At 40.0% G+C, this 115,343-nt stretch carries 99 protein-coding genes and 2 tRNA genes (2 of these 101 running past the window's edge); 49 read left to right on the forward strand and 52 right to left on the reverse strand.

The annotated features are described in order from the left end of the window. Nucleotides 1-167 carry the 5' portion of a sodium:proton antiporter NhaD gene (gene nhaD, locus PISS_RS08775; protein ID WP_013465139.1) on the reverse strand. Its footprint begins 1,081 nt before the window's first position, so the window shows 167 of its 1,248 coding nt (coding positions 1-167); the start codon lies at nucleotides 165-167; its stop codon lies off the left edge, out of view. A 196-nt stretch (nucleotides 168-363) separates the two neighbouring features. Here nhaD and PISS_RS08780 point away from each other — a divergent pair, with 196 nt between their 5' ends. From PISS_RS08780 to PISS_RS08800, 5 genes are all read left to right on the forward strand, one after another. Then, nucleotides 364-1,635 carry a hypothetical protein gene (locus PISS_RS08780; protein ID WP_058154801.1) on the forward strand — a complete coding sequence of 424 codons (1,272 nt, stop codon included), beginning with the start codon at nucleotides 364-366 and terminating at the stop codon, nucleotides 1,633-1,635. A 5-nt stretch (nucleotides 1,636-1,640) separates the two neighbouring features. Beyond that, on the forward strand, nucleotides 1,641-2,189 hold the full coding sequence (locus PISS_RS08785; RefSeq protein ID WP_028835095.1) for a condensin complex protein MksE: 549 nt from the start codon (nucleotides 1,641-1,643) through the stop codon (nucleotides 2,187-2,189). Further along, complete coding sequence (locus PISS_RS08790; RefSeq protein ID WP_058154804.1) at nucleotides 2,186-4,978, forward strand: AAA family ATPase; 2,793 nt, start codon at nucleotides 2,186-2,188, stop codon at nucleotides 4,976-4,978. Before PISS_RS08785 ends, PISS_RS08790 begins: the two co-directional genes overlap by 4 nt. 104 nt (nucleotides 4,979-5,082) lie before the next feature. After that, nucleotides 5,083-5,634 carry a DUF4136 domain-containing protein gene (locus PISS_RS08795; RefSeq protein WP_013465143.1) on the forward strand — a complete coding sequence of 184 codons (552 nt, stop codon included), beginning with the start codon at nucleotides 5,083-5,085 and terminating at the stop codon, nucleotides 5,632-5,634. 200 nt (nucleotides 5,635-5,834) lie between these two features. After that, on the forward strand, nucleotides 5,835-6,134 hold the full coding sequence (locus PISS_RS08800; protein WP_058154806.1) for a hypothetical protein: 300 nt from the start codon (nucleotides 5,835-5,837) through the stop codon (nucleotides 6,132-6,134). 395 nt (nucleotides 6,135-6,529) lie between these two features. Here the strand turns inward: PISS_RS08800 and PISS_RS08810 are convergent, their stop codons facing one another. Then, nucleotides 6,530-7,033 (reverse strand): peptide-methionine (S)-S-oxide reductase, encoded by a 504-nt coding sequence (locus PISS_RS08810; RefSeq protein ID WP_058154808.1) that lies wholly within the window; start codon nucleotides 7,031-7,033, stop codon nucleotides 6,530-6,532. Nucleotides 7,034-7,235: 202 nt separating this feature from the next. On the opposite strand from PISS_RS08810, the gene PISS_RS08815 reads away from it, so the two are divergent. Beyond that, a complete protein-coding gene (locus tag PISS_RS08815; RefSeq protein WP_058154810.1) occupies nucleotides 7,236-9,089 on the forward strand; it encodes a TonB-dependent receptor plug domain-containing protein in 1,854 nt (617 codons plus the stop codon). Between the two features lie 506 nt (nucleotides 9,090-9,595). On the opposite strand, the gene PISS_RS08820 is transcribed toward PISS_RS08815, so the two are convergent. After that, a complete protein-coding gene (locus PISS_RS08820; RefSeq protein WP_008109286.1) occupies nucleotides 9,596-9,859 on the reverse strand; it encodes a YkgJ family cysteine cluster protein in 264 nt (87 codons plus the stop codon). Between the two features lie 171 nt (nucleotides 9,860-10,030). Between PISS_RS08820 and PISS_RS08825 the strand changes: the two genes are divergently transcribed. The 6 genes from PISS_RS08825 to PISS_RS08845 all read left to right on the forward strand — a co-directional run bounded on the left by PISS_RS08825 (nucleotide 10,031) and on the right by PISS_RS08845 (nucleotide 17,175). Next, on the forward strand, nucleotides 10,031-11,206 hold the full coding sequence (locus PISS_RS08825) for an efflux RND transporter periplasmic adaptor subunit (protein ID WP_024602956.1): 1,176 nt from the start codon (nucleotides 10,031-10,033) through the stop codon (nucleotides 11,204-11,206). Nucleotides 11,207-11,209: 3 nt separating this feature from the next. Beyond that, on the forward strand, nucleotides 11,210-14,359 hold the full coding sequence (locus PISS_RS08830) for an efflux RND transporter permease subunit (protein WP_028835091.1): 3,150 nt from the start codon (nucleotides 11,210-11,212) through the stop codon (nucleotides 14,357-14,359). 142 nt (nucleotides 14,360-14,501) lie between these two features. After that, nucleotides 14,502-14,678: a hypothetical protein gene (locus tag PISS_RS18915; RefSeq protein WP_013465151.1), complete on the forward strand. Its 177-nt coding sequence runs from the start codon at nucleotides 14,502-14,504 to the stop codon at nucleotides 14,676-14,678. Further along, the gene (locus PISS_RS08835; RefSeq protein WP_028835090.1) at nucleotides 14,671-14,958 is read left to right on the forward strand and encodes a hypothetical protein; all 288 of its coding nucleotides are present in this window, start codon (nucleotides 14,671-14,673) and stop codon (nucleotides 14,956-14,958) included. Before PISS_RS18915 ends, PISS_RS08835 begins: the two co-directional genes overlap by 8 nt. 277 nt (nucleotides 14,959-15,235) lie before the next feature. Next, the gene (locus tag PISS_RS08840) at nucleotides 15,236-16,189 is read left to right on the forward strand and encodes a hypothetical protein (protein WP_058154812.1); all 954 of its coding nucleotides are present in this window, start codon (nucleotides 15,236-15,238) and stop codon (nucleotides 16,187-16,189) included. Nucleotides 16,190-16,284: 95 nt separating this feature from the next. Continuing rightward, entirely contained in the window at nucleotides 16,285-17,175 is an 891-nt protein-coding gene (locus PISS_RS08845) for a dienelactone hydrolase family protein (RefSeq protein WP_058154814.1), read from the forward strand. 20 nt (nucleotides 17,176-17,195) lie between these two features. Here PISS_RS08845 and PISS_RS08850 read toward each other — a convergent pair whose 3' ends face one another. Continuing rightward, nucleotides 17,196-18,137 carry a LysR family transcriptional regulator gene (locus PISS_RS08850; protein WP_058155500.1) on the reverse strand — a complete coding sequence of 314 codons (942 nt, stop codon included), beginning with the start codon at nucleotides 18,135-18,137 and terminating at the stop codon, nucleotides 17,196-17,198. Between the two features lie 127 nt (nucleotides 18,138-18,264). Between PISS_RS08850 and PISS_RS08855 the strand changes: the two genes are divergently transcribed. After that, on the forward strand, nucleotides 18,265-18,921 hold the full coding sequence (locus PISS_RS08855; protein ID WP_058154816.1) for a nitroreductase family protein: 657 nt from the start codon (nucleotides 18,265-18,267) through the stop codon (nucleotides 18,919-18,921). A gap of 44 nt (nucleotides 18,922-18,965) precedes the next feature. Here PISS_RS08855 and PISS_RS08860 read toward each other — a convergent pair whose 3' ends face one another. The 5 genes from PISS_RS08860 to dapB all read right to left on the reverse strand — a co-directional run bounded on the left by PISS_RS08860 (nucleotide 18,966) and on the right by dapB (nucleotide 26,253). Beyond that, complete coding sequence (locus PISS_RS08860; RefSeq protein WP_013465157.1) at nucleotides 18,966-20,024, reverse strand: S66 family peptidase; 1,059 nt, start codon at nucleotides 20,022-20,024, stop codon at nucleotides 18,966-18,968. A 170-nt stretch (nucleotides 20,025-20,194) separates the two neighbouring features. Beyond that, nucleotides 20,195-20,671 (reverse strand): transcription elongation factor GreA, encoded by a 477-nt coding sequence (gene greA, locus PISS_RS08865; protein WP_010388635.1) that lies wholly within the window; start codon nucleotides 20,669-20,671, stop codon nucleotides 20,195-20,197. A gap of 50 nt (nucleotides 20,672-20,721) precedes the next feature. Then, nucleotides 20,722-23,940 (reverse strand): carbamoyl-phosphate synthase large subunit, encoded by a 3,219-nt coding sequence (gene carB / locus PISS_RS08870; protein ID WP_016900400.1) that lies wholly within the window; start codon nucleotides 23,938-23,940, stop codon nucleotides 20,722-20,724. 16 nt (nucleotides 23,941-23,956) lie between these two features. Further along, on the reverse strand, nucleotides 23,957-25,093 hold the full coding sequence (carA, locus tag PISS_RS08875; RefSeq protein WP_016900401.1) for a glutamine-hydrolyzing carbamoyl-phosphate synthase small subunit: 1,137 nt from the start codon (nucleotides 25,091-25,093) through the stop codon (nucleotides 23,957-23,959). 362 nt (nucleotides 25,094-25,455) lie between these two features. Next, nucleotides 25,456-26,253: a 4-hydroxy-tetrahydrodipicolinate reductase gene (gene dapB / locus PISS_RS08880; protein WP_058154818.1), complete on the reverse strand. Its 798-nt coding sequence runs from the start codon at nucleotides 26,251-26,253 to the stop codon at nucleotides 25,456-25,458. Nucleotides 26,254-26,824: 571 nt separating this feature from the next. On the opposite strand from dapB, the gene PISS_RS08885 reads away from it, so the two are divergent. Together PISS_RS08885 and PISS_RS08890 are read left to right on the forward strand one after the other, a co-directional pair. Beyond that, nucleotides 26,825-28,138, forward strand: a complete 1,314-nt coding sequence (locus PISS_RS08885) for a Na+/H+ antiporter NhaC family protein (RefSeq protein WP_013465160.1) — start codon at nucleotides 26,825-26,827, stop codon at nucleotides 28,136-28,138. A gap of 118 nt (nucleotides 28,139-28,256) precedes the next feature. Then, nucleotides 28,257-29,045 carry a hypothetical protein gene (locus PISS_RS08890; RefSeq protein ID WP_058155502.1) on the forward strand — a complete coding sequence of 263 codons (789 nt, stop codon included), beginning with the start codon at nucleotides 28,257-28,259 and terminating at the stop codon, nucleotides 29,043-29,045. 79 nt (nucleotides 29,046-29,124) lie between these two features. Here PISS_RS08890 and PISS_RS08895 read toward each other — a convergent pair whose 3' ends face one another. Then, on the reverse strand, nucleotides 29,125-31,029 hold the full coding sequence (locus PISS_RS08895) for a hypothetical protein (protein WP_058154820.1): 1,905 nt from the start codon (nucleotides 31,027-31,029) through the stop codon (nucleotides 29,125-29,127). 103 nt (nucleotides 31,030-31,132) lie between these two features. After that, nucleotides 31,133-31,930: a M48 family metallopeptidase gene (locus PISS_RS08900; protein WP_058154822.1), complete on the reverse strand. Its 798-nt coding sequence runs from the start codon at nucleotides 31,928-31,930 to the stop codon at nucleotides 31,133-31,135. 170 nt (nucleotides 31,931-32,100) lie between these two features. Here PISS_RS08900 and PISS_RS08905 point away from each other — a divergent pair, with 170 nt between their 5' ends. After that, nucleotides 32,101-33,300, forward strand: a complete 1,200-nt coding sequence (locus PISS_RS08905) for a Bcr/CflA family efflux MFS transporter (protein WP_013465163.1) — start codon at nucleotides 32,101-32,103, stop codon at nucleotides 33,298-33,300. Nucleotides 33,301-33,327: 27 nt separating this feature from the next. On the opposite strand, the gene grpE is transcribed toward PISS_RS08905, so the two are convergent. Both grpE and PISS_RS08915 read right to left on the reverse strand, forming a co-directional pair. Continuing rightward, nucleotides 33,328-33,939 carry a nucleotide exchange factor GrpE gene (gene grpE, locus PISS_RS08910; protein ID WP_013465165.1) on the reverse strand — a complete coding sequence of 204 codons (612 nt, stop codon included), beginning with the start codon at nucleotides 33,937-33,939 and terminating at the stop codon, nucleotides 33,328-33,330. A 58-nt stretch (nucleotides 33,940-33,997) separates the two neighbouring features. Next, on the reverse strand, nucleotides 33,998-34,963 hold the full coding sequence (locus PISS_RS08915; protein ID WP_058154825.1) for an HrcA family transcriptional regulator: 966 nt from the start codon (nucleotides 34,961-34,963) through the stop codon (nucleotides 33,998-34,000). A 338-nt stretch (nucleotides 34,964-35,301) separates the two neighbouring features. On the opposite strand from PISS_RS08915, the gene nadK reads away from it, so the two are divergent. The 4 genes from nadK (at nucleotide 35,302) to PISS_RS08935 (ending at nucleotide 39,139) form a co-directional block, all read left to right on the forward strand. Continuing rightward, the gene (gene nadK, locus PISS_RS08920) at nucleotides 35,302-36,186 is read left to right on the forward strand and encodes an NAD(+) kinase (RefSeq protein WP_024602951.1); all 885 of its coding nucleotides are present in this window, start codon (nucleotides 35,302-35,304) and stop codon (nucleotides 36,184-36,186) included. Between the two features lie 279 nt (nucleotides 36,187-36,465). Continuing rightward, complete coding sequence (locus PISS_RS08925) at nucleotides 36,466-37,023, forward strand: hypothetical protein (protein WP_013465168.1); 558 nt, start codon at nucleotides 36,466-36,468, stop codon at nucleotides 37,021-37,023. A gap of 75 nt (nucleotides 37,024-37,098) precedes the next feature. Next, the gene (gene recN, locus PISS_RS08930) at nucleotides 37,099-38,772 is read left to right on the forward strand and encodes a DNA repair protein RecN (RefSeq protein WP_028835081.1); all 1,674 of its coding nucleotides are present in this window, start codon (nucleotides 37,099-37,101) and stop codon (nucleotides 38,770-38,772) included. Between the two features lie 49 nt (nucleotides 38,773-38,821). Further along, complete coding sequence (locus PISS_RS08935; RefSeq protein ID WP_013465170.1) at nucleotides 38,822-39,139, forward strand: hypothetical protein; 318 nt, start codon at nucleotides 38,822-38,824, stop codon at nucleotides 39,137-39,139. A gap of 222 nt (nucleotides 39,140-39,361) precedes the next feature. Here PISS_RS08935 and PISS_RS08940 read toward each other — a convergent pair whose 3' ends face one another. Continuing rightward, nucleotides 39,362-40,777: an FAD-dependent oxidoreductase gene (locus PISS_RS08940; RefSeq protein ID WP_013465171.1), complete on the reverse strand. Its 1,416-nt coding sequence runs from the start codon at nucleotides 40,775-40,777 to the stop codon at nucleotides 39,362-39,364. A gap of 9 nt (nucleotides 40,778-40,786) precedes the next feature. Next, nucleotides 40,787-45,244, reverse strand: a complete 4,458-nt coding sequence (gene gltB / locus PISS_RS08945; RefSeq protein ID WP_058154827.1) for a glutamate synthase large subunit — start codon at nucleotides 45,242-45,244, stop codon at nucleotides 40,787-40,789. A 726-nt stretch (nucleotides 45,245-45,970) separates the two neighbouring features. Between gltB and PISS_RS08950 the strand changes: the two genes are divergently transcribed. The 6 genes from PISS_RS08950 to PISS_RS08975 all read left to right on the forward strand — a co-directional run bounded on the left by PISS_RS08950 (nucleotide 45,971) and on the right by PISS_RS08975 (nucleotide 53,228). Continuing rightward, nucleotides 45,971-47,227 carry an efflux RND transporter periplasmic adaptor subunit gene (locus tag PISS_RS08950; protein ID WP_058154829.1) on the forward strand — a complete coding sequence of 419 codons (1,257 nt, stop codon included), beginning with the start codon at nucleotides 45,971-45,973 and terminating at the stop codon, nucleotides 47,225-47,227. A gap of 35 nt (nucleotides 47,228-47,262) precedes the next feature. Beyond that, nucleotides 47,263-47,973, forward strand: a complete 711-nt coding sequence (locus PISS_RS08955; protein ID WP_013465175.1) for an ABC transporter ATP-binding protein — start codon at nucleotides 47,263-47,265, stop codon at nucleotides 47,971-47,973. Between the two features lie 3 nt (nucleotides 47,974-47,976). Beyond that, nucleotides 47,977-49,290 (forward strand): ABC transporter permease, encoded by a 1,314-nt coding sequence (locus PISS_RS08960; RefSeq protein WP_058154830.1) that lies wholly within the window; start codon nucleotides 47,977-47,979, stop codon nucleotides 49,288-49,290. A gap of 14 nt (nucleotides 49,291-49,304) precedes the next feature. Next, a complete protein-coding gene (locus tag PISS_RS08965) occupies nucleotides 49,305-50,510 on the forward strand; it encodes an ABC transporter permease (RefSeq protein ID WP_028835078.1) in 1,206 nt (401 codons plus the stop codon). Between the two features lie 85 nt (nucleotides 50,511-50,595). Then, entirely contained in the window at nucleotides 50,596-51,924 is a 1,329-nt protein-coding gene (locus PISS_RS08970; protein WP_013465178.1) for a sigma-54-dependent transcriptional regulator, read from the forward strand. Further along, nucleotides 51,924-53,228, forward strand: coding sequence for a sensor histidine kinase (locus tag PISS_RS08975; protein ID WP_013465179.1), 1,305 nt, complete (start codon nucleotides 51,924-51,926; stop codon nucleotides 53,226-53,228). Before PISS_RS08970 ends, PISS_RS08975 begins: the two co-directional genes overlap by 1 nt. Before the next feature lie 201 nt (nucleotides 53,229-53,429). On the opposite strand, the gene PISS_RS08980 is transcribed toward PISS_RS08975, so the two are convergent. Continuing rightward, a complete protein-coding gene (locus PISS_RS08980; RefSeq protein WP_008113155.1) occupies nucleotides 53,430-53,768 on the reverse strand; it encodes a Grx4 family monothiol glutaredoxin in 339 nt (112 codons plus the stop codon). 264 nt (nucleotides 53,769-54,032) lie between these two features. Here PISS_RS08980 and PISS_RS08985 point away from each other — a divergent pair, with 264 nt between their 5' ends. The 5 genes from PISS_RS08985 (at nucleotide 54,033) to PISS_RS09005 (ending at nucleotide 60,481) form a co-directional block, all read left to right on the forward strand. Continuing rightward, on the forward strand, nucleotides 54,033-54,614 hold the full coding sequence (locus PISS_RS08985) for a superoxide dismutase (protein ID WP_010388603.1): 582 nt from the start codon (nucleotides 54,033-54,035) through the stop codon (nucleotides 54,612-54,614). A 209-nt stretch (nucleotides 54,615-54,823) separates the two neighbouring features. After that, complete coding sequence (locus PISS_RS08990) at nucleotides 54,824-56,746, forward strand: PrkA family serine protein kinase (RefSeq protein ID WP_013465180.1); 1,923 nt, start codon at nucleotides 54,824-54,826, stop codon at nucleotides 56,744-56,746. 31 nt (nucleotides 56,747-56,777) lie between these two features. Next, a complete protein-coding gene (locus PISS_RS08995) occupies nucleotides 56,778-58,061 on the forward strand; it encodes a YeaH/YhbH family protein (RefSeq protein WP_058154832.1) in 1,284 nt (427 codons plus the stop codon). A gap of 18 nt (nucleotides 58,062-58,079) precedes the next feature. Then, nucleotides 58,080-59,594: a SpoVR family protein gene (locus PISS_RS09000; protein ID WP_028835074.1), complete on the forward strand. Its 1,515-nt coding sequence runs from the start codon at nucleotides 58,080-58,082 to the stop codon at nucleotides 59,592-59,594. Nucleotides 59,595-59,599: 5 nt separating this feature from the next. Then, on the forward strand, nucleotides 59,600-60,481 hold the full coding sequence (locus PISS_RS09005) for a universal stress protein (protein ID WP_013465183.1): 882 nt from the start codon (nucleotides 59,600-59,602) through the stop codon (nucleotides 60,479-60,481). Between the two features lie 10 nt (nucleotides 60,482-60,491). Here the strand turns inward: PISS_RS09005 and PISS_RS09010 are convergent, their stop codons facing one another. Further along, nucleotides 60,492-61,463: a sensor domain-containing diguanylate cyclase gene (locus tag PISS_RS09010; protein ID WP_013465184.1), complete on the reverse strand. Its 972-nt coding sequence runs from the start codon at nucleotides 61,461-61,463 to the stop codon at nucleotides 60,492-60,494. Between the two features lie 6 nt (nucleotides 61,464-61,469). Then, nucleotides 61,470-62,474 carry a response regulator gene (locus PISS_RS09015; RefSeq protein WP_013465185.1) on the reverse strand — a complete coding sequence of 335 codons (1,005 nt, stop codon included), beginning with the start codon at nucleotides 62,472-62,474 and terminating at the stop codon, nucleotides 61,470-61,472. A 221-nt stretch (nucleotides 62,475-62,695) separates the two neighbouring features. On the opposite strand from PISS_RS09015, the gene tpx reads away from it, so the two are divergent. After that, a complete protein-coding gene (tpx, locus tag PISS_RS09020) occupies nucleotides 62,696-63,277 on the forward strand; it encodes a thiol peroxidase (protein WP_013465186.1) in 582 nt (193 codons plus the stop codon). Nucleotides 63,278-63,351: 74 nt separating this feature from the next. Here tpx and adk read toward each other — a convergent pair whose 3' ends face one another. The 11 genes from adk to PISS_RS09070 form a co-directional block, all read right to left on the reverse strand. Further along, entirely contained in the window at nucleotides 63,352-63,996 is a 645-nt protein-coding gene (gene adk, locus PISS_RS09025) for an adenylate kinase (protein WP_013465187.1), read from the reverse strand. A gap of 362 nt (nucleotides 63,997-64,358) precedes the next feature. Next, nucleotides 64,359-66,272, reverse strand: coding sequence for a molecular chaperone HtpG (gene htpG / locus PISS_RS09030; protein ID WP_058154833.1), 1,914 nt, complete (start codon nucleotides 66,270-66,272; stop codon nucleotides 64,359-64,361). Nucleotides 66,273-66,402: 130 nt separating this feature from the next. Then, a complete protein-coding gene (locus tag PISS_RS09035) occupies nucleotides 66,403-67,116 on the reverse strand; it encodes an RluA family pseudouridine synthase (RefSeq protein WP_058154835.1) in 714 nt (237 codons plus the stop codon). A gap of 105 nt (nucleotides 67,117-67,221) precedes the next feature. Then, nucleotides 67,222-67,830, reverse strand: a complete 609-nt coding sequence (recR, locus tag PISS_RS09040; protein ID WP_024602877.1) for a recombination mediator RecR — start codon at nucleotides 67,828-67,830, stop codon at nucleotides 67,222-67,224. A gap of 6 nt (nucleotides 67,831-67,836) precedes the next feature. After that, nucleotides 67,837-68,163 (reverse strand): YbaB/EbfC family nucleoid-associated protein, encoded by a 327-nt coding sequence (locus PISS_RS09045; RefSeq protein ID WP_013465191.1) that lies wholly within the window; start codon nucleotides 68,161-68,163, stop codon nucleotides 67,837-67,839. Nucleotides 68,164-68,223: 60 nt separating this feature from the next. Beyond that, nucleotides 68,224-70,557, reverse strand: coding sequence for a DNA polymerase III subunit gamma/tau (gene dnaX, locus PISS_RS09050; protein WP_058154836.1), 2,334 nt, complete (start codon nucleotides 70,555-70,557; stop codon nucleotides 68,224-68,226). Nucleotides 70,558-70,560: 3 nt separating this feature from the next. Beyond that, entirely contained in the window at nucleotides 70,561-71,106 is a 546-nt protein-coding gene (gene apt / locus PISS_RS09055) for an adenine phosphoribosyltransferase (RefSeq protein ID WP_013465193.1), read from the reverse strand. Between the two features lie 161 nt (nucleotides 71,107-71,267). After that, the gene (locus PISS_RS19115) at nucleotides 71,268-71,390 is read right to left on the reverse strand and encodes a hypothetical protein (protein WP_255314607.1); all 123 of its coding nucleotides are present in this window, start codon (nucleotides 71,388-71,390) and stop codon (nucleotides 71,268-71,270) included. A gap of 72 nt (nucleotides 71,391-71,462) precedes the next feature. Beyond that, nucleotides 71,463-72,215: an HvfC family RiPP maturation protein gene (locus PISS_RS09060; protein ID WP_058154838.1), complete on the reverse strand. Its 753-nt coding sequence runs from the start codon at nucleotides 72,213-72,215 to the stop codon at nucleotides 71,463-71,465. Between the two features lie 54 nt (nucleotides 72,216-72,269). Continuing rightward, nucleotides 72,270-73,127 carry an HvfB family MNIO-type RiPP peptide maturase gene (locus PISS_RS09065; RefSeq protein WP_058154839.1) on the reverse strand — a complete coding sequence of 286 codons (858 nt, stop codon included), beginning with the start codon at nucleotides 73,125-73,127 and terminating at the stop codon, nucleotides 72,270-72,272. A gap of 68 nt (nucleotides 73,128-73,195) precedes the next feature. Then, nucleotides 73,196-73,615 carry an HvfA family oxazolone/thioamide-modified RiPP metallophore gene (locus PISS_RS09070; RefSeq protein WP_058154841.1) on the reverse strand — a complete coding sequence of 140 codons (420 nt, stop codon included), beginning with the start codon at nucleotides 73,613-73,615 and terminating at the stop codon, nucleotides 73,196-73,198. Nucleotides 73,616-73,803: 188 nt separating this feature from the next. Here PISS_RS09070 and PISS_RS09075 point away from each other — a divergent pair, with 188 nt between their 5' ends. Then, nucleotides 73,804-74,784 (forward strand): tRNA-dihydrouridine synthase, encoded by a 981-nt coding sequence (locus PISS_RS09075; protein WP_058154843.1) that lies wholly within the window; start codon nucleotides 73,804-73,806, stop codon nucleotides 74,782-74,784. Nucleotides 74,785-74,843: 59 nt separating this feature from the next. Further along, a complete protein-coding gene (locus PISS_RS09080; protein ID WP_013465198.1) occupies nucleotides 74,844-75,170 on the forward strand; it encodes a TraR/DksA family transcriptional regulator in 327 nt (108 codons plus the stop codon). A 14-nt stretch (nucleotides 75,171-75,184) separates the two neighbouring features. On the opposite strand, the gene PISS_RS09085 is transcribed toward PISS_RS09080, so the two are convergent. From PISS_RS09085 to pyrC, 9 genes are all read right to left on the reverse strand, one after another. Beyond that, nucleotides 75,185-76,228: a hypothetical protein gene (locus PISS_RS09085; protein WP_058154845.1), complete on the reverse strand. Its 1,044-nt coding sequence runs from the start codon at nucleotides 76,226-76,228 to the stop codon at nucleotides 75,185-75,187. 61 nt (nucleotides 76,229-76,289) lie between these two features. After that, nucleotides 76,290-77,549 carry a tetratricopeptide repeat protein gene (locus tag PISS_RS09090; protein ID WP_013465200.1) on the reverse strand — a complete coding sequence of 420 codons (1,260 nt, stop codon included), beginning with the start codon at nucleotides 77,547-77,549 and terminating at the stop codon, nucleotides 76,290-76,292. An 11-nt stretch (nucleotides 77,550-77,560) separates the two neighbouring features. Continuing rightward, the gene (locus tag PISS_RS09095; RefSeq protein WP_008109338.1) at nucleotides 77,561-78,178 is read right to left on the reverse strand and encodes an energy transducer TonB; all 618 of its coding nucleotides are present in this window, start codon (nucleotides 78,176-78,178) and stop codon (nucleotides 77,561-77,563) included. Beyond that, the gene (locus tag PISS_RS09100; protein WP_006792384.1) at nucleotides 78,178-78,582 is read right to left on the reverse strand and encodes an ExbD/TolR family protein; all 405 of its coding nucleotides are present in this window, start codon (nucleotides 78,580-78,582) and stop codon (nucleotides 78,178-78,180) included. The genes PISS_RS09095 and PISS_RS09100 overlap by 1 nt, the downstream gene beginning before the upstream one ends. Nucleotides 78,583-78,596: 14 nt before the next feature. After that, nucleotides 78,597-79,121, reverse strand: coding sequence for a MotA/TolQ/ExbB proton channel family protein (locus PISS_RS09105; protein ID WP_008109346.1), 525 nt, complete (start codon nucleotides 79,119-79,121; stop codon nucleotides 78,597-78,599). Then, entirely contained in the window at nucleotides 79,121-80,485 is a 1,365-nt protein-coding gene (locus tag PISS_RS09110) for a MotA/TolQ/ExbB proton channel family protein (RefSeq protein WP_013465203.1), read from the reverse strand. The genes PISS_RS09105 and PISS_RS09110 overlap by 1 nt, the downstream gene beginning before the upstream one ends. 6 nt (nucleotides 80,486-80,491) lie before the next feature. Next, on the reverse strand, nucleotides 80,492-81,262 hold the full coding sequence (locus PISS_RS09115; protein ID WP_013465204.1) for a DUF3450 domain-containing protein: 771 nt from the start codon (nucleotides 81,260-81,262) through the stop codon (nucleotides 80,492-80,494). An 862-nt stretch (nucleotides 81,263-82,124) separates the two neighbouring features. After that, nucleotides 82,125-82,328, reverse strand: a complete 204-nt coding sequence (locus PISS_RS09120) for a cold-shock protein (protein WP_004588138.1) — start codon at nucleotides 82,326-82,328, stop codon at nucleotides 82,125-82,127. A gap of 419 nt (nucleotides 82,329-82,747) precedes the next feature. Next, complete coding sequence (pyrC, locus tag PISS_RS09125; protein WP_028835052.1) at nucleotides 82,748-83,788, reverse strand: dihydroorotase; 1,041 nt, start codon at nucleotides 83,786-83,788, stop codon at nucleotides 82,748-82,750. Nucleotides 83,789-83,995: 207 nt separating this feature from the next. Between pyrC and PISS_RS09130 the strand changes: the two genes are divergently transcribed. From PISS_RS09130 to PISS_RS09140, 3 genes are all read left to right on the forward strand, one after another. Beyond that, nucleotides 83,996-86,365, forward strand: a complete 2,370-nt coding sequence (locus PISS_RS09130; RefSeq protein WP_058154846.1) for a bifunctional diguanylate cyclase/phosphodiesterase — start codon at nucleotides 83,996-83,998, stop codon at nucleotides 86,363-86,365. Between the two features lie 711 nt (nucleotides 86,366-87,076). Next, nucleotides 87,077-87,964 (forward strand): LysR family transcriptional regulator, encoded by an 888-nt coding sequence (locus PISS_RS09135; RefSeq protein ID WP_008114241.1) that lies wholly within the window; start codon nucleotides 87,077-87,079, stop codon nucleotides 87,962-87,964. A 54-nt stretch (nucleotides 87,965-88,018) separates the two neighbouring features. After that, nucleotides 88,019-88,783, forward strand: a complete 765-nt coding sequence (locus PISS_RS09140; protein ID WP_058155503.1) for a YdcF family protein — start codon at nucleotides 88,019-88,021, stop codon at nucleotides 88,781-88,783. Between the two features lie 151 nt (nucleotides 88,784-88,934). Here PISS_RS09140 and PISS_RS09145 read toward each other — a convergent pair whose 3' ends face one another. Both PISS_RS09145 and PISS_RS09150 read right to left on the reverse strand, forming a co-directional pair. Beyond that, nucleotides 88,935-89,510, reverse strand: a complete 576-nt coding sequence (locus tag PISS_RS09145) for a DedA family protein (RefSeq protein WP_058154848.1) — start codon at nucleotides 89,508-89,510, stop codon at nucleotides 88,935-88,937. Nucleotides 89,511-89,853: 343 nt separating this feature from the next. After that, the gene (locus tag PISS_RS09150; protein ID WP_058154849.1) at nucleotides 89,854-90,606 is read right to left on the reverse strand and encodes a Nif3-like dinuclear metal center hexameric protein; all 753 of its coding nucleotides are present in this window, start codon (nucleotides 90,604-90,606) and stop codon (nucleotides 89,854-89,856) included. Between the two features lie 150 nt (nucleotides 90,607-90,756). On the opposite strand from PISS_RS09150, the gene PISS_RS09155 reads away from it, so the two are divergent. After that, complete coding sequence (locus tag PISS_RS09155) at nucleotides 90,757-91,119, forward strand: hypothetical protein (RefSeq protein ID WP_013465213.1); 363 nt, start codon at nucleotides 90,757-90,759, stop codon at nucleotides 91,117-91,119. 32 nt (nucleotides 91,120-91,151) lie between these two features. On the opposite strand, the gene PISS_RS09160 is transcribed toward PISS_RS09155, so the two are convergent. Further along, nucleotides 91,152-91,628, reverse strand: a complete 477-nt coding sequence (locus tag PISS_RS09160) for an HPP family protein (protein WP_058154851.1) — start codon at nucleotides 91,626-91,628, stop codon at nucleotides 91,152-91,154. Nucleotides 91,629-91,729: 101 nt separating this feature from the next. Between PISS_RS09160 and PISS_RS09165 the strand changes: the two genes are divergently transcribed. Further along, nucleotides 91,730-92,305: a TetR/AcrR family transcriptional regulator gene (locus PISS_RS09165; protein ID WP_013465216.1), complete on the forward strand. Its 576-nt coding sequence runs from the start codon at nucleotides 91,730-91,732 to the stop codon at nucleotides 92,303-92,305. Between the two features lie 62 nt (nucleotides 92,306-92,367). Here PISS_RS09165 and PISS_RS09170 read toward each other — a convergent pair whose 3' ends face one another. The 6 genes from PISS_RS09170 to PISS_RS09195 form a co-directional block, all read right to left on the reverse strand. Further along, complete coding sequence (locus PISS_RS09170; RefSeq protein ID WP_058154852.1) at nucleotides 92,368-95,541, reverse strand: amidohydrolase family protein; 3,174 nt, start codon at nucleotides 95,539-95,541, stop codon at nucleotides 92,368-92,370. 99 nt (nucleotides 95,542-95,640) lie between these two features. After that, nucleotides 95,641-96,465 (reverse strand): M90 family metallopeptidase, encoded by an 825-nt coding sequence (locus PISS_RS09175; protein ID WP_058154854.1) that lies wholly within the window; start codon nucleotides 96,463-96,465, stop codon nucleotides 95,641-95,643. A gap of 94 nt (nucleotides 96,466-96,559) precedes the next feature. Beyond that, the gene (locus PISS_RS09180) at nucleotides 96,560-99,442 is read right to left on the reverse strand and encodes a ligand-binding sensor domain-containing diguanylate cyclase (RefSeq protein ID WP_058154855.1); all 2,883 of its coding nucleotides are present in this window, start codon (nucleotides 99,440-99,442) and stop codon (nucleotides 96,560-96,562) included. Between the two features lie 116 nt (nucleotides 99,443-99,558). Beyond that, a complete protein-coding gene (locus tag PISS_RS09185) occupies nucleotides 99,559-100,221 on the reverse strand; it encodes a CatA-like O-acetyltransferase (protein ID WP_058154857.1) in 663 nt (220 codons plus the stop codon). A gap of 150 nt (nucleotides 100,222-100,371) precedes the next feature. Next, nucleotides 100,372-101,412 (reverse strand): Leu/Phe/Val dehydrogenase, encoded by a 1,041-nt coding sequence (locus tag PISS_RS09190; protein WP_058154859.1) that lies wholly within the window; start codon nucleotides 101,410-101,412, stop codon nucleotides 100,372-100,374. Between the two features lie 423 nt (nucleotides 101,413-101,835). After that, entirely contained in the window at nucleotides 101,836-103,362 is a 1,527-nt protein-coding gene (locus PISS_RS09195) for a fumarate hydratase (RefSeq protein ID WP_008112774.1), read from the reverse strand. A gap of 166 nt (nucleotides 103,363-103,528) precedes the next feature. On the opposite strand from PISS_RS09195, the gene pabB reads away from it, so the two are divergent. From pabB to PISS_RS09210, 3 genes are all read left to right on the forward strand, one after another. Continuing rightward, nucleotides 103,529-104,887 carry an aminodeoxychorismate synthase component I gene (gene pabB / locus PISS_RS09200; RefSeq protein ID WP_058154861.1) on the forward strand — a complete coding sequence of 453 codons (1,359 nt, stop codon included), beginning with the start codon at nucleotides 103,529-103,531 and terminating at the stop codon, nucleotides 104,885-104,887. Next, on the forward strand, nucleotides 104,880-105,455 hold the full coding sequence (locus tag PISS_RS09205; RefSeq protein ID WP_008112778.1) for an NUDIX hydrolase: 576 nt from the start codon (nucleotides 104,880-104,882) through the stop codon (nucleotides 105,453-105,455). Before pabB ends, PISS_RS09205 begins: the two co-directional genes overlap by 8 nt. 101 nt (nucleotides 105,456-105,556) lie before the next feature. Further along, nucleotides 105,557-106,933 (forward strand): L-serine ammonia-lyase, encoded by a 1,377-nt coding sequence (locus PISS_RS09210; protein ID WP_008112780.1) that lies wholly within the window; start codon nucleotides 105,557-105,559, stop codon nucleotides 106,931-106,933. Between the two features lie 265 nt (nucleotides 106,934-107,198). Here PISS_RS09210 and cysB read toward each other — a convergent pair whose 3' ends face one another. Continuing rightward, nucleotides 107,199-108,176 (reverse strand): HTH-type transcriptional regulator CysB, encoded by a 978-nt coding sequence (cysB, locus tag PISS_RS09215; RefSeq protein ID WP_008466190.1) that lies wholly within the window; start codon nucleotides 108,174-108,176, stop codon nucleotides 107,199-107,201. A gap of 295 nt (nucleotides 108,177-108,471) precedes the next feature. Between cysB and PISS_RS09220 the strand changes: the two genes are divergently transcribed. Continuing rightward, nucleotides 108,472-109,227: a hypothetical protein gene (locus PISS_RS09220; RefSeq protein WP_013465225.1), complete on the forward strand. Its 756-nt coding sequence runs from the start codon at nucleotides 108,472-108,474 to the stop codon at nucleotides 109,225-109,227. A gap of 115 nt (nucleotides 109,228-109,342) precedes the next feature. Here PISS_RS09220 and PISS_RS09225 read toward each other — a convergent pair whose 3' ends face one another. Then, nucleotides 109,343-110,635, reverse strand: coding sequence for an NCS2 family permease (locus PISS_RS09225; RefSeq protein WP_008113045.1), 1,293 nt, complete (start codon nucleotides 110,633-110,635; stop codon nucleotides 109,343-109,345). Nucleotides 110,636-110,753: 118 nt separating this feature from the next. Between PISS_RS09225 and PISS_RS09230 the strand changes: the two genes are divergently transcribed. The 3 genes from PISS_RS09230 (at nucleotide 110,754) to PISS_RS09240 (ending at nucleotide 112,488) form a co-directional block, all read left to right on the forward strand. Beyond that, nucleotides 110,754-111,215 carry an SEL1-like repeat protein gene (locus PISS_RS09230; protein WP_033104392.1) on the forward strand — a complete coding sequence of 154 codons (462 nt, stop codon included), beginning with the start codon at nucleotides 110,754-110,756 and terminating at the stop codon, nucleotides 111,213-111,215. A gap of 322 nt (nucleotides 111,216-111,537) precedes the next feature. Continuing rightward, nucleotides 111,538-111,972, forward strand: coding sequence for a SulA-like leucine-rich domain-containing protein (locus PISS_RS09235; protein WP_028835043.1), 435 nt, complete (start codon nucleotides 111,538-111,540; stop codon nucleotides 111,970-111,972). A 39-nt stretch (nucleotides 111,973-112,011) separates the two neighbouring features. Beyond that, nucleotides 112,012-112,488, forward strand: a complete 477-nt coding sequence (locus PISS_RS09240; RefSeq protein WP_058154862.1) for a YchJ family protein — start codon at nucleotides 112,012-112,014, stop codon at nucleotides 112,486-112,488. Between the two features lie 67 nt (nucleotides 112,489-112,555). On the opposite strand, the gene PISS_RS09245 is transcribed toward PISS_RS09240, so the two are convergent. Together PISS_RS09245 and PISS_RS09250 are read right to left on the reverse strand one after the other, a co-directional pair. Beyond that, the gene (locus tag PISS_RS09245; RefSeq protein ID WP_058154864.1) at nucleotides 112,556-112,858 is read right to left on the reverse strand and encodes a DUF6172 family protein; all 303 of its coding nucleotides are present in this window, start codon (nucleotides 112,856-112,858) and stop codon (nucleotides 112,556-112,558) included. Between the two features lie 212 nt (nucleotides 112,859-113,070). Beyond that, nucleotides 113,071-113,598 (reverse strand): VC2046/SO_2500 family protein, encoded by a 528-nt coding sequence (locus PISS_RS09250; protein ID WP_058154866.1) that lies wholly within the window; start codon nucleotides 113,596-113,598, stop codon nucleotides 113,071-113,073. Nucleotides 113,599-113,710: 112 nt separating this feature from the next. Here PISS_RS09250 and PISS_RS09255 point away from each other — a divergent pair. Both PISS_RS09255 and PISS_RS09260 read left to right on the forward strand, forming a co-directional pair. Further along, nucleotides 113,711-113,795: transfer RNA gene (locus PISS_RS09255), tRNA-Tyr, on the forward strand. Between the two features lie 49 nt (nucleotides 113,796-113,844). Continuing rightward, nucleotides 113,845-113,929: transfer RNA gene (locus tag PISS_RS09260), tRNA-Tyr, on the forward strand. Between the two features lie 25 nt (nucleotides 113,930-113,954). On the opposite strand, the gene PISS_RS09265 is transcribed toward PISS_RS09260, so the two are convergent. After that, on the reverse strand, nucleotides 113,955-114,647 hold the full coding sequence (locus PISS_RS09265) for a M48 family metallopeptidase (protein WP_028835040.1): 693 nt from the start codon (nucleotides 114,645-114,647) through the stop codon (nucleotides 113,955-113,957). A gap of 245 nt (nucleotides 114,648-114,892) precedes the next feature. Here PISS_RS09265 and PISS_RS09270 point away from each other — a divergent pair, with 245 nt between their 5' ends. Further along, nucleotides 114,893-115,343: the 5' end (the start) of a PAS domain S-box protein gene (locus PISS_RS09270; RefSeq protein WP_058154868.1), read on the forward strand. Its footprint extends 2,861 nt past the window's final position; only the first 451 of its 3,312 coding nucleotides appear in the window; the start codon lies at nucleotides 114,893-114,895; its stop codon lies beyond the right edge, outside the window.

Consider the following 115,343-nt stretch of genomic DNA (forward strand, 5'->3'; position numbering starts at 1 on the left):
TGAATCGTTTCGGGGCTTTGCCCATTAAGAGGAAAAATAAAGGAGATAATCCAGCAAAGTGTACCAAAAAATAACGTCGTTTTGGCTTTGTTAACGTGGATCACATCCTCAATAACGATAAGCAAGAATGCAATCGCTATCAGCGTCAGGATAATCGAGGAAACCATGATATTAAACAACCTTCGGGGTTAAGTAAAAATTGAAACCATGTAAAAAATATACCCACAAACTCTATGTGCCTATATTCGGCGCGGATACTATCACTAAGCGGGTGTAAAAACTATTATTAAATCGTCGCAAAAACGAATACCATATAAGTTCGAGAAATATAAAATAACGAATACTAGGAAGTTGCAACGCCTTATGATCCCAGCTAAAAAGCTACTTAATACCCTAAATGAACACTGGGGTGTATTAGAGCTATTATTTAAGCGCTTTAAAATGGCCGACTTTAGTATTAAAGATCTTCAAAATGCCATTAAGCAAAAGCAACCCACGTGGAATAATGAGCGTATTTATAAAGAAACCAACCGGTTATTAAATCAAGAAATTATTATTCCGCTGGCTAAATCGTCACAACTGGAAATTAACCGCGCCATTGCCGATTTTGCCACCTTTTTACTGCAAGAAGAACATTTAGGCTTAGCACAAGAAATTAGTGTCTTGGTTGATGATTTGGCCCGTTTAGGTAATCGGCTATCTAATGCCGGTGAAATGGAAGATTTTGATGATTTACGCCGCTTTAGCCGTATTATGGATGATCGGGTGCGTAAAATAATCAAACTGTTTTTACACAACGAAAACGCCATTTTAAATATTGTTGAGCAAGCCAAATCTAATAATGCAGTGCAGTCGCTACAAAAACGCTATAAAGCCGTGATAGAAGCGTTTGATGAGTATATAGAACCCATGCTGGAAATGGTGGATATTAGAGGCGACTTTCATGCCTGTTTTACTTTAATTGAGCAACAAATTAGCACCCAAATAGAACATATTGAACGTTCAGGCAAAGCGTACAACGATAAACGCATGCTTGAGCAATTGCGTACCCGAATTCTAGAAATGCACTTAGTTGGCCGGATAAGCTTACGTAAAAGTGCCGATATGCTTATGCCACTGCGTGAAGAGTTGCGCCGTAATAACCTTGTTACCCGCCAAGTAGCAAAAGTATTAGGGCTAATACGTAAAAATGGGGTAGATAATATGCTCAGCGCCGTGCAGCCACATTTTGTAAGCGATGCGCAAAAGTATTCATTGGGTCAACAGCGCCATATAGTAGCCTACATGGCAAGCCTGGCTGAATTTGAGCATCATGAATATCAGCTACCAGAGCAAAACGATGTGCCTGCGTTTGTCACGCCAAACATTCCTGACTATCACGATGTAAAAGCGCAGTTTGCAAAACGCTTCAAAAAGCAGCGTAAAAAACCACAGCCTCTGCTGCAATTTTTAGACGAAAGCTACCCAGAGCTTGAAGCCGATGAAATGCTGTTTTTGTATCAAAAACTATTGAGCGATACCACCCTACACATTAGCCAAAGCGATAAAAAAGCCCGCGTTAACATTGCAGGCCAGCACTTTTCTTTGTACCCCTTTAATTCAGAGCCTCAGGCTGATAAAGCCGAGCACGAGTAATGACCATGACACAGATAAACTTAAATGAGCTTTCTCACTTACAAGCCATTAATAAAAAATTAGTCGCGGGTTACCACATTTGCGAACAAGACACCCTAATGTGGCAAGAGCTTGACCAACAAATTGAAGCTTACAGCGCCTTATTCACAGCATTAGGCCATGATTTAAAGCACGACAGTCGTGGCTTTTATTATTTTGCTAGCGATGAAAGCACCCCTAATATGGGCAAAATATCGCGCGCGATAGCGCTCACTATTTATATATTAATCGAACACTTTGCCAACACAGGTAAAGACCCAATGCGTGCATTATTTGATGAGCCAAACGATTTAGAGCTAATGCAAACCTTGGTACAACTTAATAAACATTTATTTGATCAGCTAGAAATATTCTCGGGTTCTGATTTACGCAAAGATGTGTATTTACGCATGGTGCGTTTAGGCCTTGCCCGCGAAGTGGAAGGCGGCTTTATGCTACAGGCGCCAATTCATCGCTATATTGATGCCTTAATGGAAGTAAATGAAGAAACCTTTTTAGGAGAGGACGAGGAATGAAAAACTTATACGGACTGAGTAAACTCGCCCTACTTAATACTGCAGGCTATGCAAAGTGTGTGATCCCACTTGATAAAAGTAGCTCGATTTGTGCGCCTAACAACACAGGTAAAAGCTCAGTTATTAATGCACTGCAATTTCCGCTAATTAACGATTTACGCCTTACCGAGTGGGATGGCCACGATTTAGATGAAACCCGTAAGTTTTATTTTTCATCAGATCAATCGTACATTTTATTGCAAGCCGATTTACCCCATGGCTCAGTTGTCATTGGCGTAGCAGGCTTAGGTAAAATTGCCGGTTATGCACACCAATACTTTTGCTATCAAGGCAAACTTGATTTAGCCCAGTACACTCAAGGCAATACCATTATTAAGTTTACCAAGCTGTTTAATCACTTAAAGCAGCAAGGTTACAACCCGATAGAGCTTAAAGCGCAAGAGTTAAACGCCCTACTTACAGGCGGTGCAACGCAATTTGATGGTGAGATCAATTTAAAAATGATCCCCCTTAACAACGTTCAAGACTCTGCAATATACAAAGAAATATTTCGTCGTATTCTTAATTTACATAAATTAGGTGCAAACGACGTTAAGCGCTTTATGTTACGTGTGTTTGAACGCCACATGTCAAATTCAAAGGTCGACTTTTACGAAGTATGGCGCCGCTCGTTTGATAAAGTAAACCGCGCAAAACGTGAATTAAAAGCCCTTGAGTCAATGCAAGAGCCCATAGCCGCTCTTGAATCTATGATCGAAAACCAAACCGTTCTTAAAGGTAAACTGGCCGCTTATGCACCAAAAATTGACCAAGCACTGATTGATTTTGATACGTATCAGGAAGAGCAACTAAGCGAACTCAACATCGCTCTTGAAGATATTGAGCACGAAAAACACGAGTTTGAACAAAAACAAAGCCTATACATTCAACAATCGCGCGATATAGAGCGCAAACAAACCCAAATTGAACAGTGGTTTTTAGATTACAACGCTCTTAAAAGTGAGTTTGAGCTGGTTAATAAAGCCACGCTCAAAACCAGCTTAACGCAATTAAAAAATGACTACGAGTCGTTGTCACACTCAATAACGAGTGCACAAGGTCAAAGCCTGCACACCCTTGATTACCGCATTGGCGAAACACAAAAACAAATTAAAAGCTTAAAGTTACAACTTAAAAACTTAGAATTTAATTTATTCACTCGTATGCGTGAAGACTTATCACTGAAAGAAGTTGAAGAAATATCGCGACTATTAAACCCCGATCTTCTCTCCTTTGCTACCACCAGCAATGGCGATATTACCATTGATGATGACGACGCTTTCGGCGAATTTTTAGCGCAGCTTAGTGAAAACGTAAAAGGCGGCGTACTCACCCTGCCCGGTGCCAGTATTAAACTTAAAAAGCTCTCACCAGTGCAAATGCAAAGCGGCGAAAACAAAGAGCAACTGAGTGCTCAATTAACCGCGCTTGAGCAATCATTAAAAGAGTTTAAACAACAGCGCGAAGTGGCCGCCAATGTTGCAGATAAGCAAAAAGAAAAAGACGCGCTATACGATGAGCTTATGAGTGCTGAAAGTGCACTTAAACGCTTAGAGCAATTTGAAGTGATGCAACAATCGGTTGACGCCCAAGCAATGCTAAAAGAGCAGCTTTTAGCCGAACGCGAACAAGTTGACGACTACCTACAAGATATTCAAAAAAACAGTGGCTCAATTGCTGATAGACGCTCGTTAATCAAATCAAAACAAGCGCAAATTAATCGTCAAACAGAGCGCTTACGCCAAGTTAAAACCGAGCGTATTGACCACACATTAGATTTATACAGTGGTAAAGTAACGCCTTATATGATTGATATAAAAATCGATTTTGATAATTTAAGCGATTTAATTCATCACTTTAATAAGGACTGCCAAGAGCTACGTAATTTCGATATAAATGTACGTAATACCTATATGCATATTTATAATGCCGGTATTACTAAGTTTGATAACGAAAACGATGAGTTTAGTAAATATCAAAAGCTTATTAGCGCGTTTCATAACATTGATAACGAGCGCGATGCAGTTGAGCGCCAAGGTCGCGTTGCCCTCACTGAAGTGGCCGCTACAATTAAAGGCCTGCGCGAAGATTTAGACCGCTTACGCCGTGAAATGAATAGCTTTAATAAAGGCATTAGCCAGCACCGCATCTCAAACCTGCAAGCGTTTAAAATTAATATTATCCCGCGCAAAATGTTGGTAGATAGTATTGATACTATTATCAGTACCTCTAACCAAATTGAACAAGGCGATACCCTGGATTTACTCAGCCATGAGCCGTACAGCGAAAGTGCGGTAAACGACGCAAAAGATCATTTAATTAAACTCGCCTCAGACAAAGCAGGCCTGACCCTCACCGATTTATTTGATATTCGTTTTGAAGTGGTTAACCGCGCGGGCGAAACCGAGCACTTTGAAAAAATAGATTCGGCTGGTTCAAATGGTACGCGTATCACCATTAAGCTGTTATGTGGCATGTTGTTTATTCGTTACTTATTAAGCGATCAGGAACAAAACTTATACCGTATACCTATTTACATAGATGAAGCGGCTGATATCGATCCGCAAAACCAAAAAGCAATTATAGAAACCGCCCTGAGCTTTGGCTTTGTGCCAATATTTGCTTCGGTTAAACCGCAAATAAGTTGTGATTATATTGTGCCAATTCGTTCAGTAAAAGACGGCGCACAAAACTGGGTAGATGAAAAAGATTGGATTGAGGTTGAACATAAAGCCTCTCTACTGGACTAAGAGTTAATTGGCTATTCATCTTAGCCAGTTACACTTATTTTTAGATTTTAAATTACCCTCGCCCATGGTAGTTTAAACAAACGCACTTTATTGGAGCAAACGGTATGAAACATATATTTATTGTCGCAGCACTGGCGCTACTTACCGCCTGTACACAAACGCCCGATTGGGATTACGATAAATCAGCAAACTTTAGTAACTACAAAACGTTTGCTTGGGTAGAAAACGCGAGCCTAACCAAAGACACGAATAACTACCAAATCAGTGGCCTTATGGAAAAACGCGTTCGCAATGCGGTAAACAACCAACTAAGCCAACAGTTAGGTATGCAATTGGTTGACGTAGCGCAAGCTGATGTACTTGTTAATTACCATGCAAGTGTTGATAAAGAGCTAGAAGTAGATACCTTTAACGTAGGCTACGGTGCACGTTGGGGTTACTGGGGCACAGGCTTTAACCACGATGTAAGCGCACGTGAGTATGAAGTAGGCACGTTAGTTATCGATATTATTGATCGTGAGTCAAACCAATTAATTTGGCGTGGTGCTAAAGATGGGCGTTTAAAGAAAAAACAAACACCATCACAACGTGAAGCCGCTATTAAAGAAACGGTTGCCAATATTTTAAGCAACTTCCCGCCTAAAGCGCAGCAATAAATTTTAATTAATATTTAAAAGCCCGCATGTTCGCGGGCTTTTTTATAGCTTAAAAACTGTTTACCTATAATGTAATAAGTTGCGCATTAACAAGGTGATAGCTCAATGCTATAGTAACCATGTTACAGGGATAAAGCTTAATCAATAAGATGTTTAGTAAACCTAGTGTTTAAAGTTGTGAGGTAAATTAAAGGATTAAAATGAAAGAAACATGCCCAAATTGTAAAAGTGATTTTGCAGCTAAAGATATAAAAAATATTAACAAAAATAGTATTTTTATTGAAAAACAATGCCCTTCTTGTCAAACATGGTTTTGTTTGAATAAAACACTAACGATTATAAAAATTATTGGTATTTTTTTATTGTTAATAACCAGCCTATTAAATATCTTCAATATTAAGAGTGAATACAGTCTGGTTTTTTCAAGCATTGGCTTAGTAGGCATACTAATGGCAATCATTATTACTTTTTTTGGCCAAAATGAAGCAATCAAAAAATAAAAAGAAACCAAAAGTAAAATATGTAGATATAAGTAATACGAGAATGCTATTGAATCAAATCGCATTCTCTTTAGTCTTTTGGGCTTTAGGCCTTTTATCTATTTTATTTGCGATAAAGTTTATACATGATGGCTATATTCTGACCCCAACAGATTACCGGGTCGAATCTGACGTTTATTTCTTTTCAGCGTCGCCGTTTACTTATCTATTTTACCTTTTTCTTTATTTAGGAACTGGGATCTACTTTTTAGCTGTGCCCTATCTTTTTAGAGATATGTTCCCACGAAAAAAGAAAAAGCCTAATAAATCTAAAAAAAAGCATAAACGAGGTAACAGCTAATTTTAGCTTTATTAGTTACCAGCCTTTTTTATTTAAATACGCATCAATGAAGTTGTTATTTATACTTGTGTAATAAATCAAGTGGGATATGGCAATAATCATCAGGGTGATTGGTTAAACGGTCTTGATGCTCGGGATCGCTAGGGACATAATTAGTCAATGGCGCTACTTGTACCGCTATTTTTTCAGCATCATCACGCTGGCTAATATAGTCTCTGGCGATGTTTAAATGATTACTGTCTTGGCTAAAAATGGCGGTGCGGTATTTTTCACCTACATCGTCACCTTGTTTATTGATACTGTATGGGTCAATAATCTCAAAAAAATAGCCGATTAATTCATTTAAGGTCACTTCTTGGCTATCAAAGGTTACTTTCACGCATTCAGCATAGCCATCGTATTCACCTTGTGTTGTGTTACTAGTGCCATTGGCACGCCCCGCCTCAGTAGTCACTACTCCAGGTAAATACTTCATAAATTCTTGCACGCCCCATAAGCAACCACCAGCAAAATAAAGTGTGTGCTGATTTAATGAATGACTCGATTGTTGTGTTTGCATAATAAAGTGACCAATGTAAATAATTTATAGGATGCAGAGTTACTATTTTGTAACGCTAGGTTTGATTATCAAATGCAGTTTTTTATCATTAATGTACAATAGCGCCCAAAATCACCCTAGCTTAGTGAGCTTACCTTATCATGTGATAAAAAGTGATAGGTATTTAATTGTTAGCGCCATTGCATAAAATGAGAATAATGACATGAATCGTGCCCCGCACCTTATTATACCGGCTTTACTAGCCAGTATTTCGACTGTTGCTTATGCAGAGCAGAGTAAAGAAACAGCAACCATAGAACAAATAACAATTGAAGCGTCTCCCACTGCCAATACCTTACCCGTTGGTACATTTGATTCACCTATTTCAAATTTAGAGTACGACCCGCGTGTTGACTTGCAATCACGCAATATGGCTGAAGCACAAGCTGATGTAACGATACGCGGGGGTATTTTTGAAAATACCGGCTTTAGAGTCGGCAGTGCAACTCTACTCGACCCGCAGTCTGGTCACTACTTTGCAGAAATTCCTATTGCACCACAAATGCTAACAGGTGCTAGCGTATTAACCGGAGCCGATAACGCACTTTATGGCATGAATAGCTCTGTGGGTACTGTGTCGTTTGCTTGGAAACCAATAACAACCGGTGGCAGTGTCTCTTTGGGCGCAGGCTCAAATGACTTTAACTTACAAACAATTCATGCAGGTGTGAGTTCTCCACTTGAAGCAAACGCTAATTGGCGTATTGGTTTTGAAGGTGAATATTCGCACTCACAAAGCGATGGTTCGATTGATTTTGGCGATCATGACTTTACTCGTACCTCAGGTAGAGTGCAGTTAACCGGGAGCGATTCACAAACTGATTTATTTTACGGCTTACAAGAAAAGTTTTTTGGTTGGCCAAACCTTTATACCCCCTTTGGTGTAAATGAAACCGAAGACTTAGAAACCCAATTATGGATGCTCAACCATAAGCAAGCCTATGCTACCAACAGTGAATTTGAAGTATCGGCTTATTACCGCAAGCATAACGACCATTATATTTATTCAAGAGAGAACCCAAGCGCGTTCCAAGCATTTCATGAAACACAAGTAAAATCATTGGCTATTTCAGGTCGTCATGCGCAAACAAAGTCAGTTGCGGTTAATTACTCGGCGCAATATATAGAAGACAGTATTGACTCCACCACCCTTGAAAATAACTTTACTTCACGTAACTACTTTAAGCTTAGTGTATTGCCTGAATACACAACAGCACTAGCAAGCAACCAGCAACTAACCGTCCGCTTAGGTGCTGCGTTTGATAACACCAGTCGTGATGATTCTGAGCTATCGTTAATTGGGGATGTTAGTTTCAATACCCAAAATAACGATGGCACTGAGCGAACATTGTATTTGTCGTATGCTGAGGCAAACCAAGTAGCAGGCTACACCGCCATTGGTGGCAGCGAGACTGGTGGATTGTTCAGAAGTAACGCTAATCTTGAGCGCGAAACCACTAAAAATTTAGAGCTGGGCTTATTGCTTGAGCAACAAAGCTGGCAGCTTAATTCCGCACTTTTTTATCGTAAAGATAACAACCTAACCGATTGGACATTTAGCTTTGATTCAAGCTCAGCGCGATTTGCACAGCCGGTTGATATTGACACCACAGGCCTTGAGTTTTTAGCCACTAAACAATTTAATAATACAGAAATTGTTGCCAGCTATACCTACTTACATAAAACAGAAACCTATGGCGCTGAAAATGTTGATGCTAGCTTTTATGCCTTAAATTTTCCTGATCATCGTGTAACGCTCGGTGCAATTTGGAACCCGACGGATATGTTAGAGTTTCGAGTAGATAATGAGTGGCGTAAACAGCATAACAATGCGCTGCGCCGTTCAGATGACGAGGCACTATTTACTCAGCTGACGTTAAAAATAACCCCAGCTACACTGCAAAATTTCTTTATTACTTTAGCAGCGGATAATTTGTGGGATGAATCGTTTGAAGAAATCCCAGGCACGCCGGGTCGCGGTGAGCAATATACGCTAAGCGCCACGTATAGCTGGTAACAATTTAGCTCGGCGAGGATGTATCCCACGCTGAGCTTGTTTTTTAAATTGAAATAATACACAGACTAGCAACAAGCTGACTTAAAAATTTCATACCGCAGCTCGCCCTACTTTACGTACTCTAAAAGCCCAGCGCCTCTTCGCCCTCTTTGTACATTTATCATTAAAACCGTATGAACAAAGAGAATTGAATGAGAAGAAAATGAGAAAAAACGACTAACTAAGCCAAATGATTTTGTATCTAAGTCACTTACTCTAAAAGCGCAGCGTTTCTTCGCCCTCTTTGTGCATTTATCATTAAAAACGGTATGAACAAAGAGGATTGAATAAGAAGAAAATGAGAAAAACACGACTCACTAAACCAAGTGACTTTGTGTCTAAGTCACTTACTCTTAAAGCGCAGTGTCTCTTTGCACTCTCTCAGTACTACTTTTAGAAACACAAAGTAAGTGTCTACACTTTTCAGGCGTATAAATTGTAAATATATGTGTATTTAATACAATAAATTAGGTTAATTGCTCTAATTCTGTAATTAACGTCAATGCGTGTTCATTAGTCGTCCCACAAACATCTAAAGTGGCGCTAAAATCACTACACACTTTAGGGCGCGACTCATCACCAAATAGCTTACATAAATTACGCTCATCCAGCTGAATACAACGTTCTCCGGCCTTTTTACCATTTGGCATACCCGGTATTGGCGAGCTAATACTTGGTGCAATACAACATGCTCCACAGCCTAAACGGCACGCCATTGATTGTGTTTTCATTATAACCTCAGTAATAAATTTCAATTATATTGTTGCTGCTTTGCATACAAACAGAGCGATTTGTTCTATTTGTAACTGTATTATGCAATGACTTGTTACATCTTCAAACACACTGTAAACACTTTATTGCGTATCATTAGTTCATCAGCACAATTTATGAAGGAATGCCCTGTGGCGACTAAAAAACAAATAATACTCCCTATCGCGGTCCTTGTTGGTGGCATCGCCCTTGCAGCGGGCTTTTCAGCAATGAAAAAACCACCAGAAGAAAAACCAGAACAAGATACTCGCCCATTGGTTGCAGCACAACCTATTCACCTTGATGCAATCACTCTCGATGTTAAATCGTACGGTATTGTGCAACCTAAAGACCGCACTGAGCTGATTGCTCAGGTAAGTGGCCAAGTTATTTCTGTTGCAGGGCAATTTGTTGAAGGTGCCTTCGTAAAGCAAGGAGATATTTTAGCACGAATTGACCCAAATGATTACGAAGCTGATTTAATTGAAGCTGAGGCTGGGCTCGCCCAAGCAAGTTCAGCGCTTGAGATTGAACGTGCTCAAGCGCATGTTGCTAAAGCTGAATGGGAACGCATTAAAGCAGACTCAAGCGATATTACCGCTTCTGCGCTTTATTTACGTAAACCGCAATTAGCAGAGAAAATGGCGCGTTATCGCTCAGCACAAGCAAGTGTAAAACGTGCTAAACGTAATTTAGAACGCACTTATATTAAAGCCCCCTACGATGCAATTATAAACGCGCGTAGCATTAGTTTGGGTTCTGTTGTAAATCCAGGTAATAGCTTTGGCTCACTCAGCGCCACTTCGGTCGCTGAAGTACGTTTACCGGTTGCCGATAAAGAGCTGCAATATTTAAATAATGGCGGTATTGGTGCAACAGTGTTATTTAGTGCGCAGTTCGCGGGCAAAGAAACCACATGGCAGGCTAAAGTGGTACGCAGTGAAGGGGTGATAGATCAAAAAAGCCGTATGAGCTATTTAGTAGCACAATTACCAACCCCATATGCTAACAAAACTCAACCATTGCGTTTTGGCTCCTATGTTAACGCTAGCATAGAAGGTCGTGCAGTTAATAACGCCATTGTTGTGCCACATCATTTAGTCAAAGAAAATAAAATTGCGATATTAAACGACGATTTAACCCTGTCGTTTAAAACTCTCAATATTATACGTGAACAAAACGGCATGGTGATCGCAGACCAAGGGCTTAATGAAGGTGAACAGCTAATTACTTCTGCCCTTGAATACCCTACCGAGGGAATGGCGGTAAAAATTGAAGACGTTGTAACAACCCCAGACGTTACTCAACTTGCATTGAAACAGGAGTAACTTATGTCTACACGTGAAAAAGGCCTAATTGCATGGTTTGCGCGCAACCCTGTTGCAGCAAATCTATTGATGATATTTATACTTATTGGTGGCATTTTAACGGCGTTTACTATTCGCAAACAAATGTTTCCACAATTTGAAAGTAACTGGATCAGTGTCTCTGCGGTATACCCTGGCGCAGCCCCGCAAGAGGTTGAGGAGGGCATTACCATAAAAGTCGAGGAGAACCTTGAGGGTATAGAGGGAATAAAGCGCCTTATCACCTACTCCAATAGAGGCTCTTCACAAGCATGGATTGAAATAGAAGAGCAGTTTGATCCGCAAGAAGTACTCGATGAAATTAAAGTACAAGTAGATTCAATTAATACGTTTCCTGCGGGTATGGAGCGCCCTATTGTTCGTCGCGATAAGTACGAACAAGAAGTAATGATACTTGCCCTTTACGGTGACATGAGTAACTACCAACTTAAAGAGCTCGGAAACGATATAAAAGACGAGCTTCAGGCACTGCCTAATATTAATTTAGTTAACTTTAATGGTGGCCTTAATTACGAAATTGGTATTGAAGTAAGCCCAGACAAACTGCGTGCTTATGGATTAACGTTTAGAGATATTGCCAGTGCAGTGCAAAGCTTTTCTGCCAATATGTCAGCTGGGCAAATTCGCTCTGAAAATGGCTATATTTCAATGCGCGTTGAGAAACAAGCCTACCGTGGTAGCGAGTTTGCAAAACTACCACTGATCACCCTTGCCGATGGCGCGCAAGTTTATTTAGGTGACGTTGCCACTATAAATGATGGCTTTGAAGAAGGCCTGCAATACTCAAAATACAATGGTAAAAACTCATTGTCGTTTGAAGTAAACGCCTCTAAAGATCAAGATATTACCGATGTTGCTAAAGTACTTAAAACCTATATGGCTGAAAAAGAATCGCAACTGCCTGCAGGTGTTAAGCTCTCTCCTATTGTTGATTTAACTTACTACCTCGAAGGTCGTCTCGATATGATGGTCGACAATATGATTTGGGGTGGCTTATTAGTTATGTTGGTATTAGCGCTGTTTTTACCATTACGTTTAGCTTTTTGGGTAATGATGGGTTTACCTGTGTCATTTTTAGGTGCCTTTTTGTTTATGCCAATTGGCTTTTTAGATGTCACCATTAACTTAGCCTCGTTATTTGCCTTTATACTGGTGCTTGGGATAGTGGTTGATGACGCCATTGTTGTGGGCGAATCTGCTAGTGCTGAAATAGAAAAACACGGCCATACACTCGATAACGTAGTACGCGGCGTAAAGCGCGTTGCAATGCCAGCCACATTTGGCGTACTTACCACTATTGCGGCATTTTTACCGCAAACTCTTGCCACAGGCCCAGGTGCGGCTTTTTCTAAAGCCATTGGTGGGGTGATTATTTTATGTTTAATCTTCTCACTAATTGAATCAAAACTTATTTTGCCGGCACATATTGCGGCAATGAAAGACCGTAAACCAAATCCAAAAAACCCGCTTCACCGTGCACGTAAAGTAATGGATAACGGCCTAAAAAGTTTTGTTGATAACTACTACACCCCGTTTGTTGGTCGCTGCATTCATTATCGCTACACCGTAATTGTCGGTTTTATGTGTTTACTGATTGTCAGTGCGGGAATGTTTGCCGGTGGTTTAGTTAAATTTGTGCCTAATCCTAAAATACCGCACGATTTTCCTCGCATTGATATAGAAATGAACTTAGCGTCTTCTGAGCAAGCAACGCTTGAAACAGCTAAAAAAGTAGAGCAGCTAATACTGAGCGTTGATAACCAGCTCAAAGAGCAATACGGTAAACCGATGATCCGCGATTTATCAGTTAGCTTACGTGGGCGAACGCAAGCAAACATTATGGCTATTTTAGTTGAACCCGACCTGCGCCCTATTGATACCTTTGCACTGAGTGCCTTATGGCGCGAACAAATGCCTAACTTACCGGGTGTTAAAACCCTAACCATTCAAGACAGTATTATGAACGGGGGTCGAGACGATGGCGATGTAAGCTTTAAACTCGAAGGTAAAAATGCACAAGTACTTAAAGAAGTCGCTGGTAAGCTTAAAACCAAGTTACAAAGTATGGAAGGCGTAGGCGATGTTAATGACTCAATGCAAAGCGCTACCGATGAAGTACAGCTAGATTTAAAACCACTTGCTTACAGCATGGGGCTAACCCTTGCCGATGTGGCCTCACAAGTAAGCTTTAGTTATTACGGTCTTGAAGCACAACGTATTCTTCGCGAAGGTGAAGAAATTAAAGTGATGATCCGCTACCCAGAAGATGAGCGTAACTCAATCAGCGATATCGACAGCGTACGTATTATCACCCCCACAGGCGCTGAAGTACCATTAAGTGAAGTTGCTAATATTTCATTAGTTGATGGGGTTAATCGTATTCGCCGTGAAAATTCAAAACGTACAGTAAACGTGTGGGCTGCGGTAAATACTGACCAAGTAGAACCCTTTGCCATTGCACAACAAATTCGTGATGAGTACTTACCTTCATTACTTAAAAACTACCCAGGGGTACAAAGTAATGTGGCTGGTCGTATTCAAGAGGAAATGGATAGCGCTGATGAGCAATTACGTGACTTTGCGCTATCGATGATCATAATTTTTGCATTATTGGCTATTCCTCTGCGCTCTTACTCGCAACCATTAATTATTATGTCGGTCATTCCATTTGGTGTGGTTGGCGCCATGTTTGGCCACATGGTACTAGGTATGACCATGAGCAGCTTATCGATGTTTGGCATTATTGCGGTAGCCGGTGTGGTGGTTAATGACTCACTCGTGATGGTAGATTTTGTAAACAAAGCGCGTGCTGAAGGCGTGGCAATAAAACAAGCGGTAATGCAAGCCGGTGCGCGTCGCTTTAGAGCCATATTACTGACTTCAATTACCACATTTATTGGGGTCATGCCGATTATTATGGAAACCAGCTTACAGGCAAAAATTGTAATACCTATGGCGGTATCGCTCGCTTTTGGTGTGCTGTTTGCAACGGTAATAACGCTTATTCTTATACCGTGTCAGTATGTTGCGCTTGAAGATGCAAAACGCCTGATCCGCAAATGGCGCGGTAAAGATGCCCTAGTCGATGGCCAACCAGCAACGACGAATCACTAAATTAAGTAAAATCCCAACCAAAAAAGCTCGGTATTATTATGCCGAGCTTTTTATTTATAGTTAAAAAATAGCATTCAACTATTTGCCAGTTTGTCTCCCTACTGGTAATTTAACTCTAAACTTTGCTCTTAAAGGATTAACCATGGGCACATTTCAGCTTATCTTATTTATCGTCTTTGCCGTATTGACTACTCTGGGTTACAAAAAGAACAACCGCAATTTAATGCTATTGGGTGCAATAACTATTTCTTTTGCATTTGTAGGATTAGAATTTTTACTTGGGTTTGATGAAGGATTATCAAGGACTAACTATGAATAAAAAAGTAATACATTGGCCAAGTATGTCACTTTATTTAATCGCCTTATTCACGTTTATCGGTGGCATTATTGACTCCACCTATTCGAGCTTCCTCATTGGCTTTGGCTTTTGTTTTATGGGCTTTGCAAGCATTCGCTTAATCCCTGCAAACTTTCTTACTCGTAAACTAACTAGCCCTGTAGCGGAAACTCTCGTTCGCAAAAGAGATATAGCAACACAAATTATCGGATTTTTATTACTCATTACTGGGTTAGCTTTATCTATGTTGTTCAACGTTTAATTGCGTGATTAAAAAGATCCTATGATGAGCATAATAAACTGCTCGTTTTTTACGCTGCTGGGTGCAATAACTATTTCTTTTTCATTTGCCGGGTTAGAATTTTTACTCGGGTTTGATGAAGGATTATCAGGGACTGATTATGGATAAAACTTATAAAGCTATATAAGCTCACATTATTCAAATTCACTTTGACTCAGACTCTATGGGTTCTTAAATATTAAGCAATTAAGGTTTTAGCTTTTTACAAAAAATTGTATATGTAGAAAAAGGAGTTTTGATGCGCTTTATAACACTAATCATGTCTTTTATAGTTCTTTTGAGTGGATGCCAGAACTTTATTGCCAAACAAATAACGAAGCCTGTTAGACCAGTAATTTTTGATAAATCGGTATTGAATAGCAATGTAATGGGCCAGAAAACCCAATACTGTATAAGTAAAAAACAGTGTGTAAACTTTTTATACACCTCACCAACAATACTTTATAAAGGCAAAGAAATTTCAACGGTTACACTCAATTTTGAATTAAAAAATGGCACAACAATTAAAACGTTTGAGGAAACCTTAAATCATACAAATAAACACTCTATTAAAAAAAATAATTTAATCATTTTACTTCCAGGTTATGGTATTGATTATACAATCTATGGAATACAATCACGCTGGCTTGCTCATTTTACAGGAGCCGACGTTGTTGTTGCCCCTTCGCCTAACCAAAATGAACCATTTGACTTTGGTTTAGTAAATGCAAATATTGTGAGTGAATATATAAAGTCGCAAAAATATGAAAATATATCTCTTGTTAGCTATTCAATGGGTGCAGTTGCGAGCAATCACATAATAGGCAAGCTGAATATTAATAAACACATACTTATTGCTCCTATGATTAATTTTAAAACTGCATTAAATACTATAGCTAGGTTAACCCACCCTATTTATAGCACGTTTTTAGGGGATGATTATTTGAACGAAGTGGCTAATAAAATAATTGAAGAAAGTGGAGTTCCGCCTTACAAGCTTAATCTATTCAATATACTTAGTGCACCTAGTTACACTAAAAAAACTTACATCTTTGCAAGTAACGCTGACAAAGTAAGTCCATATAGTGATTTATACACTCTCAATAATAAAAATATAACTATTAACGAGGTAAAAAGTTTAAATCATCCTGAAATGGTTGCTTTAATATCAAAGCAACAAAGAGAGGCTATTCTTTTATTACTTAACGAGTAGTTTTATATCAATTACAATAATTAAAGGAAAACTGCTCGTTTTTTACACCTTTTACGTTATGGTATTTAATAATCATAATAAAATAAGGCACAACTATGACCTCCCCTCAGTCTGAACACATTCCTCAAGAAGCATTTGATTGGTATGACGAATACGCTCATGGTTTAATTGATAGACGCACGTTCATGAAAAAGCTTGGTGGCTTAGCCGCATTGGGCTTTTCGATGACGGTGCTTACAGGTGCATTATTACCTAATTACGCTCAAGCTGAGCAAGTCTCATTTAACGACGATGACATAAAAGCCACTTACCAAGAATTTGATTCGCCTGATGGCCATGGTTCGGGCAAAGGCTATTTAGTGGTTCCAAAAAATACACAAGGCAAGCTACCTGTTGTATTAGTAGTACACGAGAATCGCGGCTTAAATCCGTATGTAAAAGATGTTGCAAGGCGACTGGCTAAAGCCGGCTTTATTGCCTTTGCCCCTGATGCGTTGCACCCACTGGGTGGCTACCCAGGCAACGACGATGAAGGTCGAGCCATGCAGCGCACGATGGATCGCGTTAAAATACAAAATGATTTTGTTGCCGCCGCGCATTTTTTGAAGGCGCATCCAAGTAGTAATGGTAAATTAGGTGCCGTTGGTTTTTGTTTTGGTGGCTATATTGTTAACTATTTAGCTGCCGTAGACAGTAATTTATTGACTGCGGGCGTGCCCTTTTATGGCACACCTGCAAGTGAAAGCTTACACAAAAATATAAAAGCGCCGTTAATGATTCAATTAGGTGAACTTGATAAACGGGTTAACGCTACATGGCCTGAGTATGAGCAAAGCTTAAAAGCTAACAATGTTGATTACACTATGCACATGTACGAAGGCGCGAATCATGGTTTTCATAACGATTCAACTGGCCGCTACGATGAAAAAAATGCCGAACTTGCATGGCAGCGTACATTAGCATTTTTTAATAACCACTTAAGTTAACATTACTAAGCGTGTATTTGTTACTCGTTAATTAATACACGTTTATCAACAATTCCCTCTTTTACTAGCTGATTCAATAAGTGAGCGGTTTTTTCTCTGCACACATCGCGTAGTAGTCGTACAGCGGGAGTAATCGATTGTCTGCTTGGGCAAATAAGCCACAGCTCCCCTTGGGTGTGCTGATAGTTAGGCATCACAGTAACAACGCGTTTATTTAATAAGTCATCAGCAATATCTAACGCCGATTTAACCGCTAAACCTTTATCTGCCACACACCAGCGCCTTACTAAATCGCCATCGTTTGAGGCACGTCTGCCCTGCATTTTTACTTTGTATTTTTTTTGGCCATCGGTAAACTCCCATACATTATTGATAATATCTTGCAGCTGATAAAATAACCCGTGATGCTGCGCTAAATCATCAGGGTGCTCTGGCTCACCATATTTAGCTAAATAGGTAGGTGTAGCACAGAGTAGTCGCGGTACGTTGCAAATTTTAAACCCATATACACTACTATCACTGGGTGAGCCATAACGTAGAGCTATATCAACCGAGTCACGAAAAAAATCGATATTGCTATCGCTAATGTGCGTACGCAAGCTCACACTTGGGTACTTATCCATGATTTCATCAATCCAAGGGATCACTAAGTTGCGCCCTAAATCAGATGAGGTAGCTACCCGTAACTCCCCTTCAATGGCATCATGTTCTCCTTTAAGGTTTTGCCTTGCCGTTTCAAGCACGGCCAGAGCTTGTTCGCATTGGGGAATGTATCGCTCCCCTGCACTAGATAAACGCAAATGCCGAGTGGTTCTAATAAATAATTCACAGCCAAGTGCCAACTCTACACGCTTAATAGCAGCACTGGCCGTTGCTGTGCGCATATCTAACTTGGCTGCTGCTAGCGTAATGCTTCGACACTCAGCTACTTTTAAAATCAGTTTTAAGTCATCAACCTGCATATTATCTATTTTTATTTGATAATGATTCAATAATTATGCTGTTTATTTTAAATAAAGCAAATTGTATTATGCTGTTCATACACTCAATGAACACTATTTATCAGCCCTTTTTTATTATGGAGAGACTATGACTCACCCTATTATTCGCGATCTTGAAAGCCGCCACACCGCTAAACGTTACGACGCGACAAAGCGCATTTCTCAAGACGATTTAGCGGTATTGTATAATGCTATGCGTCTTTCTCCTTCGTCAATTAATTCACAGCCTTGGAAATTTATTGTGATTGAATCTGATGCCGCAAAAGAGCGTATGCACAGTACCTTTGCTAATAAGTTTCAATTTAATCAGCCACACATTAAAGCGGCATCACACATTATTTTATTCGCTCATAATCCGCAATATACTCGTGAAGATTACGGACACGTAATTGATGCCGATATAAAGAATGGCAGAACTCAAAAAGAAAACCGCGAGCAAGCTTTTGGCGCCTTTGCGTTTGTTGATTTAAATACCGATGAACAAGGTAATAATGCCGCGTGGACCAAAGCACAAACCTACATTGCTTTAGGCAATACTATGCATGCAGCAGCACGCTTAGGGATTGATACCACGCCGATGGAAGGCGTTGATGCACAGCTGATTGGTGAGGAGTTTGCAAGCGAATTAGACGGCTACATCTGTGATGTGGCACTTGCGCTGGGTTACCATGATGCAGAAGAAGACTACAATGCTAAGCTGCCAAAATCACGTTTAAGCAAAGAACAAGTAATTCAGGTTTTATAAGTCAAAGCTGCTCACTTTAAATTGTTAGTGAGCAGCTCACTTTATTAGGCTAGTTTTGTGACCACAGACGCACTAATAACTTTGCCTTGATCAACATCTGCGGTAACAGTGCATAAAGCTCCATTGATTAAATTTAAATTAGGAGGGATGTGACCAATATCGGCATCAATGATCACCGGAAATAAACACCCGCCAAAAGCGGCATTTAAGCCTTGGCGATAATCAAACCCTGGATCTTGCCCCTGTAAGGTTACATGGCGGCCAATAATCACCCCGTTTATATCATCAAACATACCGGCTAATTTGAGTGACAATAAAAACCGTGCAACCGTCGCAGGCGTGAGCTCTGCGCTTTCTAAATAAAGCACAATACCTTGCGAGGCATTATGCTTTTTAAACTCATGCAGTGCTAAAAAAGGCGAATCAAGCAACAGCCCAACCGTATCAAGACATCCACCAAATAATCGCCCTGACATTTCGATACTGCGTTTATCGGTGTAATTTAAACATTGCCACTGGGTTGGCGCGCTGTGATCAAATAATACGTTTGGGTTTTGTGCATAATCAGGCTTGCTATGTTGATGGTAAGTCGAGGGGGCTTGCTCAAACTCACTATTAGCCTCATAGCTTAGACTTTCAAAAATTTGTAAACAATACGGATCTTTTTCATCGGGGTGTAACTGAATTAAATTAGCGCTATGCAGTGTTGCCCAATTACATTTTGCTGTCAGTGCACAAGCAATCGTGCTGACATCTGAATAACCCACCAACCATTTAGGTTTGGCATTTTTAATTGCGCCAAAATCAAGTAACGGCAATATTTCCATTGCCAGCTCTCCGCCCATTGGCGGCATAATCGCATCTATTTTATCATCCAATAAAAAGTCCATTAATTGCTTGGCATGCTGCTTAGCAGTAAGTTGAGTTCGCGGCTCGTTTTGACGTAAAAACTCCCCTTCAACAACCTCATAACCTCGATGTTTTAAGCCATTAATGACGATGTCTAACCGTGGGTGATATTTTGATTTGATCCCCGCTGATAAAGAACACACGGCGATTTTAGATCCCACTTTTAAAGGTGCTGGATACAGTATATTTGCCATATTATTTCCTTATTGAAGAATAGGTTACTACCATAACAACATAGCCTACATTTACAAACAATGAATAATAATTGACCGGTATCTAAACCAAATATAAAAACCAAGCATAAAAAAACCAGTGCTTATTGCTAAGCACTGGTTTTTATAAAACGTTAAAGTGAGTTAACTAATTAAATATACTCAACCTCAATGATTTCGTACTCTACATCACCTTTTGGCGTTTTGATAATCACAGCGTCATCCGCTTGTTTACCAATTAAGCCGCGAGCAATTGGTGAATTGACAGAGATTAAATTACTTTTAATATCTGCTTCATCATCGCCAACAATCTGATATTTAACTTCAGCGTCGGTTTCAACATTAACGATGGTTACTGTAGTACCAAAAATCACTTTACCTGTATTAGGCATCTTTGTTACGTCAATCATCTGCATGTTTGAAAGTTTTGCTTCAATTTCTTGAATACGGCCTTCACAAAAACCCTGTTGCTCACGCGCAGCGTGATACTCAGCATTTTCTTTTAAGTCACCGTGTTCACGTGCATCAGCAATATCAGATACAATTTTTGGACGGGTAACAGTTTTTAATTCGTTAAGTTCATCGCGCAATAATTTTGCGCCACGAACTGTCATTGGAATTGATTGCATACTTTTCTCACTTAATCCCAAGGCCGTGGTTACGGCCTTGGCACATTTCCTTAGTTCAATCGCAGGTGTAGTTCTTGAACAGACGTCACTTTACTGCGGTCATCTGCTTGGTTAGCAGTACAGTTAGCAAATGCCGCATTCAATGTCGTAGTATAATTGGTTTTGTGCTGCAATGCACCACGACGTAACACCTTCGAATCTTCAATCGCTTGGCGACCTTCGGTGGTATTAACGATATAGCTATACTCGCCATTTTTGATTCTATCAAGAATGTGCGGACGACCTTCATATACTTTATTTACACGGCGAACCGTAATTCCAGCATCTTCAAGTGCAGCAGCTGTTCCACCTGTTGCATCTAGCTCAAAACCAAGGTCTGTCATGGTTTTAGCTAGTTCTACAATACGTGGCTTATCGCTATTACGTACAGATAGTAACGCGCGACCACCACGTGGTAAAGTGTTGCTTGCACCTAATTGTGCTTTTGCGAACGCTTCGGCGAAAGTATCACCAACACCCATTACTTCACCCGTAGAGCGCATTTCTGGGCCACGGATAGGATCCACACCTTGGAACTTAGCAAATGGCAATACCACTTCTTTTACGCTGTAGTACGGTGGAATCACTTCTTTAGTAATGCCTTGGCTTGCTAAAGATTGACCTGCCATACAACGTGCCGCAACTTTTGCAAGTGCTACACCCGTTGCTTTAGATACAAATGGAACTGTACGTGCTGCACGTGGGTTTACTTCGATTAAATACACTTTGCCATCTTTAACCGCAAACTGTGTATTCATCAAACCAACTACACCAAGCTCAAGGGCCATATCAGTTACTTGCTTACGCATTACATCTTGTACTTCTTGCGTTAGCGAGTGAGCTGGTAATGAACACGCTGAGTCACCAGAGTGAACGCCCGCTTGTTCAATATGCTCCATGATGCCGCCGATGATGACTTGCTCGCCATCACAGATAGCATCAACGTCAACTTCGATTGCGTTATCTAAGAAACGGTCAAGTAACACGGGTGCTTCGTTTGATGCAGATACGGCCTCGGTCATGTAACGACGTAAGTCTTGCTCATCGTATACAATTTCCATCGCACGACCACCTAATACGTACGAAGGACGTACTACCAGTGGGAAACCAATTTCAACTGATTTTAAAATAGCTTCTTCAGTTGAGGTTACGGTGGCATTTTCTGGCTGCAGTAAATCCAAACGCTCAACAAGTTGTTGGAAGCGTTCACGGTCTTCTGCACGGTCAATCGCATCTGGCGAAGTACCAATTACTGGCACGCCGTTCGCTTCAAGCTCACGCGCAAGTTTAAGTGGCGTTTGACCACCGTACTGTACGATAACGCCTTTTGGCTTTTCAACACGTACAATTTCAAGCACGTCTTCAAGGGTAATTGGTTCGAAGTATAAACGGTCTGACGTATCGTAATCGGTAGATACCGTTTCAGGGTTACAGTTAACCATAATAGTTTCGTAACCGTCTTCACGAAGCGCAAGCGCAGCATGAACACAACAGTAGTCAAATTCAATACCTTGGCCGATACGGTTAGGACCACCACCAATCACCATGATTTTATCACGATCAGATGCGTTCGCTTCACACTCTTCATCGTAAGATGAGTACATGTAAGCTGTATCTGAGCTAAATTCGGCAGCGCACGTATCAACGCGTTTGTACACAGGCACAATATTGAGTTGATGACGCTTTTTACGGATTTCAGCTTCTGACACACCGGCAATTTCTGCAATACGCGGATCTGCAAACCCTTTGCGTTTAAGTTTACGCAAGAAGTCTGCATTTAAGCCGGCCATACCGACTTCTGAAATTTTAGCTTCGTCTTTTAAGATATCTTCAATTTGTACTAAGTACCAAGGGTCAATCTTAGTTAATTCAAATACATCTTCAACGCTCATACCATGGCGCATTGCATCGGCAATGTACCAAATACGCTCTGCACCTGGCTCACGTAATTCACGAATGATTTTTTCTTTTGCTTTAGGGTCATCAAGTGCCACAATTGGGTTAAAGCCTGTTGCGCCTACTTCTAAACCACGTAATGCTTTTTGTAATGACTCTTGTTGGTTACGACCAATCGCCATTACTTCGCCCACTGATTTCATTTGCGTCGTTAAACGGTCGTTTGCACCGGCAAATTTTTCAAAGTTAAAGCGAGGAATTTTTGTTACAACGTAATCGATTGAAGGTTCAAACGACGCTGGGGTTTTACCGCCAGTGATATCGTTTTGAAGCTCATCTAACGTGTAGCCTACCGCTAACTTAGCGGCGATTTTAGCAATAGGGAAACCGGTTGCTTTAGAGGCCAATGCAGATGAACGTGATACACGTGGGTTCATTTCAATGATAACCATACGGCCATCAACGGGGTTTACACCAAATTGTACGTTTGAACCGCCGGTTTCAACACCAATTTCACGCAATACGGCCATAGAGGCATTACGCATGATTTGGTATTCTTTGTCGGTTAATGTTTGTGCTGGAGCCACAGTGATTGAGTCACCTGTGTGCACACCCATTGGGTCAAAGTTTTCAATAGAACAGACGATAATACAGTTGTCTTTTTTGTCACGAACAACTTCCATTTCGTATTCTTTCCAACCAATTAACGACTCATCTATTAATAACTCGCTGGTTGGTGAAAGGTCTAAACCGCGCTCACAGATTTCTTCAAACTCTTCCATGTTGTAAGCCACACCGCCGCCGGTGCCGCCCATTGTGAAAGAAGGACGAATAATACACGGTAAGCCGATACGGGTCATGGTATCGCGCGCTTCATCCATTGAATGGGCAATTTCAGCACGTGGACATTCTAGGCCGATGTTACGCATAGCAACATCAAAGCGCTCACGGTTTTCTGCTTTATCGATTGCATCGGCTGTTGCGCCAATAAGCTCAACGCCATGCTTAGCCAATACACCATGCTTGTCTAAATCAAGCGCACAGTTTAATGCTGTTTGGCCACCCATTGTAGGCAGGACAGCATCTGGCTTTTCTTTTTCAATGATTTTTTCTACCACTTCCCAGTGAATTGGTTCGATGTATGTTGCATCGGCCATTTCTGGGTCAGTCATGATAGTTGCTGGGTTTGAGTTAACGAGTATAACTCGATAGCCTTCTTCTCTTAGTGCTTTACACGCTTGAGCACCAGAGTAGTCAAATTCACAAGCTTGACCAATTACAATTGGGCCTGCGCCTAAGATAAGAATGCTTTTTATGTCGGTACGTTTTGGCATTATTACTCCGGTTAAATTAGTGGTTACGCGCTTGCATCAAATCGATGAAGTGGTCAAATAATGGGGCTGCATCGTGCGGACCAGGACTCGCTTCAGGGTGACCTTGGAAGCTAAATGCTGGTTTATCTGTACGGTGAATACCTTGCAATGTGCCGTCAAATAACGATTTATGCGTTGCACGTAGGTTATCTGGTAATGTGGCTTCATCTGCAGCAAAACCATGGTTTTGTGCGGTGATCATTACGACATCGCGCTCAAGATCTTTAACTGGGTGGTTACCACCATGGTGGCCAAACTTCATTTTTACTGTTTTAGCACCTGAGGCAAGCGCTAATAGTTGATGCCCTAAACAAATACCAAAAATTGGCGTATCGGTTTCTAAAAAGGTTTTAATTGCATCAATGGCATAAGTACATGGCTCAGGATCGCCAGGGCCATTTGATAAGAAAATACCATCAGGGTTTAATGCTAGTACGTCAGCGGCAGAGGTTTGTGCGGGTACAACCGTTAGTTTACAACCACGATCTACAAGCATACGTAAAATATTACGTTTAACACCGAAGTCGTAGGCAACAACATGAAACTTTTCATCATCAGCGTGTAAGGTTTTAAACCCTTCGCCTAATGTCCAGCTTGATTCGCGCCACTCAAAATTTTCCTTGGTTGAGACAACTTTTGCTAAATCCATGCCTTTTAAGCCTGGGAAGGCTTGCGCAGCTTCAAGCGCTTTTTTCTCGTCTAGTTCGTCACCGGCAACGATACAGCCATTTTGTGCGCCTTTATCACGCAAAATACGGGTTAGTTTTCTGGTGTCGATGTCCGCAATACCTAAAATATTACGTTCTTTTAAGTAATCATCTAACGATTGCTCGTTACGAAAATTACTCGCTAGCAGTGGCAAATCACGGATCACTAGGCCTTTAGCCCAAATGTGACTCGCTTCTTCGTCTTCGCTGTTGGTACCCGTATTACCGATATGTGGGTACGTCAAAGTTACGATTTGTTCCGCGTACGATGGATCAGTCAAAATTTCTTGATAACCAGTCATAGACGTATTGAATACTACTTCACCGACTGACATGCCGTCAGCGCCGATTGCAGTACCGCGAAACACTGTGCCGTCTTCTAGGACTAACAGAGCGGATTTAGTCAAGTTAAACCTCCTAACAGTAAAAAACGGGAGTAAGCAAATTGCTTAACACCCCGCCAATACTCAGATAATTGGTCAAAACCTGATTTCTGTGAGCTTAAATTGTTTTACGCAGTCTTAAATGATGCCGATGTAAACCACTAAACCTTCATTCATTTTTCTTGCCTAAAACTCTTTTCATTCCCACACAAACCCCGGTTTTGCTAACCATATGAGTATAATTGGAAACACGCATTTAGTAATTTTTGGCAAATTGGCTGCATTCTACATGAAGTTGGCTTTTAGGTCTAACGCTAATTAGTAAATTGCAATAAATAAGTAGTTATAGCAAAAAACCACCTCAAAGCGTTAAAAAAGGAACTTAACTACTTTAAATCTAGCACATCTTGCATGTCATAAAGTCCTGCAGGTTTATTTTTCAACCACTGCGCAGCTCTTATAGCACCTAGCGCGAAGGTCATTCGCGAACTTGCTTTATGGGTTAATTCAAGTCTTTCGCCCATTGTAGCGAAGTAGGCCGTGTGTTCACCTACTATATCACCGCCTCTTAGCACCGAATAACCAATTTCATTTTGTGATTTGGCCTGCTCTATATTGTTGCGATCATAAACGGCAACCTCATCATGATCCCACCCTTTTGCCTGAGCAATCGACTCGCCAATGGCAAGTGCAGTGCCCGATGGCGCATCAATTTTATGACGATGATGTGCTTCAAAAATTTCTATATCTAAATCATCGCCTAGTTTTGTCGCTGCCGTTTGCACTAAGTTAAGCAGTAAATTTACGCCCACGCTATAATTACGCGCAAATACAATCGGAATATGTTTAGCGGCATCCGTTAATAGCGCCATATCGTCATGAGTTAAGCCGGTGGTGCCAATTACCATAGGTGTTTTTTGCTCAACGGCTGTTTTTAAATGATTTCTCATGCCTTCAGGCAAAGTAAAGTCTATAAGCACATCTACATTTTCAACCTGCTGTTCACTGCTAAACTTAATCTCTTTTGCCGCTGCGCTATTAAGCTGATTAACGGACAGGTCTAATAACGGTGACTGACTGCGCACATAGGCCGCCGCTAATTGTGAATTTTTATTGATTGTTGCTGCTTCTACAAGTGCCAGTCCCATACGGCCATTCGCACCAAACACACCTACTCGATTCATCTTTTTACAACCTATGTATTTTTTAGTTAGCTAGATTTTATCTAAAACTCATGTAATAGTCAGGAAAGCTTATAAAAAAGCTTCGATTATTTTAGGGTCTGTTGACCTTTGCGGATTAAAATTTGTTCAAACTAGGAGCGGTTTAATCGTGGCGCGAGGTTTGTAACCTAGTGGGCTAAGTAAAAACCGAGCAACAAAGAGTAAATCGCCCCTAGGCAGAACCCTTCGGGCAGCGCCTGTTTGGCATTGATGATGCGTTATCGCCTATTTATGGGGAACAACCACACCACATAGGCTCTGCCTTGCCTAAATACCAAACAGACTGCTGCAAATTTAACCTTGAAAGATCAACAGACCCTCATAATAATAACAGATAGTCTTTGCATTTAGCCATCTATACATTTAAACTTCTTTTTTTGCGCCGATTTGGTCTTTGGCTTGCGGGCGCTGTTGGATTACTTATCTGGTTAGATAGTAAAACAAACAACTAAATTCAGCTAAAAGAGGGATGCTTTGGCTGTTTAATATATCAATCGACTTCGATTGCTATGAATAATTAACGAGGATTATGATGCAGCCATCATTTGATAAAAATAAAGCAAGATTTTCTTTGCTTCCCCTACTCACCTTTGTTGCTATTTTTTTAGGCTCAGGCTTATATTTACAATCTCAAGGGGTTGATTACGCGTTTTATCAACTCCCAGCACCAGTCGCTATTTTACCCGCGATTGTTTTAGCCTTTATTTTAAATAAAACCAGCATCAACCAAAGCGTAGAAACCTTTATAAAGGGCGTAGGTAATAACAATATTATTACCATGTGTCTTATTTACTTACTAGCGGGTGCTTTTTCGGCGGTTGCTGGTGCTACCGGCGGTGTAGATGCGGTTGTTAATGCCGGACTTTCACTTATTCCCCCTTCGTTACTACTACCTGGTTTGTTTTTAATAGCGGCGGTTATTTCTACTGCTATGGGCACATCAATGGGAACTATTGGTGCTATTGGCCCAATTGCCTATGCAGTATCTATTAAAACAGGAATTGATCCTGCTTTAATGGCCGGTACCATTGTATCTGGTGCTATGTTTGGTGATAACTTATCAATAATTTCTGACACCACGATTGCTGCTACGCGTACGCAAGGCTGTGAAATGAAAGATAAGTTTAAAGAAAACCTTAAAATTGCTGTTCCGGCCGCCATACTCACTATTGCATTGCTATTATTTTTAACGCCTGCAGCACAAGTAGTTGATACCAAAGACTACGATATTTTATTAGTACTTCCTTATGCCTTTATTTTAGTCCTGGCGGTAATGGGCTTTAATGTGTTTGTCGTGCTGTTAAGCGGTATTGTGTTTGCCGCATTAATGGGCTTTACCGGCAGCTATGAAGGTGCAAGCTTCGTAAAAGATATTTACAAAGGCTTTAGTGAAATGCAGGAAATATTTTTACTGTCTATGTTTATTGGTGGCCTCTCTGAGTTTATTCGTATTAATGGCGGCCTCGACTATATCGCTCAAAAAATTCAAGCTATTACTAAAGTCATTGCCAAATGGCACCGTAAAGTAGCCGATCAGTTAGGGATCGCGGCATTAGTTGTCACCAGTAATATGTGTATTGCCAATAATACCGTGTCTATTATTGTGACAGGCCCTATTGCTAAAAAGCTGGCTGATGATGGCGAAATTAGTGGTAAACGCTCTGCCAGTTTATTAGATATTTTTGCCTGTGTAACCCAAGGGTCTTTGCCTTATGGCGCGCAAGCATTATTACTCGGTGCTACATTTAAAATTAGCCCGTGGGATGTTTCAACCTCATCTTACTACTGCTTTATTTTAGCCTTTACTGCTATTGCTGTTATTTGTTTGCGCCGCAATAAAGCATAATCTCCTTTTTTACAGTGTATTAGCTGTGTGCTAATACACTGTTTATCACAATAAATAATTAACAAATTAACCGTGTTTGCTATAATGTGATATTCAGCGTGTCACATAAAATATGGTTATGAAAATTAAAAACTTACTTCCTCTCGTTGCACTAAGTGCGTGTGCCTTAAGTTCAACAGCTACCGCTGCTAATTGGAGCAATACGGCGCTTCATATTAATAACGGCAACCACAAAAACCCATTTACTGAACAAAAATCTAATACCACGGTGTACTCAATTGAGCATGCTTCTGGGCATGATTATGGCGATAACTTTTTCTTTATTGATTACAGTACCGACAGCAACGATGATGGCTTTCAAGATCAAGACTTTTACTTTGAAGGTTACTCTACCCTTAGTTTATCTGCGGTAATGGACGAAAAAGTAGCGTCAGGGGCACTTGTTGATGTTGGCCTAACCATGGGTATTAATGCTGCAGGCGATGCCAAAATAGTTAAATATTTACCAGGCGTAAAATTAAGCTGGGATGTGCCTGGTTTTAATTTCTTTTCAACCCTTATCAGTGCATACATTGATGATAGCGAAGGCGTTGCAAAAGGCGGTGCACCCATTGAAACTAACAGCTGGATGTTTGATGTAGCCTTTGATTACCCGTTCATGATTGGCTCGCAAAAGTTTAACGTAAAAGGACATGCAGAGTACATTGCTGAACGAAAAGATGAGTTTGGTAACGATGTGCGTGCTTGGTTTTTAGCCCAACCTATTATTGTATGGGATATGGGACATGCGCTAGAAATGAAAGAAAACACCTTACTGTTAGGTATGGAGTGGCAGTACTGGCATAACAAACTTGGTACAGATGTTAGCGAATCAGTACCGCAAGTTCATTTAGAGTGGACTTTTTAAATAACAAAGTAAATTAAAAAGTGCGAACCATTTCGCACTTTTTTAAGTTCAAAAATATATGTTTTATCTAATTGTTAACCTATCGGCAATTAACTGAGAAATAGTCGTCCCCGCTCTTTACTTCTAACTCAGGAAAATGTGTTATCAGACGGTTATAGCCTTCTTTAGATCGGATTTTGAGAGAAAATGAAGCTCGAAGATGTTGCGATTCAATGTGAACTCCATTGCGAATAAAAAAGTCTATGAATGCTTTATTTTTCTTATTTTCATAGGTAATTGGATCACCGGAATGAATAGAGAGTTCCGAATAATTTTGGATAAAGAAATAAAGAGGATCCAATTCATTCTTATTATCAAAAGCAACGCCACCCAGCCTAGTGTTTAATATATCGAAGGGTTCAAAAACGCCTTCAGCTGCAAAACTATTCAATAAACTCTGCGCATCTTTTAACTGCTCGAAATTTAATGAATTCAGCCACAATGTTAATCCTTTTAATCCTGCCAACCCTCCTAATAATTCTGAATGACTACTTAACGGTTTTAAACCAGCATTACTTAGTCTAGATATAATTTCTTGCTCATTTAAGCTAGTTGCTTGCAGGTAATCTCGAGCAAAAATAACTGCTAAAATAGATTTTGTTTCAGGTAACAAAACAGGTAAATCTAAGGTTTCTAAATCGAGTTCTTGTAATGAGGTGTTTTGATTACCAATTGCTTGATTAATTATCTTACTCACTGTAGTAATCTGACTATTTATTAACGGAGAGTTATGTAAAGCTTTTTTATTTTTACAGTGCTTAAATTCAGATGAAGATTTGATCTTTGCAATAAAAGGCTGATCTTTAAATGTTTCAATTTCATTGGGTGTTAATTCACGGCTTGTAAGCCAATCCGTCGTTGATTGACACTTTTTGAGGTCCAGTTGTTGTTCGTCAGTTAATACGGATTCTTTTATATTCAGTTGCAATATAGGGTTCGGTTTCTCTATATCATCGATTAAAACGATTTTAATAACGATCCCTTCGTTATTTAATTTCTCAACCCCCTTATTGACCTTTTCGTTACTAAACCAAGGGTGTGTGATTTTTTGATAAAAAACCTGCTTCTCTAATAACCCTAAAAGAGTTAAGAACAATTTATGCTCTGTTGGATTAGTAATTTCATAATCTTCACCACCTATAATAGTGAGAAAATTCAATGCTAATTTATTATCGAAGTTTACATTTGATAACTTTAAATCAGGGTAACGCTGCAAAAGCATAATAGCGGATTGTAGCTGCTGTTTAGTCAACAACAGATTTAAAATTGAATTTAAAGGAGAAAGTTGATTATTGTTTAGTACATCATATGGGATTTCTGAAAAAGTCCGTTCAATTTCGTTAAAAATTTCAACGGCAGAGGTATTTGTTGAGCTGACCTTTTTGTAAATCGTATCTGTGGGCAAGTTTTTCCAAAGTATATCCAAAAGGTCAGTGTAATCAACAACAGTTGGTATATTTAAGTCCGGTGCGTTAACGTAATCGTATTGAGCGATTAATCTTTCACTATTCGGTATTGATTGTAAAATCGGAAGCAACTTTTCAACTGACTTTGCTAATGCCGCTTTATCGTACCAAGTTTTAGCCACTGACCAGTAACTCGAAAACCATATTGCCTCGGCGACCTGCTTTGCTGTATACCCGTTTTTAAATGCTTGTGAAGCTTTTAGCTCAATATCACGTTCATTATTATCTCGTAACTGATACTGCTTATAATTAAGCTCTTTGCATTGCTCCTCATTCGGGATATCAGTAGGAAATGGCTGTTTAACATAAATATTTTTGGCGTTTGTGTTATTCCCGAAATTAACTTTTGGCTTTTTAATATCAACATTGGCTTCTGTTGGTGTAAGCAGGGTTGAATTATGACGCTTACTGGATAATATACTGAAAACTGTAACTAAGCTGATCAAAACAACGCTAATGATTACAACTATTTTTTTCATCCTTGAATTTTCCTATTTAGCCTATTACAAACTACATGTTCTCATTTTCAAGTTAGTTTGATTAAGCTCGCAAACTAATGTTAAACGAGCTTATAAGGTTTTGTTAAAACTTACACTGCGGATTTTTACCTTGTGCTTTAGCTGTTTTTTGCTCGCTAAGCGCTTTACTCATTTGCGATTGTAAATTTGCAATACGGCTCGTTGGTGCTGGGTGAGTTGATAAAAACTCTGGCGTAGCCCCACTGCCCGCTTGGCTCATATTTTGCCAAAGTGTTACAGACTCTTTGGGATTAAACCCTGCTTGCGCCATAAGATCTAAACCAATTGTATCTGCCTCTGACTCATGTGAGCGACTAAAGGGTAAAACCACACCATATTGAGCGCCTAAACCAAGGCCTTGCATAATTTCATTACGGTATTGCACGTTACCCATTTCAAGCGCCGCATTGCCCAGCTGCATACCCGTTTGTAAAATAGAACTTTGTGAGACCCGTTCATTTGAATGCTCAGCAATCACGTGTCCAACTTCATGACCTAAAACAGTGGCAACCTGATCTTGATTTGTGGCTATTTTTAAGAGCCCCGTATGTACACCAATATAACCGCCAGGCAATGCAAAGGCGTTTGCAGATTCATCTTCAAATACCACCACTTCCCAATTTTGAGATGCATATTCTGTAGGAAGCACGGCCACTACTTTTTCAGCAATGCAATTGACGTAACTGTTTACTTTTGGATCTTTATTTATCGGCTGCGTTTTTTTCATCTCTGCAAAACTGGCAGTACCCATTTGAGTCATTTGTTGATCTGAGTAAAGCGCAATTTGCGTTCGCCCAGTTGGTGATGTTTTACAACCTGCTAATACTGCACTGGCTAGAACTACCAAAACCAATTTTTTCATTGTGTTACCCTAAAAAAGTTTGTTACTAAGTATAGAATAGCAAACGCGGTGTTAGTTTAAAATCTTTGCTTTTTGCAATTAAACAATTAAGTTAGCAGGCAAACTAAGTTTATCCAAGGCTATTGCCCTGCTATAATGCTGGGCCTATATTCGTTGTTTTGAGTTTTTAAATGAGCGCTTCGGCTTCTTCTTTTAATACCCGTATTTTATTGCCTTTATTAGCCAGTATTGTCGCGATCACGCCTTTAGCCATTGATATGTATTTACCGGCGATGCTGGTGATTGCCAATGATCTCAATACCAGCATGCCAAATGTTCAAATATCGTTGAGTATATACTTAGCGGGTTATGCATTGGGCATGTTATTTTTTGGCCCCATAGCCGATCAAATTGGCAGGCGTAAACTGGCACGGATAGGTCTCAGTTTATTTGGCTTAAGTTCACTGGCGTTAGCATTTACCACTGAAGTGCATACTTTTTGGCTGTTAAGAGCTGTACAGGCATTTACAGGCGCGGCCGCTACGGTTGTCGTCCCTGGGATCATTAGGCATATATATCAAAAAAATACTGCTAAAGGTATGTCTTACGTGTCTATGATTATGATGATAGCACCGTTACTTGCCCCCTCTATCGGCTCGGTCATTTTAGGCTTTTCGGTATGGTCGACTATTTTTATTGTTTTAGCGACCTATAGCTTTGTTATTTTACTCTTTGTGCAACGTTACTTAATCGATATTCCAATATTTAAAAATGAGCGAAAAGGATTAGCATTATTCTTCTCAAGTTATAAAGTGGTATTAAGTAATACGCACGCCCGCGCCGATATTTTAAGCTCGATGTTTGTGTCGTTCGGCTTTTTTTGCTTTTTAACGTCCGTCCCTTATATTTACCTCGACCTATTTAAAGTATCAGAACAATTGTTTGGCCTGTTATTCGCTTTTAATGTAATGGCGTTGATGTTTGGTAATTTTTTAAATACTCGCGTAGTGCCACGTATTGGCTCACGCAAAATGCTTTATTATGGCTTAATGTGTGGCTTTATCTCTGGCGCAGCATTACTTAGCTTTAGCGTATTAAACTTGTCACTTTACTTTATTGTTGCGGCTATTGCTCCGTTGATGATGAGCCTAGGTATAATAGCAAGTAACGCAGATTCATTGATTTTGATGAAATTTGAGCAAAATACAGGGACTGCAACGGCGGTTATTGGCACCTTACGTTTTGGTAGTGGCGCATTAGTAGGCCCTATATTAGCGGTAATGCATGCACAAAGTGCAGTTCCATTTTCAAGTTTAATGTTCAGCGCAGTTGTACTCACTATCCTAGTGCAGTTAGTTCATTATTTTAAAGACAAAAAAAATGCCTCATAATGAGGCATTTTTTAATTGTATACTTAATTAAGCATCAGCTGCTTTAGATACCATAACCATTGCAGGACGTAATAAACGACCGTTTAATGTGTAACCTTTTTGCATTACTGCTAACACAGTATTAGGCGTCACATCATTACTTGGCTGAATCGACATTGCTTGATGAAAATCTGGGTTAAACTGCTCACCTTGTGGGTTTACAATTTCAACGCCAAATTTAGCCACTGCATCGTTAAAGCTTTTTACTGTCATATCAATACCTTCTAACAAAGGCTTAAGCGTTTCATTTTCTTTATCAGAGAACTCTATAGCACGCTCTAAGTTGTCTATAACAGGAAGTAATTCGTTAGCAAATTTTTCAAGTGCAAATTTGTGCGCTTTCTCAACATCTTGTGCAGCACGACGACGCATATTGTCAACGTCAGCAGCAGCGCGAACGACGCTATCTTTCTGATCTGCAATAGTTTGTTTTGCCGCTTCTAACTCAGCATATAACATTGCAATTTCTGCTTCAGGGCTTTGCTCTTGCTCGGCGTGTTGTTCTGCTGCTTCTACTGCAGCCTCAACGTCGGCTTCCATTTGCGCCACTTCTTCGTTCAATTCTACTTCTTGCTCTGGGTTTTGTGTCTGCTCAGACATAAAATATACGCTCCAATTCTTTACAACTGCGGTAATTATGGGGATTGAATAAAAAGATTCAAGAGCCCGATGGCTCTAATAATTTAAATTCTTGGATTATTTTCTCTAATTGCGCTGATTTCGGACAAATAACACAAAAACGACTTTGATATTCCTGATTTTGAAAGTACGGCACAGTGATCACAATGAGATCATCACAGGTGCTAAAAGGTAAGTTTTCAGCACTGAGAATAGAGACCCCGTTTTTAAATGCGAGTTTATCTTCCACAAAATTTAAAAATGAAACACCAATATTAAGGCTTTGCTCACAATCTATTTTTTTATAAAGGTAGTTTTCGCCCACCACTATACTGTTATCTGAGCCTAACTTTTGGCTTAACTCACGCGTCCATTGAGTTAAAGAGTCATGACAATTACGCGGCGCTGTACTTGCCATGGCCTGCATTCTATATAACCCTTCAATGAGTGTTTGCTGGCTAAATACAGTGTTAAGCCAAGTTGCAAACTCGTACCGTTGGCCGTCACTGGGATCATCAGGCTTATTAATGCAGATATTATGGCTTTGCCCTGCTCTGTCTAAAAGTAAGATAAGCCAGTTATTAGCGTCAAAGTCTAGCACTTCTACTCTAAATACCTGTTGAGTTCTAACTTGAGGTAGCCCCACACAACAGCATACTTGGTAACGTTGACTCAAGCCATGTGCCAATTCGACTAACTCAGCCTGCTCAGGCTGCCAGTAATTAGCAATAGCATCCAAAGTAAAAAACTCATCAAACCAATAGTCAAAGCCATCATTGGTAGGGACTCGCCCAGCAGATGTATGTGGTGAATACAATAAGCCTATTTTTTCAAGGCGTGCCATCGCGTTGCGAACAGTGGCAGAACACACCGCCATACCTTTTTGTTTTGCAATTTTTGTTGAAGGCACAGGTAAGCCATCACCATTACAGTACAGGCTCATAACAGCGGCAAAAATTTGCTGGTCTCGAGGATTTAGTTTCATGTTATCTACATCTTTACGCATGACTGTTATATCGGGGCTAGGTATTATTATTTCAAGTATAAGAAATTTAATAAATCTAAATTTTACAGTGAATTAATTAAATCAATTAGTCACTATTAAGCTCTGTTATTTTTGCGGATTAAAATTTGTTCAAACTAGGCGCGATTTAATCGCGATGCGAGCTTTATAACCTAGTGGCCTAAGTGAAAACGAATAACAAAAAGTTAATCGCCTCTAGTCAAAACCCTTCAGTCAGTGTCTGTTTCGCATTGAAAGGACAACAGACCCTAAGATCTGTGTTTTCAAACACTTCTGTTTTAGGTTACTCTACCAATACCGAAACTTTCAGTGTATTTATTATGGACTCTCCCTTTAACACTATTGGCTTGATTGGTAAGCCAAATCATCCTAATGCAGCCGCTACGTTACAACGATTACATACGTTTTTATTAGCTTTAGGCTTTGAGGTGATTGTTGAAAAACGCACGGGAGGTCAACTTAGTGATGTACCTGAGGACAAGCTCGTAAAACTCGTTGATTTGGGAGCGCGCGCCGATTTAGCCATTGTGGTTGGTGGTGATGGCAATATGCTTGGCGCTGCAAGAGTACTCGCTCGTTTTGATATTGCGGTAATCGGTGTAAACAGAGGCAATTTAGGCTTTTTAACCGATTTAAATCCAGAAGGATTTGAAGGCAGTTTAGAACAAGTACTCAGTGGCGATTACATTGAAGAAAAACGTTTTTTATTAGAAGTAGAAGTGTACCGTCATAACGAACTTAAAAGCGCTAATTCGGCAGTAAACGAAGCGGTGCTTCATGCTGATAAAGTAGCACACATGATTGAGTTTGAAGCATTTATTAACGATGATTTTGTATTCTCACAACGCTCTGATGGGTTAATTGTATCGACTCCAACAGGTTCAACAGCCTACTCTTTATCGGGCGGCGGCCCTATTTTAACCCCAGAACTCAACGCCATGTCATTGGTTCCTATGTTCCCGCATACTTTATCAAGCCGCCCTTTAGTGGTAGATGCCGATAACGAAGTACGTTTAAAGCTTAGTTTAGAAAATACCGATAGCTTACAGGTAAGTTGCGACAGCCATGTTGTACTTGCCGTATTACCCGGTGATGAGGTCGTGATTCGCAAAGCAGATAGAAAATTACGATTAATTCACCCAAAAAATTACTCTTATTATAATGTGCTTCGTAAGAAGTTAAACTGGGGTAGCCGTTTATACTAAAAACGGTTGAGCTTTTAGGACTGAGAGTTGTTTCATTGAGGGGCGATGTAATCGCAGCAAGAGATAGTTAATCGAGTGGGCAAAGTAAAAAGCGATTAAAACTACTGCGCATGCTCATATCCCTTGCCTCTAAACAGGTAGGTAAGGCTGAGTCTCTTTGAGTGCGCATGTTTGTTTCACCCCAATAGATAAACAATCTCTCAGTTATTGCCAAACATGCAACTTTAGAGCAAAATATCGGGCTAGATTATTAATCATCACCATCAGGAAATTGTAGCAATGACTTATGTAGTATTTCTTGCTTTATTATTGTTAATTACTTTACTTGGCAGTTACTTACTCATTGAAAGTAATCGTAAAAAGACTATTGAAGCAAAGAAAAAGCTGTTTAACGAGCGCGTTGCAAGTACTCAATCACGTTTAAAAATAAAACTTAACGAGTTACTTGATGCAAAAGTCATTAGTGCTAAACACCTTCCTCGAATTCAAGCCGTTGTCAGTAATTTTTTTGTAGTACAGCCACACACTGATGAAAATTTAAACAAGCTAGAGTCGCTATGCGATTTACTTATTAATATACTTAACGAAGAACTAATAAAAACCTATAAAAATAATAACAGCCAAGCTTTTTCCGATACCACTCAATATTTTATAGCAGAGTTACCAGCTCAAGGTATTTTATATAATAAAAACTTTTATCAAGAAGTCCTTCCTACGCTAATTTTAAAGTTAAAAACTGAAGACATAGCGCAACCAGTTGATAGTATTGACCTTAACGATGAAAACCTCCCTATTGATGAAGAAAAAAAAACATTAATTGAGTCCAGCCTTGCTTAAAATATAGAAATTTAATTTGCAAAAAACCAAAACACTGTATAAATTAACAGTTAATTCACTGGATGGATGAACAGTATGTTAATTGGTTTAGAAATTAAAAATTTTGCAATCGTAAGTAATTTAAGCACAGAATGGCATTCGGGTATGACCGCTATCACCGGTGAAACGGGAGCAGGTAAATCAATCGCCATTGATGCACTATCATTGTGTCTTGGAGAGCGAGCAGAAGCGTCTGCTGTGCGCCCAGGTACTGATAAAGCAGAGGTAAGTGCACAATTTGATTTAAGCAATTTACCACTCGCTCATGCTTTTTTAGAAGAGAACATGCTTAATAACGACGACAACGAATGTTTACTTCGTCGAGTTGTTTGTAAAAATGGTCGCAGTAAAAGCTACATTAATGGCAGCCCAGTTACCGCTGCACAACTAAAAGAGCTAGGCCAATATTTAATTTCTATTCATGGTCAACATGCGCACCAGCACCTATTAAAGGCAGAGCATCAGCTACAATTACTCGATGCATATGCAGGCCATCATAATCTTGTTAATGCTGTAAGCCAGCGTTATAAACAATTTGCTGACTTACAAAAAGAATTTAAACAGCTAGAACAACAGCAGCAGCAACAAGCCGCACAAAAGCAACTATTGGAGTATCAAGTCGCAGAGCTTGATGAATTTGCATTGCAGGCAGATGAATTTGAGCAAATAGAAGCCGAACATTATAAACTCAGCAATAGCCAAACTATATTGCAAGTCTGCCAGCGCGAGTTGCAGCATTTATATGAAAATGATGAACAAAATGCGTGTTCCATTTTACAGCACAGCGCCCAACAATTTACTGAACTTGCACAGTATGATGAAAGCTTAGCCAGTGTGGCAACATTATTATCAGAAGCCGCTGTTCAAGTTGAAGAAGCAAGCCGAGAAGTACGTAATTATACTGAACAAGCCGACTTGGATCCTCAGCGATTAACTGAAGTAGAAAACAGACTCAGTGGTGCAATGGACTTAGCCAGAAAACACCATATAAAACCCCAAGAGCTCGTTGGATTTCATCAAACTATTGCACAAGAGCTTGAGTCGATAAGTAATAACAGCTCACGTCTTGAGCAACTTGAAGGTGAAATTGAACATGCCCTTGAGGATTATCAAAACGCCAGTGAACAATTAAGTGCAAGTCGCCACCAGTATGCGAATACATTAAATGGATTGATCAGCGAAAGCATGGCTAATCTATCTATGGAAAATGGCGTATTTGAAATAGCATTGACTGCACAAAACGATCGCGCTCCAAATAGCTTAGGCTTTGATAATGTTTCGTTTTTAGTATCAACAAACCCAGGGCAACCATTGCAACCTTTAGCAAAAGTAGCCTCTGGTGGTGAGCTATCACGCATTAGTTTAGCTATTCAGGTTATTATTGCGCAAAAAGTCACGACCCCTACGCTTATTTTTGATGAAGTGGATGTTGGTATTTCTGGCCCAACAGCTGCTGCTGTTGGTAAACTACTGCGCCAACTAGGTAAGTCTACGCAAGTAATTTGTGTGACCCATTTACCGCAAGTGGCCAGTAGCGCTCATCAGCAGTTTTTTGTTGCCAAAGAAATTGCAGACGGTGAAACATTTACGCATATGCTGGCATTGAATAAAGATGGTCGAGTAAATGAGATTGCTCGATTACTGGGTGGTGATAACATTAGCAAAACAGCTAAAGCAAATGCAAAAGAGCTTATAAAAGCGCATGGATAAAGTGAATCGCTTTATCCATGCGTTACCTTGATACGGTGAGGATACATTAATGCAAACGACGGTCATTTATTTTGGCTTAGCAATTAACTGGCTGCTACTGATTGTCAGTATACTTTTGGCTGTTTTTAGTAAGTTTAAACATACACAATTTAAGCAGAGCTTATATCGCTTTTTAAATGTGGCATTAATTGTACATATTGTTATTGCTGTTATGTTAGTTTTTAGCAGCACAGCTATTAGTGGCTTAATAACACTAAGTTGGTTAGTTATTGGCCTACAGCTTGTTTGTAACGTTATTTGCTATAAAAGTGTGAAACGCCGACAAGCCAGAGTGAAACCGAGCCTAGATCACTTCTCGATGGATTAACTAACAGCGCGTTTAAAAAAGCCCACAATCTATGTATTGCGGGCTTTTTTATTTGTAAAATCTTATAATTGTAAATAGCTAGGTCAAAACCTACGTCCCTTTTTGTAGACCTTAAACACCGACTATGGAACCATAAATATTTACCTTTGTTTGTAAAACTGAGGAAATAAAAAAAGCAAACCCGAAGGTTTGCTTTTGACTCCATTCTAACAAAAGCATTATTTACACTTTTAAATAATCCATAATGCCTTCTGCAGCGTTACGCCCCTCAAATATAGCGGTGACCACTAAGTCTGAACCACGAACAATATCGCCACCAGCAAATATTTTAGGATTAGTGGTTTGATGTGTAAATTCACCTTGCTCGGGTGCATTAATACCACCCCAGTGGTTAATTTCTACGTCGTACTGCTCTAACCAGTCCATTTTATGTGGCTTAAAACCAAATGCCATAATCACTTGTGTGGCTTCAATAATATGCTCTGAACCCGGTACTTCCTCAGCGCGACGGCGGCCGTTTTCATCTGCCTCGCCAAGCTGAGTTTTTACCATTTTAACACCGGCTACAGCACCTTTGTCATCAAGTACAATCCCTTTAGGCTGAACGTTATAAGTAAAAATGACGCCCTCTTCTTTGGCATTTTTTACTTCGCGTTTTGAACCAGGCATGTTCTCTTCATCACGACGATAAGCACACGTTACTTTTAACGCGTTATGACGAATAGAGGTACGCACACAGTCCATTGCTGTATCACCACCACCTAGTACCACTACTTTTTGGTTTGCCATATCAATGCAAGCTTGTTTAGACTCATCGTAACCCATAACACGATTAGTGTTACCAATTAAAAATGGCAGGGCATCATGTACTCCCGGTGCATCTTCGTTCTCAAGCCCCGCTCGCATACTCTGATAAGTCCCCACGCCCAAAAATACAGCGTCATACTCATTAAGTATTTCATCCATGCTAATGTCTTTACCTACTTCGACATTAAGCTTGAATTCAACACCCATTTCGGTAAATATTTCGCGACGTTTTTGCATGACTTCTTTTTCTAATTTAAAAGAAGGAATACCAAAGGTTAACAGCCCACCAATTTCAGGGTGACGGTCAAATACCACAGGCTTTACGCCATTACGCACTAAGATATCTGCACAGCCCAGGCCCGCAGGCCCTGCGCCAATAATGGCAACTTTTTTATCAGTCCATGTCACATAGGACATGTCTGGTTTCCAGCCCATTTTAAACGCGGTGTCGGTGATGTATTTTTCAATATTACCGATTGTTACTGCACCAAACTCTTCATCTAATGTACATGAGCCTTCGCATAAGCGGTCTTGCGGGCATACTCGTCCACACACTTCTGGCAAACTGTTAGTACGGTGCGATAGCTCAGCGGCCTCTAAAATACGCCCTGTACGGATCAGTTTTAACCATTGTGGAATATAATTATGTACTGGACATTTCCACTCACAATAAGGGTTACCACAATCAAGGCAACGATCCGCTTGTGAATTAACCTGATTTTCTGAAAAGGGTTCATAAATTTCTACGAACGATTTTTTACGCGACGAGATTGGTTTTTTACGTGGATCTACACGCTGCACGTCTATAAATTGATATACATTTTCGCTCATACTGCCCCCTTATTGCGCCTGAACACGTAGTTCGGCGCTACTGCGAGCGCGGTGCCCGAGTAAACTTTTTACGTCACTTGATTTAGGTTTTACTAATTTGAACATCGGTAAATAAAGTTCAAAGTTAGCTAAAATAGTTTCTGCTCTGCATGAGCCTGTTAGCTCTAAATGATCAGCAATTAAGCCGCGTAAATGCTCTTGATGTGAACTTAAGTCATCTAAAGTAACCACTTCAACCAACTCTGGGTTAATGCGTTTCTCAAAATCACCTCGTTCATCTAAAATGTAAGCGAAACCACCGGTCATACCTGCACCAAAGTTCACTCCTACATTACCAAGTACACACACAACGCCACCGGTCATGTATTCACAACCGTTATCACCTACACCCTCAACAACGGCTTGCACGCCTGAGTTACGTACAGCAAAACGCTCGCCTGCACATCCTGCTGCAAACAATTTACCGCCGGTTGCACCATATAAACAGGTATTGCCAATAATTGTTGCTTTATGACTTTCAAATGACGAACCCAATGGTGGGCGAATAACTAGCTTACCGCCAGCCATGCCTTTACCAACGTAATCGTTAGCATCGCCAACCAAAGTCATTTCAAGGCCACCGGCATTCCATACACCGAATGACTGACCAGCTGTACCATGTAATTCAATAACTACCGGATCTGCGGCCATGCCTTGATTACCGTATTTATCAGCAATATACCCAGAAAGCATGGCACCTACTGATCTGTCGGTATTACAAATACGACTTACTAATGAAATGCCGCTTGAGTTATCTATTGCCTCTTGTGCCTTGCCTAGTAAGCTCTCATTTAACTCACCTAAATAATGCGAGCTATTTGGTGCACTGCAAAACAGAGTTTCACCTGTTGGGTTATTTGGCTGAGCGATAACCGCTGATAAATCTATTTTTTGCTGCTTCGCTGTTTTGCCTTCAATGGCTTCGAGTAAGTCTAAGCGACCAATTAAATCGGTTAGGTTTGCAACCCCTAAACTTGCCATAATTTCACGCGCTTCTTGAGCAATGAACTTAAAGTAATTCATCGCCATTTCTGGCAGACCATGATAATGCTTTTGACGTAATGTTTCGTCTTGTGTTGCCACACCTGTCGCACAGTTATTTAAGTGACAGATTCGTAAGTATTTACAGCCTAATGCAACCATAGGCCCTGTGCCAAAGCCAAAACTTTCGGCGCCTAAAATGGCCGCTTTGATGATATCAAGGCCGGTTTTTAAACCACCATCTGTTTGCAGGCGAATACGATGGCGAAGGCCATTTTCTACCAATGCTTGCTGTGTTTCAGCAAGTCCCAACTCCCATGGGCTGCCAGCGTATTTAACCGAGGTTAATGGACTTGCACCTGTGCCACCATCATAGCCTGAAATGGTAATTAAGTCGGCATACGCTTTTGCTACACCGGTTGCAATTGTGCCAACACCCGGTTCAGATACCAGTTTTACTGAAATCAATGCATTCGGGTTTACTTGTTTTAAGTCAAAAATAAGCTGGGCTAAATCTTCGATAGAATAAATATCGTGATGCGGCGGAGGTGAAATAAGTGTCACACCCGGTACCGAGTAACGAAGCTTGGCAATATAGGGAGTGACTTTTTCACCCGGTAATTGTCCGCCTTCCCCAGGTTTAGCGCCTTGTGCCACTTTTATTTGAATAACATCAGCGCTACGTAAGTAATGTGGGGTGACACCAAATCGACCCGAAGCTACTTGTTTAATACGTGAATTTTTTTCTGTACCGTAACGCAGCTTATCTTCGCCACCTTCACCAGAATTTGAGCAGCCACCTAAACGATTCATGGCAATTGCGAGTGCTTCATGCGCTTCTGGCGATAATGCACCAATACTCATGGCGGCTGAGTCAAACCGTTTATAAAGCTCAGTGGCAGGCTCTACCTCATCAATACTTATACCCTTTTCTGGCAGTTTTAAAGCCAACATATCACGCAGAGTCGCGACTGGACGTTGATTTACTAGCTTTGCGTATTCGCTGTAATCACTGTACTCGCCGCTACGTACTGCTTTTTGTAACGTTTGAATCACATCAGGGTTGTAAGCATGGTACTCGCCGCCGTGTACGTACTTAAATAAACCACCATGGCTTAATAATTTACGTTTACTAAGCGCCAGTTTATGCAAGCTTTGCTGATCGTCATCAAAGTCGCTAAAACACGCCCCTTTAATACGACTCGCCACGCCTTTAAAACACATCTCAACAATAGCGTCCGATAGACCAACTGCTTCAAACAGCATTGAACAACGATATGAAGCCACGGTACTAATGCCCATTTTAGACATGATTTTGTACAAGCCTTTATTAATTGCTTGACGATAAGCCAGTGTAACTTCACAGTATGACTTATTAATTACCTTGGTATCGCTCATAGCCACAAGTGACTCGTACGCTAAATACGGGTAAATTGCGGTTGCACCAAATCCAAGTAGTACCGCAAATTGATGCGCATCGCGAACGCTGCCAGTTTCAATAATAATATTTGACTCACAGCGTAAGTTATTATCTACCAAGCGTTTTTGTACCGCACCCACCGCCATAGCAGCAGGAATAGGTAATTGATTGTCATCAAAGTTACGATCCGTTAATACCAGCATAATACAGCCAGATGCGGCTTTTGCTTGTGCTTCATCACAGATGCGCTTAACCGCATTCTCAAGGCCTTCTTCTACGGTGTAAGTAATATCAATCTTACAATAGCTGTAATGCGCTTCATCGGCGTTAAGTAGCTGCTGCATATCAGCATACATTAAAATAGGCGTATCAAATTGCAGGCGTTTAGCGTGCCCTGTTGTTTCATTAAATACGTTTTGCTCACTGCCAATACACGTTGCAAGCGACATTACATGGTTTTCACGTAACGGATCAATTGGCGGATTAGTAACCTGAGCAAACTTTTGACGGAAATAATCATAAAGTGAACGGTGCCCTTCGCTCAGTACGGCAAACGGCGTATCGTCACCCATTGAGCCAGTGGCTTCTTGCCCATTTTCACCCATGACACGAATGACGCTGTCTAGCTCTTCGTTAGTATAGCCAAACATCTTTTGGTATTTGACAAGGGTTTCATCATCAAATGAGCGATTGCCCGCATCTTGCTCGGTAAGTGCTTCAAAAGGCGTTAATCGTTTAACGTTTTCTTCTAACCACGACTTATAAGGGTGGCGTGATTTTAAATCTTGGTCAATTTCATCTGAATGCCAAATTTTACCCAATTTAGTATCAATAACGAGGAGTTCGCCCGGGCCTACACGTCCTTTTTCTACCACCTCGTCAGCGGTGTAATCCCATATACCCACTTCAGAGGCTAAAGTAATAAAGCCATCTTGAGTAATAATATAACGCGCAGGGCGCAGGCCATTACGGTCTAGGTTACAGGCTGCAAAACGCCCATCCGACATAACGATGCCTGCAGGGCCATCCCACGGTTCCATATGCATCGAATTAAAATCATAGAATGCACGTAAGTCGTCATCCATAGCACGGTTTTTTTGCCATGCTGGCGGCACTAACATACGCATAGCACGGAATAAATCCATACCACCGGCTAAAAATAGCTCCAGCATATTATCGAGGCTAGATGAGTCAGACCCTGTTTCATTAACAAACGGCGCTGCGCTTTGTAAATCAGGAATAAGCGGCGAAGCAAATTTATAAGAGCGTGCACGGGCCCACTGGCGGTTACCTTCAATAGTATTAATTTCACCATTGTGCGCTAAATAACGAAATGGTTGCGCTAAAGGCCAGCGAGGCTGTGTGTTTGTAGAGAAGCGTTGATGAAAAACACAAATAGCACTGGTCATGCGAATATCAGCAAGATCGAGATAAAAATTTGGCAAGTCAGCAGGCATCATTAAGCCTTTATAGATGGTGACTAGCCCAGATAAGCTCGCAATATAAAATGATTCATCATCCATCAAGCGCTTTTCTGCACGACGACGTGCAACATATAAACGTCGCTCTAAATCTTTAGAACGCCACCCTTCAGGCGCACTAATAAAAATTTGTTCAAACCCAGGCAATTGCTTTAGGGCTATAGGTCCTAACATTGATGGATCGGTAGGGACAACACGCCAACCTAAAATATTAAGCGTTTCTTTTTCTAGTTCTTCGCTTAAAACATCTTTAGCTGCTTGTGCTAATACCGGATCAGCATTGAGGAAAATCATCCCAACGGCGTAATTTTTACCTAAATGCCAATTATTTTCAGCAGCAATAGCACGAAAGAAGCTGTCTGGTTTTTGAAGTAACAAGCCACAACCATCACCCGTTTTACCATCAGCAGATATACCGCCGCGGTGCTGCATGCGATCTAAACCGGTGATCGCCGTACGGATGAGTCGGTGACTCGCTTGGTTATTAACTTGGGCTATTAAGCCAAAGCCACAATTATCTTTTTCTAGTTTTGAGTCATATAACATGGACCCCTCCCCTTGCTGCACTGTTAACGTGGATGAACGGCTCGACGATTTGCTAACAGACGATCAAAATTAGCGTTATTCCTAACCTGAGTCAATATCTTTCTGAATACATATTCATTATATTGAATATATTTCAACTTCATTAAAAATCATAAAACAATGCTAAATATTAACATTTGAGTAGATATTGGATCGAAAACTTTAATGACACCGGTGTTATTTTTAAGAACTTGTAAATAAAACCTCCTCGCAATAGGCAGTTTACGTAAACGTAAAGGAGCCTTAAAATGAATAACTATTCACCAGATATCATTCCATCATTTTTGTTTTATTCGTAATACATCTAAACATGACATTTAATTACATCGACTTCTATTAGCACATAGTTTATTCAATGAATTTGCACGTTAGTCTTATGCTATGCATTAATTAACAACTTTCTTTGCTTTACGTTGAGGTAATCTCACCCCACAGCCAAATCAAAAAAGTGCCCGCAGCGGACACTTTTTATGTCCGCGGACACATAAAAAGAAAGTTTAAAAATAAAAAGTAATTAAATTCAACAAGATAAAAAATGGCACGCTATTCGAATATCGCATAACTATATAAATTTTGAGGGCATTCGAATGTTTACTATTGGCTTATTTTTAATTTCACCAATTATTCTGTTTATTGCCTCGCTAATGATTACTGTGTTTGAAAAACACTAAGCAAAGAGAACAAATAATGATTAAAGACACTAGCGGGCAAGACACGCAAATCTCACGACCTATAAATTTTAAAAAAAACATATGGCTGTTTATATTTACTGTGGGCTTAGTTGCTCTATGTGTATATGCATTATTAAATACTGATCAAGAAGGTACTATCTCGGTTGATAGAGTAAGCCTACAAATAGCCACAGTGGTGCGCCAATCACTAATACGTGATGTTGCAGCCAGCGGTAAAATTGTAGCCGCCAGAGCACCAAAAGTTTACAGCCCTGAACGAGGCTTTGTTTCATTGAAGGTAAATGCTGGTGACTCAGTAAAACTGAATGATGTAATAGCCATGGTTGAGAGCCCCGAGCTCACAAACGAATTAAAGCAGCAACAGTCTGTTTTAGCTCGTCTTGAGGGCGAGCTACAACGTAAACACCTTGAGGCACGCCGCCAATCATTAAGCTTAAATAAAGCGCTTGATCTAGCACAAGTAGAATTAAACGCTGCCGATAGAGAAAATCGCAGAGCGACTTTGTCAATGCAAAAAAATGTGATCAGTCAAATTGATCATGAAAAAGCCATTGATGAGCTTGCCCGTGCAAAACTTTCTTATAAACATGCAGAGCAAGAAGTTGAATTGTCCAAAGATACACTTGCTTTTGAACTACAGGCCGCTAAACGAGATGTCACTCGTCAACAACTGATTGTCGATGATCTACTTCGCAAAGTTAATAACTTAACAATTAAAGCCACTGTGTCAGGGATTGTAGGTAACTTACTAGTTCAACAAAGAGAAGTGGTAACACAAAGCCAACCATTAATGACTTTAGTTGATTTGAGTAATTTTGAAGCAGAACTACAAGTCCCTGAAAGTTATGCAAATGACCTTGGTTTAGGTATGGACGTAGAGATAACAATGGGCGCTAGCAAAGTGATGGGTACCCTTTCTGCCATTTCACCAGAAGTCAATAATAGAGAAGTCACAACACGTGTACGTTTTAACAAAGACATGACGGGCATCAGACAAAACCAACGATTAACCGCACGTATTTTATTAGAAAATCGTGACGATGTTTTACAGGTTAAGCGTGGGGCATTTTTACAACAAGGCGGCACACAGGTTTATAAAATTACCGGTGATACAGCTCAGCTCATTGATATTTCAATTGGTGCAACCAGCATTAATGCGGTTGAGTTAATTTCAGGGGTTCAAGCTGGCGATGAATTGATTATCTCAAGCTATAACAGTTTCAAACACACACACACGTTATTACTTCGCTAACAATCGCGTAGAATCAAATAATAAAAGGAAAAAGCATGTTAAAGATGAATAATATAAGTAAAGTATATCAAACTGAAATGGTGCAAACCCATGCATTACGTGACTTTAATCTGCACGTTGATGAAGGCGAATTTATTGCTGTAACAGGCCCTAGCGGGTCAGGAAAAACGACCTTTTTAAATATCGCTGGAATGTTAGAGCCCTTCTCCGCAGGTGAATACTTACTTGATGGAATTGATGTCGGTAAGTTAAACGATAACCAACGTGCAGATTGTCGAAATCAAAAAATAGGCTTTATCTTCCAAGGGTTTAATTTAATACCTGACTTAAACTTATATGAAAATATTGAAGTACCGCTACGTTATAGGGGTATTAAAGCCGCAGAGCGTAAACGTCGCATTGAAAAATGCTTAGAACAAGTTGGCCTTGCCTCTAGGGCAAAACATTTGCCGCAGCAACTCTCTGGCGGACAGCAACAACGAGTGGCCATAGCACGCGCGCTTGCTGGCGAGCCACGGTTTTTACTTGCCGATGAGCCAACCGGTAATCTCGACAGCCTTATGGCTCGTCAAGTAATGGAGCTGCTTGAACAAATAAATCGTGATGGCGCAACCATTGTCATGGTCACCCATGATGCAGAGCTTGCTCGGCGTGCCCCTCGGAACATTCAAGTTGTCGACGGTCAACTTGCCGATTTCACCTTGTACCAAGGTGCACAAAACCTTAAAAATGTTGCTGGAGCCTAAGCCATGCTATTACATTACCTCGATTTAAGTTGGCGCAGCTTCAAGCGCACGCCTTTAGTGAGCTTTTTAATGGTACTGGCGATTGCCATTGGTATTGGCATCACTATGACCAGTTTAAGCGTTTATCACATGATGTCGGCGGATCCCATTGCGCATAAAAGTAGCCAGCTCTATGCTGTGCAGCTGCAAATAATGGATGATGGCCACACTTGGTGGACGTCTGATAACCTCCCGCAACAACTAACTTATCAAGATGCTGCTAACCTATATAAATCAGAAATAGGTGGCAAGCGTTTAAAAATGGTGCGCAGTGGATTCTCTGTTTACATAGATTCTGACACAGTAAAACCATTTAGCCAAAGTGCAAGACTAACAACCCCAGAATTTTTTAATATGTTTGATCTTGAGTTTCTCTATGGTGAAAAATGGTCTCAGCAGCAAGAAGAAAACGCGGCTCCCGTTGTTGTGATCAGTGAAGAGTTAAATAATAAGCTTTTTGCTGGCGAAAATTCAGTGGGTAAAATTATTTATCTTGATGATGCGAGTTATGAAGTGGTTGGGGTTACTAGAAACTGGCCATTAACCATCAAATACTACGATTTAAATAATGGTTCATTTAATGACCCTGAACAACTTTTTATGCCATTTAGTCTTCTTGAAGCAAAACAGCTTGGTAATTGGGGGAATACCAATGGTTGGAAACATGAGGATGTTAGAAGCTTTAGTGCCAAGTTACAGTCAGAAATGGTGTGGATTCAATTCTGGGTTGAATTAACTAACGAACAACAAAAAAATGATTATGAAAATTATTTATTAGCCTACATGCAAGAGCAACAAAAGCTTGGTCGTTTTAATCGCAAAGAGTTAGCTTACAGTATTCGAGATGTTAACCAGTGGATGGCCTATAACAACGTAGTCAGTGAAGATAACAAAATTTTAGTCGCACTTAGTTTTATGTTTTTGGCTGTATGTTTGGCGAATATTCTCGGCTTATTACTTGCAAAATTTTTACGTCGAGCCCCAGAAGTCGGTGTACGCCGTGCACTTGGAGCCAGTAAGCGACAGATTTTTATGCAACATATTATCGAAGTCGCCATGCTAGGACTATTAGGTGGGCTACTTGGTATTGTCCTTGCCCAGTTTGGCTTATTGGGTGTTCGCCAAAGCTATAGCTACTACGAAAGCTTAGCGACCATGGATTTAACCATGTTATTGAGCGCCCCACTCATTGCAATTAGCACCTGCATAATAGCTGGGCTTTACCCTGCTTGGCTGGTATGTAAAACCAATCCTGCAATTTACCTAAAAAGCCAATAAGGACGAACACTATGATGTTAGAAATTAAACCTATTTTCCATGCACTGTGTCGATCTAAAGTTGGTGCGCTGCTGTTACTTATCCAAATAGCTATTACTACTGCTATTGTCAGTAACGCAGCGTTTATTATTCAAGATAGAATGACTTATCTTAATCAGGATACAGGATACCCCGAAGATGAAATACTTGCTTTTCATGTCATGCACTTTGGCAAAGATGTCAAAAGCCACCAACAATTTGAACTTGATGAAGCGATGTTAAGAGCTTTACCCGCAGTGAAAGACGCCGCCTATATAAACAACATCCCCTTATCGGGAAGTGGTAGCTCTTCTGACTTCAGTATAAATTCAGCCCCTGAGCCTGGGCTTTCTGCAAGAACTGCTTACTTTTTTACAGATGATCATGCAATTAACACGCTTGGGGTTGAACTTATTGCTGGACGCAATTTTAGAGAAGACGAAGTTGTTGTAACTAACGATAATGATCAGCGAGCCAATGTTACCATTGTGACACAGGCATTATTAAATGAGCTATTTCCTGATGAAGATGGATTAGGAAAAACAATATTCCTTGGTGATATTCCAATGAAAGTCATTGGTGTAATTAAGCATGCAAAAGGCCCATGGCTCAAAGACAGCCGCCCAAATAATGTCGCATTAATTCCTTATATAAATCCTAATATCTCGGGGAATTTTTTAGTTCGCACAGCAGCCAATGAGCGGGCAAATATTGCTAAACGAATTGAAGACGAGATGCTAGAAAATTACAACAAACGTGTAATTATTCGAATTCGGGGCCTTGACCAAGATAAAGCCCAATACATGGCTGAAGACACATTGATGATGCGTATGTTAATTGTGCTCATAACCATACTGGTATTGGTAACCGCACTGGGCATTTTTGGTTTGACGCTATTTAATATAAATAAACGTACCAAGCAAATTGGAACCCGTCGTGCTTTAGGCGCTCGTAAATCTGCAATTGTTAATTATTTTTTAGTTGAAAATGCGCTGATTTGCATTGCTGGCTTATTTTTAGGTGCTATTTCAGCACTTTTACTCGGTCAGTTATTAATGCAACATTTTTCAATAGCGGCATTACCATCAAGTTATATTGCTGTCACGGCAATCATGGTGTTTACAATGAGTCTTTTGGCTGTATTTGGCCCAGCTAAACGCGCAGCAAATATTTCGCCGAGTATCGCAACCCGAACCATATAGCACAGCTCCCAACCTATGCTACACTGGCTAAACGCGGTGTAGCATTTTCAATATTTAAATAATAATAAACAGCGATTAAATTAACATGGAAAAAATACTTATCGTTGATGACAATCCTGCAATTTTAGATGCTCTGTCATTATTGCTAGAGATTCACGACTATAAAGTGGTTACTGCAAATAGCCCATTTGAAGCTATTCAAATTGTGCAATACCAGCGTATTGCACTTGTACTTCAAGATATGAACTTTAGTAACGACACAACTTCAGGAGAAGAGGGAAAGTTACTCTTTTATCAACTCAGAGAGCTAAATCCCCATCTGCCCATTATTCTGATCACTGCATGGACCGAGCTTGAAACAGCCGTTGAACTTGTCAAAGCCGGTGCGGCTGATTATTTACCAAAACCATGGGATGATGCCAAGCTTCTTACCTGTGTTAAAAACCTAATTGAACTAGGAAAGACAAAAAAACAAAATCAAACCTTATTGCGCCACCAGCAAGAGCGGGATGCATCTTTAGAAAATGCTAATTTAGTAGGTTTAATTTATCGCAGTACGGCCATGGAGCAATTAGTTAAAATGGCATTACAAGTCGCCAAATCTGATGTCTCAGTATTAATAACAGGCCCAAATGGCAGTGGTAAAGAGCGCATAGCACAAATTATTCAAGCAAACTCACCTCGCCAAAATGCTGCGTTTATTACGGTCAATGCAGGTGCCCTTCCCCATCAACTAATAGAAGCAGAATTATTTGGTGCAGAAGCAGGCGCTTTTACTGGGATCACAAAACAAAGGATTGGTCGATTTGAAGCAGCTGACGGTGGCACATTATTTTTAGATGAAATAGGTAATCTCCCTTTATCAGGGCAAATGAAGCTCCTACGGATTTTACAAACTGGAGAATTCGAGCGCTTAGGTTCAACCCAAACTCGAAAAGTTAATGTCCGTGTAATATCAGCGACCAATGAAAACCTAACAGATGCAATCAGTAAAGGGCTGTTTAGAGAAGACTTATACTACCGCTTAAATGTGATTGAACTTAACCTACCAAGTCTTAGCCAACGACCGGATGACATACTTCCTCTTATTCGTCATTTTTTAGTAGAACGTGAGCTGGATTTACAATGCGAAAACCTACTTTTAGCCCATTCATGGCCCGGTAATGTTCGTGAGCTTGAAAATGCATGTAAACGTGTCAGTGTGCTCAAACCCAGCGGTGAGATAAGCATCGACGACTTTGGTTTAACTCCTGTTACGTCTCAAACACACACTCAAAAAGTAGAGCCTAACAAACAACAAATTGAGGATGCTATGCGTTTACATAAAGGGGTGATTGCCAAAGTAGCACGTGAGTTTGGCCTTAGCAGACAAGCACTGTACCGTCGTCTTGATAAGTTTGAGATTGCCTACTAATGGTTAAATCAGGATACCGCTTCTCTTTAACGTCTAAAGTGATTTTAGTATGCGTATTTTCCTCTGTGATCCCTGTTTTTATCTGTTGTTGGCTGCTGGGTGTTGACGCTATAAAAACAGCACTAAGTGTCATTTTTACAGCCATTCTAAGTAGTTTATTGGCTCATCGACTCAGTGGTAAACTGGTTCAAGGTATTACTTCATTAGAAACTGGCTTATTAAATTTTAAGGATGGGGAACTATCGACTTTACTGGCCTATAACCATAATGATGAATTAGGTCATTTGTGCCAGCTTTATAACCAAACTGCAAAGCAATTAAGACAAGAAAAACAATGGGTTTACCAACGAGAGTTAATGCTTGATAAGGTATTACAAAACGCCCCTCAAGCTGTATTATTGGTTAATGATAATGATTTTATTGTTTATAGTAACCACAGTGCGAGAGATTTTTTTAATGCAAGTACAGCCCTTGAAGGCGAAAAAATCTCAGCATTATTGTCTAAAGCCCCACAGCAAATAATTAATGCCGTTAATAAAGGCGTAGATGGTTTATTTATTCTTGATAAAACAGAACAAGAACCGCAAACATGGCATCTTTCAATGGGTCGCTTATTGCTTAACAACCAACACCATAGGTTGTTTGTTTTTAAACAGTTGACCCGCGAATTGAGCCGCCAAGAAGTTGAAGTTTGGAAAAAGGTTATTAGGATCATTAGCCATGAACTCAATAACTCACTAGGGCCTATGTCATCCATGTTACATAGTGCACAACTGTTAACGCAAAAAGTGGATGAACCTCGTTTAAAGCGCGTTTTCACTACCATTGAAGAGCGAATAAAGCATTTAAACGAGTTCGTTCAAGGCTATGGTAGGTTTGCTAAACTTCCACCACCTAAAATAACAACGGTTGACTGGCATTCATTACTCGATCAATTACAAAGCCAATGGCAATTTAATTTCGACCTTCAAAAAGACATCACTACAAAAGCCGATCAAACCCAAATAGAACAATTGCTGATTAACCTGTTGAAAAATGCACATGAATCAGAGTCGCTAGCAGAGCATATCAGCTTAAAAGTAACACAAGATAGCCTTGGCACTCATATTAATGTGAGCGACAAAGGAAAAGGTATGAGTGAAACAGTTATGGTCAGTGCGCTTATCCCTTTTTATTCTACCAAGGTGGCAGGAAGTGGATTAGGTTTGGCACTGTGTCGAGAAATTGTTGAAGCCCATCATGGGCAAATTAGCCTACACAATCGGGACGTCGGCGGGATCAGTGTTTTTGTAAGTTTACCTTGAGAGTTGTTTAGCTTTAAGGCTGAAAACTCATCCAATTTAGAAATGATACAATCGCGTTCTGAAGTTTATGACCTAGTGAGCTAAGTAAAAACCGCGAAAAGCTGCCTACTCATTCGGTACTGTCATTGTATAAGCAACTTTGAGTAAATACTTTATAGACATAAAAAAAGCTGCAAATCGCAGCTTTTTTTACCTAAACGCTTATTCAGCGTCTGCAGGTTTATGCTTTGCAGCTGTTTCAGTGATCAGTGGTTGTAATTCACCACGTTGAAACATTTCAATGATAATGTCACAGCCACCAATTAACTCGCCTTCAACCCAAAGTTGCGGGAAGGTAGGCCAGTTAGCGTAAGCAGGAAGCTCTGCACGAATGTCTGGATTAAGTAAAATATCCACATATGCAAACGGTTCACCGCACGACATTAATGCTTGTGATGCTTGTGAAGAAAAACCACAATTAGGCAGTTTTGGTGATCCTTTCATGTATAAGATGATTGGGTTTTCAGCAATTTGCTGTTTAATTTTATCGATGGTTTCCATTTACAACCTCAAAATGACGATAGCGAACACATTAGGCCTTGAAAAAGTTTCACTGTGGCCTCAGATATATAGATTAACATAGGCAATTAAAGCCTCAATCTTAAATAGCTTTAGCAAGAGCATTGCTGTTTGCTAAAACTTGAGTAAAATACTCAACAATTATAGTAACACTATATTCCTGTTTGGTATAGATAAGTGCCCTGTTTGCGCAGGCATTACGTATTACTAAATAGACTATCAACCAAAAGAAGATGGAGATAAAAAATGGCATTTGAACTACCGTCACTACCGTATGCAATTGATGCACTTGAGCCACATATTTCACAAGAAACGTTAGAGTTTCACCATGGTAAACACCACAACACTTATGTGACTAAACTTAACGGTTTAATCCCAGGCACTGAGTTTGAAGGTAAATCACTTGAAGAGATCGTATGTTCTTCAGAAGGCGGTGTATTTAACAACGCTGCTCAAATCTGGAACCACACTTTCTACTGGAACAGCCTATCTCCAAATGGCGGTGGCGCTCCAACAGGTGCAATTGCTGATGCAATTAACGCTAAATGGGGCTCATTTGACGCATTTAAAGACGCGTTAAACGACAAAGCAGTAAATAACTTTGGTTCAAGCTGGACTTGGTTAGTTAAACTAGCTGATGGTTCACTAGACATCGTTAATACATCTAACGCTGCAACACCATTAACAGATGCAGGTGTTACACCAATCCTAACCGTGGATTTATGGGAACACGCATACTATATTGATTACCGTAACGTGCGTCCAGATTACCTTAAAGGTTTCTGGTCACTCGTTAACTGGGAATTCGCGAACGCTAACTTCGCATAATTAGTTTTAAACTAATCTTTAAAAAGACGCTTAGGCGTCTTTTTTTATGTCCGCTACTTTATTTGATTAGGGTTATACGTAGGTTGTTTTCTAAAAGTGCATCATGATCATTTTTCATATAAATTTTTAATTTTATTGCACAAAAATTTAAATTCGTGACTAGACTTTAAATAGTGAATACATTTTCCAAGTAGGTTTCGGAGGTCATTATGACTATTTTTGATCACTACCAAGCACGTTATGAATCAACACAAGAAGAAGAGTACAGTGTTGCTGAGTTTCTAGAAATTTGTAAAACCGATAAGTCTGCTTATGCCAGTGCTCCTGAAAGATTACTGATGGCCATTGGCGAGCCTAAAATGGTAGATACCGCTACCGATACCCGTTTAAGTCGCTTATTTTCGAACCGTGTTGTTGCACGTTACCCTGCATTTGCCGATTTTTATGGTATGGAAGACGCCATTGAGCAAATTGTTTCTTATCTAAAACACGCCGCGCAAGGATTAGAAGAGTGTAAACAAGTGCTTTACTTGCTTGGTCCGGTGGGTGGCGGTAAGTCATCGATTGCTGAAAAGCTAAAGTATTTAATGCAACAAGTGCCTATTTATGCAATTAAGGGCTCCCCGGTTAATGACCATCCGCTGTCATTATTTGATCCCGTTGAAGATGCCAGCCTACTCGAAAAAGAATATGGAATTAAGTCTCGTTACCTCAAAACGGTAATGTCGCCATGGGCCGCAAAACGTTTACAAGAATTTAATGGTGATATTAGTCAATTTAGAGTGGTTAAACGTTTCCCATCAATTTTAAATCAAGTTGCGATTGCTAAAACAGAGCCCGGAGATGAAAACAATCAAGATATTTCTGCTCTTGTCGGTAAGGTCGATATTCGCCAACTTGAACACTTTGCACAAAATGATCCTGATGCTTATGCCTATTCAGGCGCATTATGTTTAGCCAACCAAGGCTTAATGGAATTTGTGGAAATGTTTAAAGCCCCCATAAAAGTGTTACATCCGCTTTTAACAGCTACCCAAGAAGGTAACTATAACGGCACAGAAGGCATAAGCGCCCTGCCATTTAACGGCATGATACTCGCCCACTCTAATGAATCAGAATGGCAAACCTTTAAAAACAATAAAAACAACGAAGCCTTTTTAGACCGTGTTTATATTGTTAAGGTTCCTTATTGCTTACGAGTGACCGAAGAAATTAAAATTTACGATAAGCTTATTGAACACAGTGAGCTTTACAACGCCCCCTGTGCGCCAGGTACACTTAAAATTTTAGCCCAATTTACCACTCTTTCGCGCTTAAAAGAGCCGGAAAACTCAAGCATTTACTCTAAGATGCGAGTTTACGATGGTGAAACCCTTAAAGACACCGATCCAAAAGCGAAGTCATATCAAGAGTATCGTGATTATGCTGGTGTTGATGAGGGCATGACCGGTCTTTCAACCCGTTTTGCGTTTAAGATTTTATCGCGAGTATTCAACTTTGACACTACCGAAGTGGCCGCCAACCCTGTGCATTTGTTTTATGTGCTTGAGCAACAAATTGAGCGTGAACAATTTAGTGCCGAGGTTGAAGAACGTTATTTAAGCTTTTTAAAAGGCTATTTAATTCCACAATATGTTGAGTTTATAGGTAAAGAGCTACAAACCGCGTACTTAGAGTCATATTCAGAATATGGCCAAAATATTTTTGACCGCTACGTTATTTATGCTGATTTTTGGATTCAAGATCAAGAATACCGCGACCCTGATACAGGGCAATTATTTGACCGTGATGCACTCAACGCTGAGCTTGAAAAAATAGAAAAGCCTGCAGGTATTTCAAACCCTAAAGATTTTAGAAATGAAATTGTTAACTTTGTACTGCGTGCTCGCGCTCATAACAATGGCAAAAATCCGCTTTGGACAAGTTATGAAAAACTACGCACGGTTATTGAGAAAAAAATGTTCTCAAACACGGAAGACTTACTCCCTGTTATTTCATTTAATGCAAAAACATCAGCTGAAGATCAGCAAAAGCATGAGGACTTTGTTAATCGTATGGTTGAAAAAGGCTACACGCAAAAACAAGTGCGCTTGCTATCTGAGTGGTATTTACGGGTTAGAAAATCGCAATAACCTTCATAATTGCAGTTTTTAGGAGGTCATTATGGCGCATTTTATCGACAGGCGTTTAAATGGCAAAAACAAAAGCACAGTTAACCGCCAGCGTTTTATTAGGCGTTATAAAAAGCAGATCAAAGAAGCGGTGTCTGATGCGATCAATAAACGCAGTGTCACTGATTCAAGCTCTGGAGAGAGTATCTCTATTCCGCAGCGTGATATTAGCGAACCTACTTTTCATCAAGGTAGAGGCGGTAATAGAGAGCAAATACACCCTGGGAACGATCAGTTCTCTACTGGCGACAAAATAGAACGCCCTAAAGGAGGCAAAGGCGGTGGCGCAGGCGAAGGTGAAGCAAGTGACTCTGGCGAAGGCCAAGATGAATTTGTTTTTTCTATCTCTAAAGATGAATACCTTGATTTGTTATTTGAGGATTTAGAACTCCCTAATTTGCAAGAAAATCAGCTTGATAAGCTAGTGCAAATGAAAACCCATCGCGCTGGGTTTTGCAGTGATGGTATGCCCAGTAATATTGATGTAGTGCGCTCATTACAAGGCTCTCTAGCTCGTCGTATTGCGATGACCGCAGGTAAAAAACGCCGCCTTAGCGAGCTTGAGGGGCAACTAGCACTGCTGCTTGAACAACCACACTGTGATAAAGCCGCTGTGGCCTTATTACAAAAAGAAATCGACACACTCAAACAGCAAATAAAAACCGTACCCTTTATCGATAATTACGACTTACGTTTTCGTAACTACGACAAACAACCACACCCAACTAGTAAAGCGGTGATGTTTTGTATTATGGATGTGTCAGGTTCAATGGATCAAGCAACAAAAGACATGGCAAAACGCTTTTACATTTTGCTTTATCAGTTTTTAACTCGCAGCTACAAAGACATCGACGTTGTGTATATTCGCCATCATACCCAAGCCAAAGAAGTTGATGAGCAAGAATTTTTTTATTCACAAGAAACAGGCGGTACCATTGTTTCAAGTGCACTAAAACTGATGAATGAAATAATAGCTGAGCGCTATAATGCTGATGAATGGAATATATACGCAGCACAAGCTTCTGATGGTGATAATTGGGCCGATGACACGCCCCAATGTGGACACATTTTACGTAATAAAATACTTAAAGCTGTTCGCTATTTTGCCTATATAGAAATTACCACACGTGCTCATCAAAGTTTATGGCGCGAGTATCAAAACATTAGTCAAACGAACAGTAATTTTGCCATCCAGCATATCCAAGGTGTTGAAGATATTTACCCTATATTTAGGGAGCTATTTAAAAAAGGTCGTCAACAGCAAGGGGCTGCATAGCCAAAGCGAGGTAGCATTATGAAAGATAATCGAATAAGTGATGGGCCCGATTGGACCTTTGAACTATTGCAACAATACCAAGACGAAATAGCCCGTGTGGCTGAGCACTATAAGCTAGACACCTACCCTAACCAAATTGAAGTGATCACCGCAGAACAAATGATGGATGCCTACTCAAGTGTAGGCATGCCCATTGGCTACACTCACTGGTCGTATGGTAAAAAATTTATTCAAACGGAGCAAAATTATAAACGCGGTCAAATGGGACTTGCGTATGAAATTGTGATTAATTCGAACCCCTGTATTGCTTACCTAATGGAAGAAAACACCCTTCCGATGCAGGCACTGGTTATGGCACATGCTTGCTATGGGCATAACTCATTTTTTAAAGGGAATTATTTATTTAAAACATGGACTGATGCAGGCTCAATTATTGATTATTTATTGTTTGCTAAAAACTATATTAGCCGCTGTGAAGAAAAGTACGGTATTTCCGAAGTAGAAAGCATACTCGACTCATGTCATGCATTAATGAGTTACGGTGTTGATAGGTACAAACGTCCACAACGAATTTCGTTATTTGAAGAGCAAAAGCGTCAGCAAGAACGGGCTGAGTATTTGCAATCACAAGTTAACGAATTATGGCGTACCATTCCTTCTCAACAGCAAGAGTCAAAAAAACACGAACGCCACTTCCCGCAAGAGCCACAGGAAAATATTCTGTACTTTATTGAAAAAAATGCTCCTTTACTTGAGTCATGGCAGCGAGAAATTGTACGCATCGTGCGAAAAATATCGCAGTACTTTTACCCGCAAAAACAAACCCAAGTAATGAATGAAGGTTGGGCCACTTTTTGGCACTACACTATTTTGAACCATTTATATGATGAGGGAAAACTAACCGACTCATTTATGTTGGAGTTTTTACAAAGCCATACTAATGTTGTGTACCAACCTCCATACAATAGCGATTATTACTCAGGTATTAACCCCTATGCACTGGGCTTTAATATGATGGTTGATATACGTCGTATTTGTGAAAACCCAACAGAAGAAGATAAACGCTGGTTCCCTGAGCATGCAGGCAGTGACTGGCTCGAGACATTGCACTTTGCAATGCAAAATTTCAAAGATGAGAGTTTTATTAGCCAATTTTTATCCCCTAAGCTGATTCGGGATTTTAAATTATTCACCATAGTCGACCATGCTAGTAACCCACATTTAGAAATAGGCGCTATTCACGACGATAATGGCTACAAAGCGGTTAGAGAAGCACTTTCTGCACAATATAACCTTAGTAATCATGAGCCTAACATACAAGTTTACGATGTTGACTTACGCGGCGACCGCTCTTTAACCCTACGATATGTACCTCATAATGCCGTTCCACTGGCTAACTCCCATGGGGAGGTATTAAAACACCTTTACAGACTATGGGGCTTTAAGGTAAAACTGGAACAGGAGTCAAATTCTGGTGAGATTTCAACCATTGGTCAATGTCCAATTGATGATTCACGCCATACAACAGAGTAAAAATAATGGACAAAAAAAAGCTTCTTGTACTGATTGATTCGGTTGAATTTGCAAAAACGTCATTGCAGCATGCTAAACAAAAAGCGCTGCAAGGCAATAAACATATTGATATTGTTGCATTTAGCTTTGAAGAAACCGGCAATATTTTATTTTCTCTGTCGCCAGAACAATTGCTTTCACTCCAAGATAAATGCCTTTCATCATTAAGGGCACAGTTGGAGCCACTGATTAGCGCAGAACTGGAGGGTTGCAGTTATACCTTTCAAACCGCATGGCATGAAGCCCCCGAGCAGTGGCTTAACGAAGATATTAATACTGATGATTACGAAATGGTGATAAAAACACGCCATATCGACAGCGACAGCCAATTTAGTGAACTTGATTGGCAACTTATCCGCTTTACGCCCATCGCTTTGTATTTAGCGGCAGATAACAAATGGCGCAAGCATACCAACATACTCGCCGCACTTGATTTAGCCAGCGAAAAAACCGCAAAACATAAGCTTAATCAGTCAATTATTAAATATGGCCTAGCATACGCACAGCGAACAGACTGTGAATTTTATGCCGGCTACACAGTGTATATTTCTCCAATATTAAGAGATTTAGGCTTAGTATTTTCAGAAGAGCAACTAGTCAATGCCTTTGAGAAATTACCTCAATCACAGCAACAACTCATTATTGATAATAACTTACGCGACAAACTTTATATTAAAGCGGGTTTACCTGAGCAGGTGATCCCAAGCTTAGCGGCCAAGCTCAATGCTGATTTAGTGATTATAGGATCTGTTGGGAATGTAGGAATTAAAGCAAAACTCATTGGTAATACTGCAGAAAAAATAATGCGCTTACTTAAAACTGACTTGCTTATTTTACCCCCCAATTAAAAAATGATGCCTAAGCATCATTTTTTATATCAGCGTATACCGACACTTTATTTCGACCTGTTTCTTTTGAATGATAAAGCGCTTTATCGGCAGCTTCAATCCAGCGTTCGTGATCTTTAAACTGATCATCAAAACACGCAATACCCACACTAATGGCCATATGCACCGTGTGCTCATTGTATTTCGCCGGAGAGGTTTCAATTAATTGGCGTAAACGTTCAGCAAATACAATCGCCCCTTGTTTATCGGTATCTAATAAAGTAACAACAAACTCTTCACCGCCGTATCGCCCAGCAATGTCTGTTTCACGCAATGCAGTTTTCAGTAAACTCGCTATATGACGAAGTGCTTCATCTCCAGCACTGTGTCCAAAATCATCATTTACCTTTTTAAAGTGGTCAATATCAAAAATTAATAACGAGCAACAACCTTCGTTTCGCTTCGTTCGTAAAAATTCTTGGTGCAGTAAGTGCTCCCAATGCCCTCTATTGGCAAGCTGGGTTAAACTATCTGTTTGGCTTACTTGTTCTAGTTTTTTATTTAACTCTTCTAGTTCTTTTTTGTTAACCGCAATATCTGTCACATCGTAAATAATAATACAAATATGCTCGACTTCGCCTCGCACATTGGTAAGTGGAATAAACGTGGCATTTTGATACATATAGTCCGCTTTACCGGTAATTGGTCGGTAGTTTTTAAAACGAAAAATATACGGCTGCTGCTCCCAAATAGTAAATGAACGATTCTTTAATACAAACACTGACTCAGATTTACTTCTAAACCATTTTTCATCAATGGCCGGAAATAAATCAAATAAGTCTTTGTCTTTCACAGCGCTCGGTAACAAACCAGAATGATTTTCCATAAAACCATTCCATACATGCACTTTGTATTCTCGATCGAGTACAACAAGACCGACATCAACCGTATTAAACATATCCATTAACCAATGGATTTCATTCAAATCTAAATCAGCTGGCATAAATATTTAATCTTCTAGTAGATAAGCAACTTTGTATTTCAAAGTTTTTAGTGAATCTTCAGTAAAGAGCAACATTAAATCACAACTAATATCATGATTTTCAATACCGTAACTTATTTCTATGGCTAGAGTCCGTTGCCAGCGCGACTTATTCGACTGAACAAGTTCAGAAACGTCCCGATGCTGCCCCAAAACTATTGGATGCCCTTGGCTAAAGGTCATGTCGAGCTGTTTTGACAAGCCGGTTAAAATAGCGCCTATTAAAATGTTACTTACATCCATTAGCAACTCTAACTCAACCTTGTCGTTTAGTTCACCTTCGTAATTCATCAGTGAGGCTATTTCTTTAAAACTAGAGTCATTTAAAAGTAATAATGCCTCGCCAGATACCCCGCCACCTATAAAGCCTTGGCAAATACCCGATGTAGTATCATTGGTATCAACAGAGCTTAACGCCATGTTGAGCTCACTGACTTCTAAAACATTAACATTAGGAATGGGTAACTTAACAAATACATTAAGCAGTCTTGCCAGTAAATCTCCCGCTTGACCCATGGCAACATTAGTCAGCTCTTGATATATATCACGAACATCAGGGTCAACTTGTTCACCTAACGAGTGAGACATGCGTTCACGCAGTGCTCTATCTCTAATACCATGATGTTCAATAATGGCAGCAAGCTTTTCTGGGGAACACGGTTTTTGAATAAAATCTATGGCGCCAAGCTCAAGCACACGTTGATGCGCACTCGGTTGAATATCGCCTGATACCACAACAGTGAGAACGTCGAGTCCTTGCTCTTTCATTGCAGCAAGCACGCCATAACCGTCCATTTCTGGCATATTTAAATCAAGGAAAAGAATTTCAGGCTGGGCTTTAGTTATTTGTTTTATGCAGTCTACACCGTCACATGCAAATTCAACTTTAATATCCCAATCATCGGGTAAAGAGCGAGCTAATTGACGTCTAGCTAGTTTTGAATCATCACAAATTAAAACCGATGTTGACATATTATCTCTCTATTTTAAAACTTGTTGTACGCTGACACCGCAAAAAATAAAGGCACGGATATTATTAATTAATACCTATTTCTTATATATACATAGTAATCAAAGTATTGCTTATTTACAATTTTAGGGAAAAATAAACGCGTCAATTATTCTGCTTGGTAACTCCATCACAGTATAATACACTCACCACTATTACGTTAATTCTTAAAAGGAAAAAATCCATGCGTCGTTCATTAGCCTTTGCATTGAGCCTGTTTTGTTGCACTAGTTTTGCATCAGAGTTACCTGAAAACACCTTAGATGCAGGAAAAGTAACAGCGCAAGGTAAACCTGTTACGTTACTAGGCCAAGGCCTTAAAGTCGGTGCTGATGCGCCAAATTTTAAAGTGGTCGACGACAGCTTTACTGCCATTACATTAGAAAATTACCAAGGGCAAGCTGTATTGATAAGCGTGGTACCAAGCTTAGATACTGGCATTTGTAGCCTGCAAACAAAACATTTTAATGAAAAAGTAGCGCAACAGTTTCCTGGCGTAGCCATGTTAACGATTAGTGCCGACCTACCTTTTGCACAAAAACGTTTTTGCAAAGCAGAAAATATCGATAAAGTTACGACACTTTCTGATTCTGTATGGCGTGATTTTGGCCAAAAGTATGGGTTAATAATTAAAGATATGGGGTTACTTACTCGCGCTGTTTTTATTCTCGATAAAAGCCATAAAGTTATATATAAACAATTAGTTAGTAGCTTATCAACCGAACCTGAATACGATAGCGTTATTGAAAAGCTTAAAACGCTTTAAAGGTCGAATTTCAGATAATAAAAAACCGCTATGAAGCGGTTTTTTTTGATTATGCTCTTAATTTTAGATAAAAATTAACCTAAAAGCTCAGCTAGTTGCTTGCTTACTGCTTCAACCGCTTGAGTACCGTCTAATTTATGGTACTGCGTATTACCAGCTTGCGCTTCTGCTTGGTAGTAGTCAACCAATGGCATTGTTTGCTCATGGTAAATGCCTAAGCGTTTACGAACTGTCTCTTCTGTGTCATCCGCACGGATAATAAGCTCTTCGCCTGTTTCGTTGTCTTTACCTTCCTCTTTTGGTGGATTGTAAACAACATGATAAACACGACCAGAACCAGGATGAACACGACGGCCACCCATACGCTCAACAATCACTTCATCAGCAACATCAAATTCAATAACGTGATCAACGACGACGCCATTGTCTTTCATTGCATCAGCTTGTGGAATGGTACGTGGGAAGCCATCAAGTAAAAAGCCTTTCTCACAATCAGGTTTTGCAATGCGCTCTTTAACAAGGCCAATGATGATGTCATCAGAAATTAACTGACCTGCGTCCATTACTTTTTTTGCTTCAAGGCCAAGTGGTGTGCCCTCTTTAATTGCAGCTCGTAGCATATCACCGGTAGAAATTTGTGGAATACCGTATCTATCCATTAAAAACTGAGCTTGAGTACCTTTACCTGCACCCGGCGCGCCCAAAAGAATAATGCGCATATCATTGTCCCCTAATATGAGAGTTTATTTTAAAGTCTGAATTCTTCCACAAGCGCCGCAGATACTCAAGTAACTTATACTAATTGTCTAGAGTCTGTTGGCCTTTGCGGATTAATATTTGTGCAAACCAGGGGGAGTTTAATCGCGGCGCAAGGTTTGTAACTTAGTAGGCTGAGTAAAAATCGAGCAAAGCTTCTGCGTCCTGCTCACGCCATTTGCCACCATCCATGTAGGCAGACAGACCCCTTCGGTCAGCGTCTATGCAGCAAATTTAACCTTTAAAAATCAATAAACTCTATGCTCCAGCGCATAAAAAAAGGGAACGAACGTTCCCTTTTTACTCAATCATTGATTTTTAATACTTATTTGCTTAAATCAAGCATAAGTTTATTTAAGCGAGTGACAAATCCAGTTGGATCTTTAAGCGTACCGCGCTCAGCTAGTAATGCTTGATCTAGCAATACATGTGACCACTGCGCAAATTTATCTTCGTCTTGCTCATCATTTAAATGCTTAACAATCTGGTGTTCAGGGTTTAGCTCAAACACAGGTTTAGCTTCTGGCACTGCTTGACCTACTGACTCCATCAGCTTTTGCATTTGCGAGCTCATGTCGTTGTCGTCGCTCACCACACAGGCTGGCGAATCGGTTAAACGATGTGTAAAGCGTACTTCTTTAACATCATCACCTAATGCAGTTTTAATACGCTCAATAAGGCCTGCAACTTCTTTTTCAGACTCTTCTTGCGCTTTTTTAGTTTCTTCGTCGTCTAAGTCACCTAAATCTAAATCACCGCGAGTAATTGATTGAAATTGCTTGTCTTCAAATTCAGTTAAGTGGCTCATCATCCACTCATCAACACGGTCACTTAGTAGTAAAACTTCAATGCCTTTTTTGCGGAAAATTTCTAAATGCGGTGAGTTTTTAGCTGCAATAAATGAGTCAGCAACAACATAGTAAATTTTATCTTGGCTGTCTTTCATACGCTCAATGTATTGTTCAAGCGAGACATCTTGAGTGTCTGAATCGGTATGCGTTGAAGCAAAACGTAATAGCTTAGCAATGCTCTCTTTGTTAGCCGCATCTTCCGCAGGGCCTTCTTTCATTACTTGACCAAATTCATTCCAAAACGTTTGGTAATCATCGGCTTTGTTTTTCGCCATACGCTCAAGCATTTTAATAATACGCGACGTACACCCCTTGCGGATAGCTTGGGTCACTTTGTTATCTTGAAGTATTTCACGCGATACGTTTAGTGGTAAATCATTTGAATCTAATAAACCTTTAACGAAACGCAGGTAGCTTGGCATAAACTGCTCAGCATCATCCATAATAAATACACGTTGCACGTATAATTTTAAGCCACTTTGGCGCTCACGGTTCCACAAATCAAACGGCGCTTTTTTAGGAATGTATAACAAGCTGGTGTATTCAGTTTTACCTTCAACTTTGTTATGTCCCCAACTAAGTGGATCTTCCCAGTCATGGCTTACATGCTTGTAAAATTCTTTGTATTCATCTTCAGAGATTTCAGACTTATCACGCGTCCACAATGCCGTAGCACGGTTAATGCTTTCCCACTCACCAGGAACTGCTGGAATTTTCTCGCCGTCTTCGCCTTCAGACTCTGGTACTTCTGCTTTGTACATTTGTACTGGTGTAGAAATATGATCAGAGTATTTAGTCACAATACTACGAAGGCGCCATTCGTCTGCGTACTCTTTTTCTTCTTCACGTAGGTGTAGAATAATGTCTGTACCGCGGCCTTCTTTTTCAATTTCTTGCAGCGTGTATTCACCTTCACCTTTTGATTGCCACTCTACAGCTGTTGTCTCGCCTGCTTTACGGGTACGCACTGTCACTTCATCAGCAACAATAAACGCTGAGTAAAAGCCCACACCAAATTGACCAATAAGTTGTGAATCTTTGCTTTGGTCGCCCGTTAAGTTTTTGAAAAACTCTGCGGTACCCGACTTTGCAATTGTACCTAAAGAGCTGATCACTTCATCACGTGTCATACCAATACCATTATCAGAAATGGTTATCGTATTGGCTTCTTTATCAGCACTAATACGTACACGTAAATCAGCATCACCTTGATATAGGTCGCCGTTTGATAACGCTAAAAAGCGTAATTTATCGGCTGCATCAGATGCGTTTGATACAAGCTCACGTAAAAATATTTCTTTATTAGAATAAAGCGAGTGAATCATTAAGTTTAGTAATTGTTTTACTTCTGTTTGAAAGCCTAATGTTTCTTTTTGTGCTGCAGTCATTTATGTATCTCCAATTTGCAAAGTGTCTGCGTTATGCACTTAATATGGGGGGAGGTGTCAGAACTTCAAGGGAAAAAAGTAAAAAAAGCTGCCAGCAAAAAACAACAATATTATAAAAAACAATATCTGTTCAAAATGGGCTAGCACAGTGTAAATGCATCGGCTTTTGAGTGCTTGGATGATGAAAGTATATATCGCTGGCATGTAACTGCAAACGCGACGCCATCTGCTCACTCTGTTCACTTTTATACAAATCGCAGCCTAAAATAGGATGCCCAATTGCATGACTATGAATACGTAATTGATGCGTTCGACCAGTAACGGGGGTAAATTGCACTAACGTCTTGATTGGTTGTATAAAACGCTTAAGTACTGTGTAGTGTGTTAAGGCCGCTTTGCCTGTGGTGTTACATAATTTAACACGAGGAAAATGGAGTTTGTCTTTAGCAATCGGGTAATTTATTTGTCCGTGGTTATCGCACACTTTTCCTTGCAACATAGCGACATAGCGTTTGCTTATGGTGTGACTTTGAAATTGTTGATTGAGGTTTTTTGCCGACTCACTATTGAGTGCCACCAGCATGATCCCTGAAGTTCCAAAATCTAATCGATGAGGTAACTTTGCTTCTGCAAAGGCGGCTGTTTTACCCTGTTGACCATTGACTAAACGATAATGAACGGAATCCCAATTTAGTGGGTTTTTACCCGACAAACTCAATAAACCGCTAGGTTTATTGATCACTAAAAGCGCCTCATCTTGATAAATAATTTTTATGTGTTCATGGCAAACAGGTGCGATAAAGTCATCAACAATCACATTAGCACTTTGGGTTATTGCAGCCATACCATCCTTAAACTTTTGTTTATATTGCAATTAAAGCCAACAAAAAAGCCTACAGCATGTATGTAGGCTTTTAAAGTAAGTTCAAATAGTTAAGCTTAAAATAAACTATTCATGGCTGACTAAGCGCCTACCGCTAAATGCATGCATAAGCGTCATTCCATCGACTAAATCAAGCTCACCACCAACAGGAATACCATGAGCAATACGCGATGCACCCACATTGTTTTTGTGGCAAAGCTGAGCAATATAATGCGCCGTTGTTTCGCCTTCAACCGAAGGATTTGTGGCTAAAATGACTTCATTAATACCGCCTTGCGCAAGCTTTTGCTCGAGTACATCAAGGCCAATTTCTTTAGGCCCTATGCCATCAATCGGTGATAAATGCCCCATTAATACAAAGTAAAGCCCTTTGTATTGACCTGTTTGCTCAATGGCGAGTACATCCGTTGGCGATTCAACAACACATAAAATACCACTGTCTTGGCGTTTAGTGCTTAAGCAAATATCACACTGCGCCTGCTCGGTAAATGTGCGGCACGATTGGCAATGACCTACAGCACTCATAGCTTTAGTCAAGGCATTACCAAGTTGAGCACCGCCTTTACGGTCGCGCTCTAATAAATGAAATGCAATACGCTGGGCAGACTTCGGACCGATGCCGGGCTGACAACGAAGTGCTTCAATAAGCGATGTTAAACTATCTGAAAGTTGCATAGTTGCTTAGAACGGCATTTTCATACCAGGTGGTAATTGCATACCGCCTGTCACTTTACCCATGCGTTCTTGCGTTTCATCGGCAACACGGCGAACAGCATCGTTACATGCTGCAGCTAATAAATCTTCAATCATGTCTTTGTCGTCTTCCATTAAGCTTTCATCAAGCTCAACACGGCGCACGTTGTGGTTACCAAGCATGGTTACTTTAACTAAACCGGCACCAGCTTCACCAACGACTTCCATTGTTGCGATTTCTTCTTGGGCTTTTTGCATGCGCTCTTGCATTTGCTGCGCTTGCTTCATCATGTTACCCATTCCACCTTTAAACATAATCGTCTCTCTTTCTTTTAATACATTAACTGAAGTATAAATAAGGGCACTGATAGTTAATTACAATGCCTGAATACTGTTTTCGTCAATTTCAGCGCTAAATAGCTGTTGAAATTGTACTATATTTTCATCACTTGTGATCACATCAATCGCTTGCTGATGACGACCTGCATCAATTTTTTGTTGAATTAAATAAGGCGAGTCAATCACCCCACTGGCAAAGTCGATATTTAGCTCAACGTTATGCCCATAAATAGTCGATAACGCCACATTTAACTTTTGGCGCAGCATAGGCGTATCTAAATGCTTTTGCGATTCATCCACTTCAATATGAAAATGATTGTCTTGCTTGGTAAAAATTGAATGCAAGGCAAACTGGCGCATGCGCCCGCCAAGCCCCATTCGCTTAATTAAATAAGCCCATTCATCTTGTTGATGGGCAAATCTAATTTCACTGATGGGGCTTTGAAAATCATCCGGCACCGGAATACTTGGTGCTTGTTCAACAGCAGGAGCTGGTTTTTGCGGATTAATTTGCTCTAATAGCTCAGGTGCAAGATTTTCGGTAATTGTTTGGTGCTTCGCTTTAAAGTCAACTTTATTTGCAGGTTTAGTGCTTACCTGTGGCTTGCTCCCTGACATGGGGAGCGCTGGCTTTTTTGGTAACTCATCACCCGTCTCACTATCCCATGGAGGCGGCTCCTGCGCTACAGCTTGAGGTGTATTGCTAATAGGTTTATCGACTTGCCTCGCAGGGGTCGATTTTGGCACAACAGGTTTTTCGGTTGCTGCGCTTGACAGTTTGCCCGCACCGGAAATATTTCTGTCACGTAAAATACGCGCTATTGCAGACTGTGCACGTGCTTCTTGCTCGCCCATTGTTGGCGCTGAATGCTCAGTGCTACTAGGTACGTTTGATAGCTCAGGATTAAATCCTTGGTCAACCGCGCTACTCATTACATCATCGTATTGCGCTGCAATGGTTTGTTCTACATCGCTGTGCTGCATGTAGGCATCATCTTCGCTTTGACGCTGCGCTTGTTCATCGCTCATTGGCGTTGTATCAGACATGTTTGGCTGACTTTGTGTTGACTCTTGCTCAATGTGAGTCGGGCTATTATCAGAGCGCGAAACCTCAGGCTCAGGAGCCTCTATTGGCTGTGGATTATGTATTGAGGGCTGACTTTCAGTGCTATTGCTCTGCGCTGGTTTATTTTTATTTAAAATATCACGCAATGCATTGGTACGCCCTGTGGCATTTTGCTCTGGCGCGGGTTGCGAGCTAGGTACTGAATGCGTCGTTTGTGAGTGCTCAGGTTGAAATGCTAACAATCGTAGCATAATCATCTCAAACCCTAAGCGTGGCTCAGGCGCCCACTGTAAATCTTTTTTGCCATTCAGTAATAACTGATAATACACTTGAATTTGCTGAGCATGAGTGTGCGCTGCAACATGCTTAATGTAGTCAGCATTATTGCTATCAAGTGCTGCCGCTTCAGGCACTAATTGGCTTAATTGAATAATATGCGTAAGTGCAATTAAGTCATCAAGTAGTGCAATGTAATTAGGATTTCTGCTCGCGACTTGGGCAACTTCAGCCATTAAGGCTGCGCCATCCTGCGCGAGTAATGCAGCGAGTAAACTCTGACTATAATGGGTATCCATTAAACCAAGCATGGCTTGAACAGCTTGATTATTAATATCGCCATTTGTTTGGGCAATAGCCTGATCTGTCAGGCTCAGCGCATCTCGCATACTGCCATCGGCTGCTTTAGCAATAATGCTTAGGGCATCATTATCAAAATTGAGCTGCTCTTGCGTAAGAACATGCTCAAGCTGTTGCTTAATTTCAGCTTGCGACAAGGCATTTAAATTAAACTGTAAGCAGCGCGATAAAATAGTTACCGGTAATTTTTGTGGATCGGTGGTCGCCAGTAAAAACTTTACATGCTCAGGTGGCTCTTCGAGCGTTTTTAATAAGGCATTAAAGCTGTGCTTTGACAACATGTGTACTTCATCAATTAAGTACACTTTATAGCGTCCGCGGGTTGGCGCATATTGAACGTTATCGAGTATTTCGCGAGTATCTTCAACTTTTGTGCGTGAGGCCGCATCTATTTCGAGTAAATCAATGTAGCGCCCTGCTTCTATATCAACACAGCTACTACATTGACCACATGGTGTGGCAGAAATGCCCTCATCACAATTTAAGCTTTTAGCAAAAATACGCGCAATGGTCGTTTTACCAACACCACGGGTTCCAGTGAATAAATAAGCGTGATGCAGTCTATTTTGACTCAGCGCATTAACCAGCGCTTGTTTAACATGAGACTGCCCAACCAATTCATGAAAGGTTTGAGGACGCCATTTTCTCGCTAGAACCTGATAACTCATCGATTATTCGCCTTCGAATTCAACCAATTTTAGGATTTTAATACCCATTTTTTCAACACGCTGCTCCCCACCTAGTTCAGGTAACGATACGACGAATGCTGCATCTGTGGCGTTGCCGCCTAATTTTGCAACCAACTTGGCTGTTGCTTCAATTGTACCACCGGTCGCCAACAAGTCGTCAACTAGCAATACTTTATCACCGGCTACAATCGCATCAGTATGAAGCTCTAATGTATCTTCACCATATTCGAGTTGGTAATCTTGGCGAATAACTTCGCGCGGTAATTTACCAGGTTTGCGAACAGGGATAAAAGGAATTCCCAAGGCATAAGATAGCGGTGCACCAAAAATAAAGCCACGCGATTCTGTGCCAATAATTTTAGTAAAACCTTGATCTTTATAGGCGTTAATAAATGCATCTATGGTTGCTTTAAACGCTTCAGGGTTTGCCATTAGGGTTGTTACATCGCGAAACATAATGCCCGCTTTAGGGTAATCAGCAATTGTAGTAATGCTGTTTTTGATAATTGCTGGTGTTACTTGAGTCATAATTTTAACTGCTCAATGGTTCATATTACAAAGCAGGTGATTATAACCTTAAGTGAGCGTAAATTGCGAGTTTGCGGTAGTTATAAAAATTCAGGAAGGGTAAACAAGATAAAAAAATATAAGGCTGATGAAAACAACAGCCTTATGAAATAAAGCAAAAATTACGTCAAGCTGGTGATCCAACCTAAAATAGCATTTAAACACCCTATTCCAGCAAACACGGCTAAAAATGCAAAAAAGTAAGCCGCATTAAACGGGTCTTTAAACTCTTTATCATCTGACATCGGTACAACCTTTTATTAAGCACAACAAATAAAGGCGTTATAATAGACGATGTGAAATAATCTATAAAGAGCTTAATCTTGATTTTTTGTCACTATAATTTGACGCTGTGCCATAGCCGTTAGGGTACTTAATGCGCCTTGAGTTATTTGCTCAAGGCTAAATTGAGGTGCATTTTCACTGACTTGCTGGCAAACATGCTCAAATGTGCTTCCTGCGTTATTGTCAATAATAGACAAAAGCATGGCGGTCATCGCATTAGTTGCTAAAAATTGTACTTCATCGTCTTTATCTCTGTACACCACAAAATAATGTGGCTGCTCAGAGGGCTGTTGCGGTTGAAACGCTTCGCTAATATGTTGCACAGGGAATTCATAGCTTAAGTTACGTGCCGTTTTAGATAAATATAAAGGGCTATGGGTTAATTGATTCGTTGCCAGTTCGCTCTCATTCAAGTCAGCCTGAGTTACCGATACATCAAGTTCAATCCATTCATAATGCGCCAGCGCTAGCATAAACACAGGGTCGCACTCTTTGGGCACATAACTTGTCATTAAGTACGTTATAAACTCTTCAGCAATATCTAAAAAGTAAGGCGACTGACAATCATGTTCACTAAAAAATTCACGAACACGTAACTGCCATTGTTGCTCAGTATAAAGTGTTTTTAATACCGGAAATGCTGATGAAACAAACCCATTGATGTTATTAAAAAAAAGCTCCCGATAAATAGCCATACGTCTGTCTTCAACATCTGCTGGGCAAGGGTTCGTGTTGGGCTGGCGAATATGAGCCATAAACTCATTTTGAATATCGATAAAACTCATAGTTAATACTCTTTTAAAACCATGCTGTTGTTATTACTAGCTGCATAGGACTGTTTAAGCACTTTGCTCAGTGGATAACAGCTGCAGGTGCTTTGCTTGTAATTGATGAATTATATCCAGCTCTTTGGTTAACACGTTAATAGGTGGAATATTAAAGTCCCGCTCTAACAGCGTCGGAAATACACCATGTGTTTCATAAGCGCTATCAAGCAACTGCCATACGGGATCAATAACATCGGCGCCATGAGTATCTATAATCAAGTCCTCGGCTTCGTTGTAATGCCCTGCAACATGGGCATAAGCAATTCGGTTAGTTGGCAATGCAGCTAAAAAGGCATGTGCATCGTAGCCATGATTAACTGAATTAACATAAATATTATTTACATCTAGTAGTAACTGGCAATCAGCCTGTTCTAAAATAGCGTTTGTAAATTCAAGCTCAGTTAACTGTTGTCCAGGCGCGCCATAATAAGACACATTTTCTAGCGCTAGCGGGCGTTCTAAAATATCTTGTACCTGTTTAACCCGAGAAACAACATGGTTAACCGCCTCCTCAGTGAAAGGGATCGGCATTAAGTCATACATGTGTCCTTTTCCTGAACAATAACTTAAATGCTCGCTGTATACTTTAATATTATGAGTATCAAAAAACGGTTTTAACGACTTTACAAATTCAAGGTCTAGTGGCTCAGGCGAGCCAATAGAAAGTGACAAACCATGGCAAACAAAATAATTAGTATTGGTTAACTGTTTGAACTGCTTTTCAAAGCGTCCACCTAACTTTAACCAGTTTTCTGGGGCCACTTCCATAAACTCAATTTGTTTTGGTACAGCACCGTCTAGCTCATCTAGCATTTCTCTTCGCAAACCTAAACCGACCATGCCAAAGTTAGGCGTTTGAATGTGAGCCATAATAAAACCTCATATTAAATAAAAAGGGCCTAATAGGCCCTATAGCTTAACGTATTTAAAAGAAAAGTTTATTGACCACCGCATTTACCTTCGCCACACTTGCCTTCTTTTTTGGCCTTAGCTTCGCCGCATTTACCTTCGCCGCACTTGCCTTCTTTTTTGGCCTTAGCTTCGCCGCATTTACCTTCGCCGCATTTGCCTTCTTTTTTGGCTTTAGCTTCACCGCATTTGCCTTCGCCGCACTTACCTTCTTTTTTGGCCTTCGCTTCGCCGCATTTACCTTCGCCGCACTTTCCTTCTTTTTTGGTTTTAGCTTCACCGCATTTACCTTCGCCGCACTTGCCTTCACCTGCGTCTAACTGGTAACCAGCAACCATTTGCTGAAATTCAAATGGGTTAGCTTGTACATCTGCACTGGCCATACTTGCACTGCCAACAACCACTGCGCCGAGTGTTAATGCAATTGAATTTTTCTTTATTGTATTCATTTTTTATTACCTTCTAAACTTGTCAGATATCATTATACAAGTAGACCTGCATAAAACTAAAAACTTTCACATTATCTATTTTTTCTAAAATAACTTAGTAAACTAACTATGAACCCTAATAAGCGTTTTATCAATTTATGATTTACAGGTAAACTGGCGCTCTTTTTCAGTAATAAATTAATCACACTATGAAACTTGTTTTAGCACCTATGGAAGGTGTCGTTGACTTTAAAATGCGCCAACTACTCACCGACATAGGTGGCTTTGATCTTTGTGTGACTGAATTTATCCGCGTTGTAGATACTTGCTTGCCTGATAAAGTATTTCACCGTTATTGCCCTGAACTAAAAAATGCAGGGCTAACTCGATGTAGCACGCCGGTTCGAATTCAGTTATTGGGCCAAGTGGCTGACGTCCTAGCTGAAAATGCAGTAAAAGCAGTTGGCTTAGGCTCCCATGGTGTTGACTTAAACTTTGGCTGCCCGGCAAAAACGGTGAATAAAAGCAAAGGGGGCGCTGTTTTACTCAAAGACCCTGAACATATGTATTCAATAATTAAAACTGTAAGGGATGCCGTAGACGCTGAACACGAGGTAAGTGCAAAAATTCGCTTAGGTTTTGATGATGATAGTAATAGCCAAGAGATTGTCGATGCCGTTGTCAGTGCAGGTGCGAGCAGTATTGCCATTCATGCGCGAACTAAACGCGATGGCTATAACCCGCCTGCCTATTGGGAAAAAATCCCTCCTTTAGTTAAAGATAAACAAATTGCGGTGGTCGCCAATGGGGAGATTTGGCAGGTAGAAGATGCCCTTTTATGCCAAAAGCGCAGCGGTTGCACTGACTTAATGATTGGCCGTGGCGCCCTTTCACATCCTGATTTAGCTCGTAAAATTAAAGCTCATATTAATAATGAAGATTATAGTGAGTTAACGTGGGAAAATATTTTACACCATATTATTTACTCATCCATGCACCAAACCGCCAGTAAAGATACCAAGTACTTTGCCTCACGCACAAAACAATGGCTTGGTTATTTAAAACGTCAGTACCCACAAGCAGGACTATTATTTGACGAAATACGTCGTTTAAAAGCCAAAGATGAAGTGGCAGAGGTATTAAAAAAATATGCGAAAGCGCCACAATTTGATACAAATCATAACATCTAAGATAATCTAACTAGATAATAGCAGTATCACTGAGGACTAATTTAAGGGTTATACTGCTAATGCATCATCAGCAACGACTAAACGATGAAATTGAAAGTGTTAAAGCGACTATATTAGGCTTGCTATCACAATCTACACACCCTACACATCAAAATTTGCTTTGTATACTAACCCGTACCTCAAATGAAGAGTGGCTTGATATAGCAGCTCAGCAATTAGGCACCGAGTATAATCCCTTGATTGAGCGTATGAATAAGCTTGAAGCGGCAATAAGCCAAATTGACATTGGCCAGTATGGTTACTGTTGTGACTGTGAGGAAAAAATATCAGCGCAGCGCTTAGAGCAAGACCCTGCAGCGCAGCGATGTGATCAGTGCGCTAGTTAATAGCGCACTAAAGTTTAATTAAGTAGTTGTGGAGCAAAACTAAACGCTTGCCCTGGATAAAAAAGAATATCTTCAACTAATAAAGTCGCTTCCTCTTCACTTATGTTTAATCGTTTAAGTAAATTTAAGCGTGCTTGTGACAATGTCCAAGCGTGATAATGCACCCCTAGATCAGTCTCCATCATAGCCATATAGAGCAGTTCATCGGCTGGTTCTAATTGTGAAGCGTTAGCCCTCAGAGGTAATAGCGTATAACCCGTTAACCAGTCTAAACCCGCTATTTTCGAATCAGTTAAAAGTAATGTGGTAAGCTGTGAGGCATTTGAGGCTTCTACCGTTGTTTGCTGTTTTTGACTCTGCATTGATTTGAATTTGCTATCAATACGACTTAGCCACTCAAGCGGTGAGAGCACAGCATTTGCAAAATAATTTAATTTACTTTGATACCACTGACTGCCATTAGCAAGGCCTGATAAACCAATGCTGCCTCTTGGCTTATAGTGCGCCAAATAATTGTTTAACTCACTCAACGCTGCATTAAGTTCAACCGGTGTGTTAGTGCGATTTATAGCTTGTTGCACGTACTTTTTTAAATAACTATGTTCAACTTTATTTAGCTTTAAATTACTTTGCTCGGCAGCTTCTAGCTGAGATTTTACAAACCTTAACCATTGCTTAATATTTTTATACTGGGCATCATTTTTCGCCATAGTGAGCATATTAGCCAAAACATTTGTTTGTGCAGGCCATGCAAAATAGCGCTCTGGGAATCGCTCAGCAATAACTAAATAATTAACCTGATTGGTTTGCTCTGCTGATAACTGCATTTGCATTAGCTGCTGATAAATAGCGTGGCGACGCTCTAAATAATCATCTGTAAAAGGGAGCTGCTCATTACTGAGCTGTGTAACCTGTGAATTCGGTTGCGCACTTAAAGCAGTATTAAGTGATATTAACGCGCTTTGCGCTTCTTCATAAGATGAAAATATATCTGTAGGCTTAGAGCAAGACGTTAACAGCAAACAAAATAGCAGTGAAATAATAGGCGTTTTTTTCATGTCAATTCCAATAAAAAAAGCCCCAATGGGGCTTTTTAAAAATACTAGAGTACATTAAATACTAAATTTTAACACCGTTGCGAGCGGCTTTATCTTTAATATATGTAGCCCAACCTTTAGCAAACCTACGTGTGCTTGGGTCGTCCATGGCTTTAGTAATAGCAGCATAAGCTTGCTTATACTTACCTTGGTAGTAAAACGCTTCAGCTAAATCTGAATAAATAGTGCCTTTTTTATCAGAGCCAAGCTCTAATGCTTTGTTCAAACGAACAACAGCAGCGCTGAATTTTTCAGATTGTAAAAGTAATGAACCTGCTTTGCGGTAGAGCTCAGCGTCGTCATCAAATTTAGCAGCTTCTTCGTAATACTTAGCAGCTTTCTCTATATCTTTCGAACGATGGTAGTTACTAGCAATCGCGCTAATATTTTGCTTAGTGCGTTTTACTTTCTCTTCTTTAACAGCCTTTTCAAGCGTTACTGCTGCTTTGTAAGGAATTTCGTTTAAAGAATAAAAGTTAGCCAGTACTTTGTATTCAACTTCGTTTTCGAAGTAACCATTCTTGTATGCAACTTCCATAGTTGCTAGACCTTTTTGGTAGTCTTCGGTTTGTAAATAATACTTACCTAAACCTACCCAAGACTTTTTGTCTTCAGGCCATACACGAACAATTTCTTCTGCAACTTTAACCATATCTTGATATTGCTTTTTCTCAAAATAGGCAGCTAATTTAAGTTGATAAGGAGCTTTATTTGGCTCTTCAGCTAACTTAATTGCTTTGTTTGCCGGTTCAAGAACCTGATCAAATTGTTTAAGCTCATAACTTGCTTGCGCAATACGAGTGTAAACTTTCGGGTCCTCTTCACCTGTGAAGTCCATCCAATCAGAATATGCTTGCTTGGCAGCACTGTATTGTTCAGTACCCGCATACATATCGCCCAAGGTTTTTAAGCCTTGAGCCTGATCAGCAAAGTTCAATACATCCGGTGCAATCGCTGCTTTCATATACTTAATTGCAACTTTGTATTGCTCTTTTTGAGCGTACATGCTGCCTAAGTAACGATTAACAGTTGCTTTATCAAAGTCATTAGACGGTTCTAACTCTTTCAATAACGCTATTGCACCATCAACATCATCTTCGTTATACAAATCAAACGCTTTAATTACTTTTTTACCAGTACGTTCGCCCATGATTTTAGTTTTTGCTTTCTTACGCTCTTCAATCTTTGCGTAATCTGGCGCCGCTAAAACAGGTGCAGTTAATGATGCACCTGACACAGACATAAGAATTGCAAGTGCAGTTACTTTAGAAAAATTTCTCATTACTCGCCTCCTTAATTGCCTTGGTTAAGTTTAAAGTCTAGTTGAACTTGTAAACCAACTTGCTTTTGTGGTTTCCCGTCAATGATCTTAGGACGGTATTTCCACTTACGCAATGCACGTTTAGCTTCACGGTCAAAGATACGTTTTGGATCTGCGTCGATAACATCAACGTCAATCACGCCACCTAACTCATCAATTGTGAACGAAAGTTGAACCCAACCTTCTTTACCATCACGTGCTGCTTGTGTTGGATATTTTGGTTCAATACGAACGATAGGTGTCGCATCACCATCTCGTCCAAATGCACCTGGACCACTTAGTCCACCGGCCGTGCTTCCCACATCGATACTTGGCATATTAAATGACAAGCCACCAGTATTTGGGTTGCTATTTTCCGGCTGTGGCGGCTGCGGTTTAGGCGGCTGCTTTGGCGGTGGCGGAGGCGGAGGCGGTACACGCTTCCTCTCCTGCACCTTAGATTCAGGCGGATTCGTCATAATTTCGACTATGATCTGCTCTTTTTGTTCCGTATTACGGTCAGCCCCACCAGAGATGAGGTATGCCATGAAGTAGAACAAGCCGAAAGTAACTGCCCCACCTGCAATCAGTGAAAACAGAAAACGAATCATTACTGATCTCCAGCTATTGAAATTCTCAGGTTATCACCCGTCGCTTTAATCTGGTCCATCACTTTAACCACTGTGCCGTGTTTTGCTTCTTTATCAGCTTGCAAAATTACAACATCAGTAGGTTGTTCTGCTAATAAACTTTCGATTTTTGCTGAAACACGTTCAACATCAACTTGCTGTTTATCAATCCAGATTGCACCGTCACTGCGAATTGCAATAAAAATGTTAGCATTTTTTTGCTTCGTAGCTTGGGCAGCTTTTGGTTTATTGACCTCGATACCAGCCTCTTTAACGAACGATGTAGTTACGATAAAGAAAATAAGCATGATAAATACGATGTCAAGCATTGGCGTCATATCTACCGCTGCTTCTTCTTCTTCACGAAAACGTTGTTTACGTGCCATATTTAATTCTCTCTCTAGTGATGAGGCATACTATCTACAAGCTTGGCTTTCACCATTCTCGCTCTTGCCTCAAGGCGTGAGCTAAAGAATACCCCAGATAGTGCCGCAACCATTCCAGCCATTGTTGGGATTGTTGCCATTGATATGCCTGATGCCATTAAACGTGCATTACCTGTACCTTGGGTTGCCATGGTTTCAAAAACCGCGATCATACCCGTAACAGTACCAAGTAAGCCTATTAAAGGACATATAGCTACTAATGTTTTAATCAACAACATACGCTGATCTAATTTTTCAGACGCTTCAGAAATCCATGCTTCACGGATTCTGTGTGCGTACCAAGACGTAGTGTCTTGGCGGGCATCCCACTTAGCTACAATTTCCTTCGTTAAACGAGGAAACTCAGCAAGTAAGAACCAATAGCGCTCAATCATTAAAACCCACATAAGAAAGAGTGCTATCGCGACCACGTATAAAACCTGGCCGCCTGTGCCAACAAAATCCCTGATAGATTCCCAGATCTCCATCAGGACTAGCATTAGGCTTTCTCCTTCTCCGCGTGAGTCGCGATGATACCCGCGCTTTGCTCATCAAGGATATGTAGTACCGACTTACTACGACCTGCAACAATTGAATGAAGTAGGATAAGTGGTAGTGCTGCAATTAGACCTAGCGCTGTAGTTACAAGTGCTAGAGAGATGTTACCAGCCATGATCTTCGGATCGCCCGTACCGAACAATGTGATTGTTTGGAACGTTAGGATCATACCGATTACCGTACCTAGTAGACCTAGTAATGGTGCGATAGCAGCAAGGATCTTGATGATGTTAATACCCGCTTCGATGCGTGGCGTTTCACGTAGAATCGCTTCATCAAGTTTAAGCTCAAGATTTTCAACATCTTGATTTTTGTTGTCAGAGTACACTTTAAGAATACGACCCAATGGGTTGTTTGTATTCGGTGTAGACAAGTTCTTAAGCTGAGCTTTGATCTTAGAAGTAGTAAGCGCTAAATCAACGAAACGTACTAAGAAGATTAAAAGACCTACAGCAAGCAATACGGTGATGATGTAACCAACTTCAGCACCTTGCTCGTAGTACTCCATAAGAGACTTCTTCTGCGTGTTGATACGTAAGATTGCACCACGTGTAGGATCCACGTATACGCCAGCGTAGTTATCAGCTGAAGTACCTTCTAGATCAGAAATACCTTTTAAGATATAGCTGTCAGGTTGCTTACCTAGAGGCTGTATAGACTTAGTCTCTGGTGAGTAGATTAAGTAGCCATCGTCTGTAACTAAGTTGAAGTTACCGATACGTGTTACTTTTTTCATTGACGGATTACCGTCAAGACCTGCAACTTCAGTTTCAAACGTTGAAACTTTAGCTGACTCAGTCATTTCTGTTTGAAGTGAAATCCAAAGTTCTTCTAACTCACGAACTGTTGGAAGTTCTTTAGCCGCAGCTAATGAACGAAGTACTTCAGCACGACCTGGTTTTTCAGCACTTACTAAAGATGCTTCAATTGAACCAATCGCGTCAGCTGCTGCACGACGAACAACACCAAACATTTCACCTAACGTACCTTGCGCGTTTTGAAGAGCTTGCTCTTTTTCCGCTAAAGTATTTTCGTTTTGTGCATATTCTTTGCTAAGACGATCACCACGTGCTTTTTCAGCAGCTAATTGGCTTTTCGCTTTGTTAAGTAACGCTTGCTTATCAGCACGATCTGATAAGAACTCTTGTTCACGTTGCTTATTGATTTTCCCTTCAGAAATACGCTCTTGCTTTACTTGCTCAAGAATTTTATCTAAAGCATCAGTATTTGCATGTGCATTAAGCGCGGTACCGGCAGAAACAGACAGTACTGCTGCAACAGCAAAACCTTTAAATAGTTTCTTCATTATTGATTACTCCGCGCCAAAAATTGGTAGTTTAACAAGTTCTAGTGTGGCTTGCTTACGCGCCATACGGATCACTTCTTTAACAGGTTTTAGGTATTCTTCACCTAATTCTTTCCACTGTTTAGTGTTGTTATCCCACACCCAAGCGTGTTTTAGATCGAATGATTGCGCTACATAAGTGATACGACCTAAACGACCGATATCAACGTTAATGCTACGACCATCAACATCTAAAGTACCTTGAGAAGCAGTTACAGCTGAACTGTATGCTGTTTCAACAGTGTACGCTTCAAGTACCTGACGGAACTTCTCAGACGTTGTTACAGATGCAGATGCCATGATCTCACGTAATCTTTCAACACGTCCAAGACGAGTTTCAAGGTTAAATGGAACGTCCGCTTTGATGAATTGCTCAAGCGTATCGATCATGCGATACATCAAAGGCACAACGTTTTGTTTAGTGTTATCGATAGTCGCGATTTGACGATCGAACGATGCGATAGACGCATTTTGGTCAGCGACCAAACGTGCTACGTGATCGTTGTACACTTTCATAAGTTCAGTCTCATCAACGATGCTACGGTACTCAGCGATTAGCTCCTGAGTTTGACCATATACATTGTCAATTTTAGTTTGAGACTTAACCGCAGCCTTTTGAATTGTTTGACCTGCTTTTTGCACGTCATTCAAAGGATCTGCAATCACATTGCTGCTTGCAAATGCAAAAGCGCCAACCAACGCAGTTGCTACAAGACTCTTTCTGATTTTAACAGACATAGTTCCCAACCAATTAAGTAATGTTACTTTTATAATTTAATTATCAACCCGCAAGGGGAAGACAACCCTGATATCTTTTAATAGATATCAACTTACCAATAATGCTAAATGCATTAAGTCATGTCAACTTCATGTTTCGCATAACCTATAAATAAATCAGCTTGTTTGTAAGATATTTAAAGGGCTCACACAAAAAAATTAACATTATCGTAACTAACGTGACAAATGCAATTTCAGCAAAGCCAGATATAGTAAGAATACTGATAAACCACCTAGTTAAAGTAAACAAAAATATAACATTTAAAATTAACTTAATCGTGGCTGAAAAAAAATTAAAAATAAGCTTATTTTCTGTCCCGAATATTATTTTTTAGTGGTTTTTGAGACTTTTTAAGCTAAAAATACAGCTAATCGTTATTATTCGCGCATTCGTCGCATAGTAATAAGGACGTGCCGATTATCTAAAAAGCAATACAAAGGAGGGGAAATAGATTACAAAGAATCATTTTTATTAACACCTGTGTTTTTTGTTTCTACTGCTCATTAATATCCTGCCGATTTTTTATATTTTTCCATGGAGAAATATCAATCTTACGCACTTTTATGAACTCAATATAATTAAACTCACATCAAGCAGTAGACTAAATTTAAATCGCAAGGCGATCATTGGCCAACAACGGACTAGCGCATAAAGGTTTACGTTTAATTTAGTATATCGGAGTTAAAAATATGAATAACGAATAACGAATAACAGAAATGAAAGGCAATACAGAGAGATTAAAAATAGAGTTGATAATTATTTAAGAATTATGGTGAAACAGGTTAGTGTTTCACCACGATGAACTTAGGTTCACATAATAAATTATGCTACTTCTACGTTCTCAGCTTCAGGGCCTTTTTGACCTTGCTTGATGCTGAAAGTCACTGCTTGACCTTCGCTAAGAGTGCGAAAACCAGAACCAGTGATTGCGCTGAAATGTACAAACACGTCAGGACCATTTTCTTGTTCAATGAAACCAAAGCCTTTAGCTTCGTTGAAAAATTTTACTTTACCAGTAACCGACATACTAAATTTTCCTGTAAGTCAATAATTAAAATTCAGCCATATAATTATGGCAATATCCTCCCTGAGTCAATGCCCAAAAAACTGGAGGTGATAGTACAGGAAGAAGTAATAACCAAACCGGTAACCTTAAACGCAGCACAATACCGTAATTCAATACGCAAAAACTCAAAGCCAATTAAGATTAACACATTAAAATTTTTTTAGCTCTATTAATTAGGATTTATTTTTGAAGTTTCATTGTTTTACTAACTACGGTGTAACCTTTTAATTTTTATAGAAAATAACAAGCAAAATATTGTATTTTTTATAAACAGATTACAATTGCTTTAAAATAGTTTTTATCAGTATGTTTTTTAGCCACTTAAAATAAAAAACCACCTTGAATTTAAGGTGGTTTAAAGTTTAGTGTTTAAATTTTACTATTTAACTTGCCAGTCGATAACGCTCTCGGCTTTGATTGGTACTACTTCAGAGTCACCTAGCGAGTAGCTTGCCGGCACTGTCCAAGGAGATTTTTCTAAGGTAATAGTGTCGGTGTTACGTGCTAAGCCATAAAAATCTGGACCAAAATGGCTTGCAAAGCCCTCTAACTTATCAAGCGCACCAGCCTCTTCAAAAGCTTCAGCATAAAGTTCAATAGCAGCATGTGCAGTGTAAGCACCTGCACAACCGCATGCAGCTTCTTTTTTATCTTTATAATGTGGCGCTGAATCAGTGCCTAAAAAGAATTTTTTATTGCCACTCGTTGCAGCCGCCATAAGTGCTTGCTGATGAATGTTCCGCTTTAATATAGGTAAACAATAGTAATGTGGGCGAATGCCCCCTGCTAACATATGGTTACGGTTATATAGTAAATGATGCGCAGTAATTGTAGCTGCTACGTTATCAGAGGCACTTTCTACAAACTCGACTGCATCTTTCGTTGTTATGTGCTCAAGAACAATTTTAAGCTCAGGGAAGTCAACGACAACATCGCCTAAAATAGTCTCTAAAAACACTTTTTCACGATCAAATATATCAATAGACGAGTCGGTTACTTCACCGTGGACGAGTAACAGCATGCCAACTTCTTGCATTGCTTTTAACACCGGATAAATATTTTTAACCGATGTTACGCCAGAATCTGAATTTGTGGTTGCACCCGCTGGGTACAATTTAGCTGCAAATATTTTACCCGTTGCTTTTGCCTTTTTTATCTCTTCTGGTGTCGTTTTATCAGTAAGATAAAGTACCATTAGTGGCTCAAACTGCCCTTGAGGTTTCGCTGCCATAATGCGCTCTCGGTACGATAATGCGGTTTCAGTACACGTGGCTGGCGGTACTAGGTTTGGCATAATGATCGCGCGGCCCATATAACGACTGATATCACGTACTGTATCTTTTAGCTGATCCCCGTCGCGTAAATGTACATGCCAATCATCGGGCCTAGTAATCGTTAGAGTTGTCATTTTGCTCGTCATCGTAAAATCCTAATGCTTAAGTTAACTGATCATAGGCATATGGGGTTTTCGAGTAAAGACCTTATTAAAAAATAATCCTTAGATACTACATATAAAGTAAACTTTACACTTCACGCTTCTCATTTATCGTTTTATTTTGTAGAAAGGTTAATATTAGGTTAACGTATGTACCTTTAATAATAATTATAAGGCCTACCTTCGTTGCCTATGTCGAACACTATCGATACTACTAAAGCGCTCGAAACTAAAACAGATCAATTGAGTATAATCAATCAGTTCTCCTCAAGTTTATTGCAACTGAATACATTAGAAGCGCTCTTTAGTTATGTCACCACACAAGTTGTTAATCGACTTGGATTTGTCGACTGCGTGATTTATTTAGCCGATGACAGCCAATCTACGCTAAATCAAGTGGCGTCTATGGGTATTGAAAGCGAACACACTAGTTATCAGTCAGAACGAAAGTTAATCCGCTTTAATGAGGGGATAACGGGCTATGCTGCATCAACTGGGCAAGCTTTAATAATAGGCGATGTAACTAAAGACAGCCGCTACATTGCTGATGAGCGCCCTGCGCAATCAGAGCTGTGTGTGCCTTTAATATATAAAGATAAAGTACTCGGCGTAATTGACTGTGAACACCCAATAAAAAATTACTTTACCAGTTCACATTTAGAAATTTTAACTACCGTTGCCCACTTACTAAGCGCAAAAATAAATCAAGTGAATACCGTCAACAGCTTGCAAGATACCGTTCGGCAACTTAATAATGCGCAAAAATTAGAAAGTAGCCTACTGCAAATAGCTAACTTAACCTATAAAGCACAAAATTTAGATACCTTTTTTAAATCGCTGCATGTGATTATTGATAGCCTTCTTAATGCAAGTAACTTTTTTATTGCTTTGTATGATAAAAAAGAAGATGTTCTAGATTTTGTCTATACCGTTGAAGGCGGTTTACAAACAAACACGCATAAAATTATTTCAAAAGATCAGTTAAAAGAAACAGCCTCTTACTATTTATTAATTAACGAGCGCCCTTTACTGCTTAATAAGGAGCAATACCGACACTATATAGAGCAAGGCCACTTTAAATTGGTCGGTGAACTAGCAGACTCTTGGCTTGGTGTGCCATATAAAGTTAATGAGCGCATGAGTGGCGTTATTGTCGTACAAAGCTATGACAAGCAACATTACTACAACGAACATGATAGCTCGCTGTTGACGTATGTGAGCCGACAAATAAGTATGGTTATAGACAGGCATTTAGCTCGGCAAGAACTCGAGCACAAAGCACTGCATGATGAACTAACAGGGCTTGCCAATCGTTCGTTACTAATAGAAAGAATGAAGCATGCAATTTTACGCTTGAATCGCGCTAAAAAAGGTACTTTTCATGCTCTGCTCTACCTTGATTTTGATCGCTTCAAAAGTATTAATGATTCGTTAGGCCATGAAGTAGGTGACCATTTTTTAATTGCTATTTGTAAATTGATTACTCAAACCGTTCGCAATACTGATACCTTTTCTCGCTTAGGTGGCGATGAGTTTGCTATTTTTATGGAAAATCTCAGTCATCGTGACCAAGTAAACGACGCCCTCGCTCGAATAAAAACCGCCCTGTCAGATCCCATTGATATTGATGGCCATTTACTGCAACCCTCTACCAGTATTGGCGTTGCATTTAGTGATAATGTAAACGATGAAGCATTTGTTTTATTACAGCAATCAGACGCGGCTATGTACGAAGCAAAATCATCAGGGCGTGGCCAAGTTAAGTTTTTTAATAATGTCATGCGTAACAAGTTAAAAACACATGCCGACCTTGAAAATGATTTACAACACGGTATTGAGCATGATGAGTTTGAACTGTATTTTCAGCCTATTTTTAACATTACTAGCAGTGACGTTATGGGGTTTGAAGCTTTAGTACGTTGGCATCACCCACGAAAAGGGTTTGTATCGCCAGGTGACTTTATCCCCATTGCAGAAAAAACGGGGCAGATTATCAATTTAGATTTGCATTTGCTCGACCTTGCAGCACAGCATATCGCTTTATGGCAACAACAAGGGCATCGTTTTTTACGCGTTACGGTTAATGTTTCATCTCGCCACTTCGCAAGTTTAGAGTTTGTAGATCAGCTTCACGCAATCTACAAAAAACATCAACTACCTTTAGGCTCATTATGTCTAGAAATAACCGAATCGGGATTGATTGAAAATTTAGAGTTAGCAACACAAATTATTCAAGGATTATCGCCTTTAAAAGTATTGCTCTGTTTAGATGACTTTGGCACCGGTTACTCTGCCCTTGGTTACTTGCATCAACTGCCTATTCATGTCCTGAAAATTGATAAAAGCTTTATCGATAATTTAAAAACCACGGCCAATCCATTGATTGATGCTATTTTAACCTTAGCCATTTCATTAGATCTTATTGTTATAGCAGAAGGGATAGAAAGCCCTGAACAACTCGCTATTTTGCAAAAAACCCAATGTGATTATGGCCAAGGCTTTTTAAAGTCTAAACCTGTTACAGCAAAAGAAGCTATTTTACTAATACATAGCCCTCTTTAATTAATAAGCCAGGGTTACTGGCTTTTAAAAATCACAGTAATTACTTTTACGCTTTTGCCAACACTAACTCATGCAACGTCACTTTACAGCTTTTTACAATCTGCCTTATAACTGCTTACTTAAGTAAGGGTCTATTTAACCAGTAGAAAACCTTATAATTAGTTTGTGCCACATTGTTCTTAATAAAAATCTTTAACCCCGTTAGCGAATGCTTTAATACATTACATTATTTAAAGGCGTATACGAATTGGTATTAATGTATGCCAATGAGTAGCCCCTAATCATTCAATCCTTGCATTCGCTGCTTTTTTCAATCGTGTATCCTTTACACCTCAGTTGCGTTTACTGAGCTTTTGCCTGCCAAACCCTTCGCCGTAAATTTTAATTCGCATTTTAACCTCGCTATGAAACATCTAAATATTAATGTCGCGCTATAACCTACTTATTTTAGAGAGTTACATGACAATAAAGTTATCTGTTACCAGAACAATAATCATTAATAAAAAACCCAAACAAACATGAGATAAATTCAACAATAAATAAAAAACTAAACACTGTTTGACTCAACAAAGTTAAAAAACTTAATGTTCGCAGTAAAAAACACACTAAAGTGCAATTTTATAGCCATCCAGACGTTGAAACGGTTTTTGTAAAGGCGTAGTATGTAATGAATCTGAGCTATACTCACCATATCCATGAGATTTATTAAAGATGATTGACATTAAACACTTAAAAACAATTGCTACCCTTAAAGAAACGGGTTCTCTCGTCAATACAGCCCGCGAACTATTTTTAACTCAGTCAGCTTTATCACATCAAATCAAAGATTTAGAAAACAAATTAGACTGCCAGTTGTTTGAGCGTAAAACTCAACCAGTCCGATTTACACCTCAAGGTATGTTATTACTTGAATTAGCACACGAAATATTACCTAAATTAGAAGCCACCAAGTGCCGACTCAAAGAAAGCCTAAACCAGCCTATTTCGCAGCTGCGTTTAAGCGTTGAATGTCACGCCTGTTTTCATTGGTTATTGCCTACTATCAAAGAATTTAATAACTTTTGGCCTGATATAAAAATTGATTACGAGCGTGGCTTTAGTTACGACGCTATCCCAGACTTATTAAATGATGAATTAGATCTCGTGCTTACATCAGATATTCGCGACCCTGACAAACTCGAATACGCCCATTTGTTTGACTTTAAGCTGAAACTGATTGTGGCACCAGATCACGACTTAGCGAAAAAAGCCTATGTAACTGCGCTTGATTTGAAAAGCGAAACTATTATTTCTTACCCTATTCCGCGTGAGCGCCAGGATATATTTAAGCATTTCATCCAAAATGCGCGTTTTGACGGCACGCTAAAAACGGTTGATCAAGGTTTACTTATATTTCAATTAGTCAGTGCAGGTATGGGTGTGGCCGCCTTACCCGATTGGTTAGTAACCCCTTATGAAAGCCAAGGGTTAATTAAGTCAATTCCACTGGGCGCGCTTGGTTTAACGCGTCCAATGTACTTAGCGATGAAAAAAGATATGAAAGACAATCCAGTTTATCGTCACTTTTTAAACACCTGTAAATTAAATAACGGTCGATAAATCTTAAACTTATGAGTAACATGCTAATAAATATACTTAATCATGTTGCTCACTATGTTTGAACTAAAAAAAATACTGGGCGGCTTGCTCATGCCGTTACCTTTGTTGGGCTTAGTAAGCCTAATATTACTCATTTTTGCGCTCAAACAACGAAAAGTCGCAATCGCTATATCTTTAATGAGCCTAGCAACCCTGCTTATTGCCAGCACCCCTTTGGTGGCCAACTTACTGATTAAAAATAGCCAACCAACCTCATTAGCATTTAATTATCTTAAACACCCCAATATAGATAAAATTGTAGTACTTGGCTGTGACATAAACCCCAACCCTGCATTGAGTGCTAACAGCCAGTTAGGTAATTGTGCGTTAACTCGTTTGGTGGAAGGAATAAGACTTGCTAACATTTACCCCCATGCGCAACTGATTGTTTCAGGTGGGGGGTATGAAAAAGTCACCAACAGTGCGTTAATGTATAAAACCGCGATTAGTTTAGGTATTAATAAAAATCGTATTGTGCAAAATCCAAACGCAATGGATACCGCCCAAGAGGCAAAACTTTTAGCCTCAAAACTCGTTGATTACAAGGTCGCTTTAGTCACCTCAGTAAGCCATATGCCCAGAGCAAAAAATTTATTTAATGCGCAAGGCATTAACGTTATCCCTGCCGCAACCGACTACCACAACTTTGCCGCTTTCCCTTGGTATAAACAACTCATACCCAATGCAAAAGCATTACTAGTAGTTACCCAGTATACTCATGAAGTTATTGGCAATGCGTGGATAAATGTACGCCGTACAATTAACCCTGAAGCACTTTAATTAAGTTAACGCTTATTACGCTGGGTAAATTCCCCCTAAAAAACCGCAATTATTTGCGTTTTACACAGGGGGTTATGAAAAAATCAAACTGAATATTCGTTTGTTTGACTAAAATAACATCTTTAACTAAAAAATAGCGTTGGCTGTTTTGTTATTCTTGGTGAGCTTTAACCTCAGCTGTTTTATTCCAAAGCCGGTACAGTGTTACTGAAAATACGCAAAGAAATAGCAGACTTAGTGCTGTTAAATTCTCAACACCTAAAGCATCAAAAGTAGCACCGAAAATGTAGCCTCCACCGACTAAAACAATAACCCATAGCAGTGCAGAGCATCCATTTAACACACTAAAACGGCGCCAACTAATTGCTGTAAGCCCTACGGGAAGGGCACCAATCGTGCGTAATCCTTTAGGATAACGATATAAAAAAATGTAGGCTGTGCCATGGCGTTCAGCAAGCTCACTGGCTGTTTTGAATAATCGACCAAGGCGGCCTGGTTTTTCAAGCCATGCCGCGCCATACGCTCTTGCTAAAGCAAAACGTAATTCATCGCCCAAGTAGCCACCCATAAAAGCAGCCAAAGCAACAAAACCAACATCTAGTGCGCCAGTATGTGCAGCATAGCCTGCGAACAAAGGTAGCCATCCACTTTTTAACGCACAATAACCAAAAAGTAACAGATAAACCAACAACCCGTACTGCTCAATTAAAGCTAATACCCCTTCCATTTCACTCCTTTAAAGTAACTACCTTAGTAGCAAGCAAAGTAACATTGTAATTTAAACGAGGTAAGTACAGCGAAAGATCTGTGTTTTTTGCAATATAAGAATGGATGTAATTATGATTTTAAGCGTAGGTTTATATCTATTACGTTTATTAAATTTTTGGGATGCATAAACCAAAAATAATTAACTCACAAAAAGGATAAAAGGGTATGCGGGTATATAAAAAATCAACATACTGACTTACCATAGTTTGCTAAATTAGCTATTTAGAACGCTATATTTTAAATAACCTACCCGAAATACGTTACAAGTAGGTTATTTATAAAATTACTTTTAAGCTAGGTGTTTACACAGGATTGTCTATGTCAATAAATGTCACATCAAAGCCATGTTTATCGGCAAGGTATTCACCCAACGCTTTAATACCGTAGCGCTCGGTAGCGTGATGACCAGCGGCAAAAAAGTCGATATTTTGCTCGCGTGAGCTGTGAATGGTTTGCTCTGATGCCTCACCAGTTAAGTAAGCATCAATACCTTGCTCGGCTGCTAAGTCGATATACCCTTGCCCGCCACCTGTACACAAAGCGATGGTTTCAATTTTATCAGTACGTACTAAACTCGTTAGTGGCTCGCGCTTAAGCACTTGGCTTATTTTTTTGGCAAATTCACTGCCCGTTAGCGGCGTTTTTAAACGCCCTTTCATCGCTACACTGTTGTTAGTTGGCTCAAGGCCTGCTTCAATTTCAATATCGAGCAATTGCGCCAGCTGTGCGTTATTACCCATTTCAGGGTGAATATCTAACGGCAAATGATAGGCAAATAAATTGATGTCGTTAGCTAAAAGCGCAGCCACACGACGTTTTTTCATGCCAGTGATAGGTTGTGACTCGCCTTTCCAAAAATAGCCATGGTGTACCAAAATAGCATCAGCATTATTTTCAATCGCGGCATCAATAAGTGCTTGGCTTGCTGTTACACCCGTTACTATGGTGCGTATCTCATCTTTACCTTCTACCTGAAGCCCGTTTGGACAAAAATCGTTAATGGTTTCTGGCTTTAACAGGGTGTTTAATAATTGATTAAATTCTCTACGTTGCATACTACTTACCTTACTTTGCACTGAATTTTGTACAAATTTTGGCGGTTATGCACTAAAAATGAAAGGAAAATCGCAAAAAATTGAAAAACAGTTCTAAAATAGGTATAAATACCTCTTCTTTATCTGTGTAAACAACGTATAGGGTCTCTGATGAGCAAACTAGACAAAACAGAAGTGTTATCTGCCTTTGAAGCTGCATATGAAGCTGCCAACGGTAAAAAACCTGAAATAACAACTAAACCTGGCTGGTATAGCATTGATGGCGGCAAGAACATGCGCCTAGCTGATGTAGCAGAGCTGACTAAAGAATTAAGCTCTGGTAAGTCTACAAAAAAAGCTGCAGTAAAAGCACCTGCTAAAAAAACTAAAAAAGCTGCTCCTGTAAAAGCACAGAAAAAAGCGCCTTTCACCGTGATCAAACAAAACGAAGAAGGCTACACAGCAGAAGAGCTTTGGATAGTTGAGCTTGCTCGCAAAGATCACGATTGCCGCCTACCTCGCGGTGTTGTTTGATCAGCTGAGTGCTTTGTATAAAAGAAACCGCGTTAAGCGGTTTTTTTATATTTATTATCCATCAAGTATTGAATAATCCACCTCGCAACAAAGCCAGACAAAACTATGAATACAGTTCCTGCCAGTACTGGCATTATTAAAAAATCCCAACTTTGGCCAGACTCAATAATTAAGATAGGGTTTGCGCCGGCAGCAGGGTGAATAGTTTTTGTGATTATCATTAATGTTATAGCAATACCCACAGCCAGCCCAATCATAATCGCACTATCAGCACTATAGTAGCTAAAAGCAACCCCAATCATTGCGGTCAGCATATGCCCCCCTATTACGTTTTTTGGCATAGCTAACGGGCTCTGCGGTACGCCAAAAACAAGTACAGCTGTTGCGCCGAATGGCGCCATTAACCAAATACCGTAATCACCCATATAATTTAGCCACGCCAAAAACCCCAAAACAAAAGTAGAAAAAACACCTGCGATTAATGCCGACTTTATTTGCTCACTATGCATATTACCTCCTCAAAAGTAGACCGACTTGTCTACACCTACAATATAGACAAGTCGGTCTACCTATGTCAAGCTGTGTTTTTACTGCTCAAATTTGGAATATCATGGATAAACAACAACAAATAATCAGTACGGCACTGAGTCTTTTTTATAAAAAGGGTATACACGCTGTTGGTATTAATGAAATTTTAGCTGTATCGGGCATTGCAAAAAAAACCTTATATAAGCACTTTGAAAGCAAAGACGCGCTTATTTGTGCTTGTTTAGTCTCACGTGACATCTGCTTTAACGCTTGGCTTAAAAAAATATGTATACAACCAAGTGCTATGTTAGTCGCACAGGCAATTTTTGCCGGACTGAAAAAGTGGATTAATAATGAGGTTTCAGAGTTAGGGTGTTTTAATGGCTGTTTTTTTATTAATACTGCAGCTGAGTACCCTGTAGAGAACGACCCTATTGCCAAACTTTGCAAACAGCACAAGCAAGCGAACTTTGAGATCATACTATCAGCTCTTTTAGAAACACCTGAATTTGCTCACAATAGAGAAAAAGCAATTGAAGCCACGCAACACTTACTTATTTTAAAGGAAGGTTATATATGTAGAGCGAGGGTGATGCATGATGTAACAGTGACTCCACCTAGTGATAATATTTTAAAAGCGATAGTAGCGGTTAGTTAAATAGGTAATACAGTATAAAAAAAGCGGCTAAATAGCCGCTTATTAACTAAAAAATGGCTGCATTATTCAAAAAATAATGGTTCACGCTGTTTTTTGCCTACTTCGTTCATAGTGGCTGCGTCGAACAAATGGCCGTTGATCATGGTGTAATCAATTTTGTCTGAATCACGAATGTTTTTCAGTGGGTCGCCATCAATAACCATTAAATCTGCCAGTTTACCGACCTCTAATGAACCCACATTTTTATCTAGGCCTAAATATTTTGCCGGATCGAGTGTCGATGCTCTAATTGCTTCCAGTGGCGTCATGCCGCCTTGGGCAAACATCCACATTTCCCAATGCGCACCTAACCCCTCACGTTGACCATGCGCCCCCAAATTAACAAGTACACCTAAATCTTGTAACTCAGCCGCTACGCGAGCATTGTTAAAGTGATTATAGTGATGATCGGGTGCTTTAACTCGGCGCATTGAGCGCGGTAATAATTGGTTTTTAGGCACAAATTTACTTAAACGAGGATGATTCCATACGTCCGTTTTATCATACCAGTAGTTTTCACCCCAAATACCGCCATAGGCAACCACCAATGTAGGTGTGTAGCCTACATCACTTTGTGACCATAGCTGCTTAATATCGTCATAAATATGTTCAACAGGAATTGAATGCTCAATGCCTGTATGGCCATCGACTACCATACTCAAGTTATGTTGTAATAATGACCCCCCTTCAGGGACTACCATCATTTCAAGCATTCGCCCTGCTTCTATAACTTGTTGACGCTGCTCTCTGCGCGGCTGGTTATACGATTTAACACTAAACGCACCCACTTTTTTAAGACGCTCTAAATGAAATTTAGCATCATCTAATGAGTCAATATGCGAGGTATACCCAGGCATATTCGCGCCGTATAAAATAGTACCGGTAGAGAAAATACGCGGACCAACGATCATCCCCGCTTTTTGCATTTCACTCGCGGTAAATATTTCAGTGGTGTCGTTTGATGGGTCGTGAATAGTAGTAACACCCAGCGCAAGACCTGCTAAGTTTTTCCAGTTCTGCTGCGGGATAATTTCATCACTGGCTTGTGAGCCATGAGCATGGGCATCTACAATGCCAGGCATAATTGTTTTACCTGTTACATCAATGACCTTTGCCCCCTTAGGAATGCTCACATCAGCAGCAGTACCAATGGCTTTGATATGTTTGCCATCGGTAACAATAACGCCATTTTCAATGACCTTTTCACCCTCCATGGTAATAATTTTAGCGCCAGTTAATGCAATCATGCCCTGCGGTTCAGCCATTTTTTTACTAAAGCCGATGTTAGTACCGCTTTTTACTTTAACGTCTTTATCATCCGCTTTATTAATCGCAAACATACCCTCTAAACTGGCATGGTAAAGCTCAGGCCCCAGTGTCCAATACAGTTTATTGCTGTTGGCACTCCAGCTAATGTTTTCACCGGCGCGTACAGATAGCTGCTCAATTGGAAATTGACTGTCTTTGGGCCCAATATTTATCGTTTTGCCGCGCTCTACAAATGGAGTAACAAATACTTTAAAGCGCTCAGCAAAAGCTAAATACTCACCATCTGGAGAGACTCTAAATTCAGTGGCGTGCTCTGACTCATACAGTTTACGTACTTTTTTACTTTCAAGCTCTACCACACTTAATGTCGGCTTAGGCCATGGGCTCATAATATAAACACGATCGTTGGCACTGCCAAACTGAGGTTGATAGCCACTTTTAGAAATGAGCTCACTTTTTCCGCCTTTAGCACTAACACTGTATACCCCAGGATGCAGTGACCACTTAGGGTTTAAAATGCTGCCGCCGCTGGCTTTACGATACACCACGGTTTTGCCATCTGGACTAAATGTTGGCTCTACGTATTTTCCCGGCTCTTGTGTAATAGTGTCGCCACGACCACTGCGTGCAGAGACGACACGCACGGTGCCTTGTTCGTTATCATCCCACGTGGTGTAGACAATGTTTTTGCCATCACGAGAATACTGCGGGAATAACTCATAATGATCGGTTTGCTTAGTTAAGCGCTTTATTTTTCCTGATTCTAAGTCGCGCTTGTAAATATAGCCCAATGCTTCAAAAAGTGCAGTTTCACCGTCAGGGCTAATTTGCACATTACGCAGCATTTTTACATCAAACTCATCAGTGTCGATATTTTGAGTAAAACGCACTGCTTTTTGAATTTTTTTCGTGGTGTCTACTTTAAATGCAATATCGCTAACTGATTTATCATCGACATTGAGTTTATGAAGGGTGCCGCCAGCCCAAAATACCAGCTCTTCGTTATCTGGGGTCCACGCAATAGTCGGATATACGCCATGAATCGCCCACGTTTCTTGCATATCGCGCTCTAGCTTGTCGTATAGCTTAGTATGCTCACCACTGGTTAAATCATATAAGTACAGGCTGGTTTGAAAGTCATCACGCTTTATGTACGCTAGTTTTTTACCATCTGGCGACGGCGTCGGTCTTATTGCCCCGCCCATGCCACTTATAATGGTTTCTATGTCGCCTGTTTCACGGTCATAACGCTTAATTTTATAAATACCGGCAACAGAGTCTTTTGAATAATGAAAAGTTTTACCCGGGGTTGCATCGTGAGAAAAATAAACATACCGACCATCCGGTGAAAACATGGGTTCACCTAAATCTTTTTGATCGTTTTCACGTTTAGTCAGTTGTACCCCTTTACCGCCGGCTTTGTGATAAAGCCAAACTTCACCCGCACCTAGCGAGCGACTGGCGGTAAAATGCTTACGTGCAACTAAATAATCGCCATCAGGGCTCCACGCAGGGCTATTGAGTAATCTAAATGTTTCGTCAGTAACGGCGGTTTGGTTTTCGCCGTTAACATCCATTATCCAAATATTGTCACCACCGCCTTGATCTGATGTAAAAGCAATGTGCTTGCCATCTGGGCTAAAGCGCGGCTGCATTTGCCATGCAATGTCTGAGGTTATTTTAGTCGCTTTACCACCACTCATTGGCATGGTGTAAATATCGCCCAGTAAATCAAATACTAAGGTTTCTCCGTCAGGACTTATATCGACATTCATCCATGTGCCTTGCTCTACACTAATAGATGCATCAACAAATTGCCCTTTAGGTGAATCAACTTGCCATTTTTTTTCATCTGTTTGCTCTGCGTGTGCGTGGCCTAATGTCAATGAAACCGATAACGCGAGTGCTGTTTGCAGCATTTTTTTCATGCTTATCTCACTTATTATTGTTGCTGTGTGTTGATCTATTACATGATTGCAACAAAAACGCCAGCAAGTTACCAGCGTAATAGGATGAAGTGCATAAAATTAGTGCCAAACAATAGGATCAAATTGATAAAAATCCACTAGCAAATGGTAAATTTCAGGGTCTTCACGGCGTAAATCGGCGGGTTTCTCTAAGAATGTTTCGGTGATCACCGCAAAAAACTCAGCCTCATTGGTGGCTCCATAGCTATGTATTACATGCGGCATACTATAAGCAACATGGGTTTTTAACTGCGAAAACGCTCGGCTAAACACTCTGCCCCATTGTTGGTATTTTGCCTGTGATGCAAGTAGTGGCGTGCCGGTGGTTTTACCGGTTTCTTGATCAAGTTGATGTGCAAATTCATGAAACACTAAGTTATGCCCATCACTGGGTAAGCGGTTGCCCTCAAGCACATCATGCCAGCTAAGCACCAATGTTCCCCCCGGCCACGATTCACCTTGCCTTACTGTATTATGAAAACTGACAAGGCCTGCGTTATCGCGGCTTGATTGGGGCGCGTAATACGCGCTGGGGTAGAGTAAAATTTCTTTTACGTTTTTATACAAAGGCCAAGGCTTGTTAAGCACCAGCAAGCAGGCATCGGCGGCAATAATGAGTTTCATTGCCTCCGTTAGTTGCAACCCATCGCAGCCAACAAAACGCTTTTCATTTAAAAACCACACAATATGGGATGCTAACTTGGCTCGCTCTGCATCGGTCATTTTGTTGTATATGGGCATAGCACGCAGTAACAACGTGTGTTGTTGCTCATTTAACAATAAATCACTGTATTTACGGTGCCACACGGCATTTTGAATATCAGGCCAGCGCCAAAACATTATAATAAATACAATTAAAACAAAAATTAATAGCCCATTTATCATTGGGTCGTCCTAAATCAAACCATTTAGCTTTAACGCCAAAATACTGCGCCCGTATTATTAAAATAGTAATGGGTGCAGTGAGGCTGTTTTTCAATCACATCACTTCAGTTCGATTTCGGCCATTGTTTTTTGCCTTATACAAAGCTTGGTCAGCCCGTGATAATAATCGGTCATAATCATCAACATCACCAGAGTCAGAAACACCAAAACTCACGGTTACGCTGAGGCCTTCTGCGATATTTGAAAAGTTTTTATTTTCAATACATTTGCGTAACTTCTCGCACATTTCTTGTGCCTGCACTGCACTCGTATCAGGAAACACAAAAGTAAACTCTTCGCCGCCCCAGCGAGCTACCTCTTGCTCACCTTCGCAGTGCGCTTTAAGAATGTTAGCTACTTCACATATAACCTGATCACCTATGAGGTGTGACCAACCATCGTTAATCCGTTTAAAGTGATCAATATCCATAATAGCGATAGCAAGTGATTTATTACATGCTTTAAAGTCTGAAAAGTTATCCGCCAGCCAGCCATCAAATGCGCGGCGATTCGGTAAATCGGTAAGCTGATCGTGTGTGGCTTGATACGCAAAGGCACTGGCTTGCTCTTGCAGTGCTTGCGTTTGCTTCACCACTCGACTCGTTAATTCCTTTTCAACTTGTTTATAACGATATAAGCGGTAGCGATAAGCGCTATATATCACCACCACAAAAAGAAAAAACATAAACAACTTAAAGCTTGTTTTTTGCCAAAAGTGCGATTGAATTTCAAAGTTAACGACTTTGTGATTTTGTTGCCAATCAGTATTTGGATAGGCTGCACGTACAGCAAAAGAATACTTGCCCGCAGGTAAGTTAGTGTATTCAGCAGTCGCTATGTGTTGACGGTTGATCCATTCGTTATTAAAGCCTTCCAATTTTGTTTGAAAGTTTAATCGCTGCGGCATAATAAAGCTCAGTCCCGCGTATTGAAATGACAAGCGCGTCACCCCTGGTGGTAAAATGATAGTTTCACCGTCTATAGGTAACGACGTTGGTTTACCATCAACAGAAAAGCTTTCAACAATCGTTGGCAATGCTATTTGAGTGGCTTCTTTTAAGCGCTCCGGTTTTACTGTACTCACTCCTTTTGCGGTAGCAAACCAAATTGTGCCATCTGAATGAGCGGTTGCAGAGGGGGTTGAACCGCCATTTGCTTGTGCACTGAGCATGCCATCACCCTCATCGTATAATTGAAAGGCGAGCGTACCTCTATTGTTAGATTTTGAATCAAGCAGCTCATTTACCTGCTTATAATTGACTTCAATAATGCCACGGTTACTTGATAGCCAAAGTGAGTCTTTAAACGGCACAATTTGAAAAAGCTTATCAACGGGTAAACCTAATTCACGCCCTAAAATAGTCATCTTTGCGTTTGAATGCTGATAACGAACTAAGCCGCGATCGGTAGCCATCCACGTGTATTTATCGTCAATGTAAAAGCCAAACGCATATTGGGCGGCAAATTCAGCAGGAAACTCAACAGGATTAAACACATCAGTTTGAGTGTCATAAACCACGACCCCATTACCGGTTCCTACCCAAATATTAGCTGAGTTATCTTCACTCAAGGCTAAAATAAACCCACTCGGCAGCTCTTTTTCATTAGTAAATTGGTTTAAGCTACCGTCGGTATTAACGCGTGTCAGCCCCATGGCCGAGCCTATCCATAAGCGATTTTTTGAATCAAAAAGTAAAGATCTTACTTCATTACTACCTAAGCCATTATCACGGTTTAAATAAGGTATGAGTTCGTTATTAACCACTTTTAAAACACCCGAGGTGTATGTGCCTACCCAGACATCACCTTGGTTTTGCTCTAGTAAGCTTAATACTGAATATGGCGAGCCTTGTTTAGTGCCTTTAATATGGCTGACCTGATTATTTTGCAGCCGATCTAACCCCGTGCTTCCGCCTATCCATAAACTGCCATCAGAATGTGACAATACCGTACGCACATAATCGCTAGATAAGCCTCGCTTTTTGCCCCACGATGAAAACGGCGCTTCTCTTAACCTAAATACACCAGCATTGGTGCCTACCCAAATACTATTTTCTCTGTCTTGTAACAAAGAAAGAATACGGTTAGCGGGTAAACCATTTTTAGCATCTAATTGCTCTAAACCATCGCCGCTAAGCCTAAAAACACCTTTATTAATGGTACCAAGCCACAGATCCCCATGATCATCTTCTAACAAACTGGAAATAGATTCCGCGTCGAGTTGTGGGTGAGGCGATTCAAATAGCCCACCATTAAGGATTCGTGCCCCTCTTTCACTTCCTATAATGAGTCGACCTTCACGGGTGATTAATAAGGTATATACGGGAGCATCTGGTAACCCTTGTTGTGGCGTCATCAAAGTGGGTTTGTAGTTGACTATTTTATACAGGCCATCACTGGTCGCCGCCCATATAACCCCCTTGGGGTCTTCAATGATTCGATACGCACTGACATTTTGTATTATTGGGATGTCTTGAGTGCTACTAGCTGAACGATAAAACACACCATCATTCTCAAGCGCTAGCCACAAGTTATCATTTTTACTTTTAAATATATGATTAACCATAGCTTGGGCAGGTGGTTGCGTGTCCCATTGGCGATGTTGATATAAGCTAATACCGCCGCGCGCCCCTGCAATAAGTAAACCGCCATCAGATGTAGGGGTTAGCGCACGTACGCCTGAGTCAGGCAAGTCAGTAATTTCGGAGCGAGTAAATAACTTAAACTCTTGGCCATTGAAGCGGGCAAGTCCTTCCCAAGTACCCACCCATAGATACCCATCTTGTGTTTGTGCAAGGCTATTAATGCTATTGTGAGGAAGACCCGTACGTGTATTCCAAGTTTCAAAAAAATAATCACGTAACGGCAAACGAGTCTGCTGTTGTGCGTCAACAGAAAAAATCACCAACAAAATACATAAAATCACTAAGCGATTCATCAGATATTGCCTTTATAATTATAATTATTAATTTTTATATTTGGGTAAGTTTAGAGTGACAATTTAAGTTAAAAGCACTGCTGGCAAATAATAACATAAAATTTACAACTTTTTCATTAATTATTATTACTTAAATTATCAAATGTATACTGCAATTGCTTTATAAATTTAGCGACATGAAGCCCATCCAACAACGCATGATGAACATCAATAGCAAGCGGCATTTTACCTGTCTCAGTGTTGTATTGGCCAAACACAAATTTAGGAATACCATTACTTTGACCGTGGGTAAATGCATGCGAAAAGCTGCTAAAGTTTAACCAAGGTAATACAGAAACATGAATTAAATCTGCTTGCCCTTCAGTTGCCGCAAACGCATCAGAAAACAGCGGGTTTAACTTTGCTTTATGACTAATCGCTTTTGCTTTATTTGCAAACTCATTTAACGAGTTATGTTGTTTAAAATAACTAAAACGAAACGAATCATCATCGGCAAGCTCAACCACACTCGCGCGCGTGGTGTTTAAATAATAAGGTTTTTGATTAACAATACGCAGCATCATCGGCTCATACTCATGACATGCTTTTAATAAGCAATAAACATAACCATGAAAAAAAGCACGATTAGTTTGTTTACACGCGGTATATAACTTTTTAGCACTGAGCTTTACACACACATTAAAATAAGGCTGAGTGAAGTTTTGAAACAATTCAAAATGTTGTTTGCGCGGCCACTGATCAAAATCAATAGCCCGAAAAGATATATCGGCAGAAGACATAAAGTATACACAGAGCAAAAGTAAAATTTTACCTCGCTTTGCCTATATTCGCATTAATTAAAATGATGCTTTGGGTGTAGTTATACCAAAGTCTTATATAGGCATAAAAAAAGGAGCGATAGTCGCTCCTTTTTTGAACTAAATAAAAACTTAAAGTCCGTTTTCAATAATTTCTTGAGCAAGCTCATCAGCAATTAAATGCGTTGATTTTTGTTCTTTTTCACTGCGGGTAAAGATTTCGCTTAATGTATCGAAAATTTTCTCTACGTGTTTATTAGACGCCTCTTTACTGTAACCTTCAGGCGCTGTTTCGTAATACACGTTAATAATACCGCCTGCATTTATTACATAATCTGGTGCGTATAAAATACCTTTTTCACGTAAAATTTCACCATGGCGTGACTCTGCAAGCTGATTATTTGCACAACCTGCAACAATAGTCGCTTTTAAGCGAGGGATTGTTGTGTCATTGATAGTGGCACCTAACGCACAAGGCGCATATACATCAACATCTAAGTCGTATATTTCATCAATACCAACCGCTGTTGCACCAAAGTCGTTTACTACACGCTCAACTGCAGCTTGGTTAATATCAGTAACAAATAATTCTGCACCGGCTTGTGCTAAATGTTTACATAATCCATAAGCTACTGCACCTAAACCTTGCACCGCAACTTTAATACCAGAAAAGTCTTTAATACCGCGTTGATGGTTAAGCGCTGCTTTCATGCCCAAAAACGTACCATAGGCTGTAAACGGCGAAGGGTTACCACTTTTTCCTTCAAGGCCTAGCACGTAATTTGTTTCTTTGTTCATTAACGCCACATCATCACAGGTAATGTTTACATCTTCTGCTGAGTAGTAGCTACCATTTAGTCGTTCTAACTGGCGACCAAATGCGCGAAATAACTGCTCTGATTTGATTTCTTTGGCATTACCAATAATAACTGACTTACCACCACCAAATGGCAAGCGTGCCACAGCATTTTTATAGGTCATCCCTTTTGATAGACGCAATACATCGTATACTGCATCCTCATCGTTGGCATAATCCCACATTCTACAACCGCCTACAGCTGGGCCTAAGTTTGTGTTATGTACCGCAATAATGGCCTTTAAACCAGACGCTTTGTCTGAACAAAAAACCACTTGTTCATGGTTATCAAATTCAACTTGATTAAATACAACCACTTTAAATACTCCGAAAATAATGGGCCCTTATGGGCAAGCACGCTACAAATTGACGAGACTTTATCACTTCAGATACTGGTTCGCTATACTATGAGTAGATAAACCACATAAACCGCACTCAACTGAAAAACAAAACGACTTATTGCGTTAGAAATGCATAAAAAAATCAATAATAATAATTTTATTAAATATAAAAGCTAAGAACGCCATCACATTTAAAGCTTACGCTTACGTGAACGTCACTCTGAATTTATATGTAAACTTAATCGTACATCTTGAAAAAGAACACTAGCTCATAAAATACAATGGCTTATACAAAAACTGCCTATATAGCACAAACTGGTCTGAGGTGTATAAGTATCTGCAAATTTAAAAATAAAAAAACGAGCACAGGGTGCTCGCTTTTATGATTACTTCGCAAATTTACTTCATCTTGCTGTCTAGTTCTTCAATTTTTGCTTTCCAAATTGCAGGACCTTGGGTGTGGGCATTTGCACCCTCACTGTCAACGGCAACCGTTACTGGCATATCTTCTACTTCAAATTCGTAGATAGCTTCCATACCTAAATCTTCAAACGCAACAACACGTGCTTTTTTAATCGCTTTAGATACTAAGTATGCCGCACCACCTACAGCCATTAAATACACTGACTGATGCTTTTTAATAGATTCAACCGTTGCTGGGCCTCGTTCAGCTTTACCAATCATTCCCACGATGCCTGTTTTTTCTAACATCATGTCGGTAAATTTATCCATACGAGTAGCCGTTGTCGGGCCAGCAGGACCTACTGCTTCATCGCCTACTGCATCCACAGGACCAACGTAGTAAATAAACTTGTTATCAAAATCAACACCTTCAGGTAAACCTTCCCCTGAGTTGATCATATCTTGCAGACGCTTATGAGCAGCATCTCGACCCGTTAAAATAGTACCTGATAGTAAAACGGTTTCACCCATTTTCCATTCTTTAGTGTCTTCTTTAGTCAGGGTATCTAAATTAACACGGCGTGTACCCTCACCGACTTCGAAAGTCACTTCTGGCCAATCTTCTAATTTAGGTGCTTTTAAATTCGCAGGGCCTGAACCATCAAGCGTAAAGTGTACGTGGCGCGTAGCAGCACAATTTGGGATCATAACCACTGGCTTTGAAGCCGCGTGAGTTGGCGCCGTTTTAATTTTAATATCAACAACCGTGGTTAAACCGCCAAGGCCTTGCGCACCAATACCTAACTTATTCGCACGTTCAAAGATTTCTAAACGCAGTTTTTCTTCTGTTGTTTCTGCGCCGCGCTCAATTAGTTCATGAATATCAACCGGATCCATTAATGACTCTTTCGCCATGACCGCTGCTTTTTCTGCCGTGCCACCAATACCTATACCTAGCATGCCTGGTGGACACCAACCCGCCCCCATTGTTGGTAGCGTTTTTTCTACCCACTCGGCCACATCGTCAGATGGGTTTAACATCACCATTTTACTTTTGTTCTCTGAGCCACCACCCTTAGCAGCCACCATTACTTCAACTTTATCGCCAGCAACTAAGTCAATGTGTACCACTGATGGCGTATTATCTTTAGTATTTTTACGTGTTCCCGCAGGGTCGGCAACAATCGATGCGCGCAATGGGTTATCTGGATTTAAGTACGCACGGCGCGTCCCCTCATCAACCATTTGTTGTACTGTTAAATCGGTTTTATCCCAATTAACATCCATACCTACTTTTACAAAACAGGTGATTATCCCGGTATCTTGACACAGCGGGCGCTTACCTTCTGCCGACATACGCGAGTTAATTAAGATTTGTGCAATCGCATCTTTAGCGGCTTTGCTTTGCTCTTTGTTATACGCTTTTTCTAGCGCTTGAACAAAATCAAGAGGATGGTAAAACGAGATGTATTGCAAGGCATCTTCGATGCTATCAATAAAGTCTTGCTGACGAATTGTACTCATAGTGGTTCCTTAAGTTGTTGTTGCGCACGCTGCACGTAAGCTTTATCAAACCCGTGACGGTGGTTCGAACTGTTTTCAACCACAGCGCTCACTAAACGCTGCCAAAAAAATTTGACTTATGATACCCTCCCAGCCCGTTTCGAGCCAGTTCTTAAAGGGGTAGTAAATGCTAAACAATAAAAAAAATTGTGTTGAATTAGCCATATCACAAAATTGTATAGAGGTATTTTCGCATTTTGCTCATTTACCCTACGCTATTTTGCTAGATTCGGGTGATAGCGATCACATTAACAGTCGTTTTGACATGATTGCGATTGAACCTCAAAGCACCCTGGAAGTTAAAAATAATCAAACTGTTTTTAATAACCAGCCAAACATAAAAAGCTGCTTTGAAATAATGAATAATGAACTGGCAAAGTTAGACAGCACTAAAGCCGCCAACAACTTACCTTTTAATGGTGGCTGGCTGGGTTATTTTGGCTATGACTTAGGCCGTACTATAGAGCAACTACCAAGCAGCGCTTTACACGACATAAATTTACCGCAAATGGCGGTTGGACTTTACCTCGATGCACTGATTTACGATAAACAACTGCGCACGTGGTTTTATGTTTCGCAGCCCAATGTAGACCGCCTTTGGCTATATCAGCAATATTTAGCGCAACCACCTAAACATGAAAGCTTTTCGCTTACATCACCGTGGCAGTCAAATATGAGTCAGACTAGCTATAGCGAAAAGTTTGCCGCGATTGAAGAATACCTAAAAAGTGGTGATTGCTATCAAATTAACTTAGCGCAGCGTTTTAGCGCACATTACCAAGGCTCGCCTTGGAGCGCCTATGTTAAATTAACTCAGGCTAATAAAGCGCCTTTTTCTAGTTTTATTAATCATCCTCAGGGCGCTATTTTGTCAATCTCACCCGAGCGTTTTATTGCAGTACACGACAATAAAGTAGAAACAAAACCCATTAAAGGGACTTTACCTCGCAAAGCAGATGCCCTTGAGGATGCAAAACAAGCGACCTTGCTGGCAAATTCGAATAAAGACCGCGCCGAAAATGTCATGATAGTGGACCTGCTGCGAAATGATTTAGGAAAAGTCGCTAAACCGGGCTCGGTTATTGTGCCCTCATTATTTGCTATTGAAAGTTTTCCGGCGGTACATCATTTAGTAAGTACGGTCACCTCAACCCTTGATGAGGGAAAAACAGCGGTTGATCAGCTGGAAGCTGCGTTTCCCGGTGGATCAATTACAGGCGCACCAAAAGTCCGTGCCATGGAAATAATAGAAGAACTAGAGCCACATAGACGTAGCATTTATTGTGGCTCTATTGGTTACATTAGTGGCTGCGGCAATATGGATACCAGTATTACTATTCGAACTTTAGTCACACATCAACAACAAATATATTGTTGGGCTGGGGGTGGTATTGTTGCTGATTCAAAAGTCGAATTGGAATATCAAGAAACTTACGATAAAGTAAATAAAATACTTCCTATATTAAATGAAGGTCGCTTTGAATAGTGAAACCATTTCGGCTCGTTTTCAATTAAACCGCAGTTTAGCCGTGGATCAGCTCAAAGATAATAAAAAAAAGCGCGCAAGCGCAGTAATGCTGCCATTGATTGATATAGATAACGAAGCACATATTTTATTGTGTAAGCGACCAACCTACCTTCATCACCACCCTGGGGAGATTTGTTTACCGGGTGGCAAGTTTGAAATTGATGATGTTAACCTACGCACCACCGCACTGCGTGAATTACATGAAGAGCTTAATATTGCCCCGCAAAATGTCCATGTGTTAGGTCAGTTACCTGAATATTCAACCCTGACCGGATTTACTATACGCCCCTTTGTAGGCTTAATTAAAAAAGAAACAGTGTGGGAAAACGACCACAACGAAGTGCAAGCTAGCTTTTTACTCTCTATAAAAGCGCTGAATAACGCGGCTAACTGGCAACCTTTGCCCTTTGAACGAGGTGGAAAAATCATTACCTTAAATGGCTTTATCACCCCACACGGGCTTTTGTGGGGAGCCACAGCCAGCATTATTAAAAACTTTACAAAACAACTCGCCATACCAGTTTAAATCTTTACTAATAAGGGTTACACACCTGCGTTTCCACGTTATTATAGTCGACCGTTCAAAGAACAGCTTAATGCTGAGAAAACTAAGTAGAGACACACATTATGATCAGTGCATTTGATATGTTTAGCATTGGTATTGGCCCTTCATCGTCACATACCGTTGGCCCAATGCGTGCATCACGCTTATTTGTTAATGACCTAAACGAACAACAACTATTAGCAAATGTGACCGATGTAAAAGTAGAGCTTTACGGCTCGCTTGGCCAAACAGGTGTTGGCCACGGCTCTGGTAAAGCAGTGATACTTGGCTTAGCAGGGTATGATCCTGAAACCATTGATGCCGATTTAGTGGATGACATACTCGCTAAAATTGAAAAAGAACAGGTTATTTACCTGAACCAAACTCACAAAGCTAAATTCCCTAAGCAGGGCGCGATTGTTTTTCATCGCAGAAAGACACTCCCTAAACATTCCAACGCAATGGAAATTATTGCCTATAACAATGGCGAAAAAGTATATAGCAAAGTTTACTACTCTATTGGTGGCGGATTTATTGTTACGGATGAAGAGTTTGAAAAAGAAAAACAAGCCGCTTTAGATATCCGTGAAGAAAACCCAGCCCCGTTCCCGTTTGGCTCGGCTAAAGAATTACTCGAAATGTGTAAAGAGTCGGGTTACAGCGTATCAACGTTAATGATGAAAAACGAAAAAACGTTACGCAGTGAAGAAGCCATTAAAGATGAGCTATTTAATATTTGGCAAGTAATGAAAGCCTGTATTGAGCGAGGTATGCGCACCGAAGGTATTTTACCTGGCGGATTAAAAGTAAAACGCCGTGCGCCAAGCTTATATTTAAAGCTTAATGTAGAAGTCAGTAACGATCCGCTGCGCGCCATGGACTGGGTTGATTTATTCGCATTAGCTGTAAACGAAGAAAATGCAGCCGGAGGACGTGTAGTAACTGCCCCCACAAATGGCGCAGCCGGAATTTTACCTGCAGTATTAATGTATTATCATACTTTTATTAAAGAAGTAGACCGTGATATTGCTACCCGCTACTTATTAACTGCCGCTGCAATAGGCATTTTATATAAAAAGAATGCCTCTATTTCTGGTGCTGAAGTGGGTTGCCAGGGCGAAGTCGGTGTTGCTTGTTCAATGGCCGCAGGCGCACTTACTGAAATTGTTGGTGGTAACGTTGTACACGTAGAAAATGCCGCTGAAATTGGTATGGAACATAACTTAGGGTTAACCTGTGACCCTGTTGGCGGCTTAGTGCAAGTCCCCTGTATTGAACGTAATGCAATGGGCGCTATTAAAGCAATTAATGCGTCGCGCCTTGCTATACGCGGTAGTGGTGAGCAAAAAGTATCGCTGGATAAAGTAATAAAAACCATGCTCGATACGGGTAACGATATGAAAACAAAATACAAAGAAACCGCTCGCGGTGGACTGGCCGTTAATATTATCGAGTGCTAATTAACCTGAACTCTGGTTAAGAGATTTACTAACATATTGAATCAAAATGATATTTATGTTTATTTTCTCTAGCTAGAGATTTTTAGTGAAAACAAGGCGAAATTACGCGTCAATAGCTAGCCTATTGCAAGTAAATTCAACGCAGTTAGCGCTGAAAATAGCTGCTTAAGATGAATTTATTATCCACAGTTCAGGTTAATTACATAGCACAAAAAAAGCCGCTTAGTTGCAAAACTAAGCGGCTTTTCATTGCTGTTTATGGCCGTTACTTTACAGGAAGTTCAATATCAGCAAATAACTTATCAACATCTTCTTGATTTCGCAGTAAACTCGCACGCTCTACTCGCTCTTTAGTTAAATGCGGTGCAAAACGTTCGATAAAGTCATACATGTAGGTGCGTAAAAAGCTGCCCTTTCTAAAACCAATTTTAGTCGTGCTCGCCTCAAATAAATGGCTAGCATCAATGCACACTAAGTCGCTGTCGTTTACCTGATCAATTGCCATAGATGCAACCACACCCACACCTAGCCCTAAACGCACATACGTTTTAATGACATCGGCATCGGTGGCAGTAAATACAATATGTGGCTCTAATCCGTAAGCATTAAATGCTTTGTCGAGCTCCGAACGACCTGTAAAGCCAAATACGTAAGTAATGAGTGGGTATTGGGCTATATCAGCCACTGTTAAATTATCCACTTTTTTCGCAAGGGGATGATCTTTAGCAACCACAATACTACGATTCCAATGGTAGCAAGGCAGCATTACTAAATCTGAATATAAATGAAGCGCTTCTGTGGCAATGGCAAAGTCAGCATCACCGCGAGCGGCTGCATCCGATATTTGCTGTGGTGTACCTTGATGCATATGCAGTGATACCGCAGGATATTTTTGAGTAAAGCCTTTAATTACACTCGGTAACGCATACCGTGCTTGTGTATGCGTGGTAGCAATATTAAGTTTGCCTTGATCGGGCAGCGTATGTTCATTCGCAACCGCTTTAATACCCTCAACTTTTGAGAGTATTTCGCGTGATATGTTAATGATTTCCTCGCCAGCGCCTGTAACATGAGTTAAATGCTTACCACTGCGGCCAAAAATTTGTACACCGAGCTCATCTTCTAACATACGTACTTGCTTAGAAATACCAGGCTGGGAGGTAAATAAACTCTCAGCCGTAGCTGAAACATTTAATTTATGATTTTGAACTTCTACGATATATCTAAGTTGTTGTAATTTCATGGCTATGTAGTTTCGTTATAATTCACATTGACAGATAAAAGCGCACCCTAACTATAGGTAGCTATATAAAAGGCTGATTAATGTTACATAATATAACAATTAATTTGTTGAAATTTCAGGTTAACACAATAAATAAACTTGAGGTAGCAATGATTATCAGCAATCGAAACATAACATATTAAGATTTAAACGCTTTATGGTGACGCTTTTTTCAGTTAATCTGAGCAAAGTTTCCCACCTTTTATATATTTAATGTAAGATTAGATAATAAGGTTAAGAATTTGAGAATTATAACATGATAGTTTCCATTATAATTGTATTAATTGTTGCACTTATAGTCATTGCACTATGGGTTAGTGCTGTTCAGCAACACAAAGAAAAACAAGAAGCTGAACGACGCAAAGAGTTAACAAAACAAAAAGCAATCATTGAAGAAACCGAAGAAGCATTAATGAATAGCGCCAACATTCCACTTTCAGAGGCAACTCAGCGAATATTACAACGACGAATTCATGATGCGCTCAGTCAAATGGTGTCTATTTCAAGCGGAGGTAGTGGACTAAAAAACCGCTTAAAAGAAGCAAAAGAGCGACTACAAAACCCAATTCAAGATGGTTCAGATGGCTTTGTATTACCAGGCAACGACAAACAACTGATATCGCTGATACAAGGCATTAAAAAGTTACGCACTATTATTCGTTCTGAGCATAATAAAGGCAAAGTAGACAGCCAGGTATTTATTGCAGAAGACAAACGCCTTGAAAAGCTACAACTAAGAATCAACATTGAAAGCCAAATAAAGCGTGGGTTATCAGCGCAAACAGCTGGAATGATAGGCTCTGCTAGGCAGTACTTTGAAAAAGCAGCTGCCACACTTAACAGTGTTTCATTTAATGACGATTACATTACGGCAAAACGAGCTGAAGTTGAAGGCTACCTTGAAACGATAAGTAATGAACTCAAGGCATCAAATGCTACATCATTGAAGAAAAAGAACGAACAAGAGCAAGATGATTTAGACGTATTATTTGCACCTAAAAAGAAATGGTAATTCCTTTCTAAATAAAAAAGCCCATGCAGTTGCATGAGCTTTTTTTTGAATAGGATTTTGCCCCACTTTGTGTTTACATATTAGGACATATACACATTCTAACAAGCTGACTGCATTAAGATAAAAATGCGAACTTAACAATAAACAAGGCAGTTAAAATCCAAACACTAATGCTTACCTGATCTTTTTTGCCACACAGCACTTTTACCGCCGTATAAGAAATAAAACCAAGTGCAATACCGTGTGCAATTGAGAAAGTCAGCGGTGTCATTAATAATACAACACTCACCGGAATTGCATCAGTCATGTCGTCCCAATTCACAAACTTTAAGTTTTGTAGCATCAATACAGATACATATAAAATAGCTCCCGCGGTTGCGTATGCAGGCACCATTTGAGCTAAAGGCGCAAAAAACATCATCAGTAAAAAGCAGCAACCCACAACTACAGCGGTCAAACCCGTTCGACCACCAACAGATACACCTGCAACAGACTCAATGTATGACGTGGTTGTTGAAGTACCGAGCATTGCACCTGCAATGGTTGCTGTGCTGTCAGCGCTTAATGCACGACCTAAACGCGGCATATTACCGTTTTTATCTGCTAAACCAGCCTTCTGAGTTACCGCAACTAACGTGCCTGAGGTATCAAACAAATCAACGAATAAAAACGCAAAAATAACACTCAACATCGACAGTTCAAACGCGGCACTAAAGTCCAGTTGCATAAAGGTCGGCATGATAGAAGGTGGCATAGCAATAACACCATGATACTCCACTAACCCCATAGACACAGCAATCGCGGTGACTAGTAAAATACTAATCAGTACGCCACTTTTAAAATCGCGATAAAGCAGTGCAGCAATAACAAAAAAGCTGAAAATAGCCAATAAAGGACCAGGCGAGGTAATATCACCCAACTGCACCAGTGTTGCAGGACTTGATACAATAATACCGGCACTTTTAAGTGCGATGAGAGCTAAAAATGCGCCAATACCCGTTGCTATTGCTTGCTTGAGCACCAGAGGGATTGCATTAATAATCCACTCTCGCACCTTAAATAAGCTTAGAATTAAAAATATACACCCTGACATAAATACCGCACCCAACGCAGCTTGCCAGCTATAACCCATACCTAATACAACACCATAGGTAAAAAATGCATTTAATCCCATACCCGGTGCCAATGCCAGTGGATAATTGGCCCACAAACCCATAATAAAACACCCTATTGCAGCAGCAATACAGGTGGCAACAAAAGCAGCACCTTGGTCCATACCGGCTTCTGCAAGCATAGCTGGGTTTACGAATACGATATAAACCATCGTAATAAATGTAGTCATACCGGCAATACATTCACGGCGAACCGAAGAATCATTTGCACGGATTTTGAATAAGGCTTCGAGCATAATAAACTTGTGGTTGTAAAAAGTGGCGAGATTTTAGCATAAAAATAACTTTTTACAGGACATTTTACCTTGCTATATACTAAACTAGCTAAGTGATTAAAATAACAAACGAAGTAGCATGATCAAAACGACACCAAGTGGCCAAGACTTAGAGCAACAATTAGACAACATTCTTTCTTTTGTAACGCAACCAAGCGATGCAAATCTCCCTGCGAGCTCTAAAAACACCGATCAAGACACATTAAATAAAGCCCTTTATTACCTTAAAAATGAACAAGGCGCCTTAGCCGCAAAATGGATGCGTTTGGCAGCAATGGCAGGAAATTATCGCGCGCAGTTTTATTTAGGGCTGTTTTTTATAAAAGGACAAGGTGTGCCGCAAAGTGTATTTCATGGTGCTGCGTGGCTTAGCTTAGCCGGTAGTCAAGGCTATGAACCTGCCATAGAAGCAATGAGCGATATACGAAAACATATTAGTACCAAACGACTTAAAGATGCTCAATGCTACGCAGCCAGCCTGTATGAACAAATTCACCAGTTACAATTCTCACATTTGATCCCCTCTAGTAGCGAAAAATAATTTCACTGCCCTAAAACTCATTTCATCTGTAAATTAATTAAGCGTTTATAGCCAAAACAAGCACGCTTAATTAATTTAAACTACTGTATACCCCCTGTTCATCTGTATTTATTTGCTCCCAGCCTTAAAATTAATTCTGTGGGCATTAACTTTCAATAAAAATTAAACCATTGTTATATATAGATTATTTATATATTTATAGTAACTGTCGCGTTTTAAGATGAATAACTGTACAAAAAAATAGCAAAAAACACTTGCACCAAACAACTGTATAAACTACTGTATGAATGTACTGTATAAAAACCCAGTGAGTGAGAAGATTATGTTACAGCCAATTACCGTAAGAACAGTTAAAAGCTATCAACAAGATGACCAATCAGATTGTGTTAACGTTGTACAAATTGAAGATGAAATTTCAGCAACGTTTGAGTTATTAAAAGTATTACACCAATACAACAGCCTAAACGCATGGACACTGTTAATAGCACCAGATAACGTACCGAGCAAAGCGCTACTTGATTCATGCTCAATTGATACCAGTAAATTACTGGTTATTCGTCAAAAGCATTTAGTTAATTTAGAGTATGTTTTAAGTTCTGCACTTCACAATGGAAATTTTGCCGCGGTGATCACCTGGACTGACATAATAAATAACCAACAACTGTCGCAGTTATCATTAAACTTGAGCCATACGCGCACTAAGTTGTATTGCTTTAGCAAAAAAAGCGCTCACCCTGAGATTTCACTTACGCAATAAGCTTGATAAACTAGCGTTTTAATACACAGTACATTTATCATGACTTCTAACGCCCTATTATGTTTTTGTGGCAGTCAGCAACCTTATGCTGATTGCTGCGAGCCTTTTCATTTAAAAACCAAACAGCCACACACACCAGAGCAACTTATGCGTGCACGCTACAGTGCTTATGCTGTTAAAAACGCGGTTTTTGTTCGTGAAAGTTATGCAAAAGAAAAACAAGCTGAAAATTCAATTTCAGAAATTAAAGATTTTGCAAATAGTTGCCGTTTTATAAACTTAACCGTATTAGACTCTGGTTATAATGATGAAACAGGATTTGTTACATTTAAAGCTCACTACTTTTATCAAGATTTATATTGCGAGTTGGCAGAAAATTCAAGGTTTATTAAAGAAGATGGACAATGGCGATACCTTGATGGTGAGATTACACCGGTTGCCGATATTAAAGTAAAGCGCAATGATACGTGCCCTTGCGGCAGTAATAAAAAGTATAAAAAGTGTCATAGTGTATAAATAACAGCTACAAAAAATGGGCCACAAGGCCCATTTTCAAAAACTACACTAAACGCAAATTAGCGTTTTACTCGCCATCATCTTCATCGAGGTCTTGACGCTGTGCAGGTCTTGCTAAAATCTCTAAGTAAAAAGAAGTTAAACCTTGCTTTTCAATTTCACTGATGTGATTGTTAATTTCAGCAACGTGAACCACTTGGGCTTCTTCAGCCGTGTTACCAAACTTACAATCAAATGCCCAGTAGTCGGCATCAACAGGTAAAGTTTTATTACGTTCTCTTTTCAAATATTTTTTCACTTCATGCTTTGCAGCATCAACCATACGAGGGTATTTGATTTTCTCATGATTCAGCGTGAATGTTTTCTTCATTACGTTCCTAATTACCTTGGTTTAATGATAATGGCATTTAATGTCATACCATTTGCGCCATTATAGCAATTGCATTTAAATTTTGGATGCTTTTTTTATATTAAATCAGTTATTAAAATAAAGCACCTATAAAACCAATAGTTACTTACTACTATAAACACAGTTTATTACAATCAAATGGCATGTATAAAGCAGCAATTGAACACATATAATTAGGCACTAAACAAATGTAATGGCTGGTGGATAGCTTCATTTTGTAAATCATCATAAAATGCCACCGCATCCATTTGAGGGTTTGATAACTCGGTGTTGGTATTTTGAATTCGTCGACGTACCGCTAATTCACAGTTATCAATGACAGTCAGTGGAATGTGGTTTTTATCATCACGAATATTAAATGGCTCAGGCTTTAAGCACTGAGTTAACTTTATATCACTCATCCCTACAGCGCTTCCCATTTTTGCTAAAAGCTCTGTGTTATTTTTACCAATTAACATATTAAAGGTATCTGGCGCTAATGGCTGCTTTGGACCTGCGCCAAATTGTTTACGCAGAGCATTTTCATCAGCTTGATCATGCTTAGTGTCACTTTTGGGTAGGTGGAATTCACTAAAATCGAGTGCATCGTGAGAGAGCATTGCTAATAAAAGTGCAAACTCGCCTCGGCGGTTTTCGTGCACACTTTCGTTAAGCCTCGTTTTTAACTGGCTCTCCGTGATTAACAAATCACCAATCTGCATAGACTTTAGCCTATTTAACTAATTAATAAGTATTTATCGGCTAAATTTGAATTTTCTTTAGCTTTTTTCTTTACTTAAATAAGAAGTTTGCTATTATCTGCCGCGTTGCATTGGAGGGGTTCCCGAGCGGCCAAAGGGATCAGACTGTAAATCTGACGGCTCAGCCTTCGCTGGTTCGAATCCAGCTCCCTCCACCACTTTTCTTAGGCTAAGTTAAGTGGGGCCAAATGCAATAACAATTAGTGTGGAGGGGTTCCCGAGCGGCCAAAGGGATCAGACTGTAAATCTGACGGCTCAGCCTTCGCTGGTTCGAATCCAGCTCCCTCCACCACTTCTCTTCTCTACCTTATTTCTTTTTATTCAAATACCCACTGTAAACTCATACCATGATTGTTTAACCAGTTACTTGCTTGTTTATAATCTGAATAAAATAATCCCACACGTTGCCAAAATTGAGCGCTGTGATTTAAATATTTTAAATGTGCTAATTCATGAACAATCACGTAGTCAATAACCCATGTCGGTGCACTTGCCAAGTGTAAGTTGAAGGTTAGTTCACGCCTGCGATTACAACTACCCCAGCGACGTTTATACAATTGAATACGAATATTACTCGGTAGCTTTTCACCCATCAGCTGACAATAATCGTTAACTCGCATTTCAATATAGCTTTCTAATTTCTCATGCAAAAACTGCTCTAGCAAACTTTGATACATTTGCGTTTGATGCTTTACACGTGAAGAAATACTCAGTAACAGCGTTTGGCTTTCATTGTGCTGCTGCCATTGAGTGCGTACTGCGTTTTCAAATTGCACATTAACAGCTTCATTAAATAATTTAATACTCTGGGTTTTGAGTGGAAACTGTCGTGTATCGGCTTGAATTTGTTGCTTATGTAACTGAGCATCAATCCAGTCCTGTTTACTTAACAGCCATTCATTAATTTGTGTTTTCGTTACAAAATGGGGCGCATATACCGTAAGCTCACGTTGTGCGACTTTGATAGCCACTGTTTTTCTTCGCTTACTACGCTTTAAAGTGTAATCCAACAATGAATGCTGCCTATTTATAATTAACCACTGGGTTTTATTTTACCTTGTACCATAACGGCTAATCTATAAATAATCCCTACTAAATGCCATTTTAATAACAATGGATTTAGTGCTACTCAATAAATAGTATGGTTTAGAGCTTAAAACACTTACGTTACTTTTGTAATTTATAACTCAATACCTTGTGATTATTATTGTATTTTATATTAGACTGAATTTAAGAGTTATTATGTGAATGATTGATGTTAGCTAATTTTTTTATAAACGAACCAGATCCAAGCCTAATTATTAATGGTGTATACGACCCAAGTTTAGTGACACTATCTATACTCACCGCAATTTTTGCAGCTTATTTTTCTTTGCACGTTATCGATTTAGCAAATAATACACATTTTAAATCTTATCGAAAGTTAGCCAATATAACCGCAGCCTTAGTCCTTGCCGGAGGGGTCTGGAGCATGCACTTTATTGCTATGCTGGCATTTTCTTTGTGCACTACAATTGAATACGATCCCACACTCACTTTTGTGTCGTTTATACCGGCTTTACTGGCATGTACCATTGCTTTTTCTTGTTTGAAAACATATAGCTCTAAGCCTCGTATTATCAATTTAATTCTAAGCTCTCTTTTATTTGGCGCGGGTGTTGGCACCATGCATTACAGCGGTATGGCCGCGATGCAATTAAGTCCTT

The sequence above is a fragment of the Pseudoalteromonas issachenkonii genome, from assembly GCF_002310795.1.
GTDB classification, from domain to species: Bacteria; Pseudomonadota; Gammaproteobacteria; order Enterobacterales; family Alteromonadaceae; genus Pseudoalteromonas; species Pseudoalteromonas tetraodonis.

Bases quoted from the DNA above. Each gene is read 5' to 3' on its own strand.
- PISS_RS08935 (WP_013465170.1), top strand. From the start codon at position 38,822: ATGCAAACGACGGTCATTTATTTTGGCTTAGCAATTAACTGGCTGCTA.
- PISS_RS09105 (WP_008109346.1), bottom strand. From the start codon at position 79,121: ATGCTAGTCCTGATGGAGATCTGGGAATCTATCAGGGATTTTGTTGGC.
- apt (WP_013465193.1), bottom strand. From the start codon at position 71,106: ATGACTCAAGTAACACCAGCAATTATCAAAAACAGCATTACTACAATT.
- PISS_RS08830 (WP_028835091.1), top strand. From the start codon at position 11,210: ATGTCTACACGTGAAAAAGGCCTAATTGCATGGTTTGCGCGCAACCCT.
- PISS_RS08835 (WP_028835090.1), top strand. From the start codon at position 14,671: ATGAATAAAAAAGTAATACATTGGCCAAGTATGTCACTTTATTTAATC.
- PISS_RS08985 (WP_010388603.1), top strand. From the start codon at position 54,033: ATGGCATTTGAACTACCGTCACTACCGTATGCAATTGATGCACTTGAG.
- htpG (WP_058154833.1), bottom strand. From the start codon at position 66,272: ATGACTGCAGCACAAAAAGAAACATTAGGCTTTCAAACAGAAGTAAAA.
- PISS_RS08850 (WP_058155500.1), bottom strand. From the start codon at position 18,137: ATGCAGGTTGATGACTTAAAACTGATTTTAAAAGTAGCTGAGTGTCGA.
- PISS_RS08940 (WP_013465171.1), bottom strand. From the start codon at position 40,777: ATGAGCGAAAATGTATATCAATTTATAGACGTGCAGCGTGTAGATCCA.
- PISS_RS09075 (WP_058154843.1), top strand. From the start codon at position 73,804: ATGAAACTTGTTTTAGCACCTATGGAAGGTGTCGTTGACTTTAAAATG.
- PISS_RS08950 (WP_058154829.1), top strand. From the start codon at position 45,971: ATGATTAAAGACACTAGCGGGCAAGACACGCAAATCTCACGACCTATA.
- PISS_RS09160 (WP_058154851.1), bottom strand. From the start codon at position 91,628: ATGCATAGTGAGCAAATAAAGTCGGCATTAATCGCAGGTGTTTTTTCT.
- PISS_RS08990 (WP_013465180.1), top strand. From the start codon at position 54,824: ATGACTATTTTTGATCACTACCAAGCACGTTATGAATCAACACAAGAA.
- PISS_RS09005 (WP_013465183.1), top strand. From the start codon at position 59,600: ATGGACAAAAAAAAGCTTCTTGTACTGATTGATTCGGTTGAATTTGCA.
- PISS_RS08845 (WP_058154814.1), top strand. From the start codon at position 16,285: ATGACCTCCCCTCAGTCTGAACACATTCCTCAAGAAGCATTTGATTGG.
- PISS_RS08820 (WP_008109286.1), bottom strand. From the start codon at position 9,859: ATGAAAACACAATCAATGGCGTGCCGTTTAGGCTGTGGAGCATGTTGT.
- PISS_RS08915 (WP_058154825.1), bottom strand. From the start codon at position 34,963: ATGCGTAAAGATGTAGATAACATGAAACTAAATCCTCGAGACCAGCAA.
- PISS_RS09080 (WP_013465198.1), top strand. From the start codon at position 74,844: ATGCATCATCAGCAACGACTAAACGATGAAATTGAAAGTGTTAAAGCG.
- PISS_RS09110 (WP_013465203.1), bottom strand. From the start codon at position 80,485: ATGAAGAAACTATTTAAAGGTTTTGCTGTTGCAGCAGTACTGTCTGTT.
- PISS_RS08780 (WP_058154801.1), top strand. From the start codon at position 364: ATGATCCCAGCTAAAAAGCTACTTAATACCCTAAATGAACACTGGGGT.
- greA (WP_010388635.1), bottom strand. From the start codon at position 20,671: ATGCAATCAATTCCAATGACAGTTCGTGGCGCAAAATTATTGCGCGAT.
- dnaX (WP_058154836.1), bottom strand. From the start codon at position 70,557: ATGAGTTATCAGGTTCTAGCGAGAAAATGGCGTCCTCAAACCTTTCAT.
- PISS_RS08860 (WP_013465157.1), bottom strand. From the start codon at position 20,024: ATGGCAAATATACTGTATCCAGCACCTTTAAAAGTGGGATCTAAAATC.
- PISS_RS09065 (WP_058154839.1), bottom strand. From the start codon at position 73,127: ATGGCTCACATTCAAACGCCTAACTTTGGCATGGTCGGTTTAGGTTTG.
- PISS_RS08955 (WP_013465175.1), top strand. From the start codon at position 47,263: ATGTTAAAGATGAATAATATAAGTAAAGTATATCAAACTGAAATGGTG.
- PISS_RS09145 (WP_058154848.1), bottom strand. From the start codon at position 89,510: ATGGAAGGGGTATTAGCTTTAATTGAGCAGTACGGGTTGTTGGTTTAT.
- PISS_RS09240 (WP_058154862.1), top strand. From the start codon at position 112,012: ATGACTTCTAACGCCCTATTATGTTTTTGTGGCAGTCAGCAACCTTAT.
- PISS_RS09010 (WP_013465184.1), bottom strand. From the start codon at position 61,463: ATGCCAGCTGATTTAGATTTGAATGAAATCCATTGGTTAATGGATATG.
- cysB (WP_008466190.1), bottom strand. From the start codon at position 108,176: ATGAAATTACAACAACTTAGATATATCGTAGAAGTTCAAAATCATAAA.
- PISS_RS09150 (WP_058154849.1), bottom strand. From the start codon at position 90,606: ATGCAACGTAGAGAATTTAATCAATTATTAAACACCCTGTTAAAGCCA.
- gltB (WP_058154827.1), bottom strand. From the start codon at position 45,244: ATGTTATATGACTCAAAACTAGAAAAAGATAATTGTGGCTTTGGCTTA.
- PISS_RS09175 (WP_058154854.1), bottom strand. From the start codon at position 96,465: ATGATAAATGGGCTATTAATTTTTGTTTTAATTGTATTTATTATAATG.
- PISS_RS09085 (WP_058154845.1), bottom strand. From the start codon at position 76,228: ATGAAAAAAACGCCTATTATTTCACTGCTATTTTGTTTGCTGTTAACG.
- PISS_RS08970 (WP_013465178.1), top strand. From the start codon at position 50,596: ATGGAAAAAATACTTATCGTTGATGACAATCCTGCAATTTTAGATGCT.
- PISS_RS09090 (WP_013465200.1), bottom strand. From the start codon at position 77,549: ATGAGAAATTTTTCTAAAGTAACTGCACTTGCAATTCTTATGTCTGTG.
- grpE (WP_013465165.1), bottom strand. From the start codon at position 33,939: ATGTCTGAGCAGACACAAAACCCAGAGCAAGAAGTAGAATTGAACGAA.
- PISS_RS09115 (WP_013465204.1), bottom strand. From the start codon at position 81,262: ATGTCTGTTAAAATCAGAAAGAGTCTTGTAGCAACTGCGTTGGTTGGC.
- PISS_RS08925 (WP_013465168.1), top strand. From the start codon at position 36,466: ATGACTTATGTAGTATTTCTTGCTTTATTATTGTTAATTACTTTACTT.
- PISS_RS09100 (WP_006792384.1), bottom strand. From the start codon at position 78,582: ATGGCACGTAAACAACGTTTTCGTGAAGAAGAAGAAGCAGCGGTAGAT.
- PISS_RS09155 (WP_013465213.1), top strand. From the start codon at position 90,757: ATGAGCAAACTAGACAAAACAGAAGTGTTATCTGCCTTTGAAGCTGCA.
- PISS_RS08995 (WP_058154832.1), top strand. From the start codon at position 56,778: ATGGCGCATTTTATCGACAGGCGTTTAAATGGCAAAAACAAAAGCACA.
- PISS_RS08790 (WP_058154804.1), top strand. From the start codon at position 2,186: ATGAAAAACTTATACGGACTGAGTAAACTCGCCCTACTTAATACTGCA.
- adk (WP_013465187.1), bottom strand. From the start codon at position 63,996: ATGCGCATTATTCTTTTGGGCGCGCCGGGTGCAGGTAAAGGTACTCAA.
- carB (WP_016900400.1), bottom strand. From the start codon at position 23,940: ATGCCAAAACGTACCGACATAAAAAGCATTCTTATCTTAGGCGCAGGC.
- PISS_RS09070 (WP_058154841.1), bottom strand. From the start codon at position 73,615: ATGAATACAATAAAGAAAAATTCAATTGCATTAACACTCGGCGCAGTG.
- PISS_RS09130 (WP_058154846.1), top strand. From the start codon at position 83,996: ATGTCGAACACTATCGATACTACTAAAGCGCTCGAAACTAAAACAGAT.
- pyrC (WP_028835052.1), bottom strand. From the start codon at position 83,788: ATGACGAGCAAAATGACAACTCTAACGATTACTAGGCCCGATGATTGG.
- PISS_RS18915 (WP_013465151.1), top strand. From the start codon at position 14,502: ATGGGCACATTTCAGCTTATCTTATTTATCGTCTTTGCCGTATTGACT.
- PISS_RS08895 (WP_058154820.1), bottom strand. From the start codon at position 31,029: ATGAAAAAAATAGTTGTAATCATTAGCGTTGTTTTGATCAGCTTAGTT.
- PISS_RS09235 (WP_028835043.1), top strand. From the start codon at position 111,538: ATGTTACAGCCAATTACCGTAAGAACAGTTAAAAGCTATCAACAAGAT.
- PISS_RS08855 (WP_058154816.1), top strand. From the start codon at position 18,265: ATGACTCACCCTATTATTCGCGATCTTGAAAGCCGCCACACCGCTAAA.
- PISS_RS09180 (WP_058154855.1), bottom strand. From the start codon at position 99,442: ATGAATCGCTTAGTGATTTTATGTATTTTGTTGGTGATTTTTTCTGTT.
- PISS_RS09015 (WP_013465185.1), bottom strand. From the start codon at position 62,474: ATGTCAACATCGGTTTTAATTTGTGATGATTCAAAACTAGCTAGACGT.
- PISS_RS09185 (WP_058154857.1), bottom strand. From the start codon at position 100,221: ATGTCTTCTGCCGATATATCTTTTCGGGCTATTGATTTTGATCAGTGG.
- PISS_RS09170 (WP_058154852.1), bottom strand. From the start codon at position 95,541: ATGAAAAAAATGCTGCAAACAGCACTCGCGTTATCGGTTTCATTGACA.
- PISS_RS08900 (WP_058154822.1), bottom strand. From the start codon at position 31,930: ATGAAAAAATTGGTTTTGGTAGTTCTAGCCAGTGCAGTATTAGCAGGT.
- PISS_RS08815 (WP_058154810.1), top strand. From the start codon at position 7,236: ATGAATCGTGCCCCGCACCTTATTATACCGGCTTTACTAGCCAGTATT.
- PISS_RS08800 (WP_058154806.1), top strand. From the start codon at position 5,835: ATGAAAGAAACATGCCCAAATTGTAAAAGTGATTTTGCAGCTAAAGAT.
- PISS_RS08785 (WP_028835095.1), top strand. From the start codon at position 1,641: ATGACACAGATAAACTTAAATGAGCTTTCTCACTTACAAGCCATTAAT.
- PISS_RS08905 (WP_013465163.1), top strand. From the start codon at position 32,101: ATGAGCGCTTCGGCTTCTTCTTTTAATACCCGTATTTTATTGCCTTTA.
- dapB (WP_058154818.1), bottom strand. From the start codon at position 26,253: ATGAATCGAGTAGGTGTGTTTGGTGCGAATGGCCGTATGGGACTGGCA.
- PISS_RS08960 (WP_058154830.1), top strand. From the start codon at position 47,977: ATGCTATTACATTACCTCGATTTAAGTTGGCGCAGCTTCAAGCGCACG.
- PISS_RS09230 (WP_033104392.1), top strand. From the start codon at position 110,754: ATGATCAAAACGACACCAAGTGGCCAAGACTTAGAGCAACAATTAGAC.
- PISS_RS09220 (WP_013465225.1), top strand. From the start codon at position 108,472: ATGATAGTTTCCATTATAATTGTATTAATTGTTGCACTTATAGTCATT.
- PISS_RS19115 (WP_255314607.1), bottom strand. From the start codon at position 71,390: ATGTCAGATGATAAAGAGTTTAAAGACCCGTTTAATGCGGCTTACTTT.
- PISS_RS08890 (WP_058155502.1), top strand. From the start codon at position 28,257: ATGAAAATTAAAAACTTACTTCCTCTCGTTGCACTAAGTGCGTGTGCC.
- PISS_RS09045 (WP_013465191.1), bottom strand. From the start codon at position 68,163: ATGTTTAAAGGTGGAATGGGTAACATGATGAAGCAAGCGCAGCAAATG.
- PISS_RS09060 (WP_058154838.1), bottom strand. From the start codon at position 72,215: ATGAGTTTTATCGATATTCAAAATGAGTTTATGGCTCATATTCGCCAG.
- PISS_RS08965 (WP_028835078.1), top strand. From the start codon at position 49,305: ATGTTAGAAATTAAACCTATTTTCCATGCACTGTGTCGATCTAAAGTT.
- PISS_RS08885 (WP_013465160.1), top strand. From the start codon at position 26,825: ATGCAGCCATCATTTGATAAAAATAAAGCAAGATTTTCTTTGCTTCCC.
- PISS_RS09245 (WP_058154864.1), bottom strand. From the start codon at position 112,858: ATGAAGAAAACATTCACGCTGAATCATGAGAAAATCAAATACCCTCGT.
- PISS_RS09165 (WP_013465216.1), top strand. From the start codon at position 91,730: ATGGATAAACAACAACAAATAATCAGTACGGCACTGAGTCTTTTTTAT.
- tpx (WP_013465186.1), top strand. From the start codon at position 62,696: ATGCGTCGTTCATTAGCCTTTGCATTGAGCCTGTTTTGTTGCACTAGT.
- PISS_RS08840 (WP_058154812.1), top strand. From the start codon at position 15,236: ATGCGCTTTATAACACTAATCATGTCTTTTATAGTTCTTTTGAGTGGA.
- PISS_RS08975 (WP_013465179.1), top strand. From the start codon at position 51,924: ATGGTTAAATCAGGATACCGCTTCTCTTTAACGTCTAAAGTGATTTTA.
- PISS_RS09095 (WP_008109338.1), bottom strand. From the start codon at position 78,178: ATGATTCGTTTTCTGTTTTCACTGATTGCAGGTGGGGCAGTTACTTTC.
- recR (WP_024602877.1), bottom strand. From the start codon at position 67,830: ATGCAACTTTCAGATAGTTTAACATCGCTTATTGAAGCACTTCGTTGT.
- PISS_RS08810 (WP_058154808.1), bottom strand. From the start codon at position 7,033: ATGCAAACACAACAATCGAGTCATTCATTAAATCAGCACACACTTTAT.
- nadK (WP_024602951.1), top strand. From the start codon at position 35,302: ATGGACTCTCCCTTTAACACTATTGGCTTGATTGGTAAGCCAAATCAT.
- PISS_RS09035 (WP_058154835.1), bottom strand. From the start codon at position 67,116: ATGGCTGCAATAACCCAAAGTGCTAATGTGATTGTTGATGACTTTATC.
- PISS_RS09120 (WP_004588138.1), bottom strand. From the start codon at position 82,328: ATGTCGGTTACTGGTAAAGTAAAATTTTTCAACGAAGCTAAAGGCTTT.
- PISS_RS08795 (WP_013465143.1), top strand. From the start codon at position 5,083: ATGAAACATATATTTATTGTCGCAGCACTGGCGCTACTTACCGCCTGT.
- recN (WP_028835081.1), top strand. From the start codon at position 37,099: ATGTTAATTGGTTTAGAAATTAAAAATTTTGCAATCGTAAGTAATTTA.
- PISS_RS09000 (WP_028835074.1), top strand. From the start codon at position 58,080: ATGAAAGATAATCGAATAAGTGATGGGCCCGATTGGACCTTTGAACTA.
- PISS_RS09135 (WP_008114241.1), top strand. From the start codon at position 87,077: ATGATTGACATTAAACACTTAAAAACAATTGCTACCCTTAAAGAAACG.
- PISS_RS09250 (WP_058154866.1), bottom strand. From the start codon at position 113,598: ATGCAGATTGGTGATTTGTTAATCACGGAGAGCCAGTTAAAAACGAGG.
- pabB (WP_058154861.1), top strand. From the start codon at position 103,529: ATGCTAAACAATAAAAAAAATTGTGTTGAATTAGCCATATCACAAAAT.
- PISS_RS08980 (WP_008113155.1), bottom strand. From the start codon at position 53,768: ATGGAAACCATCGATAAAATTAAACAGCAAATTGCTGAAAACCCAATC.
- PISS_RS09140 (WP_058155503.1), top strand. From the start codon at position 88,019: ATGTTTGAACTAAAAAAAATACTGGGCGGCTTGCTCATGCCGTTACCT.
- PISS_RS09195 (WP_008112774.1), bottom strand. From the start codon at position 103,362: ATGAGTACAATTCGTCAGCAAGACTTTATTGATAGCATCGAAGATGCC.
- PISS_RS09225 (WP_008113045.1), bottom strand. From the start codon at position 110,635: ATGCTCGAAGCCTTATTCAAAATCCGTGCAAATGATTCTTCGGTTCGC.
- PISS_RS09210 (WP_008112780.1), top strand. From the start codon at position 105,557: ATGATCAGTGCATTTGATATGTTTAGCATTGGTATTGGCCCTTCATCG.